Raw genomic sequence first — 84,953 nt, forward strand, 5'->3', positions numbered from 1 at the left:
CCCGCCCCACCCCCTCCACCCCGCCTCCCTCAGTCCCGTGTCACCCGGAGCCCGGCTCCCTCGCCTCCCACCGCCAGCGCTCCGTCCAGGTCCGTCCGCAGTACCACCGCGCCCATCGCTCGGAGCGCCGCGACCGTACTGGGGGCCGGGTGTCCGTAGGGGTTGTCCGCACCGCAGGAGATCAGCGCGAGCCGTGGGGCAACCCTGCGCATCAGGTCCGGGTCCTGGTAGGCCGAACCGTGGTGGGCGACCTTGAGGACGTCCACGCCTCCCAGCAGTGCCGCCGCCGGTGATCTCAACAGCTCCTGCTGGGCCGGGGGTTCGAGGTCCCCGAGCAGCAGTAGCCGCAGCCCGGCCGTCCGGACGAGCAGCGTGACACTCGCGTCGTTCGGGCCGTCCTGGTCAGGTGCCGGTTCCGGTGGCGGCCACAGCACCTGCCAGGAGAGCGGACCGGCGCGTCGCTGTTCCCCGGCGGCGGCCCGGGTGATCGGGATATGCCGTTCCGCTGCCGCTCTCCGTACGAACTCGGCCTGGTCCGCGGGCTCTTCGAAGGACGTCGTCTCGATCGCGCCCACCGAGCGGCCCCGCAGCACCCCGGGCAGTCCGGCGACGTGGTCGGCGTGGAAGTGGGTCAGGACGACCAGCGGAATCCTGGTGATGCCGAGCGTACGCAGACACTGGTCGACCAGCTTCGGATCGGGTCCGGCGTCCACGACCACGCCGGTGCCCTTGCCCGCCGCGAGCACCGTCGCGTCGCCCTGTCCGACGTCGCACATCGCGAACCTCCAGTCCGGCGGCGGCCATCCCGTGATCACCCGGGTGAGCGGCGCCGGCTCGACGACGACCAGCAGGAGCAGCAACCCGCAGAGACCGCACAGCCACGGATGTCTCAGCAGCCGTCGGCCGACCAGCACGAGGACCGCGACGGCCACGGCGAGCAGCAGCGCCCCCGTCCAACTGCCCGGCCAGTCCACTCCCCCTCCGGGCAGCGCAGCGCCGGTCCTGGCCACGTCCGCGATCCACCCGGCGGGCCAACTCGCGCCCCACGCAAGGACCTTGGCCACCGGCATGAGCACCGGTGCCGTCGCCAGTGCCGCGAAGCCCAGCACCGTGGCCGGTGCGACGGCGAGCTCCGCGAGCAGGTTGCACGGCACCGCGACCAGACTGACCCGCGCCGACAGCACGGCCACGACCGGCGCGCACAGCGCCTGCGCTGCGGCAGCGGCGGCCACCGCCTCGGCCAGCCGCGGCGGAACCCGGTGCCGCCGCAGCGTCTCGCACCAGCGTGGCGCGAGCGTGAGCAGGGCTCCGGTGGCCAGCACGGAGAGCAGGAAGCCGTAACTGCGGGCCAGCCACGGGTCGTACAGCACCAGGAGCAGTACGGCCGTCGCCAGTGCCGGGATCAGTGATCTACGGCGTCCGGTCGCCAGGGCGAGCAGTGCGACGGCACCGCAGGCCGCGGCCCGCAGCACGCTCGGGTCGGGCCGGCACACGACGACGAACCCGAGGGTGAGTACTCCGCCGAGCAACGCGGTCGCCCGGAGTGAGATCCCCAGGCGCGGTGCGAGACCTCGGCGTTCCACGCGCTGGGCGAGGCCGGGCGGTCCGATGAGGAGGGCGAGCAGGATGGTCAGGTTGCTTCCGGAGACGGCGAGGGTGTGCGCGAGGTCCGTCTCCTTGAAGGCCTCGTCCAACTCCGGTGTGATGCGCGCGGTGTCACCGACGACCAGCCCCGGCAGCAGCGCCCGCGCGTCCGCCGGCAACCCGTCGGTGGCCTCACGCAGCCCGGCCCGCAACCGCCCGGCGAAACGCTGAGCTCCGGACGGCTTCCCCACCACCTCCGGGACCGGTTGGTTCCGCACCCGCAGCACGGCCGCGACCCGGTCCCCGCTGGTCAGAGGGGGCGCCAGCCGCGCGGTCACCCGTAGCCGCGTGGACGGCAGCAGCCCCAGCCAGGGCGAATGCTCCGGGCCGACGGCGCCCTCAACACTCTTGGCGCCCCCAGCGGATGAGCCCGGATCGACGATCAACAGCACCGGCGCCCGTGTCTCCACGACCGTCCCGTCCGTCTGCTCCACCCTCCGCACCTCGGCCTCGATCAGCACGGAGACCGGAGCCGCGTGATCCCCGCTGATCCGGGGCCGGGTCAACCGTGGATCGGAACCGACCTCCACCTCCGCGGTCACGGACGCGTACTGCCCCGCCAGCTCGGGCACCGGCCCGCGGCGCAGATCCGCCCCGTGCAATCCGGCGGAGGCGGCGGCTGCCGCGATGGAGAGGAGCAGGGCGGCGATCGAGGCACGGGGCCAGGAGGAGAAGGCGCGGCTGCCGACCGCCCCGCCCCGCCGTCGCGCCAGCAGAAGCGCGAGCCCAGCCACCAGTGCGGTGACCGCGACACCGGTGACCCAGGCCGGTGACGCGTCCAGCGCCAGCGCGGCTGTCGCCCAGGCGGCGAGCACGGGCGGTACGAGCCGTAGGTCTGTCGGGCCTTCCTGGTGGGGGTGCGCGGCGCCCCGCCGGTTCCCGGAGGAGGCGTGCACGGCGCGGCGGGACGAGTCGTCGTGGAGGTGGGTCATGGCCGCACCAGGTCTCGCAGATCGGCGAAGCGGCGGTCTCCGATGCCGTTGACCTGGCGCAGTTCGTCCACCGAGCGGAAACCGCCGTGCTGGGTGCGGTAGTCGATGATGTGCTGGGCCAGCACGGGGCCCACCCCCGGCAGGGTGTTGAGCTGTTCGGCAGTGCCCGTGTTGAGGGAGACCGGAGCACCTGGACCGGCCCCCACACCGGTGCCTGTCGAACCCGCCGCACCGCCCGCACCAGACACGGCGGCGGGCGCCGGCCCCCCGACGACGATCTGCTCCCCGTCCACAAGGAACCGAGCGAGGTTGAGCCCCTCGGTGTTCGTGCCCGAACGCACCCCACCCGCTTCCCGCAGCGCATCCGTCACCCGCGAACCGGCCGGGAGCCGATGAACTCCGGGTTTACGGACCTTGCCGCTGACGTCCACGACGATCTCGGCGCCGGTGGCGCCCGCCGCACTCGATACGCCCCGCGCTCCGGCCGAGGCTGGCGACGACTCGGCCCCTTTGCCCGTCGTGCTGCTCCCTTCATCGCCCCCTGTCCCGTAAGGAGCCACTGCCCGTACCACCTCCGGGGCCCGTACGGGCTGGGTCCGGCCCACCCAGAAGTGCTGTACGGCGAAGACCGCGGCCACCACGAACAGCACACCGAGCGCCACCACGCTCCGCCGCTCCAGCCCGCACCGCGTCTGCACCCACACCGGCATCCGCTCCCGCAGAGCCGCCCCGGCCCGCTCGCGCCAGGCCCCTACCGCGCGGTCGTCCCCGACATAGGCCTCCGCGACACCGGCCTCCCCAACACCGTCGAAGTCTCCGACGTCTCCGCCCCTTGCGGGCCCCGCAGAGGGCTCCTCGCCCCCTCCGCCGTACAGGACGTCAGCTCCCGGCCCAACACCCACCGGCACACCCATCCGAACCGGCGCCCGGGCCGCCACCCACTCCCCCGGCGCCGGATCCCCCCGCTCCTCCCCCGGCGGCCCGTTCCCCAACTCCCGCCGTTCCCCTACTCGTTCGGCGAAGAGGAGTTCCGCGCGTCGCCGGAGTTCGTCCGCCGAGGCCTGGCGGTGTGCCCGGCCTCGGGTCGGCGCGCGGCGATGGCGGGTGCGACCGTCCGAGGACGGGGCGCGGCCCGGGCCGCTGGTCGCGGTGGCTGTGTGTGAGCGTGATCGAAGTGCCATGCGCCGAGGATCGGGCATCTCGCCACTTCGCGATGATCTTGGTCAATTCCCGGGGACGGCAGCCCAGTTGTGGATAACTCCGTCACCCGCACGAGTTACCAGCCCCGCCGATCACCGGCCCCGACGAACATCCCGCACGCCACGGACGGCAACCGTCACCGCGGCGAAACCACAGCCCCCAACAACCCGGGCCCGGTATGCGCCCCGATCACCGCCCCGACCTCGCTCACATGCAGATCGGCCAGCCCCGGCACCCGTACCCGGAGCCGCTCCGCGAGGGCCTCCGCGCGCTCGGGTGCGGAGAGATGGTGGACGGCGATGTCGACCTGCGCGCTGCCCGCCCGCTCGGCCACGATCTCCTCGAGGCGGGCGATCGCCTTCGATGCCGTCCGGACCTTCTCCAGGGGTTCGATGCGCCCGCCCTCCAGCTGGAGCAGCGGTTTCACGGCGAGCGCGGAGCCCAGCAGGGCCTGGGCCGCGCCGATGCGGCCGCCCCGGCGCAGATAGTCGAGGGTGTCGACGTAGAAGTAGGCGGAGGTGCCCGCGGCCCGTTTCTCGGCGGCCGTGACCGCCTCGTCGATCGTGCCGCCCGCCTCCGCGGTCTCGGCCGCGGCGAGTGCGCAGAAGCCGAGTGCCATCGCGATCATGCCGGTGTCCACGACCCGCACGGGTACCGGTGCCTCGCGGGCGGCGAGGACCGCCGCGTCGTAGGTGCCCGAGAGTTCGGCGGAGAGGTGGAGGGAGACGATGCCGGTGGCGCCGGACTCGGCGACCCTGCGGTAGGTCTCGGCGAAGAGCTGGGGGCTGGGCCGCGAGGTGGTGACCGGGCGTCGCTTCTGGAGGGCCAGGGCCAGGGAGCGGGTGGAGATCTCGGTGCCCTCTTCGAATGCCCGGTCGCCGAGGACCACGGTCAGCGGCACCGCTGTGATGCCGTGGCGCTCCATCGTCAGCGGCGGCAGGTAGGCCGTTGAATCGGTGACGATCGCGACATGGCGGGACATGAGCTGGAGGTTACCTGCCGTAGCGGCCGGGCGGCAGCCCGACCCCTTTCACCTGGGCCGGAACCGGCCGGATCACACCGTGCCGCACGCTCGGACGGTACCGCCCGGTCAAGTCGTGCTCTCGGGGCGGGGTTTCTTCTGCCAGGGGTAGCCGGTACGCCGTGTCGGCGGGGTGATGGCGGAGGGGGTGGGCTCGTCGGCGGCGGGGCGGGAGCGCGGGGTCTCGGGCCAGGTCTGGTGGGCCGTGGTGGCGTCGGCGGCCGGGGCGTCGGGCCACGGGGGTGGCGCGTGCTCCGACTTCGTCCAGTGCCGCAGGGCTCCTGCCTCCACGTCTATCTGGGCGCTCAGTGCGTCGAGGTCGTCCTCCGCGAAGCGGCCGGCGCGGTCGCGGGCGGCCCAGCGCAGGGAGTCGGCCGATTTCGTGATGCGCTCGGTGCGCTCGCGCAGGGCGGGCAGCCGCTCGGCGAGCGTTCTGCGGTCCGGCTCGGACTCCAGGCGTTTGAGTTCGCCGTCGAGTTCGCGGCCGTGTGCGCTGAGCCGTTGGAAGAGGCCGAGGGATTCCTTCAGGGACTCGTCCTCGGTCACGCCCGCGTGCAGCGCGTCCTGGGTCGCGCGCATCGATGTGCGCAGCGCGAGCCGCAGTTGGGCCACCTGTCCCTGGGGGCCGGGCTGGGCAAGGGACTTGGCGCGCAGGGTGTGGTCCTCGACCGAGCGCCGGGCCTGCGCGACCGTACGGTCGACGCCTCGCTTGGCCGCGCCCACCGCCTTGACCGCCGCATAGCCGCCCGCGACGACGAACAGCAGGAAGAGAAGGGCGAAGACTGCGATCACGGCTTCCAACGCTCCTCCACCGGCTCCGGGCGGCACACGCCGCGCCGCTCTTCAACGGTAAACGCAACGGGCAGGTCCGGAGTTCCAGAAGAACCCCGAACCTGCCCGTAGGGGACTACCCCGAGGCGCCGCCCCCGGACGGCCCCAGCGCTGTGCAGAACTACGCCGGAACGATGTTGACCAGCTTCGGCGCCCGCACGATGACCTTGCGGATGCCCGCGCCGTCCAGCGCGGCGACGACCTTCTCGTCGGCCAGCGCGACCTTCTCCAGCTCGGCGTCGGAGATCGTCGGCGGGACCTCCAGGCGTGCCTTGACCTTGCCCTTGATCTGCACGACGCAGGTCACGCTCTCGTCGACGACGTACGCCGGGTCGGCCACGGGGAAGTCCTGGTGGACCACCGTGTCGGTGCGGCCCAGCTTGCGCCACAGTTCCTCGGCGACGTGCGGGGCCAGCGGCGCGATCAGCAGGACCAGGGACTCGGCGACGGAACGCGGCACCGCGCCGCCCGCCTTGGTCAGGAAGTTGTTCAGCTCGGTGACCTTGGCGATCGCCGTGTTGAACCGCAGACCCTCCAGGTCCTGGCGCACCCCGTCGATCGCCTTGTGCAGGGCACGCAGCGTCTCCTCGTCGGGCTCGGTGTCGACGACCGTGACCTCGCCGGTCGTCTCGTCGACGACGTTGCGCCACAGCCGCTGCAGCAGCCGGTACTGGCCCACCACCGCGCGCGTGTCCCACGGCCGGGACACGTCCAAGGGGCCCATGGCCATCTCGTACAGGCGCAGGGTGTCGGCGCCGTACTCCTCGCAGATCTCGTCCGGAGTGACCGCGTTCTTCAGGGACTTGCCCATCTTGCCCAGCAGCCGGGAGACCTTCTCGCCCTGGTAGTAGTACTCGCCGCCCAGTTCCTCGACCTCGGCGGCCGGCACGGGGAAGCCTCGGCTGTCCCGGTAGACGTAGGCCTGGATCATGCCCTGGTTGAACAGTTTGTGGAACGGCTCCGGGGACGAGATGTGCCCCAGGTCGAACAGCACCTTGGACCAGAACCGCGCGTACAGCAGGTGCAGTACGGCGTGTTCGGCGCCGCCGACGTACAGGTCGACGCCGCCGTGCGGCATGCCCGCGCGGGGGCCCATCCAGTACTGCTCGATGGCCGGGTCGACCAGCTTCTGGTCGTTGTGCGGGTCCAGGTAGCGCAGTTCGTACCAGCAGGAACCGGCCCAGTTGGGCATGGTGTTGGTCTCGCGGCGGTACTTCCGGGGGCCGCGTCCGTCGCCCAGGTCCAGGGTGACGTTCACCCAGTCCTCGTTGCGGGACAGGGGCGTCTCCGGGGACGTGTTGGCGTCGTCCGGGTCGAAGGTGCGCGGCGAGTAGTCCTCGACCTCCGGCAGCTCCAGGGGCAGCATCGACTCGGGCAGCGAGTGCGCGACGCCGTCCTCGTCGTAGACGATCGGGAAGGGCTCGCCCCAGTAGCGCTGGCGGCTGAACAGCCAGTCGCGCAGGCGGAAGTTGACGGTGCCTTCGCCGATGCCCTTGCGGGCCAGCCACTCGGTGATGCGGGCCTTGGCCTCGGCGACGGGCAGGCCGTCCAGGGAGATGTCCTCGTTCGAGGAGTTGATGATCTTCGCGTCGTAGGACCCGAAGGCGTTCTCCCAGGTGGACGTGTCGGTGCCGCGGCCGTCGGTGGGCTCGACGATGCAGGTGATCGGCAGCTCGAAGGCGCGCGCGAAGTCGAAGTCGCGCTGGTCGCCCGCGGGGACGGCCATGATCGCGCCGGTGCCGTAGCCCATCAGTACGTAGTCGGCGATGAAGACGGGGATGCGGTCGCCGTTGACCGGGTTGGTGGCGAACGCGCCGGTGAAGACACCGGTCTTGTCCTTGGCCTCGGCCTGCCGCTCCACGTCGGACTTGGTGCCGGCCTGCGCGCGGTAGGCGGCGACGGCCTCCCCCGGGGTGGCGTGCGAGCCGGTCCACACGTCGTGGGTGCCCTCGGGCCAGGTGGCGGGGGTGAACTTGTCGACCAGCGGGTGTTCGGGCGCCAGCACCATGTAGGTCGCGCCGAACAGGGTGTCGGGGCGGGTGGTGAAGACGGTGATGTTCTCGCCGTCGACGGGGAAGTCGACGCGGGCGCCCTCGGAGCGGCCGATCCAGTTGCGCTGCTGCAGCTTGATGGCCTCGGGCCAGTCCAGCTCCTCCAGGTCGGACAGCAGCCGGTCGGCGTAGGCGGTGATGCGCATGTTCCACTGGCGCAGCTTGGCCTTGAAGACGGGGAAGTTGCCGCGCTCGGAGCGGCCGTCGGCGGTGACCTCCTCGTTGGCCAGGACCGTGCCCAGGCCGGGGCACCAGTTGACGGGCGCGTCGGAGGCGTAGGCCAGGCGGAACTCGCTCAGGACGTCGGCGCGTTCGGTGGCGGTCAGCTCCGGCCACGCGCGCGTGTGGCCCGGTACGGCACGCTCACCGGTCTCGAACTGGGCGATCAGCTCGGCGATCGGGCGGGCCTTGTCGGCCTCGTCGTCGTACCAGGAGTTGAAGATCTGCAGGAAGATCCACTGGGTCCACTTGTAGTACTCCGGGTCGATCGTGGCGAACGACCGGCGCTTGTCGTGGCCCAGGCCCAGGGCGCGCAGCTGGACCTTCATGTTCTCGATGTTGGCCTCGGTGGACACGCGCGGGTGCGTGCCGGTCTGCACGGCGTACTGCTCGGCGGGCAGGCCGAAGGCGTCGAAGCCCAGGGTGTGCAGCACGTTGTGCCCGGTCATCCGCTGGAACCGGGCGAAGACATCGGTGGCGATGTAGCCCAGGGGGTGGCCGACGTGCAGGCCCGCACCGGAGGGGTACGGGAACATGTCCATGATGAACTTCTTGGGGCGCGCGGCCAGTTCGGGGTCGCCGGCCAGGTCACCGCTCGGGTTCGGGGCCTCGTAGGTGCCCTCGGCGTCCCAGAAGTCCTGCCAGCGTGCCTCGATGTCCGCGGCCATGGCGGCCGTGTAGCGGTGCGGCGCGACCACCTCGGCGGCGGCAGCGGGGTTCGTCTCGCTCATGATCCTCAAAGCTCCATCGATCGTCTCTGCCAGCGGCTGCGACATTCAAGAAACGAAAAATCCCCTCGCACAGGAGGGGACGCCGCGCCGATTCCGACCTCACCGTTCACCGGTGGTCGGGACTGATCAGCGCGGCTCGCTAAGCAGAAGGCGTACGGCACGCATGGCATGAGGGTACCGCAGCGCTTGAGCACAACGCGACGCGCTTCCGTATCACCCTTGGCACCCTGACCGCACCGGCATGCACTGAACCAAGTTCAAGGACTACCTTCGCGTACCACCCACTACGGGACATCACAGCAAGCGCATTGTCGTTTGATAACAACGCAATAACTCAAACCTCGTACCCACCGGTATGGAGCCACTTAGAGTTCGGCAGCGGGACCGCTTTCCCGATACTGCTCGGAGTTGCCCCCATGAACACTCGTCGTAGTACCAGTTCGCTCCCCAAGCCGGGCCGTTCGGCCTATGGCGTGGTGAGCCTCGTCGTCCTGCTCTTCATACCCGTGTTCGTGCTGCTCGGAGGCAGCCAGGTACAGGACTTCCTCAACTTCGGCGCGGGCGTTCTCTCGCTCGTGTCGCTCACCTGCTCGGTCATCTGGGGCCTCGTCGCCCAGGACCGGGTCGTCCTCAACATCCGCCAGCGGATCGTGGCCCAGGGCATCCACCGGGTGACCGCCGTCGGTTCGATCGCGTTCCTCGTGATTCACATCACGGTCAAGCTGGCGCTCGACCACACCGTCCTGATCGCCGCGCTGATCCCGTTCAGCCTCGGCGTGAGGGGCAGCGCCGGGCTCATCGGCCTCGGCTCCCTGGCCGGCCTGCTGATGATCTTCGTGGGCATCACCGGAGCCCTGCGCAACCAGTTCGCGTCCCCGGCGCCGGTGGCCGCCCGCTGGCGCGCGATGCACATGCTGGCCTACCCGGCCTGGTGCGCGGCGCTGGTCCACGGCCTGTTCGCGGGCCGCGCGGCGAAGCCGTTCTTCATGATCTCGTACGAGCTGTGCCTGGTCGGGGTCGCCGCGGCCCTCGCCCTGCGCTCGGCGCCCCGCCCGTTCAAGCGGAAGTTCGCCGACAAGATCGCCATGCTCCTGGGCAACGAGGAGCGGCCGGGTCTCGACGAACTCGACGCGAGCCGGGGCCGCGTGGCCGAGTCCGCGCTGCCGGGCTACGAGAGCCGCCGTCCGGCCGAGGGCCGACGCGCCGCGCAGCAGCCCTCGTTCACCGAGACCGGCTCGATGCCGCGTGTGGACCCGGCCGCCGCTCAGTACGAGACGAGGTCCATGACCCCGGTCGCCGACACGAACGGCTTCGCGGCCGCCTACCGCACCGCCACACCGGAGTCCACCGGCCAGATGCCGTACATCACCGACCAGACCTCCCGCACGAACGTGCCGATGGACATGCAGAACACGCAGGCGGTCCCCCGCGCGGACAACGGCGGCAGCACCTCGGGCAGCTGGCCGGTCCCGTCACCGCCGCCGGTCGGCGAGGCGCCCCCGTCGGCCTACGACCCGCTCCAGGACACCGGGTACAACATCCCGACGTACAACAACAATTCGGGCGCGGGCGGGTACGGCGACGGATACGTGTACCCCACCGGTGAGTCGAATGGGGCTTCCGGTACGTACAACTCTGGTGACACGTACAACAGCGGTCCCGCCACTGATCAAACGCCCAACGCGTCGTACGACTTCGACGCGCAGGGCGGCTCGGGCGAACCTTGGAACACGCCTTCCGGAGGCTATAGGTGAACGAGGCCCTGCCCGACGTCCCAGAAGTCCGCGTCGTCGGGCTTCCACAGCTCACGTCGGGCTTCGACCTTGTCGAGAGACTCGACCTGCCCATGCACCTCAAGGTGCACGGGCCGCTCGAACCCATGGGCGGGGAGCAGCTCGCGAAGCTCTCCGAGGCGATCAACCTGAAGGGGCGCGGCGGCGCGGGCTTCCCCTTCCACAAAAAGCTGCGGTCGGTCGCCGAAGCGGCGATCAAGCGCGGTGTACGGCCGGTCGTCGTCGTCAACGGCAGTGAGGACGAACCCGCCTGCCGCAAGGACACGGTGCTCATCAACCGTGCCCCGCATCTCATCCTGGACGGCGCCCTCCTGGTCGCCGAGGCCCTGGGTGCCCGCACGCTCGTGGTGGGGGTCACCCGTGAGTCGACGCAGCGCTCCATGGAGGCCGCGCTCTCGGAGCGCGGCCTGAGCAACACCCGCCGTTCGGCGCTGAAGGCGTTCGTCCAGCGCAACCCGGTCCGCATGGTCACCGGCGCCGCCGCGTCGCTGATCCGCTCGATCGACGGCGGCCCGGCGATCCCGCCCGGCCGCAAGGTCAGCGCCTCCCAGAACGGCGTCGGCGGCGCCCCGACCCTGCTCTCCAACGCCGAGACCTTCGCCCAACTCGCCATCGCCGCCCGCATCGGCCCCGAGCGCTACGGCAACACCGGCCTCTACGACGAGCCCGGCACCGTCATGCTCACGGTCTCCGGGGCGGTCGCGCGCCCCATGGTGCTCGAGGTCCCCACGGGTGTGCCGCTGCGCTACGTCCTGCAGCTGGCCGGTGCCCCGCCGGTCCCCCAGGGTGTGCTGACGGGCGGTTACCACGGCAAGTGGATCGACGCGGCGACGGTCAACGAGGCGATCGTCTCCCGCAACTCCCTGGACGCGGTGGGCGGTGCGCTCGGCGCGGGCGCCATCATGCCGATCACCCAGGAGACCTGCCCCCTGGGTGAATCGCTTCGGGTGGCCCAGTGGCTGGCCGACGAGAGCGCGGGACAGTGCGGTCCCTGCTACCTCGGTCTGCCCGCCGCCGCGCGCGGCATGGAGGACATCCTCAACGGCGGCGGCCCGGCCGCCCTGGAGGCGCTGAAGCAGGTCGCCAAGGCCGTGAAGCGGCGCGGCGCGTGCTCGCACCCGGACGGCTCCGCGATGTTCCTGGAATCGACCATCAAGGCGTTCACGGACGACCTCGCCGCCCATGTCCTCGGAAACGGCTGCGGAAGGCCCGTGGAGGGCGTTCTGCCGCTCTTCGAGGGCGGCCAGCTCCCCGCGGGCATCACGAGCGGTGCGGAGGCCGAGGACAACGGCCCCAGCCGTCAGAAGATCTACGTCGACTGGACGCTGTGCCGGGGCCACGGTCTGTGCGCGGACATCCTCCCGGAGGTCTTCGAACTCGGCGCCGACGGCTTCCCCACCGTCGCGCAGGCCCAGGTGCCGCGTTACGCGGAGGCGAAGGCGCTCCGCGCGGTGCGCCGCTGCCCGGCGCTGGCCCTGCGCCTGGAGGAGGAGACGGCACGGGACAAGGGGCCCGCGCGCAACCTGCCGGTCCTCTCTCAGGGCCGCGGCCGGCGGGCACTGGGCCGCTGAGCACACGGACGGCGGGCCGCCCTCTTCTCAAGAAGGGGCGGCCCGCCGCTCCATGAGCTGCGTCAACTCCCCCTGGACACACCGAAGGCGGGTCATCCTGTGGGATGACCCGCCTTCGACTTCTGTGGAGCTAAGGAGAATTGAACTCCTGACCTCCTGCATGCCATGCAGGCGCTCTACCAACTGAGCTATAGCCCCTTGCGGTGTGCTACCGGGTCTCCCCGGCGGCGACGCCAACATTACCGGTCGACCCGGTGCACCACCAAATCGTTTCCGTCGCCCCGTCCGTGACCGTGATCGCCGGGACCTCCTCGCGGGGTCCCGGCCCGAGTCAAGCGGTGACGAACGAATAGAACCGTTTCAAAGTGCAGTGCTCTTCGAGGAGTCGGCCGTAGATCGGCTCGCCCTCGAGTTCGCGGTACGTCTCGATCGGATCGCCTTTTATGATCAGCGCCCGCGCGCACTCCTCGCACCAGTACTGGTAGTCGGGATTCACCGGTTCCATGTCACGGACGATCGGCGTCCCACTGCCGCACCAGTCGCACTTTCGCCTGTGTGCACCCATCGATCAGCTCCAGCTGTGGCCGCAGGCCGTGCACACGTAGGAAACTCCGCCGTTGTCACCGAGGACTTGGGCCACGTGGGCGGAACCGCAGGAAGGGCAGCTCAGGCGGGTGATCGTATCTCGTATCAACGCCGCATCGAAGAGGTGGTCGACCTCCTCGATGATGCTCGCAGGCATCGCTACTCCCTCCCGTCGGGCCGCGCCCCCTTCCGGCCGTTTGATTCTGCCACGGCCGGACCAATACGGTCAGCGACGCCTCAGTACCAGTCCGGACACGGCACCCACCGCGGCCGTCCCCGCCAGCGCGAACATGCACGCCAAAAGCGCCTTCGCAGAGGTATACGCCCCCGGGGCCCCAAGTGACTCAAGCCGGTTCAAGAACAGTGTGCCGAAAACCGCGACCCCGAGCAGCTGACCCAGCTGCGCGACCGAGGAGAGCAGACCGCTGGCGTCCGCCGCGTCCTCGGGCCGCACGGTGGCCAGGGCCCGGGTCAGCGTCGGACCGAAGGCGAGCGCGAGCCCGGCCCCCACGCCGACGTACGCCACGTACAGTACGGCCCCGCCGCGATCGCCGCCTTCGAACGCCAGGCCGACTCCCAGGACGGACGGGATCGTGATCACGAACCCGAGCGGGGTCAGCGCCCGCTGCCAGGCCGCCGGCCACCTGCGCCAGGTGAGACCGACCACTCCGAAGACGACCGCCGTCGGCGCGAAGGTGAGGCCGGCGCGCAACGCGCTGAAACCGAGGCCTCCTTGGACGTGCAGGGTGAGCGCGAACAGGAAACCGCCGTTGACGGCCATGACCGCCAGGATCCGGAAGACGGCCAGCCCCATGCCGGGGTGACGAAGCACACGCGGTGCGATCAGCGGGGCGCCACCGCGCCGCGCGAGCCGGGACTCGTAGCCGCAGAACGACGCGAAGAGCGCCGCCGCCGCGGCCAGCGACAGCCAGGACCACAGCGGCCAGTCCTCCTGCTGCCCGAGCACCAGCGGCACCGTGAGCAGCGCGACGGACAGGGCGAGCAGCACCAGCCCCGGCAGATCGAGGGCCCGCGTCCGCTCGGGCTCCGACGGCCCGCCCTTCGGCAGCACGCGCCTGCCGACGAGCAGAAGTACGACGCCCACCGGCACGTTGACGAGGAACACCGGCCGCCAGCCGGTGCCGAAGAGGTCGGCGCTGACGAGGAGGCCGCCGACGATCTGCCCGGCCGCGGCGCCGACCGCGACGACCGCCGAGTACATGCTCAGCGCCCGCACCCGGGCCTCGCCGGTGAAGGTGCGCTGGATCAGGCTGAGCACCTGAGGGATCATCAGCGCCGAGCCGGAGCCCTGGACCAGCCGGAACACGATCAGCTCGGTGGAGCCTTGCGCCAGGCCGCAGGCGAGCGAGGCGGCGGTGAAGAGCGCGAGCCCGGCGAGGTGGACCCGGGCGTGGCCGAGCCGGTCGCCGAGCCGGGCGCCGGTGATCAGCAGCACCGAGTACGTGATGGTGTAGCCGGCGATCACCAGCTGCAAGTCGGCGCCGGACGCGTTGAGTTCGGTGCCGATGGTGGGGGCGGCGACGTTCACGATGAACACGTCCAGCAGCGCCATGAACATGGCCGCGAGCAGGACCGCGAGCATCGGCCCACGGCGATTGTCAGTGCCGGGGTCTTTACTGGTGGCAGGACTTGGAACGGGTGCGGAATCCGGTCCCGTCAAGGGTGTTGTCGTCATGCCGTCGAGCGTGGGGGCGCTCCGGTACGGGTGCCGAGAGCCCGCTGATGCTGGTACTGGCAGCACCTGGCAGGGGCCGGGTCGGGCGTCGAACATGGGGGATGTGACGTATGGGGGATGTGACGATGGGGACGACACAGCGCCGCCGGCCTGAGCTGGCCGCGTTTCTGCGCAGCAGGCGCGCCAGGGTGACACCGCACGACGTCGGCATGCCGCCGGGCTTCCGCCGGCGTACGCCGGGGCTGCGCCGCGAGGAGGTCGCCCAGCTCTCCGGAGTGGGCGTCACCTGGTACACGTGGCTCGAACAGGGGCGTCCGATCAACGCGTCGGCGCAGGTCCTGGACGCCGTGGCGCGCACGCTCCGGCTCGACGCGCCGGAGCGGGAGCATCTGTACCACCTGGCCGAGGTGCCGTACGCGCATCCTCCTGAAGTGCTCGCGCAGGCGGTGGGGCCGGAGATCCAGGGCATCCTCGACGCCCTCGAGCCACGCCCGGCGGTGGTCTACAACTCACGGTTCGACATCCTGGCCGCCAACTCCGTCTACCGGACCCTGGTCGGGATCGAACCGCCGTCGGACGGCTCGGTGCCCAACGCGCTGTGGAGGCTGTTCGCGGTGCCGGAGGCGGAGTCGCCGCTGATGTTCCGGGAGACCGAACTGCCGGTGATGGTGGCGATGCTGCGCTCGGCCTACGGACTGCATACCGGGGAGCCCGCCTGGGAGGAGTTCATACGCCGGCTGTCGGCGGCGAGCCCGCTCTTCATGCGGTTGTGGAGAAGCGGGGACGTAGCGGAGCCGGGGCGGCGGGTGAAGACGTTCCGGCACGAGGAGGTGGGCGAGATCCGGATGACCTCGGTGTCGTTGTCGGTCAACGGCATGCCGGAATGCCGGATCGTCGTCTACACCCCGGCCGACGAGGAGACCCGGCGGCGCACGGAGACGCTGACAGCGACGAAAAAATCCCACCCCTGAAAGGGATGGGATCTCATCGACTCGATCATGGACGACTCTCGATCCTTGACAACTCAAGAGTGTCGAACTGTGGAGCTAAGGAGAATTGAACTCCTGACCTCCTGCATGCCATGCAGGCGCTCTACCAACTGAGCTATAGCCCCTTGTGTTCTTCCCGCTCGGCGGGCGAACAAGAAGAACTTTAGCCTGCGACCTGCCGGAAAGTGAAATCCGGGGTCGGGGCCCTGGAGGGCCGCTCAGTCGTCGTCGCCGAGCACCGGTTCCGGGAGCGTGCCGGCGTTGTGTTCCAGCAGGCGCCAGCCGCGGGCGCCCTCGCCGAGCACGGACCAGCAGCAGTTGGAGAGGCCGCCGAGACTCTCCCAGTGCGGGGACTCCAGACCGAGGAGCCGTCCGATGGTGGTGCGGATCGTGCCGCCGTGGCTGACCACCACGAGGGTGCCGTCCTCGGGCAGCTTCTCGGCGTGCCGCAGCACGACGGGGGCGGCCCGGTCGGCGACCTCGGTCTCCAGTTCGCCGCCGCCGCGGCGCACCGGTTCCCCGCGCTTCCACGCGGCGTACTCCTCGCCGTGGCGGGCGATGATCTCCTCGTGCGTCAGCCCCTGCCAGACGCCCGCGTAGGTCTCCCGCAGGCCCTCGTCGTGGGTGACGTCGAGCTCGGTGAGGGCGGCCAGCTCGGCGGCCGTGTTCGCCGCCCGCTTCAGGTCGGAGGCGACGATCGCGTCGGGCTTGAGGGAGGCCAGCAGCCGGGCGGCCCTGCGGGCCTGGCCGACACCGGTCTCGGTGAGCTCGACGTCCGTGGTGCCCTGGAAGCGGCGCTCCACGTTCCAGGCGGTCTGGCCGTGCCGCCACAGGATGACGCGGCGGCCCCGGCCCGCCTTGCGGCCGTCCGCGCCGGCGCTCACCGCACCTCCCCGAACTCGGAGGCGTCCTCCTCGGCCTGCAGCTTGGCGTGCTCGGCGGCCTTGCCGCGGGTCTGCTGCGCGTCGGCGGGGAGGTCCAGCTCGGGGCAGTCCTTCCACAGCCGCTCCAGGGCGTAGAAGACGCGCTCCTCGCTGTGCTGGACGTGGACGACGATGTCGACGTAGTCGAGCAGGATCCAGCGGGCGTCACGGTCGCCCTCGCGGCGCACCGGCTTGGCGCCGAGCTCCTTGCTGAGCCGCTCCTCGATCTCGTCGACGATCGACTTGACCTGACGGTCGTTGGGAGCGGAGGCCAGCAGGAAGGCGTCCGTGATCGACAGCACGTCGCTGACGTCGTAGGCGATGATGTCGTGCGCGAGCTTGTCGGCGGCCGCCTGGGCGGCGGCGGAGATGAGCTCGATGGAGCGGTCAGTGGCGGTCACTACGCGGCTTTCGGTCGGCGGTCAACAGACCTCAAGGGTCTCACGGACCGCGGACGGCACCCCACGTGAATAACGGATCACGCCCCGGACGTCGGCCCGGACACCGGCTCCGGCCTCCGGGGCATGCTCTCCGTCACAGCCACTGCGCCTTTTCGCCACCGCGCCCTCGTCATGAGGACGACGACGGCTTGTAGTCCTCTCCGAGGACGACCGAGACGTCCGCGTTCGCGGCGACCGTGCCCTTGGTCACGGTGCTGGTGGGCAGGCCCAGGGTCTTGGCGACCTCGGTGGCGTTCTCCTTGTCGGCCGCGTCGGAGTACGTGATCTTGGACTTGGCCGAGGCCGAGGACGCCGTGCCCGCCTCCAGGAAGGTGAAGCCGCCGTTGAGGAGGACGACGCGGGCCTTCTCGGTGTCGTCCTTGACGCCGGTGGCGTTCTGGACCGCGACCCGGACCGCCGAACCCTCGTCGGGGCTCTTCGCGGTGCCGCCCAGGATGTCCTTGACGACACTGGCGGAGGCCTGCGCGGTCAGGGTGCCGTCGTTCTGGACGGGCAGCAGGGCCGTCTTGTAGGCGCCGCCCTTGGCGAGGTCGGCGAGCTTGGCGAGGAAGGTGCCGAGGTCCTTGTCGGTGAGGGGCGGGTCGAGGATCTGGGCCAGGGTCTGCACGGTGGTGGTCGCCGCCGTCGGGTCCGAGGTCAGCTGGCGCAGCACACCCTGCATGACCTGCCCGAACCGCTCCAGCTGGGTGTTCTGGGACTCGCCGGAGGCACGGTAGGTGGCGTAGGCGACGGCCATCTTGCCGCTGAGGGTCTGGTCCTTGCCCTTGTGGACGAGGGGTGCGGCACCCTTCTTCGTGGCGGCCGGGTCGGGCACGTCGGCGTTGGTGTCGATGTCGATGTTGCCGACGAGGTCGACCAGGTTCTGCAGGTAGGGGGTGTCGAGGCGCCAGGTGCCCTCGATGTCGGTGCCGAGGACCGTGTTGAGCTGGTCGACGGTCCCGGAGGTGCCGTCGTCGTCGACCGACTTGGCCAGCGTCGTCGTGTTGCCGTCGTCGTCCGTGAGGGCGAGCGAGTTCGGCAGCAGCACGGTGGTGCCCTGCTTGAGGGTGGTGTTGTCGACGAGCAGCACCGAGGAGGTGCCGCCCTTCGCGGTGTTGTGCAGGTGGACGACGATCACGTCGCGGTTCTGGGCGCCCGCGGCCGTCGTGGTGCCGGACTTCGAGGCGGGCGAGGAGACTCCGGGGAGCTTCCCGGCGTACCAGAGGTAGCCGACCCCGCCGGACACGACCAGGGCCAGGGCCACGACGAGGGCGACCATGCGGCCGCGGGCGCGGCGCTTGGCCTCCTCGCGGCGCTCGGTGCGGTTCTCGGTGAAGTTCAGCCAGTCGATGACGTCCTCGGAGTCGTCGGTCGGCTCCTCCACGAAGGCGAACTGCTCGGTGCGGTAGTCCCGTTCAGCCGCCTGAGGGGTCTTCGGGGCTTCCGTCTCCTCGGCTGGGCCGCCCTGCTGCGGGATGTAGGCGGTCTGCTCGGCGACCCGGGGCTGCTGTCCACTGGTCGCGGTCTGCCCGTAGGGGTCGTAGGCCGTCGTCGTCCCGGTGGCGTACGGGTCGTAGCCGGACTGGGGCGCCTGCCGGCTGTCGTAGGCCTGCTGGGCGCCCGTGTCGTAGTCGGGCGTCTGCTGCTGGGTGCCGGTCGCGTACGGGTCGTAGGCGTAGCCCTGCTGTTGCTGCTGCCCGTACGGGTCGTACGGCTGTTGCTGCGGGGGCTGTTGGGCCTGCTGGGCCTGGATCTGGCGGTAGACAGGCTGGTTGTACTCGTCGTAGCCGACGAGCTCGTACTGGTCGCCGCCGTACCCGGCGTCGTATCGGTCGTTCACCGGTGCCCCTCTCGGCTCACTCGCCGCGGTACAGCTCGCGCTTGTCGATATAGCGCACGACTCCGTCGGGCACCAGGTACCAGACCGGATCACCCTTGGCGACTCTCGCACGGCAGTCTGTGGAGGAGATGGCCAGCGCGGGAACCTCGACCAGCGAGACACCGCCCTCGGGGAGGCCCGGGTCGGTCAGTGTGTGGCCGGGGCGGGTGACCCCGATGAAGTGCGCGAGGGAGAACAGCTCCTCCGCGTCCCGCCAGGTGAGGATCGCGCCGAGTGCGTCGGCGCCGGTGATGAAGAAGAGGTCCGCGTCGGGGTTGAGCGCGCGCAGGTCGCGGAGGGTGTCCGTGGTGTAGGTGGGGCCGCCGCGGTCGATGTCGATACGGCTCACCGAGAACTGGGGGTTCTCGGCGGTCGCGATGACCGTCATCAGGTAGCGGTCCTCGGCGAGCGCGACCTTGCGGTCGGTCTTCTGCCAGGGCTGGCCGGTCGGGACGAACACCACCTCGTCCAGGTGGAACTGCGCGGCGACCTCACTGGCCGCCACGAGGTGTCCGTGGTGGATCGGGTCGAACGTTCCGCCCATGACGCCGAGACGGCGCTTGCCGGGGCTCGACGGGCCGTTGTTGCGCGGTCCGTTGACCATTCGGTTCTCCGTGCCGCGTGAGGTGCCGCGCGTCGTGTCGTTCGCCGGACCGGTAGGCATGTCCTGCTCTCCCATGCGTGCAGACCCTACCGGCCCGGTGTGAAGGCCCCGGGACCCGTCCGGTGGACAGAAGGGACAGACCCTAGCGGTCGCGGTTGAAGCGGGTGGTGATCCACAGCAGGAGCAGCAGGATGATGAAAGCGCTGCCACCGGTGACGATCGGCTGGAGGCTCTCGTGGTTGCCCCCGCCCTCACCCTCGGCGGCAAGAGTGACCAACTGGGCAGCAGTGCCGTGGAAGCTCATCTTCAGCAGAACCTATCCGGTGTGGGCGGGATAAAGATGTCGGCCCATGGTAAGCGGGCGCCCCGGCGGCGATCACGCCGACTCCGCCATTGGGAACGGGACTCGGATCCCGGGTGGGCGTCGGCAGGGAACTCGACGGGCGTCTCAGTCGTCCTTCTGTTTGTATCCGCGCAGCAGGAACCACGCGGTCAGGATGCAGCCGAGGAACATCACGACCAGTACGACCCTGAGCAGATCCCCCGATCCGTGCTGGGGGGCGGCGTTCGCGGCCTCTGCGAGCCAGGCGGCTGCGGAATGGGGCTCCATGCGTTGACTCCTTCGCTGTACTGCCCGTCCACGGTATCTCCGCCTAGGCTGGGCTCTGCTTCGGGGGCACTCAGCGCACACAGACGCACATGGGGGACCACATGTCCGAAGACGGCCACGAGCAGAACGCGCACGAGAACGTGCCGAGCAGGCAGCGCAGGCGCTTCCCGGGGATCTCCTCGCGCGCGTACGAGCACCCGGCGGACCGCTCCGCCCTGGTGGCGCTGCGCAAGCTGACCGGGTTCGACACGGTGTTCAAGGCGCTCAGCGGGCTGCTGCCCGAGCGCAGTCTGCGCCTGCTGTTCCTGTCCGACTCGGTGCGGGTGTCGGACCAGCAGTTCGCGCACCTCAACGACATGCTGCGGGACGCCTGTTACATCCTGGACCTGGAGAAGGTCCCGCCGATGTACGTCACCCAGGACCCGCAGCCCAACGCGATGTGCATCGGCCTGGACGAGCCGATCATCGTCGTCACCACCGGCCTGGTCGAGCTGCTCGACGAGGAGGAGATGCGGGCGGTCGTCGGCCACGAGGTGGGCCACGCGCTGTCCGGCCACTCCGTGTACCGCACGATCCTGCTGTTCCTGACCAGCCTGGCGCTGAAGGTCGCCTGGATCCCGCTGGGCAACCTCGCGATCCTGGCGATCGTGACGGCGCTGCGCGAGTGGTTCCGCAAGTCGGAGCTGTCCGCCGACCGCGCGGGTCTGCTGGTCGGCCAGGACCTGCGGGCCTCGATGCGCGGCCTGATGAAGATCGCGGGCGGCAACCACCTGCACGAGATGAACGTGGACGCGTTCCTCAAGCAGGCCGAGGAGTTCGAGTCGGGCGGCGACCTGCGCGACTCGGTCCTGAAGATCCTGAACGTGCTGCCCCGCTCCCACCCGTTCACCACGGTGCGGGCGGCCGAGCTGAAGAAGTGGGCCGAGTCCCGCGACTACCAGCGGATCATGGACGGGCACTACCCGAGGCGCAGCGAGGACAAGGACACCTCGGTCACGGACTCGTTCCGCGAGTCGGCGGCGAGCTACGCCAGCAACGTCAAGAGCTCCAAGGACCCGCTGATGAAGCTGGTCAGCGACATCGCCGGCGGCGCGGGCGACCTGGGCGGCCGGGTGCGGCGCGGCTTCGGCGGCTTCGCGGGCTCGACCCCGCAGGACGGACCGCCCACCGAATCGGCCAACGGCACCGAGCAGCCGCCGACGGACACCCCGCCGCGCGACGAGGACTGACCGGCCGGGCGGGGATACACACCGACCTCACACCTACGACGGCCGCGCACAGCCGTGGCTGAAGGATTCTCACACCTTCGGCTGTGCGCCCGTCGCCAGTGATCCGCACAGGGCCGTGGCGCTGCCCGTGGCGAACGGGTCGGTGCCGGCCGGGCCGCCCGCCTTGGCGGTCTGGCCGGCGAGCAGGGGGCGCAGATAGGTGACGGAGTCCTCGGCGCAGGACAGTGGGCCGGCCTGGACGTAGGAAGTGACGATCTGGGCCTGGTCCATGCGCAGGTCGTCGCGGTCGAAGCGGAACTGGAGCTCGCGGCGGACGGTGAACAGGGAGGCCTGGGCCTTGTCGCCGGAGCCGGTCGGCCGGAGCGCGTAGACGAAGGTTCCGTCGGCGGTGACCTCGAGGGTGGACGAGTCGACCTCGGTGGCCTGCAGGGTGCCCTGGACGCGGATCTTGCGGTCGGCCAGTTCGGCGCGTGCCGGATCGAAGCGAACCAGCCATCCGGTGGGCTCGTGCCGGCCGTCGGCGGCCGGGTGCTCGAAGCTCTGGTCGAACTGGTCGAGCTGGTCGGGGTCGACGAGGACGCGCGCGGGGCGGATCTGTCCGCCGGTGAGCACGGCCGGGTAGAGCGAGGACTCCACGATGAAGTCCTTGGCGGTGCTCAGGGCGGCCACGACCTGGCTGTCCGAGAAGTGCGCGGTGCGCCGCGCGGCCGGCAGCGGTATGCCGTCGCCGCCCACGTCGAACTGCGCCGCGGGGCTGTGCGCGAAGAGGTACTCGGCGTCGGCCGCCCCCGGCACCCTGCCCTGGGGGGACAGCGGGATGACGGTCATCCGCAGCGGCTCGGCGGGCTGCTGGGCCGTGGGGGTCGTGTAGGGGTGCCGTACGCCCATGTAGATCGCGGTGCCGAAGGCGATGGCGATCAGCATGACCAGGATCAGTGCCTGGCGGGAGAGACCGCGGCGCAGGGCCGGGCGGCGGCGGACGGCGGGGGCGTGGTCGGCCATGCGCTCCCGCGCGGAGAACTCCTGGAGGCGGGCAGCACGGACGAACGACTCGTCGAACACGACGGATCGGTACTCGTCCTCACCACCCCCGGGAGCGCCCTCGGGCGTCCCCTCGGGTGGGTCTCCTGGACCGCCCATACTTTCAGAGTAGGTCTCCGGAGCCTCAGGTAAACGCCCTGGTACACGACAAGTTCTGACAGGTTCTCACCGAGCCCGTCACAACCCGGTCAGGGCGTGCGCGGTACGGCCGACAGCGGTGGCTGGGAGTTGTCCGCGGAAACGGAGGGTGCCGCCGCCGTGCCCTGTTCCACGCCGGTGGAGGCCGGGGGCGGGACGCGGTCCCTGCTGCCCGAGGACGCGCCGCGGTAGACCGCCGAGAAGGCCAGGGCGACCATGCCGATGCCCATCACCAGGGCGAGCAGCCAGGCGACGGGGCGGTGCCAGCGGACCTGTTTGCCGTATGTGCCCGGGGCGCCGTAGCGGCCCTCGACGAGGTCGGCGTCGTCCAGGTCGTCGAGCTCCGGATCATGGCCGAAATCGCGTCCGTAGGTGTCCTCGAAGAGGTCGTCGTCGCCTCGGGGGCCTCTGCCGCGCTGGGCGCGGCGCGCCTCGGCCTCGGAGGCCTCTGCTCTCGCCTGCGCGGCGGCAAGGAGACGCTCGACTGCGGTCGGCTCGTGTACTACGGCCGCCCGTACGAAGGCCTCGTCGAAGACCACGGAGTCGAATTCTTCGTCCGACATTCCGCGGTCGTGGTCGTCGTCGGGCTCCCAGCCGTCAGGGAACGGCGTGCCCCCCACGTCCTCCGGCACCTCTCCAGAGTAGACCTGGGGGGTCAATTTGGGCAGGCGGTAGGGAAATTCATCCGCAGGGTGAGATGTCTCTCCACCCACGAGGCCCTATGCCCGGCGCATATGCCAACAGCCTCCGGTTCAGCGGCGGATGTGCCCGTCGCCGGTGACGATGTACTTGGTGCTCGTCAGTTCCGGCAGGCCCATCGGGCCCCGTGCGTGCAGCTTCTGGGTGGAGATGCCGATCTCCGCGCCGAAGCCGAACTGGCCGCCGTCGGTGAAGCGCGTGGAGGCGTTCACGGCGACCGTGGTGGAGTCGACCAGCTGGGTGAAGCGGCGGGCGGCCTGCTGGGAGGAGGTGACGATCGCCTCGGTGTGGCCGGAGCTCCACAGCCGGATGTGCTGGACGGCCTTGTCGAGCGAGTCGACGACGGCGGCGGCGATGTCGTAGGAGAGGTACTCGGTGTCCCAGTCCTCGGGGGTGGCCTCGACGACGGTGGCCGCGGACTCCTTGGCGTAGGCCAGGACGCGTTCGTCGGCGTGCACGGTGACGCCGGCCTCGGCGAGGGCGTCGAGGGCGCGGGGCAGGAACTCGGGGGCGATGTCCTGGTGGACGAGGAGGGTCTCGGCGGCGTTGCAGACGCTGGGGCGCTGGGCCTTGGAGTTGATCAGGATGTCGATGGCCATGTCGAGGTCGGCGTGGGCGTCGACGTAGACGTGGCAGTTGCCGACGCCGGTCTCGATCACGGGGACGGTCGACTCGCTGACGACGGTCTGGATCAGGGAGGCGCCGCCGCGCGGGATGAGGACGTCGACCAGGCCTCGGGCGCGCATCAGCTCGCGGACGCTCTCGCGGCTCTCGCCGGGCACCAGTTGCACTGCGTCGGCGGGCAGTCCGGCGCCGCCGACGGCGTCGCGGATGACGCGTACGAGGGCGGTGTTGGACTCGTAGGCGGAGGCGGAGCCGCGCAGCAGGACCGCGTTGCCGGACTTGAGGCAGAGGGCGGCGGCGTCGACCGTCACGTTCGGGCGGGCCTCGTAGATGATGCCGACGACGCCGAGGGGGACGCGGACCTGGCGCAGGTCGATGCCGTTGGGGAGGGTCGAGCCGCGGACGACCTCGCCGACCGGGTCGGGCAGCGCGACGACGTCCCGTACGTCGGAGGCGATGGCCCGGACGCGCTCGGGGGTGAGGGTCAGCCGGTCGATGACCGTCTCGCTGGTGCCGGCCGCGCGGGCCTTGGCGATGTCCTTGGCGTTGGCTTCGACGATTTCGCTCGTACGGACTTCCAGCGCGTCCGCGATGGCGAGCAGCGCGTCGTCCTTCTCGGCCCGGGGCAGCGGCGCGAGGTCGGCGGCGGCGGACTTGGCGCGGTAGGCGGCCCGGGTGACCGGGGACATGGAGTCGTACGGCGAGAGCGTGGTCATGAGGGAAGGGTAGTGCGCCGGGCGGAGGCGTCCACCGGCTATCCCAAACCGCGAGACAGGCGCGGAAGGGCCCGAAGACGGCTCAAAACGGATCCCGGAGGCCGGGGGTCCGAGGCCTGTGGGTCTCAGAACGGATGGACGCCGACGGGGGTCGCGGGCAGCGGGCCGTAACCCTCGGAAATGCGCTGGTGATAGGTCTCTCGGTCGATGACCTCGAGGCCGACGATCTCCCACGGCGGCAGCTTGGCGGTCTGGCGGTGCTCGCCCCACAGGCGCAGCGCGACGGCGGCGGCGTCGTGCAGGTCGCGGGCCTCTTCCCAGTAGCGGATCTCCGCGTGGTCGTTGGCGTAGCGGCTGGTCAGCAGAAAGGGGTGGTCGTGGGCGAGCTGTTCCAGGCCGCGCCGCACCTCCTTCAGCGGGGCCTCGTCGCCGGAGACGCTGAGGGTGACATGCCAGAGCCGGGGGAGGTCCTTGGGTTCCTCGCCCTCGTACCGGGCGCCGGCCGCGACGCTCGTCAGCGTGCGCTCCTCGCCGGGCGCGCGGGAGGTGGCGACACCGCGGGACGCCGCCGCCCCAGGGCGCACTCGTCTCACGACGGCCTCCTTACGCAATGGTCGAGCTGCTGTGCTCGCGCGGATGAGTCCCTGAGCAAAGTTGAGCAGGCGCGGGGCGTCCGTGTGGCACTTTTGCGGAACGTCCACCGAGGGAGGCGGACGTTTCGGTTGTTTTACGGGTGGAGGATCACCAGGTCGTCCCTGTGTACGACTTCCCTCTCGTACGACGGCCCCAGCTCCCGCGCCAGTTCCCTGGTGGAGCGGCCGATCAGCTGGGGGATCTCCTTGGCGTCGAAGTTGACGAGCCCCCGCGCGACCGCGTGTCCGGCGCCGTCCCGGAGTTCGACGGGGTCGCCCGCGCTGAACTCGCCCTCGACGGCGGCGATTCCGGCCGGCAGCAGTGACATCCGGCGCTGTACGACCGCGCGCACGGCACCGTCGTCGAGCGTCAGCGAGCCCTGGGGTGTGGACGCGTGCTGCAGCCAGAGCAGCCGGTCCGCGGAGCGCTTGCCGGTGGCGTGGAAGTACGTCCCTGTGTCGCCCCCGCTCAGCGCGTCGGTCGCGTGGACGGCGCTGGTGAGCACGACGGGGATGCCGGCGGCCGCGGCGATACGGGCCGCCTCGACCTTGGTGACCATGCCGCCGGTGCCGACGCCGGCCTTGCCCGCGCTGCCGATCTCGACGTGCGCGAGGTCCTGCGGGCCGCGCACTTCCGCTATCCGCGAGGTGCCCGGCTTGCTGGGGTCGCCGTCGTAGACGCCGTCGATGTCGGAGAGGAGGACCAGCAGGTCGGCGTGGACGAGGTGGGCGACGAGGGCGGCGAGCCGGTCGTTGTCGCCGAAGCGGATCTCGTCGGTGGCGACGGTGTCGTTCTCGTTGACGATCGGCAGGGCGCCCATGGCGAGGAGTTTGTCGAGGGTGCGGGAGGCGTTGCGGTGGTGGGAGCGGCGGCTCATGTCGTCGGAGGTCAGCAGGACCTGGCCGACTCGGATGCCGTAGCGGGCGAAGCTCGCGGTGTAGCGGGCCACGAGCAGTCCCTGGCCGACGCTGGCGGCGGCCTGCTGGCGGGCCAGGTCCTTGGGGCGGCGGCGCAGGCCCAGCGGGGCGAGGCCCGCGGCGATGGCGCCGGAGGAGACGAGGACGACCTCTCTCTCGCCTCCGCTGCGGCTCTTGGCGAGGACGTCGACGAGTGCGTCGACACGGTCGGCGTCCAGGCCGCCGGCCGCGGTGGTCAGTGAGGAGGAACCCACCTTGACGACAATCCTGCGGGCCTCGGTCACGGCCTGCCTTGCCCCTGCCACGTGCTGACTTCCCCTCGCGTAGGTACGGCTGCCCGCGCGGCAATCTACGCGAACAGGGCGGGGGCCGTGGATCGGTCCAGTCATCGGACAGCCGTCCGTGACCGTCCCGTCGGTCCGGCGAGGGACCTTCGGTGGTCACGGACGGCCGTGGGAGTCCGCCACGTTCAGGGTGTCTCAGGTGCCCTGGTCGCAGGCGTGCGGGTTCGTCCACAGGGTCTGGAACTGGTCGATATAGCGGTTGGTGACCCATCCGTCGATGACCCGCAGCATCACGTCGTTGGCCCGGTGCGCCGAATTGTCGGTGAGGTTGTAGGAGCCGACGAACACGGCCTTGCGCCACTCGCTTGCGTATTTCGCGTCGATCAGGAGCAGCTTGTTGTGGCTCCAGCCGTCGCAGCCGATCTGAATGTCGTCGACCCCGTACTTCTGGATGATGTCCTTGCCGGACTGCTCCTGGACGATGATCTTGACATCGCAGCCGAGGTTCTGGAGCCGGTTCAGCTGGGTGATGATCTCCCGCGCGTAGGTCTCGTCCTCGACCAGGCTGGACTCCATCCAGATCCGGTCGTTGCCGTCCTCGCACGCGCTGACATTGCCCAGAACGTCGGCCACCCGGTTGCTGTCGGGCTGCGGGAAGAAGTAGGCCTTCGACAGGTCGTTGCTGCCGTCGACGGTCCGGTCGGCGTCGGTGCTCCAGGTGACGCCGCCGTAGGTCCAACTGCCCGCGTACAGGCGGCGCCAGTAGTTCACGTAGGCGGAGAACAGCAGGGCGTCGTCGCGGCTGATCAGCAGGTTCTGCGCGTGCTGGGCCTGCCACGCGCCCAGGTTGCTGGAGCTCTGCAGCACCAGCTTCGTGTCGCCCTTTTTGATCACGAAGAACTTGTTGTGCATGGCGCCGTGGGCGGTGTCCATGCAGGAGTTTCCACAGGCCGTCCAGTCGATTCCCGCGGCGGTGAAGATGTTCGCGATGTTCTGACTCGACGGGCCGAGCACGATACGCACGCTCACACCGGCCTCGGCGGCCGCCGCCAGTGAATTCGCGAGCGCGGTGCCGCCGCCGTCGTCCTCCCAGTTGTAGAGCGCTACGCGAATGTAGTCGCCGGTCTCGCCCGCCTTCGCCGCGGCGGTGGTCGCGTCGATCTTGGCCTTGATCTTGGCCGCTATGAGGCGGTCCTCGATCCCGGCGCCATAGGTGAAGCAGACCTCGTAGTTGCCGGATTCCGAGCAGGTCCCGTCCAGGGCCGAGGCGGGAGGTGCCGAGATCACCGCCGCCATCATCGACAGGATGAGCAGCAGAACGATTCTGAATGAACGCCTCAAATGCTCGACTTTCCCTTTCTCCACCGATTCAGGACAGGACGCTAGAGACCCGCGACGCCGTTGATCCAGTCGAGGCTGGTGGGGACGGTGGCGGCCACCATGGGGCCGTTGCAGACTCCGCTCGAGCTGTTGTAGTAGACCCAGGAGGTCACTCCGACCTGGTAGCGCAGGCCGTCGACGAGCTTGAACTGCGGGCCGCCCGAATCTCCGGAACAGGCCATGCCGTTGCCCTTCGAGCTCTTGATGCCCCGGCCGCCGATCCAGTCCGTTTCGTCGATGTCGGTGACCTTGATCGTCGCCCGCTTGAGGTGCACGGACGCGGCACCACCGATCTTGCTCTGCGAACCCCAGCCGAAGAGGTAGTTCGTGGTGCCGACCACGGGGCTGGCGCTCGCCAGCCGGACGTGCTCGGAGTTCGCGTCACGGGTGAGATGGAGCAGGGCGATGTCGTGGTTGGCGCGCAGCTTGATGTCGTCCACCTCGATCACACCCCCGCCCTCGTTGAACTTCGTGCTCTTGACCCGCACTTGGATCTTGGAGGCGTCCTGCCCGATCCCGGTCTCCGAGAAGCAGTGCTTCGCGGTGAGGATCCACCGCTCGGCGATGATGGAGCCGCTGCAGAGCAGATTGCCCCGCCCCGAGCCCGCGTCGGAGTTGTCGTACAGGATCGCGGCGATGCCGTCGGCCGAGGCCGCCGCCTCGCCGTTCACGATCGCCGGGTCCTCGGTCACCCCGTCGCCGCTCGCGCCGATCGGCAGGGACTTGACGAGGTCGGTGTCGTCCGCCGTCGCGGCGGGCGCACCCGCTCCGAAGAGGCTCGCCCCGACGATCGCGGCGGCGGTCACGAAAGTGCGAATTCTCAAAGCTCATCCTTCGGTTGACGGGGAAAGGGAAGGCGACGCGCGGCGGTGAGCAGGCCTCAGAGGCCGGCCACCTCGTTGATCCAGTCGAGACTGGCGGGCACGCTCGCGTAGGTCTGATAGCCCTGGCAGACGCCGCCGCTGCTGGTGACCGTGGACAGCACGCCGACCTGGTAGCGCAGGCCGTCGACGAGCTTGAACTGCGGGCCGCCCGAGTCGCCGTAGCAGGCGTAGCCGTTGATCTTTGAGCTGCGGATGGCCCGACCGCCGTAGTAGTCGACGGAGTTGGCGTCGGTGACCTCGACGGTCGCGCGCTTGAGGTAGGTGGACGCGCCGCTGTAGCCGTTGGTCGAGCCCCAGCCGAAGATGTAGTTGGTGGTGCCCTCGGCCGGGTTCAGAGTCGGCAGACGCACGTACTCGGCGTTGGCCGAGCGGGTCAGATGCAGGAGCGCGATGTCGTGGCTGGTGCGCACCTTGGTGTATTCGACGTTCACCACACCGCCGCCACTCGTGCGGTTGAGGCTCTTGACCCGGACCGACAGCCGGTCCGCCGCCAGCTTCGCTCCGTCGCCCTCGATGTCGACGACGCAGTGCTTCGCGGTCAGCACCCACTCGGCGGCGACGAGCGAGGCGGAGCAGCGGAATGCACCGTCGAGGAGCAGCGCGCCCATGCCGTCGGCCGACGTGGCGGCCTCGCCGTTGACGACGGCGGGCGACTCGGTGCCACCGTCCGCAGGGGTCTGAGGAAGGGCGAGGACTTCCGCGTCGCCCGCCTCGACGGCGGCAACAGCCGGTGATGCGGCGGCTGTTGGGGCAGCGAGTGCGAGGGACGCGGCCACGGCCGTCACAACGAGGCGGATTCTCATAGCGGTTGCGTTCCGTTCGTCCGGTCGGGCCACCGGGCCGCGGCCGTTCCGGAGGTCCCGCCGGCCGGATCCCGCAGCGCCTGAATGCGTGCACATGCTCGGCTCGGCCGCTGAAAACCGGTTGAACGCGCGCTGAAACGGGGCCCGGCCGCCGCGGTCCCGGCAGCCTGCCCCACAGATGGATATCAATAGAACAGAGATCGGACGGACGGTATAGTCGAAGTAAAGTTACGGCGTCGTCGGGGTGGGCGCGCCGGGCAGCAGGGGGGAACGAGTGAATCGGGTCGAATTCCGACTTCTTGGACCTGTGGGGATTTGGTGCGAGAACCGGCCGTTGGGACATACGACCCCACAACAGTGCAGCGTTCTGTCGGCACTGCTCCTCAATGCCAACCAGGTCGTCCCCATGGAGAACATGGTGCGTGCGTTATGGGGGGAGAATCCGACCGATTCCGCCCGTAATGCCGTTCAGGGATATGTGTCGAAGCTCAGACGCATCCTGGCTCCTTTTCCCGACTCCGAGATAGCCACGAGCCCGCAGGGATATGTGCTGAGAACGGACAAGGAGCGGATCGACCTCCACCGTTTCCGGCGCCTGGTCGACCTGGCCAGGAACGCCGACGCGGTGCGGGCGAGCGAACTCCTGGGCGAGGCACTCGAGTTGTGGCACGGACCGCCGCTCTCGGGCGTGGCGGGCCAGTGGCTGCCGTCCACGGCCGGCGCCTATCTGGAGGAGGAGCGGCTCTCCGCCCTCGAGGAGCACGCCGCGGCCGTCCTCGAAGCCGGCCGGGCGCGCGACACGATCAGAGAACTGACGTCACTTGTCGTCGAGCATCCCCTTCGTGAGCGCGCGGCGAGCCTGCTCATGACGGCACTGCACAGATCGGGCAGACGCGGTGACGCGTTGACCGTGTTCCGCGACACCCGGCGTCACCTGGTGCAGGAACTGGGCGTCGAGCCGGGAAGCATCCTGCGCGATACCCATCAGGAGGTCCTGAGCGACCGGGCGCACCGTCCGCAAGGATCCGTCACACCGCTGCCCGACGCCGTGAGGTGACCGCGCGGGACAGCAGCACCCGGCGCGCCTTCCGCGCCACCCGCCGCAGGAACGCACCCGCCGCCCCCTCCCGGTACCCCTCGACCTTGCGGGCCTCCCGCGGCTCGGCGAGATAGAGGGAGTCGGGCAGGCCCACCTCGGCGGAGCGGAAGTGCGGATACGCCAGGTACACCCGGCGACCCCCCTTCTCCAGAACCGCCTCCGGGCGTTTCTTCGACTTGACGAACTCGACCACGTCCAGCAGGAGTTCGGGGCGTTCCTGCGCCACCAAATGCAGCCGCAGCCGCTCGTCGACCTTGAGGCGGACGGCGACCTCGTCCGTCCAGTGGGCGGCCATCAGCGGCTTGGCCAGCTCGAACTTGTGGCGCCGTACCTGCTCGCTGTCCGCCAGGTACTTCGGCCCGAACTGCGGGAGCAGGGTCACCAGGAACGGGCGGAGCATCAACTTGTCGCGCTCCACGCCCGGCGGGACCATCTCCGCGATGAGGTTCATCAACGCGCGCGCGGAGTCGAAGCGCAGAGTGTAACTCCCGCTCTTCGTCACGTGTTTGCCGTCGTCGCGGCCCACCAGGTAGTAGCAGACGTGGTCGGCGATCACGGAGACGCCGTCGGCCCGCAGATAGGCCTCCATCGTGAACAGCGCGTCCTCGCCGGTGAACAGCGACTCGTCGAACCGCATGCTGTGCCGATCCAGCAGCGCCCGCCGGAACAGCTTCTGGGCGCTCAGCGTGAACTTGATGTTGGAGTGGAAGACGTCGGTGCGCTCCAGCGTCTCGACCCAGGCGGCCTTGGGCGGGACGCGGTTGATGCCCTCGACCTTGCCGAGCACCACGTCGGTGCCGTTGCGGTCGGCCATCGCGACCATGCGCTCCAGGGCCTCGGGGGCGAGCCGGTCGTCGGCGTCGAGGAAGAAGACGTAGCGCCCGGTCGCCTTGCCGAGGCCGACGTTGCGCGGGGAGCTGGGGCCGCCGGAGTTCTCCTGGCGGATCACCGTGACGTGGGTCGCGGCGCGGGCGGCGAACTGCTCCAGGTACTCCCCCGTGCCGTCCGTCGAGCCGTCGTCGACGGCGACGACCTCGATCCGGGCCGGGTCCAGGGTCTGCGCCTCGACCGAGCGCAGGCACTCGACGAGGTACGGCATCGCCTCGTACGCCCCGATGACCACGGTCACATCAGGCTGCGTCATGGTCACGCGCTCCCCTTTGTCCATTGAATCGCCATCTGGAAGACGGCCGACCGTGTGGAACGGTTGTCCTCCGTCAGCAGGGGATACGCAAAAGAGCCCGGTTTTCGAGGATCACTCCTCAAGAACCGGGCTCTTCTTGACCAAATTCTGACTCGGTCGGGTCAGCCGGCCGTGGGATCGGCCGACAGCTGGGCCTCCGTCGGGCTCGCCGCGTCACCCGTCGCCGCCGACCGCTCCTGACCCACGTTGCGGGCCTCCGACTTGAGCGCCAGGTCCCGTACCGCGGTGTTGAACTGCTCGATGGACGTGGGCTCGTCCGGGCCGAGCAGGTACTCCTTGAGTTCCTTGCGGTCCTCGGCCAGCGGGTCGGCGTCCGGGGCGCGGACCGCCGCCAGCAGCTCGCCCAGTTCGGCGGCCTTGTTGGAGAGGATCACGGCCGCGCGCACCGCGGTGTTCTGCCGCTTGAACTCCTCGACGCCCAGCTGCGCGGAGTCCGTGACCGCGTACGGCTTGCCGCTCGCGATGAAGTCGGAGACCACGCTGGAGATGTCGGAGACCATCGCGTCGGACACGTTGAAGCAGTCGTACAGGCGCGGTTCGGCGCCGGAGATGACCCGGTGCTCGAAGGTGCCGAAGGACTGCCAGTACGCGTCGTTCCACTCGGCGCGCAGCCGGGCGATCTCCTCGTACTTGGCCAGGTCGACCACGCCGTCGCGGGTGAGCTCGGCCTCGTCGCCCTTGTCGGCGGCGCCGCCGGTCAGCTCGGTGATCCGGGCCTCGATGCGCGCCATGTCGGCCTTGGCCTTGCTCTGCGCGGCGGCGTCGGCCTGGAAGCGCGGGTCGGTCGCGCGCTGGGCGGCGGCCTTCTCCACCAGGGCGGTGACCTTGCGGTGCGCGGAGCCGGCCGCGGAGCTGACGGTGCCGGTGAAGGGGTGCGGCTTGTACAGGACCCGGACCGGCGGGTCGGCCTTGAGCAGCTTCTTCACGATGTTCTCGCCGGCCAGCAGCAGGGACGTGTTGCCGGGGTCGTTGTCCCAGCCCTCCCAGGTCGGCGCGTACAGGACGGTCGGGATACGGCCCTCGGGCACGCCCTGCCAGGTCCGGATGGGGGCGAGCTGCGGGCGGCCGACCTCGACGATGTCGTCGTCGCGGACACCGACGTCGGCGATGGCGTAGCGGTCGCGGCCCGCGCGGCCGGCGGTCCACACCTCGTCGTAGACCTTGCTGAACGGGTTGACGCTGGCCAGCTTGTCGCTGTCGCCGTGGCCGATGAAGACGTGCTTCATGGTGGGGACGCGCAGCAGGTGGATGTTCTTGCCGACGTTGGCCGCGTAGAGCGCGACGCGCACGCTGGAGAGGTCCATGTTCATCAGGTGCACGCCGCCGGGGACGCAGATGACGGGGACCTTGGTGGGGGCGAGGTTCTGCAGTATGACGCGCTCGCGGAGCAGGACCAGGGGCCGCGACTCCAGCTGCTCCATGGTCTCCAGCCACATGTTGACCTGGTACGCCGAGTCCTTGGAGCCGGAGAAGCAGAGCACGGTCTGCGGCTGGTACTCGTGCAGCCAGTCGTCGACGGCCTCGAGGATGACCTCGGCGGTCGGCGGGATCTTCGTACCCCGTATGTACGGGACGAGCGCGAGGACGTAGAGGGTGCCGAGGAACAGGGTGACGCCGATGCCGATGAAGGCGGCGACGGCCGAGTTCAGCTGGGCCGAGATCAGCAGGCCCACGACGGCGAACAGGTCGAGGTGGAGCATCTTCTCGGCGGAGCGCTCCAGCAGGCCGAACGGCGGGGCGTCCGGGATGTTGATGCGCGAGCCGAGGTCGACGTTGCGGGTGGCGACCGGCATCCGGCGGCGGTTGCGGATCAGCGTGACGACCGCGCCGTGCGGGGCCTGAAGGCCGTAGAACGCGATGAAGCAGGCGATCGCGCCGTAGAAGATCAGGTGGTCCGAGAGGTCCATGCGGGCCAGCAGCAGGATCAGCAGGAGCTGGCGGATCAGGAAGCGGATCGAGATGCCCGCTCGGACCTTGCTGAGGCGGTTGACCAGGTAGCTGGCCTGGCGGTGCAGATAGTGGTCGGCGACGTAGGTCACGACGGCCGCGGCCGCGAAGGCCGGGACACTCGGGATGAGCGCGGCCAGCATGAGCGCGGGGAAGCCCAGCATCATGAGGACGGCCGCGGCGAGCTCGGCCGCGCTGCCCACCCGGGCGACGCGGATGGCGGTGGAAATCACTGATAAACCTGCTCTTAGGGGTTTTGAGTAATTTACCGGGATCTCAGAGTCAGGCTTTATTAAACGCCGTCCTGGACGTCCAGCACCGAGGCGAGGGCGGCCTCGAAGCCGGAGGCCTTGGCCGCGCCGGCCGTCGGGTCCTGCTGGCGGACGTCGATGACGTGGCCGGTCAGCTCGGACAGCAGCACGTCGAGGGAGGTGCGGGCCACGGCCTCGGAGGAGAGCAGCGTGCCCGAGGGCTCCTGGCCGAAGGCCTTGGTGCGCATCGGGGTGGCGGTGCGCTCCGGGTTGATGCAGTTCACGCGGATGCCGTCGCCGGCCCACTCGTCGGACAGGGCCTGCGTGAGGTTGACCATCGCGGCCTTGGTCGAGGAGTACAGGCTGTACTCGGCGCGGCCCCGGGTGTAGCTGCTGGAGGTGTACAGCAGCAGCTGGCCCTTGGTCTCGGCGAGGTACTTGTACGCGGAACGGGCGATCTGCACGGGCGCCAGGTAGTTGACCTTCAGCGCTTCCTCGATGGTCGCGTTGTCCGTCTCGGCCAGCTTGCCGATGCGCAGCACGCCCGCGGTGTTGATGACGTGGTCGATGCGCCCGGTCTCGGCGTAGGCCTTGGACAGCGCGTCGTCGACCTCCTCCGGGTTCTCGACGTGCGTGCCGGTGGTGGAGCGGCCCAGCGCGTACACCGTGGCGCCGTAGCCCTCGGCGAGCTCGGCGATGTCCTTGCCGATGCCGTAGGAGCCGCCGAAGACGACCAGCGTCTTGCCGGTGAGCAGCTCGCGGTAGGCGGCCTCGTCGACCTGCTCGGGGGCGGCCGTGGAGGCGAGCTGGAAGAGCTTGTCGGCGATGAAGACGTCGACGGGCTGGGTGACCTTCATGTTGTACTCGTCGCCCGCGACGACGTGGATCGGCACGTCCGGCAGGTACTTGAGTACGACGGAACAGTCGTCGGTGGCCTGGAAGTTCGGGTCCCCGGCGGCGACCTCGTAGGCGCGGCGGATCGTGGACAGCTTGAACGCCTGGGGCGTCTGGCCGCGGCGCAGCCGGGAGCGGTCGGGGATCTCGGTGATGAACTCGCCGTCGTCGCCGTGCGTGCGGGTCACGATGATGGTGTCCGCGGAGGGGATGGCCACGTCGACGGCCTGGAAGCGCTCCAGGGCGATCACGCAGTCGTCGATCACGCGCTGCGAGAGCAGGGGGCGCACGGCGTCGTGGAAGAGGACGTTGGCGTCCTCGCCCTCGGCCAGGCCCTCACTGAGCGCCTCGATCGCGCGCTCGGTGGTCTCGTTGCGCGTGGAGCCGCCCTCGATGATCCGGGTGACCTTCTTGAAACCGGCCTTGGCGACGATCTTCTCGACGTCGGGGACATAGCCCGGCGCCATCAGAACGATGATGTCGTCGATCGACTCGGCGTTCTCGAAAGTGGTCAGGGTGTGCTCGATGACTGCCTTGCCGGCGATCTTCAGCAGCTGCTTGGGGATCGAGAGACCCACGCGCTGGCCGGTACCGCCGGCCAGGATCACTGCGGTGGTGCGGGGCTTGGCTATGTGCGACACAGGCGACCTTGACCTACCTCGGGACAACGGGGGAACTGGCAAATGGTCCCACTCACGGTAACCGCAGTGCAAGGCGAGTGACCTCCGCCGCATATGTGAGCGACACCTGTCATTCATCTTGCACTGCTGGTGACCGCGCGACGACACCCCTCAGCGGCGCCGCAGCTTCTTCAGACAGCGGTGACCGAGAACGCGTACGAGTTCCTTCGACGACGTCTGGTGGACCGTCCGCGCCTTCGCCGGAGCGGTGTGCCGCACCGGTGCGGCGGCCACCGCCGCGAGCGCCCCGTACAGCGCCTGCGCGGCCACCTCGGGCGCGATCCGCGGCGCCGCGGGCACCTGCTCCGAAGCCGTCGGTACGGCCGACAGGAGCGCGGTGTCGCCGACGATCCGTACGCCCGTGGCGGCGATGGTGCCGGCCATCTCGGCGCCGATCGTGCCCGCCGCCTCGACGGCCCACCGGGGCGTGGTGATCTTCACGTCCTGCGGGGTCGGGCTGCACGAATTCTTCATATGCATGACGGCGCCGTTGCGCACGAGCTTGGAATACAGCTCGTCGGGGAGGCCATTGCCGCGGAATTCCACATTGAGTTTCCGCAGCATTTCGGTCTCGGCGAGGGTAAGAGAGCGGTTCGCCGCGTCCGGGACCGGCCGCAGCAGATTCGCGGGCAGTCCGAGCAGTGCCTCGAAGGTGCGCAGCAGCCCGTCCCGGTCGCCGTCGTCGACCACGACGACCGTGACCCGCTCGGGGCCCACGGCCCGGGTCCAGCGCTCCACCAGCCGGTCGTGGCGGTGCCGGCGCCAGAAGCTGGGGTTGGGCTGCTCGTAGGGCGCCTTGCGGAGCATGTGCTCCAGCCAGTTGTCGTAGCCCATGCGCAGGCCGTTCTGCACGTACTGCTGCCACTGCGAGGGCATGATCTTCGCCAGCGGGCGCAGGGTGACCAGGATGTGCACGCGCTCGCCGCCGAGCTGCTCCACGATCCGGGCGATCGTCTCGTCGTCCTCGGCGTCGGCGAAGAACTCGCTGCTGATCACCGAGGTGCGGTCGCCGGTCGCGCGCACGGCGTCGAGGAGACGCGTCCAGTGCTTGTCGGTGGGCACGGTGTCGCCCATCATCGCGGGCCGGGCGCAGGCGGCGAGGGCCGCTTCCATCGGGTGTCTGCTGTGCGCGGGGAAGTCGACGCCGTGCGCGGGCATCGTGTCCTTCGCGGCGAACAGCGCGCCCTGGATGGCGGTGGTCCCGGTCTTGTGCGGGCCGATGTGCAGCAGCCGGGTCCCGGAGGGCAGCGCTTCCTTAATACAGTCCGTCTCCATGGTTAATGGAAGGTAAGAGTTGTTCCTGAGTTTGACCTGAGAGGAGCCTGGGACACAGATGAGTCCCAGGCTCCGGTTACACAGGCTTCACAGAACTCAGACCACCCGGACGCCGGGATCGCCCGACTCCACCCGGAGTGCGGCGTACGTGCTCGGCGTGGCCGTCGGCTTCAGCACGGTGTCCACGACCCGCACCTGCGCGTCGATGCCGTCCCGCCGGATGTCGAACAGGTGGTAGCCGCGGTGGGCGTCGATCACCTTCCAGTGCGGGTTGTCGGCCATCAGCGGGTCCCACTGGGCGTGGAAGGCGGCCTGGTCCTGGTCGCCGTTGCTGGAGATGGACGTCCCCACGAACTCGGCGCCGACGACGTCGGAGTCCGGGTCGGCGAAGTCCTCCTTCAGGTCGCTGATCATCGTCAGGTGCCGGTCGCCGCTGAGCACCACGGGGTTGCGGACGCTCTTGAAGTCCTCCAGCAGGGCGTTGCGTTCGACCTGGTAGCCGTCCCAGGCGTCGTAGAACCACTGCTTGCCCGCGCCGAGCAGGATGTCCGTCTCGGCCATCATGATCTGCGAGGCGACGACGTTCCAGCGGGCGGGCGAGTGGCGCAGCCCCTTCAGCAGCCACGCCTTCTGCTCGGCGCCCATCATCGTCATCGACGGGTCCTCGGCACCGGCCTGCGTGGTGGCCTGGTCGCTGCGGAACTGCCGGGTGTCCAGCACGTTGAGCCGCATCAGGCGGCCGAATTCGAGGCGCCGGTACATCTGGATGTGCGGCCCGTTCGGCACGGCGCCCGCGCGCACCGGCATGTGCTCGTAGTACGCCTGGAAGGCCGCCGTCAGCCGCGCCACGAACGCGTCGTGCGACTGCTTGTCGGGGTCCTGCGGAACCTCCCCCGCCCAGTCGTTGTCCACCTCGTGGTCGTCGAAGGTCACCACCCAGGGGGTGTTGGCGTGCATCGCCAGCAGGTCGGGGTCGCTGCGGTACTGCGCGTACCGGTTGCGGTACTGCACCAGGCTGTACGGCTCCCCCGTCCCCTCGTGCCGGCGCGGCCCCGCGCTCGACGGCGCCGACTCGTAGATGTAGTCGCCGACGAAGAGCACGAAGTCGGGGTCCTGGGCCAGCATGTCGGCGTACGGCGTGAAGTAGCCGTTCTGCCAGTTCTGGCAGGAGGCGAGCGCGACGCGCAGCCGGCCGCGGGAGCTGTCCGGGTGCGGCGCGGTGCGGGTGCGGCCGGTGGCGGAGAGCTGACCGCTGGCGCGGAAGCGGTACCAGTAGTCACGGCCCGGGCGCAGCCCCCGTACATCCACGTGAACGCTGTGCCCGTACTCGGGCCGCGCGGGCGCGACTCCGCGGCGCACGTGCTTTCTGAAGCGGTCGTCCTCCGCGATCTCCCACTCCACGGGGACCACTTGGTCCGGCATACCGCCGCCGTTCAGCGGGTCCGGGGCGAGCCGCGTCCACAGCACGATGCCGTCGGGCAGCGGGTCGCCGGAGGAGATGCCGAGGCTGAACACACCGTCGGGCAGCGGGGTTTCGGCTGCCCGCGCGGAGGTCGGCAGCCACAACTGGGCGGAGGCGGCGGCCCCGAGCACCGCCGCGCCGGCCGCGAGAAAACGTCGTCGATCGGGTGATACGGCTCCGGTCATCGTGAACTCCCTTGCGACGTTGGCCTCTTGGGTCACTTGGAAGCCTCACAGTGCGCGGAGTCCCGCCTGTTGAACAGTACGTATCGCGTCCATGACAAATGAGCACACAGCAAGAGACCCGTTGCTCGAAGAGCAACGGGTCTCAGCCAGTTCGGGTTACGCCGGACAAACGATCTTCACCCTTGACGGGCGATCAGCGCGCCCGTCCACCTCAGAAGGGCTTGAACTCCTCGAACTCCTGCGCCGCCTCGTCCCGCTCGGCCTGCTTGTCCCGGCGCCGCTGCGTCGCGGGCCGCGGCTCGTCGAGCCGGTGGTCCTCACCACGCCGGCCCAGCATCTCGGCACCGGCCATGACGGTCGGCTCCCAGTCGAAGACGACCGCGTTGTCCTCGGGACCGATCGCGACGCCGTCACCGGAGCGGGCGCCCGCCTTCATCAACTCCGCCTCCACACCGAGGCGGTTGAGCCGGTCGGCGAGATAGCCGACGGCCTCGTCGTTGTTGAAGTCGGTCTGGCGCACCCAGCGTTCGGGCTTCTCGCCACGCACACGGAAGAGACCGTCCTCCTCCAGTACGACGGTGAAACCGCTGTCGTCGACCGCCTTCGGGCGGATGACGATCCGGGTCGCCTCCTCCTTCGGCTTCGCGGCCCGCGACGCGGCGACGAACTCCGCGATGGCGAAGGACAGTTCACGCAGACCCGTGTGCGCGACCGCGGACACCTCGAAGACGCGGTAGCCGCGTGCCTCCAGGTCGGGGCGCACCATCTCGGCGAGGTCCTTGCCGTCCGGTACGTCGATCTTGTTCAGGACGACCATGCGCGGCCGGTTGCCGAGGCCGCCGTACTGCTTCAGCTCCTCCTCGATCATGTCGAGATCGGAGATCGGGTCGCGCTCGGACTCCAGCGTCGCGGTGTCCAGGACGTGCACGAGGACACTGCACCGCTCGACATGGCGCAGGAACTCGAGGCCCAGGCCCTTGCCCTGGCTGGCGCCGGGGATGAGGCCGGGGACGTCGGCGATCGTGTAGACCGTCTCGCCGGCCGTGACGACGCCCAGGTTCGGGACCAGGGTCGTGAAGGGGTAGTCGGCGATCTTCGGCTTGGCCGCGCTCAGCACGGAGATCAGCGAGGACTTGCCGGCGCTCGGGTAGCCCACGAGAGCGACGTCGGCGACCGTCTTCAGCTCCAGGACGATGTCCTGGAGGTCACCGGGCACGCCGAGCAGCGCGAAGCCGGGGGCCTTGCGGCGGGCGCTCGCGAGAGCCGCGTTGCCGAGACCGCCGCGGCCGCCCTGCGCGGCGATGTACGAGGTGCCGTGGCCGACCAGGTCGGCGAGCACGTTGCCCGCGCCGTCGAGCACGACCGTGCCGTCCGGCACCGGCAGGACCAGGTCCTGGCCGTCCTTGCCGGAGCGGTTGCCGCCCTCGCCGGGCTTGCCGTTGGTGGCCTTGCGGTGCGGGGAGTGGTGGTAGTCCAGCAGCGTGGTCACGGACTGGTCGACGATGAGGATGACGTCACCGCCCCTCCCGCCGTTGCCGCCGTCCGGGCCGCCGAGCGGCTTGAACTTCTCACGGTGGACGGAGGCACAGCCGTGGCCTCCGTTACCCGCGGCGACATGCAGCTCGACGCGGTCCACGAAGGTGGTCATGGGATGTGCCTCCAGTTACTTACGGGGTGTCTTTGTACTAACACGCGAAAGGCGGACCCGCTTCCCACCAGGGGAAGTGAGGTCCGCCTCGCGAAAGCTTCCGATCAGGCGACCGGAACGATGTTCACGACCTTGCGGCCACGGTGGGTACCGAACTCCACCGCACCGGCGTTCAGCGCGAACAGCGTGTCGTCGCCGCCACGGCCGACGCCCGAACCGGGGTGGAAGTGGGTGCCGCGCTGGCGGACCAGGATCTCACCCGCGTTGACGACCTGACCGCCGAAGCGCTTCACGCCGAGCCGCTGGGCATTGGAGTCGCGACCGTTCCGGGTGGACGATGCGCCCTTCTTGTGTGCCATCTCTCCTCAGTCCCTTACTTCGCAGCCGCGGGGATCTCAGTGACCTTGATCGCCGTGTACTGCTGGCGGTGGCCCTGACGACGGCGGTAACCGGTCTTGTTCTTGTAGCGAAGGATGTCGATCTTGACGCCCTTGTGGTGGTCCACGACCTCGGCCTGGACCTTGATGCCGGCCAGGACCCACGGGTCGCTGGTCACAGCGTCGCCGTCGACAACGAGCAGGGTCGAGAGCTCGACCGTGTCGCCAACCTTGGCAGTGGAAATCTTGTCAACCTCAACGATGTCGCCGACAGCAACCTTGTGCTGGCGACCACCGCTGCGCACGATGGCGTACACGCGGATCTCACTCTCTCGCTCGGGAACGGCACCCCCGCAGTCCAGCCGCCCTGCAGAGCAGACGGCCTCTCCCGGTGGAACACACCCGGGAGGAAGAGGTTTACGGGGATGTGGCGTGTCACCAGTGGACACGCCGACAGTCAAGGTTACGGGGCCGCGGCCGAACGGGTCAAACCGGGCCCGTGGGGAGTGCGACCGGTCACACGGACCGGCCGCACCCGCCCTGGGTTCAGCCCTCGTCGGTGGAGGCGGTGACGGAGGACGGGCTCGTCTGCTCCGCCGCCGCGGTCTTCTTCGACGTGGTCTTGGCGGCCTTCTTGGCCGTCGTCTTCTTCGCGGCCGTCTTCTTGGCCGCGGTCTTGGTGGCCGCCGCCTTCTTGGCGACCGCCTTCTTCGCCGGGGCCTTCTTGGCGGCCTTGCGCGCGGCCGTCTTCTTGGCCGGAGCCTCGACGCCGGCCTCGGCCTCGGTCGCGGCTGCCTCCACCACGGTCGACGGCACGACCACGACGGCCGCCTCCTCCGACGCGGTGGGCGCGGTCGCCTTGCGCACGGCACGACGCCTCGGGCGGGCCGGAGCCGCGCTCTCGGCGGGCGCCTCCGGCTGCTCGGCCCGGACGGCCGGCGCGGGCGTCTCGACGACGACCGGCGCGGCGGCCTCGGTGACCGTCACCACGGCGGCCTCCTCGGACCCCGCCGGAGACCCGGCGGGCGCGGTGGCCTTACGGGTCGCACGACGGCGCGTACGCCCCTTGGGCGCGGCGTCGTCGACAGCCGCCGGAGCCTCGACCGCGGGCGCCTCGACGACCGGGTCCTCCACGGCGACGGGCTCGGCCTGCGCGACGGCGACCGGCTCGGCCTCCTCGCGCACCTCACGCGTCTCGTGGACCTCACGCGGCTGCCGCGACTCGCGGGACTCCGCCCTCGGCGCACCGGCCGGAGCCGACGCCCGCCGGCTCGTCCGGCGCCGCGAACGCCCACGGGTGGCCGCGGCCTCCGCCTCGGCCGCGCTGCTGTACAGGTCCTCGTCGGGCCTGAACTCGGTCTCGGCGAACGGCACCGGCATGGCGACCTCGGCCGCCACCTCCGCCTCGGTCTCGACCTCGTCAGCGTCGTGATCGTGCTCGTGCGTCTCGTGGCCGTCGTGCGTGTCGTGGGCGTCCTGCCCGTCGCCGCCACGTCCGCGCCGCTTGCGCTTGCCGCCGCCACCGACCGAGGTCGGCTGCTCCATGTGCACGATGACACCGCGGCCGTTGCAGTGGACGCAGGTCTCGGAGAAGGACTCCAACAGGCCCTGTCCGACGCGCTTGCGGGTCATCTGCACGAGACCGAGCGAGGTGACCTCGGCCACCTGGTGCTTCGTACGGTCGCGGCCCAGGCACTCCAGCAGGCGCCGCAGCACCAGGTCCCGGTTGGACTCCAGCACCATGTCGATGAAGTCGATGACGACGATGCCGCCCAGGTCGCGCAGCCGCAGCTGGCGCACGATCTCCTCGGCCGCCTCCAGGTTGTTCCTGGTCACGGTCTCTTCGAGGTTGCCGCCCTGACCGGTGAACTTGCCGGTGTTGACGTCGATCACGATCATCGCTTCGGTCTTGTCGATGACCAGCGAACCGCCGCTCGGCAGCCAGACCTTGCGGTCCAGCGCCTTCATCAGCTGCTCGTCGATGCGGTACGTCGCGAAGACGTCGACCTCGGAGGTCCACTTGGACAGCCGGTCGGCGAGGTCGGGGGCGACGTGCGAGACATAGCCGTGGATGGTGTCCCACGCCTCGTCACCGCTGACGATGACCTTGGTGAAGTCCTCGTTGAAGATGTCGCGCACGACGCGGACGGTCATGTCCGGCTCGCCGTACAGCAGCGACGGGGCGTTCGAACCGCCGCCGCCCTTCGCCTTCTTCTGGATGTCCTCCCACTGCGCCTGCAGCCGCTCGACGTCACGGCTCAGCTCGTCCTCGCTCGCGCCCTCGGCGGCGGTGCGCACGATGACGCCCGCGTCCTCGGGGACGATCTTCTTGAGGATGGTCTTCAGCCGGGCCCGCTCGGTGTCGGGCAGCTTGCGGCTGATGCCGGTCATCGAGCCCTCGGGGACGTACACGAGGTAGCGGCCCGGGAGGGAGACCTGGCTGGTCAGACGCGCACCCTTGTGCCCGATCGGGTCCTTGGTGACCTGCACGAGGACCGACTGGCCCGACTTCAGGGCGGACTCGATGCGGCGCGGCCCGTTGGCCATGCCGAGCGCCTCGAAGTTGACCTCACCGGCGTACAGGACGGCGTTGCGCCCCTTGCCGATGTCGATGAACGCGGCCTCCATGGAGGGCAGCACGTTCTGGACCTTGCCCAGGTAGACGTTGCCGACGTACGAGGTCGACTGCTCCTTGTTGACGTAGTGCTCGACGAGCACGCCGTCCTCCAGGACGCCGATCTGCGTGCGCTCACCGGTCTGCCGGACGACCATCACGCGCTCGACGGCCTCGCGGCGGGCCAGGAACTCCGCCTCGGTGATGATCGGGACGCGGCGGCGGCCCTGCTCGCGGCCTTCGCGGCGGCGCTGCTTCTTGGCCTCGAGACGCGTGGAGCCCTTGATGGACTGCACCTCGTCGCTGGGGTGGTCGTCCTTCTTGGCGCGCGGCTCGCGGACCTTGACGACGGTGCGCTCGGGGTCGTCCGACGACGAGGCCGACTCGCTCTCGCCGCCCGAGTCACCGGCGCGACGACGACGGCGGCGCCGGCGACGGCTGCTGCTCGATCCGGAGCCGCCCTGGTCCTCGTCCGCCTCCTCGGCGTCCTCCTCGACCTGCTCGGCGGTGTCCTCGGCGTCTTCGGCGGCCTGCTCGGCGGCGTACTCCTCGCCGTCCTCGGACTCGTCCTCACCGGTGGCGGACTCGCCGCGGCGACGGCGACGGCCACCGCGCCGACGACGGCGGCGCGAACCGGTCTCCTCGGTCTCGTCACCGTCGGCGGAGTCCTCGGCGGCCTCGTCGGCCTCCTCCGGCTCCTCCTCGACCACGGCGGTCTCGACGACGGCCGCGGCGACGGGCTCGGCCTCGAAGGCGGCACCCCGGCGACGGCGCCGACGACGCCCGCCGGTCTCTTCCTCGACGACTTCCACGGCCACGGGCTCGGCGACGACGACCTCTTCCTCGTCGTCCTCCACGGCCTCGGCGGCAGCGGCTGCGGCGCGCTCCGGCGTCTGGAACATCGGCTCGGTGAAGACGGGCGCGCGGAACACGGCCACGGCGGGGCGCGCGGGCCGGCGCGGCCCCTCGTCCTCCTCGGCGGCGTTGCCGTTCTTGGGCGCGGGCGCGGAGAACCCGCCGGCCGCGGTCCGCACGACCCGGCGCCGGCGACGCGGCCCGGAGTCCTCGGCGGGAGCGTCGGCGGTGGTGTTCTGCTCCGCGGCGTCCGCGGCGGTCTCGTCGTTCACAGGGGCCTCCTCGCCCACGGGCGTCCCGGCAGGCGCGGACACACGGCGCGTGGCGCGACGACGGCTCCTGCGCGGCGCGGCATCCTCTTCGGACGCGGCCGGCGCGGCACCTTCGGTCACTTCGGTTGCGGCGGCGGCAGCAGGCGCTGCGCTCGCTTCAGTCTCTTCGGCGGCTTCGGCCACTTCGGTGTTCTCGACGGCCCCGGCCGCCTGCGGCGCACCGGCGGGCGCGGAGGCGCGCCGGGTCGCACGACGGCGCGTACGCCCGGCGGGCGCCGCCTCTTCCACCGGAGCTTCGGCAGCTGCGGCTTCCTCGACGACGGCGGGCGCGGCAGGCTCCTCCGCCTGCTCCACCACGGTCTCGGGGACGACGGCCTCGGGCGCGGTCACCTTGCGCGTGGCCCGACGGCGGGTACGGCGCGGGGCCGCGTCCTCCTCGGACACGACGGGCGCGGCCTCTTCCGCCACGGTGGTCTCTTCGGGCGCGACAGCGGCAACAGCCGGCACCACGATCTCCGCCGCCTCGGGCACCGCACTCGCCTCGGGCGCACCGGCGGGCGCGGACACCCTCCGGGTCGCACGACGGCGCGTACGCCCGGCGGGCGCGGCCTCTTCCACGGCTTCTGCGACGACGGGCGCCTCTGGGGTCACCGCGGTGACCTCGACGACGCTCTCGTCGCTTTCGTTCTTCTCGTCGCTCACCTCGGCCGGTATGGCCGGAGTGCCGCTTTCGACCGCGCCCTCGGGGGCGGTCGGCGGTCCCGCCGGGCGAGACGCGGCGCGGCGCCTGCGGCGCGGCGGCAGCGTGTCGCTGGGGGTGTTCGGTTCGGAACCCTCGATGGGTTCGGTCGGTTCGAGCATGCGGGCGTTTCTCCCGTCAGGCTCCCGGGCGCCGCGCCTGGTCCGGCTCGGATGCCGGTGACGTCCGCGGCTCGCGCGTTGCGCGGTGCCGCCGTCCGGGGCGCGGGCGCCGCACGGGAGCTCTCTGTGTCCTGTCTCGCCGGTTCCGTACGCCCAGTTGCGGACGGCCTGGCGAAAGTCTTGTGGTCGGTGCGCTGCCCGACCCAGGTGGCTCCCGAGTCCGAGGGCGGCGCTACGACGTCCGTCCCTACGCGGAACCTTCCCTACGCCGGCGCCTTCGCGGCGGCAGCTTCGGCGACCGTGGGATTCCCGGTCACTGCTGCCTCGCGGTCGGGCGCGAGCGGGTCGGTCACCGTGCCGGTCTCTTCATCGAACAGCCCCTGCGCCAGCCTGGTCACCGCTACGGCGACCGGCGGCGCCAGGTCGGCCACGGCGCGAAGACCGGACAGGACGTCGTCGGGTCGAACGGCAGGCGTCACGTGCCGAACAACCAGCCGCAGTATCGCACAGGCCTGGTCGGTAGGCCTATCAGCCTGTGGACCGATCGTCTCAGAAGAGGCTTCAAGGCTCGCTACGGCAGAACGGGCGTCGAAGGTGCGCAGGCCGTTCTTGGCCATGCGCTGGACCTCGACGCTCTCGGCCGCGTTGAACGCCGCCACCGCGCGCTCGGCGTCCTCGGGAGCCACCCCGTCGAGCCGCAGCTCCCACACGGAAGCCGTGAGCCGGTCGGCGAGCCCGGAGGTCCGGGCCTCGACCGCGTCGACGATGTCGAGGCCGACGGGCATCGACTCGTCGAGCAGCTCGCGCAGCTTGTCGGGGTCGCGCTCGGCGGTGAGCGCGATCTCCAGGTATTCCGCCTCACTGCCCGTGCCGGTGGGTGCGGCATTGGCGTACGACACCTTCGGGTGCGGTGTGAACCCGGCCGAGTACGCCATCGGCACCTCGGCGCGGCGCAGCGCACGCTCGAAGGCGCGCTGGAAGTCACGGTGGCTGGTGAACCGGAGGCGGCCGCGCTTGGTGTAGCGCAGTCGGATGCGCTGCACCGCGGGTGCGGGCGGCGGGCCTTCGGGCTGTCGCTTGCCCAGTGTCCTAGTCCTTCGTGAGAACGGTCGTACCTCTACCAAGAGTACGTGTCTCGTCGCCCATCGGTTCCCGTCGCTCCACCGGCTGCGGCTGCCGGGGCTCGCCGAAGACCATCCGCCGGAAGTCGGCGCGCGCCTGCCGGGCGGACTCGCGCGCGGCGGTCAGCGCCTGCCGGGTGACCCGGCCCACGGCGCGCGCGGCCTCGGCGGCGGGCCGCAGCACCAGGTCCCGTACGACGTGTCCGACCGGGGTGAGGACGGTCCGGTACACCCAGCTCACCGGCGCCACGAAGATCCACCGGAAGAGGGTCGCGAGCGCCCGTCCCACGGCGAGCGAGATGTGCCCGGCGATCCGCCAGGCGTGCCCGAGGGCGTCCCACACTTCCCGTCCCACGACGGCGAGGACCCGCCCGACCGGTGCCAGGACCCAGCGCCAGAGGGCGATCGCGGGCAGTACGAGCAGGATCCGGGCCGTCCAGTACAGGACGACACCGACACCGGTACCGACGGCCTTCGCCAGCCACAGCAGCCCCCGCCCGCACCAGGCGATCGCGCGCCCGACCGGGGCGAGCACCCAGGCGTACAGCCACCCGGCGGGTACGACGAGCAGATACCGCCCGAGCCAGGCCAAGCCGGCTGCCAGTCCGTCGACGACCCACACGCACGCGTGCCCCACGGGAGTGAGCACGCGCGCGTACACCCACGCCAGCCCGTTCCCGATCGCGCGCGCCGTCCAGGCGAGGGCATGTCCGAGCGGGGTCAGCACATGCCGGTACAGCCAGACCAGGGGCACGAGGACGAGCACGTTCACGAGCCAGCCGACCGCCTTGGCGGCGGGCACGACGACGTACCGCCACAGCGCGACCGACGGCCACACGAACAGCGCCCGCCCCACCGGTCGCAGCACGGTCCGCCACAGGAACCGCCCGCCGACCACCAGCGCGTCCCACACCACCCGCACCGGCACGACCAGTACGAGCACGACGATCCGCACGGGAACACGGATCGCGACGACGAGACACCCCTCGGGCGACTGCGGCGCGGGCTGCGCGGAAGGTTTCTCGAACTTCACAGGGGCGTCCATATCAGTCAGGACGCCTCAACACCCCGTACGGATGCGGTACGACACCCTCCTCATGGGTCACGGACAGGAGTCCGCGCGGGAGACGTGCGTGTGCAGCAGCCGGGGCGAGGTGGCGAAGCCTCGTCGGGCGTACGCGGGGATCGCCCGGGGCGAGGAGTGGACGGTGACGCGTTCGAGGCCGAGTTCCCGGGCGCGGTCCAGCACCGCGTCCACGAGCCGTCCGCCGACCCCGCTGTCCCGTTCGCCGGGGATCACGTACACGCACTGCAGATCACCGGAGGCCCGGTGCAGGGCGTGCGGCGTCGGTACCCGCTGGACCACGGCCAGCCAGGCCATTCCGATGACCGCGCCGTCCCGTAGGACGACCATGCAGCGGTGCGAACCGGCGTGCTCCGCCGCCCAGTCGACGAAGTGCCGTACGAACTCCTCGCGGGCGGTGACCGGTTGGCCGCCGCCCTCCAGAATCCACTGCCACCGCAGCTCTGCGACGGCGTCCAGCTGGGCGGGTTCGGCGGGGCGGATCACGAAGTCGTCCACCCGTGCATTGTGCGGGAGTTCAGCGCTCGTCGGCAGGGGGCGCCAGCAGCGCGTCGACGATCTCCCGCAGGGGCGCGGCCAGTTGACCGGCGGTCGCATCACGCAGGGGCCGCAGCCCTACGGCGGACCGTACGACGGCGACGCCGACGCCCAGCGCGACCAGGAGCTGCGCCCGCAGCAGCCGTTCGTCGTCGTCCTCCCCCGCCGGTCCCCCGCCGGACGCCTCGAGGATCTGCCGGCCGAACTCGTCGAGGGCCTTGTGGCGCAGCGCGTCCACGCGCTCGTCGCCGGAGCCGCGCAGCAGCATCAGCACGGGGTGCTCGCCGAACTCCGGCCAGGCACCGGCGGAGAGCTGGTGGCTCAGTGCCTCGGCGAGGCCTTCCCGGTCCTGCGGGAACTTCTCGTCCCGGCCCAGAAATCGGGGAGTTGACGCCAGCGCCGCCTTGAAGAGCCCTTCCTTCGAGTCGAAGTACCGCTTGATGAGCGCCAGGTTGACCCCGACGTCGGCGGCCACGTCCCGCAGTGTCGTGCGGTCGTACCCGAGCCGGGTGAACCGGCTGCTCGCGGCCTCCAGGAGCGCCTGCCGGGTCGCCGCCGCGTCCCGCCGCCTGGGCCCGTCGGCCTCGCTCGTCTCCACCGGCAGCCTCCTCGGGCAGGTCAAGTAATCACTCGTTGACATGACTACAGGGCATGGTTACGTTAAGCAAGTAATCATGTGATGACTTAGCCCGCCGCGCTCAGGCGTGCCCCACTCACGTGTGCCCTCTCACGCCCTGCCCTCCCGCCGTCCGCCCCTCCCGTCCGAAAGGACAACGGTGTCCAAGCAAGCCCTCCTCGTCATGGACGTTCAGCGCGTCATCGTCGACCGCTACCCCGACCCGGCCTATCTGCCGCGCCTGCGCAAGGCGATCGACGCGGCCCGCGCGGACGGCGTCCCCGTGATCCACGTGACCGTCGGCTTCCGCCCCGGTGCCCCGGAGGTCAGCGCGCGCAACAAGATGTTCGGCAGGCTCGCGGGCGTCCGGCTGCCGGCCGCCGCCGCCCAGGCCAACGAGATCCACCCGGACGTGGCCCCCGAACCCGGCGACATCCTCGTCACCAAGCGCCGCGTCAGCGCGTTCGCCGGCAGCGACCTCGACATGGTGCTGCGGGCCAACGGCATCGACCACCTGGTCCTGACGGGCATCGCCACCAGCGGCGTCGTCCTGTCGACGCTCCGCCAGGCCTCCGACCTGGACTTCACCCTCACCGTCCTGTCCGACGGCTGTCTCGACAACGACCCCGAGGTGCACCGGGTCCTCACGGAGAAGGTGTTCCCGACGCAGGCGGACGTCACGACGGTGGCCGAGTGGGTCGCCGCGCACTGAACTCCCTATATTGATCCCCGTACTTGATGCCGGTGCTCGATGCCCCGGAGTCGACGTCGGTGCGATCCGGGGGGATTGAGCGCTCGTGCGACCAGACAGAACACTCGGGGCGGCCGTGGCCGCCGCCCTCTGCGCCGTAGCCGTACTGCTTCTCGGCGGCTGCGGGACGCAGGTGGCCGGTGACGCGAGCGGAGCGACACCGGCCGCGTCGATCTCCTGGACCACGATGCAGCCCTCCGCAGTCACCGCGGCCCAACTCGCCGCGGATCAGCGCACGTTGACCCTGACCGCACGGGTGCCCGACGGCAAGCATCCGTGCGTACGGGCGCTCAAGGCCGCGCTCACCGCCTCCGAGCGGAACATCGTGTGGGTCCAGATCACCTACTCCTCCCCGTCGGGGGACAGGAGCTCCGGCTGCACCGGGGAACGTACGGCCTCGACGCGGCTCATGCTGCCCAAGCCCCTGGGCAACCAGAAACTGGTCGTGGACCAGGACACCCAATTCACCGCCGACGGCGCCAAGTTGCCCGCACTGCGTCTGTGCGGTGAACTCGGCTGCAACCCGCCGGCCACCGGCTGCACCACCGCCTCGTACGAGCAGGCGATGATCGCGGCCGACGCCCCCGAGCACAGCTACCGCGACGCGGAACACTGCGACGGCAAGTGGCTGGTCATCGACTTCTCCTGGCGCACGGGCCCGGTCTGCGGCGACACGACCGCGACCCCGTCCGGCTGCACGTCCCGCCTGGGCGACCGCGTGTTCTTCCGCGCCGAACCCGCCGGCTGGAAGACGATCACGGCGAGCTCGACCGGAGGCTGCACAGCGGTACAACGCGCGGAGCCCAAGTTCCCGACGGCACTGTGCGCGACCCTGGCCCCGCTCTCCACCTCCCTGCACCCGAGCTACCCGCCTCCGTCGGCGACCGCGAGCCAACTCTCCTGACCCGTCCGGGACTTCAGCTCTGGGCCGTGGGCCGTACGACGATCTCGTTGACGTCGACCTCGGCGGGCTGGTTGACGGCGTAGACGATCGCCTCGCCGATCGCGGCGGCGGGGATCGCGATGCCCATCATGTCCTCGGCGACCGCGCGCATGCCCAAGTCGCTGATGCCGTCGGTCAGTTCGCTGCGGGTGAGGCCGGGGCTGACCACGGTGACGCGCAGGTCGCGACTCTCCTGCCGGAGCCCTTCGGAGAGGGCGCGGACGGCGGACTTGGTGGCGCAGTAGACGGCCGCGGTGGGGTCGACGCGGTGACCGGCGACGGAGGCCACGTTCACGATGTGCCCCGCGCCCTGCTCGCGCATCACGGGCAGCACCGCGGCGATGCCGTGCAGCACTCCGCGGATGTTGACGTCGATCATGCGGTTCCACTCGTCGACCTTCAGCTCCTCCAGCAGTGCCAGCGGCATCACCCCCGCGTTGTTCACCAGGACGTCGACCCGGCCGTAGGACTCGCGCGCGGCCCCGACGAAGGCCCGCACGCCAGCCAGGTCGGTCACGTCCAGCTCGCGGTGGTCGGCCGTGCCGCCGTCCGCCCGGATCTCCTCGGCGACGGCGGCGACGCGGTCGGCGCGGCGGGCGCCGAGCACCACCCGGTGGCCGGCCGCGGCCAGCAGCCGGGCCGTGGCTTCGCCGATACCGCTGCTCGCGCCGGTGACGAGGACGACCTTGCCGGTGCGGGAGGTGGACGGGACGGTGGTGGTCATGAGGAGCCCTTCGCGGCAGCGGAAACCGATCCGCGCGGCGGTGCTCCACCGCGCCCTCCGAGCATCGGCGGGATCGCGCCGAAGCGGCAGGACGGGCCTTCCTGGGTGCGCCACACCCAGGGAGCGAGGTCGCCGTACGCTTCTGGAATGGACGGTAGGGACGGATACGCGCTCGGTGAGTTCCTGCGGGCGCGGCGCTCCCGGCTGACGCCCGCGGAGGTGGGGTTCCCGGGTTCCGGGGTGCGCCGGGTCGCCGGGCTGCGCCGTGAGGAGGTCGCCGTCCTGGCCGGGGTGAGCGCCGACTACTACGCCCGGCTGGAGCAGGGCCGGGAACGCAGCCCCTCCGGCCAGGTGGTCGACGCCCTCTCGCGGGCGCTGTGCCTGGACATGGACGCCCGCTGGCACGCGTACCGGCTGGCCGGCCTGGTCCCGAGACCCGTCCCCGCGCCGGCGGCCGACCATGTGGACCCGGCGCTGCTCCGGCTGATGCACGCGTTCCCGACGGCGGCGGCGTACGTCATCAACCGGCGCCTGGAGGTCCTCGCCTCGAACGCGCTGGCCGACGCGCTCCTGGCACCCCTCGGGGACCCCCGCAGCATGGTCCGCACGCTCTTCCTGGACCCCGCCGCCCGCGAGCTCTTCGCCGACTGGCGGCACGTGGCCCGCTGCTCGGCCGAGGCGCTGCGTCTGGCCACGGGACACGACCCGGACGACCCCGAACTCACCGCGCTCATCACCGAACTCCTCAGCGACAGCGAGGAGTTCGCGGCCCTGTGGGGCGACCACAGCGTCAGCCGCCCGGGCCGGCAGTCCAAGACCTTCGACCACCCGGCCGTGGGCCGCATCACGCTCACGTACCAGACCTTCGACGTCCAGAGCGCCCCCGGCCAGTGCCTGCTGGTCGGCACGGCCGAACCGGACACGGAGGACGCCACGTCCCTGGCCCGGCTCGGGGCCCTGCACACGGCCACCTCGTAGTCTTGGTCAACACACGCCAAGAACGGGGGAGTTCACGCGATGGCGAAACCGGTACGCGCCGCACTGGGTGACGGTGTCTGGCTCAACTGCCAGGTCTGCCAAGGGGATCTGTTCCGCGAGCGGGGCGTCCTGCTCAACAGCACCGGTATGGAGTTCATGAAGCTGGGCTGGGCCGACGAGAACGCCACCGGGCTGATCTGCTGGCGGTGCGGGTATGTGCACCTCTTCGTGAACAGGGACATCAAGCTCTACCGGGCGGACAAGTAGAAGCAGCGGCCGCCTACTTCTTCCTCCCCCTGGCCGCCTTGCCCGCCCGGGAGACCTTCGGTCTGCGTGCGGGGATCGTGGTGAGGTGCGGGGCGGAGAACTCCCGGTTGGCCAGGGTCTGTTGGCGGACGGTGGTGGGCAGGTCCGGCAGGGACAGGAGTCGGTCGCACGCCTCGACGGAGGCCGCGTACTCGCCCACCCAGTAGGCGGTGATCGAGAACTCGAAGAGGAGTCCCCATCGGTACACCCAGGGCTTGGTGAAGAGGAGGTCGTCGGGTTCCGGTCTGCCGACCGCGTCACCGAGCAGGGCGTACGCGGTGCGGTAGCGGCCGGCGAGGCGTAGGCGGGACGCCAACTCGTAGCAGGCTTCCAGCCGTTGAGGGCGTCCGTCCCACGCCCGGGAGAACGCGTCCATCGCGCCCGGCCAGTCGTCGGTCCGCTCCGCCCGCAGGACGCCCGCCTCCAGGAGCGAGCAGTAGACCTCCTCGCCCCAGCCGCCCATCCGAGCGCGACGCTCGTAGAGGGCGATCGCCTCCTCCGCGTGCCCGAGGTCGCGTTCGGTGTTGGCCAGGTAGAAGACGGTGCGCGGGTTGTCGGGGTCGCGGTCCAGTTCGCGCCGGAGCAGGCGCGCGTCCCGCTCGAACTTGTCACTGCGGCAACCGCCGTCGGCCTGGTCCTCGATGACGAGGGCGCCCAGGTTCTCCTGGGTGTCGGGCTCGTCGGTGCACGGGTACTCGTGCGTGACGCCCTCGTAGCGCCACAGCCAGTCGCCGCGCATCAGGTGCTTGAACCGGTGCTGGGTGCCGGGGCCGTCGTAGCGCAGCATGTACGAACCCGCCGTCAGGCGCGGCAGCGGGGCGTCCTGCCGCAGGACGTGGTCGGCGTCGAGCGTGAGCAGGTAGTCGGCTCTGCCGCGGGCGAGCTGGATGTTCCGGGTGCGGTTGTGGCCGAAGTCGACCCAGGGTTCCTCGTGGAGTTCGCCCGGGACACCGTCCAGCACCTTGCGGATCAGGTCCTGCGTGCCGTCGGTGGAGCCGGTGTCGGAGATCACCCAGTAGTCGATGAGCGGGCGGACGACCTCCAGACAGCGCTCGATCACGAGCGACTCGTTCTTGACGATCATGCACAGGCAGAGAGTCTGTTGCTGCTTCACGGCCTCACCCGTCCCGGACGCAGGCGTCCCGTCGGAAACTCGCGCGCCACAGTGGCACGCGCCGGCTCCCCGCCCGTCCATCCACGCGGAGGACCACTCCCGAGAGCCCCCGAACAGCGGCGGCTTAGCCCGGACAGGTGATCACAGGTAAAAAATGCCCCATCAGAACGCACCGATTAGTCCGATACGACGACAAACGGGCGCGTTCCCGACCACTACGCGGGTCGCCCCGGTCCGCTCAGGTCAAGCTCGCACTCGCACTCGGATTCGGGACATCACCCGAACCAGTCGAAAAGGGAGCACAAAGATGAGGATGAGTCCTGAGTTCCGCACAGCGCCACTGGGACCGCTGGCCCGGGACCGGTTCAAGAAGGCGGGCATGGTCGCCTCGCTGTCGCTGGTTCTGGCAGCCGGCGTCGTCGATCCGGCCGCCGCGGCCGCTCGCGGCATGACCGACCAGACGAGAGCGGCCGCGGGCAACGGCGGCGATCACTGCAAGCCGAACCACCACCACAAGTCCCGCGTGACCGAGGCCGGCGGCAACGGCCACTGCAAGGGACCGACCGGACCCACCGGCCCGAAGGGCACCACGGGAGCCACCGGCCCGACCGGACCCACGGGACCGACGGGTGCGACCGGAGCGACCGGAGCAGGCACGCCCGGCACACCGGGTGTCACCGGCCCCACCGGCCCCACAGGCCCCTCCGGGGGCACCCCCGGTGCGACCGGAGCCACCGGCGCAACCGGCGCGCAGGGCCCCACCGGCCCCACGGGTCCGACCGGACCCACGGGCGCCACAGGAGCCACGGGCGCGACCGGGGCAACAGGCGCCGCCGCCCCCTGCTCCGACATCGACGCCCAGCAGGACTCGAACAACTTCGAGCTGAGAGCCGCGCTGACCGGCGGCAAGACCTACGTGGGTATCCACGACCTCCGGGGCACCACCCCCCGCAACTTCCTCTGGACCGACCTCAGCACGCACCCCAACTACCCGGCGGGCGACGCGGCCGGCCTCCCCTGCGGAGTCGCCATCAACGGGCACAGCGCCAACGCGGGGGCGCCCATCAAGATCGACGTCATGACGACCACGGGCCAGGTCTGGGAGACCACCTGTGTCGAGGTCAACAGCACCAACCCCGCCACGCTGAACTGCAACAACAGCGCGGGCAACCCCAACCCCTGGACCAAGCCGACACTGCAGCCGTCGCCCGGGGTCACCAACGGCGGGGTGTGACAGCCTCCGCACCACACGAGAACACCACGCGAAAACAGGGGTGCCCGGAGGTCAGCCGACAGACCTCCGGGCACCCCCGCGACCAGGCCCCGGGCCCCCCGCAAGGTGTCCAAGAAAAGCGGCCAGTTCGTCGACGGTCATGGGCCCGTCGAACAAGAGGCAGGACAGCAGGGAGAGATGGCGGGGAGCCAACGACTGCGCCTGCAGCCCCTCTCCCCCACTTCACCGCGCACATCAGCGAGGCCGTACTCGGCGGACAGGCCGAGGAGGGGTTGATCCGGGGCTCACGGACGCGGTCGACTCCGACCGACCAGGCCGCCCCGAACATCACCCTCAGCCTGCGTGAGGCCGCCTACCAGCGCCCCGATGTACCGGACGCCCCGGAGCCGGCGGACGGGTCGCCCGACCCCGCCCCGCACGACCCCTTCGCTCACGGGCACAGCGCGAACCTCAGTGCGAGTGCCCGCCACCCGACCCCGCGGGCTGCTTCACCGTCAACGGCAGCAGCTTCTTCCCCGTGGGACCGATCTGGATGGACGTGTCCATCTGCGGGCACACCCCGCAGTCGAAGCACGGCGTCCACCGGCAGTCCTCGACCTCTGTCTCGTCGAGGGCGTCCTGCCAGTCCTCCCAGAGCCAGTCCTTGTCGAGGCCGGAGTCGAGGTGGTCCCAGGGGAGGACCTCCTCGTAGGTCTTCTCGCGGGTGGTGTACCAGTCGACGTCGACACCGAACGCGGGCAGCGTCTTCTCGGCGCAGCGCATCCAGCGCTCGTAGGAGAAGTGCTCGCGCCAGCCGTCGAAGCGGCCGCCGTCCTCGTAGACCGCGCGGATGACCGCGCCGATCCGGCGGTCGCCGCGGGAGAGGAGGCCCTCGACGATGCCCGGCTTGCCGTCGTGGTAGCGGAAGCCGATCGAGCGGCCGTACTTCTTGTCGCCGCGGATCTTGTCCCGGAGCTTCGCGAGGCGGGCGTCCGTCTCCTCCGCCGAGAGCTGCGGGGCCCACTGGAAGGGGGTGTGGGGCTTGGGGACGAAGCCGCCGATCGAGACCGTGCAGCGGATGTCGTTCTGGCCGGAGACCTTGCGGCCCTCGGCGATCACGTTCATCGCCATGTCCGCGATCTGGAGGACGTCCTCGTCTGTCTCCGTCGGGAGGCCGCACATGAAGTACAGCTTCACCTGGCGCCAGCCGTTGCCGTACGCCGTCGAGACGGTCCGGATGAGGTCGTCCTCCGACACCATCTTGTTGATGACCTTGCGCAGGCGCTCCGAGCCGCCCTCGGGGGCGAAGGTGAGGCCGGAGCGGCGGCCGTTGCGGGTCAGCTCGTTCGCCAGGTCGACGTTGAAGGCGTCCACGCGGGTCGACGGGAGGGACAGGCCGATCTTGTCCTCGGTGTAACGGTCCGCCAGGCCCTTCGCGATGTCGCCGATCTCCGAGTGGTCGGCCGACGACAACGACAGCAGGCCCACCTCCTCGAAGCCCGTCGCCTTCAGGCCCTTCTCGACCATCTCGCCGATGCCCGTGATCGACCGCTCCCGCACCGGGCGGGTGATCATGCCCGCCTGGCAGAAGCGGCAGCCGCGGGTACAGCCGCGGAAGATCTCGACCGACATGCGCTCATGGACCGTCTCGGCGAGCGGGACCAGCGGCTGCTTCGGGTACGGCCATTCGTCGAGGTCCATGACGGTGTGCTTCGACACCCGCCACGGGACGCCCGACTTGTTGGGGACCACGCGCGCGATACGGGCGTCCGGCAGGTACTCGACGTCGTAGAACGCCGGGATGTAGACCGAACCCGTCTTCGCGAGGCGGAAGAGGACCTCCTCGCGACCGCCGGGGCGGCCCTCCGCCTTCCAGTTGCGGATGATCTTCGTCATGTCGAGGACGGCCTGTTCGCCGTCGCCGATGATCACCGCGTCGATGAAGTCCGCGATCGGCTCGGGGTTGAAGGCCGCGTGGCCGCCCGCCAGCACGATCGGGTCGTCCAGCGTGCGGTCCTTCGACTCCAGCGGGATGCCCGCCAGGTCCAGGGCCGTCAGCATGTTCGTGTAGCCGAGTTCGGTGGAGAAGGAGAGCCCGAACACGTCGAAGGCGCCCACCGGGCGGTGGCTGTCGACCGTGAACTGCGGGACGCGGTGCTCCCGCATCAGCGCCTCCAGGTCGGGCCACACGCTGTACGTGCGCTCGGCGAGGACGCCCTCCTGCTCGTTCAGGACCTCGTAGAGGATCATGACGCCCTGGTTGGGCAGGCCGACCTCGTACGCGTCCGGGTACATCAGCGCCCAGCGGACGTCGCACGACTCCCACGGCTTGACCGTGGAGTTGAGCTCGCCTCCGACGTACTGGATCGGCTTCTGCACATGCGGGAGCAGGGCTTCGAGCTGCGGAAACACGGACTCTGCGGCCGCAGCGACTTCGGCAGGCATCTCGCGAACCTTCGTGAGCGGTACTGAACGGACGGGTGACCATCCAGACTAACGCGATCCCGGAGGTCCCCCGTACGGCTCAGCCGGACACCCCGGACCCGATCTCCTCCCACATCGCAGGCAGCGCGGCCTCCACGGCCGCCGCCCGCTGCTCCTCCCGCCCGTACAGCACGCCGTACGTGAACGAGCTCTCCCCGGCCGCGTGCGCCACCGCGGACAGCTCCCGCAGGGTCTCGCGGACCATGACGCTGTCCTGGTGCTCGCCGAGCAGGCTGGTCAGCGACTTCATGGACTTGGCCAGCCCACGGGCCGGAGCGCCGAGCGCGGGGCTCGCCGCCTCGGCCGCGTACCGGGTGCGCTTGGCCTTCTTGCGGGCCTCGTGCAGCGCGAGGTCGCGGTCCGCGCCGGGCGGGGCCCCGATCGCCTCCTCGACGAGCGCCGAGACCTTCCCGAAGTCCTTGCGTACGGCCTTTCCGATCACCTTCTCCGGCTTGCCGGCCGCGTCGGGCAGCAGCGGCGGCTCGGCCACCAGCGCGTCCAGGGTGTCGAGCAGCGCGAGATACCGCTTGGAGTCCAGGACGCCGATCAGCCGCCGGCGCGAGCCGCCGCGCCGGGCGTTGGCCCAGGTGCGCATCCGCGTGCGGATCGGGCCGGAGACGAGCGTGCGGGGCAGCTCGGCGAGGACCGTCGTCAGGCGCTCGGTCATCACTTCCCGATCCCGGTCCACGCCCAACTCGCTTGCCAGCCACTTCAGTTCCTCGCCGACCGGGTCGGTGACCGTGCGGTCGAGCACCTTGCCGTAGGAGCGGAAGGTGCTGCGCAGCCGGCGGGTGGCGACCCGCATGCGGTGCACGGAGTCGTAGGCGTCCTGGCGTACGGCGGGGTCGAGTTCGAGGATCGCGTCGCGCTGGGCGCGGACGTAGGCGAGGACGTGGTCGCCCGCGGTCCGGGGTTCCTCGGGGGCCGGGGGCGCCTTGCGCTTCTTGGACTTCTTCGGAGCGGTCTCCGCAAGCGCTCTGGCCAGCTTCGACGCGGACGACGACGGTCGTACGCCCGCCTTGCGCAACCGTTTCTCCACCTTGTCGAGGAAGGCCGGGTCGCCGTCGTCGGCGAGTTCGACCTCGATCTCGGTCCACTGGGCGGTGCCGCCGCCGTCGGCGAGGCGTTCGGCGTGTACGGCGTCCACGCTGACCTCGGCGAGCAGCGCGCCGTCCGCGTCCACGAGGTGGCGCAGGTCCCGGTCGGAGCGGAGCCGGACCACGGGCAGCAGTTCGGCCTCGCGGACCCGGGAGCGGACCAGGCCGGCGAGGGTGCGCGGCACGGTGTCGGAGAGCGGCTCGTGGATCTCGTCGCGGACCCCGGGCGCGACCGGCACCTTCAGGTGCCAGCCCGCGTCCGAACCGCCGGTGCGGCGGCGCAGGGTGATCGAGGCCTTGGCCAGGCGCTCGTCGGGCGTGTCGTAGTAGACGGCGTCCAGGTTCGCGACGCCCTTGTCGATGACGGCCCGGACGCCGGCGACGCCGGTCAGGTCGGGCAGACCGCTCTCGTCGGACTCGTACTTACGCTCGATCTCGCGCTTTGTGTCCGCCATGAACCGAATCTAGTTGCTGACGAGCCGGGATGGCAGAGGGCGTCCCAAATGAACCCCGGGAAAACCCGAGCGAACCCGCAGGTAGCGGCTATGCGGACATGGGGCGCTGGACCCGGATCGACTGGAGCAGACCCACCGCGATCCACACCGCGAACATCGACGTTCCGCCGTAGGACACGAAGGGCAGTGGGAGGCCGGTGACGGGCATGATGCCGAGGGTCATGCCGACGTTCTCGAAGGACTGGAAGGCGAACCAGGCGACGATTCCGGCGGCGACGATCGTGCCGTAGAGCTCGGTCGAGTCGCGGGCGATGCGGCAGGCGCGCCACAGGACCACGCCCAGGAGGACGAGGATCAGGCCGGCGCCGACGAAGCCCAGTTCCTCGCCCGCGACCGTGAAGACGAAGTCCGTCTGCTGTTCGGGGACGAACTGGCCGGTCGTCTGGGAGCCGTGGAAGAGGCCCGCGCCGGTGAGGCCGCCGGAGCCGATCGCGATGCGGGCCTGGTTGGTGTTGTAGCCGACACCGGCCGGGTCGAGGCTCGGGTTGGCGAAGGCGGCGAAGCGGGCGATCTGGTACTCGTCCAGGATGTGCAGCTGCCAGACGGCGACCGCGCCGATCGCGCCCGCGCCGAGCAGGCCGAAGATCCAGCGGTTGGAGGCGCCGGAGGCCAGCAGCACACCGAGCACGATGATGACCATGACCATGACCGACCCGAGGTCGGGCATCAGCATGACGATCATCATCGGGACGGAGGCCAGGCCCAGGGCCTGGAGGACCGTGCGGTGGTCGGGGTAGGGCTTGTCGCCCGCGTCGACCCGGGCGGCCAGCACCATCGCCATGCCGAGGATGATCGTGATCTTCACGAACTCCGAGGGCTGGAGCGAGAAGCCGCCGCCGAGCACGATCCAGGAGTGCGCGCCGTTGACCGTGGAGCCGAGCGGGGTGAGCACCAGCAGGATGCCGAACACCGAGGCGCCGTAGAGGAACGGGACGACCACGCGCAGGGTGCGGTGGCCGACCCAGATCACGCCGATCATCAGGGCGATGCCGATGCCGGTGTTCATCAGGTGCCGGATCAGGAAGTAGTACTCGTCGCCCTGGTTGATCTCGGTGCGGTTGCGGGTCGCCGAGAAGACCAGCACCGAGCCGATCAGGGACAGGCCGATCGCGGAGAGCAGTATCGGCCAGTCCAGGCGGCGGGCCAGCGAGTCACGGGCGAAGACCCGCGTCCAGCCGGCCCGCTCGGGGCCGTATCCGGAAACGGAGAAGCTGTTGCCGGTCATGTGAGCATCCTCCGGCTTCCCCTTCTGCGCGGGCGCCTGCGGGTGTTGCTGTTGGTGGTGGTCGGCGAGGGCGAGGTGGCGGGCGGCTGGGTGTCGTCCGCGGCCGTGACCCCTCCCTCGGTCGCCTTCTCCTGCTGCTTCTCCAGCTCCTTGGCCGGGTCGGCGGTGATCTTCGGGGAGGCGATCGTGCCGTCGGCGCGGACCTTGGGGAGGCTGGTCTGCGGGGTGGGCAGCAGCGCCTTCTTCTTGTCGATGGAGCCGTCGGCCTGGACGCCGTACATCGCGTTGTAGATGTTGCGCACGGCCTCACCGGAGGCGCCCGAACCCGTACCGGCCTGGGCGATCGTCATGACGACCGTGTAGTCCTTCGTGTACGTCGCGAACCACGAGGTGGTCTGCTTGCCGTAGACCTCCGCCGTACCCGTCTTGGCGTGCAGCGTGATCTTGTCCTGCGGCCAGCCCTGGAACTTCCAGGCGGCGGTACCGCTGGTGACCACGCCCGCGAGGGCCTTGTCGATGCCCTTGTGCGTGGCCGCGCTGATCGGCAGCTTCGCCTTCACCTTCGGCTTGATCTCCGTGACGGTCTTGCCGTCGGCGCTGACGATCGCCTTGCCGATGGTCGGGACGTACTCGGTGCCGCCGTTGGCGAGGGCGCCGTAGATCATGGCCTCCTGGATCGGCGTGACGAGGGTGTCGCCCTGGCCGATGGAGTAGTTGATCGAGTCGCCCTCACGCATCTTGTTGCCTTCGAGGCAGTTCTCGTACGCGATCTGCTGGACGTACGTGCCGCCCTTCTTGCCGGTCTTGCACCAGTAGGCCTTGTTGGCCTCCCAGGTCTCCTGCTTCCACTTGCGGTCCGGGATGCGGCCGGTGACCTCGTTCGGGAGGTCGACGCCGGTGGTCTTGCCGAGGCCGAACTGGTGGGCCGCCTTGTAGAAGTAGTCCTTGGGCTCGCCCTTCTTCGGGTTGATGCCGCCGTCCTTCTTCCACTGGGCGTCGGCGAGACCGTAGAAGACGGTGTCGCAGGAGACCTCCAGCGCGCGGCCCAGCGAGATGGGGCCGAAGTTCTCGCCCTCGAAGTTCTTGAAGACCTGGCCGCCCACCGAGTACGAACTCGTGCAGGGGTAGCCGCCGTCCCACGCGTAGCCGGCCTCGACCGCGGCGGCCGTGGAGACCACCTTGAACGTCGAACCGGGCGCCGACTGACCCTGTATGGCCCGATTCAGCAGCGGGTAGTCGGAGTTCTTGCCGGTGAGCTGCTTGTAGTCCTTGGCGGAGATGCCGCCGACCCAGACGTTCGGGTCGTACGTCGGCGCGGACGCCATGGCGACGATCCGGCCGGTCTTGGCCTCCATCACGACCACGGCACCGGAGTCGGCCTTGTAGTTCTCGCCGGTGATCTTGTCGAACTGCTGGCGGGCCGTCTTCATCGCCTTGTCGAGCTGGTACTCGGCGACCCGCTGCACACGGGCGTCGATGCTGGTGACGAGGTTCGAACCGGGCTCCGGGGCATCGGACTTGGCCTTGCCGATCACCCGGCCGAGGTTGTCGACCTCGTAGCGGGTGACGCCCGCCTTGCCGCGCAGCTCCTTGTCGTACTCGCGCTCAAGGCCCGAGCGGCCGACCTGGTCGGAGCGCAGATACGGCGAGTCGGAGTCCTTGGCCTGGGTGATCTCGTCGTCGGTGACCGGCGAGAGATAGCCGAGGACCTGCGCCGCGTTGGCGTCGCCGGGGGCCGCGTAACGGCGGACGGCCTCGGGCTCGGCGGTGATGCCGGGGAAGTCCTCGGCGCGCTCGCGGATCTGCAGGGCCTGCTTGGCGGTGGCCTCGTCGGTGATCGGGATCGGCTGGTACGGCGAGCCGTTCCAGCAGGGCTGCGGGGTCTTCGCGTCGCACAGCCGGACCTTCTGGATGACGTCCTCGGGCTTCAGACCCAGCACGCCGGCCAGCTTGGTGAGGACGGCCTTGCCGTCGTCGGCCTGCTTCAGCAGGTCGGTGCGGGAGGCGGAGACCACGAGCCGGGTCTCGTTGTCCGCGAGGGGCACACCGCGCGCGTCCAGTATCGAACCGCGCACCGCGGGCTCGACGACCTGCTGGACATGGTTGCCGGACGCTTCCTTCTGGTACGCGGATCCCTCCCGGATCTGCAGGTACCAGAGGCGCCCGCCGAGGGTGCCGAGGAGGGAGAGGACGAGGATCTGGATGACGACGAGCCTGATCTGGACCCGTGGAGTCCGTCCGGTCTCCGGGATGTTGGTCATTGGTGCTGCCTCCCCCTCTCGGTGTGTGTATGAGTCATATACGACCTACCTGTGTGGCCGTACGCCAACTCCCGCGCCCTCAAAGCCGCTTGACCCCCTTGATGCGCCCGGCCCGGGCCACCCGCGCGCGAGCCGTCTTCAGCTTCAGGCCGCCGCGCTGACCGCCGATCTTCAGGCCGGTGCCGGAGGCGAGCCAACCCGAGGAGATGTCGGCCGACTTGGCGGCGTTCGTCTCGGCGAGGGGGTCGTTGTCGGCGCGGCGGGCCAGCGCCATGACGCCGGGCACGATGAACGGGGCGAGCAGCAGGTCGTACAGGGCGGCCGTGAACAGCAGGCTGGGCAGGCCGACATGGCGGGCCGCGGTGTCACCGACGAGGGCGCCGACACCGGCGTAGAGGAGGGTGGAGCCGATCGCGGCGGCGACCACGACGGCCATCGGGCCGGTCGCCGACTTCAGGCGGCCGTTCTCCGGCTTCGCCAGGCCCGCGAGGTAGCCGATGACGCAGAGCACGAGGGCGTAGCGGCCGGCCGCGTGGTCGGCGGGCGGGGCGAGGTCGGCGAGGAGGCCGGCGCCGAAGCCGATGAGGGCGCCGGTGACATGGCCGTAGACCATGGCGAGGCCCAGGACCGTGAGGAGGAGCAGGTCGGGGACGGCGCCCGGGAGGTGGAGGCGGGCGAGGACGCTCACCTGGATCACCATGGCGACGACGACCAGCGGCACGGAGAGCAGGATCCGGTTGACACGCATGAGGAAGGGCTCCTACTGCTGTTGCTGGCCGTCGACCGGCGCGTTCGCGGACGGGGTGACCGTGACGGTCACCGTCGGGATCGGGGTCGGCTTGGGCTTCGCCGGCAGGACCGTGTCGCGCGGGTCCTTCTTCGGGGCCTCCACGACCACGCCGACGATGTCGAGCTTGGTGAAGTTGACGTACGGCGTGACGTAGAGCGTGCGGGTCAGGCCGCCGCCGGAGGGGTCGACGCGGGAGACGACACCGACCGGGACACCGGGCACGAACGGCTTGTCGGCCTGCGAGCCGAAGGTGACCAGCCGGTCGCCCTTCTGCACCTCCGCCTTGCCGTTGAGGAGTTCGACGCGCAGCGGACCGTCGCCCTCGCCGGAGGCGAAGCCGAGTTCGTCGTTGCCCTCCATGCGGGTGCCGACGGTGAAGTCGGGGTCGTTGGCGAGCAGGACGGTGGAGGCGTCCGGGCCTACGGTCGTGACACGGCCGACCAGTCCGTCGCCGTTGAGGACGGTCATGTCGCGCTTGATGCCGTCGTTGGCGCCGACGTCGATGGTGATCGTCCACGAGAAGCTCTGCGCGGCTCCTATCGCGATGACCTGGGCGCCCTTGATGCCGTACTGGCCCTCGCCGGCCACCTTCAGCATCTTGTCCAGCTGGCCCAGGCGGCTGCGGTTGCGGTCGTCGCTGCCGAGCTTCGCCTTGAGGGCCGCGTTCTCCTTCTCCAGGAGCGCGAGCCGGTCGTGCCGCTCACCGGAGTCGCGGACCGCGGAGATCGCGTCGCCGACCGGGTTCACGGCGGACGACACGCCGTTCTCGATCGGGCCGAACACGGTGGCCGCGGCCCGGCGGGCACCCTCGACCGGCGAGTCCTGCCCTCCCCGGATGTCCACCGTGATCAACGCGAACGCGACGGCGATCAGCAGCACCAGGAGCAGCCGGCTCTCTCGTGTGTCCCTCACGTGCGGCGGCCGTGCCTTCCTCATAGAAATGTGCAGAGGTTCGGGTATGCAGGTGTGTAGGAGGGCCCGTCAGATGTGAACGAAGGCCTATGACGGAGCCTATGCCTCCGTATCAACGATCCGCCGCACGAGAAGAGATCATCCCGTACGGCGGAATCGAAGTGTTACGTCATCTGCGCGGCTGGGCGTCCAGAACCTGCTGGAGCGCCTCGAACTCCTCGACGCACTTGCCGGAGCCGAGCGCCACGCTGTCCAGCGGGTCCTCCGCGATGTGGATCGGCATACCGGTCTCCCGGCGCAGCCGCTCGTCGAGACCCTTCAGCAGGGCTCCACCGCCGGTCAGAACGATTCCGCGGTCCATGATGTCCCCGGACAGCTCCGGCGGGCACTTGTCGAGGGTCGTCTTCACCGCGTCGACGATCGCGTTGACGGGCTCTTCGATCGCCTTGCGGACTTCGCCGGCGGAGATGACGACGGTCTTGGGCAGACCGGAGACCAGGTCCCGGCCGCGGATTTCGGTGTGCTGGTCGTCGTCGAGGTCGTACGCGGAACCGATCGTGATCTTGATCTGCTCAGCCGTCCGCTCACCCAGAAGGAGCGAGTACTCCTTCTTGATGTGCTGGATGATCGCGTTGTCCAACTCGTCGCCCGCGACGCGGATGGACTGGGCGGTGACGATGCCACCGAGCGAGATGACCGCGACCTCCGTGGTGCCGCCGCCGATGTCCACCACCATGTTGCCCGTGGCCTCGTGGACCGGCAGGCCGGAACCGATGGCCGCGGCCATGGGCTCCTCGATGATGTGCACCTGGCGGGCGCCGGCCTGGGACGACGCCTCGATGACGGCACGGCGCTCGACGCCCGTGATGCCCGAGGGCACACAGACGACGACACGGGGGCGGGCCAGATAGCGCCGCTTGTGGATCTTCAGGATGAAGTAGCGGAGCATGCGCTCGGTGATCTCGAAGTCGGCGATGACACCGTCCTTCAGCGGACGCACGGCAACGATGTTGCCCGGTGTCCGCCCGATCATCTTCTTGGCTTCGGAGCCGACCGCGAGAATGCCACCGGTGTTGGTGTTGATCGCGACGACGGACGGCTCGTTGAGTACGATCCCGCGACCCCTGACGTACACCAGCGTGTTGGCGGTCCCGAGGTCGACAGCCATGTCACGGCCGATGAACGACATTGAGTTCCCCATCAGGATTCGTCTGGCCTTCCCGGGAGCTTTTGAGGGCTTTTCAGGTCGGCGAAGTGGGTGCAGTGACGTGAAGGCTTCCATCGTAGACGCGCCATCACGAACACTGCGCGAGGGTCTTCGCCATTGTCAGCATGTGAGGCGGCGCCTCGCTTGTGGAGACGGCCCAACGGGGGCACTCGTTCCCCCGATCGGCACGCATATGCCAAGAGACGGCCGGAAAATCGCGGCCGTCCCTGGTCAGGCATGTGGGTTACTGATGGAGATTCAGGAACGCCCCGGGAAGAAGATCTTCACCTCGCGTTCGGCGGACTCCTCCGAGTCCGAGGCGTGGATCAGGTTCTCCCGCACGATCACACCGAAGTCCCCGCGGATCGAGCCCGGCGCGGCGGCGATCGGGTCGGTCGGACCGGCCAGCGCGCGCACCCCCTCGATGACCCGCTCGCCCTCGACGATCAGCGCGACGACCGGGCCGGAGGCCATGAACTCCACCAGCGGCTCGTAGAAGGGCTTGCCCTTGTGCTCGCCGTAGTGCTGCTCCAGGGTGTCCTGGTCCAGGGTGCGCAGCTCCAGCGCGGTGATCCGCCAGTCGGCCTTGCGCTCGATCCGGCTGATGATCTCGCCGGTCAGGCCACGACGTACGGCGTCGGGCTTGAGCAGGACGAGGGTGCGCTGGGTCACGACGGGACTCCTTCTGATCATGATGGTGCGGGGCGGCTCACGACAAGCCCGAGGTTACAGGGCGTGTCCATGCACCCATTACGCAACGTCAGGTGTAATGGGGTCCGCCTGCGCGGCCTGCGCCGCGAACCGCGCCTTCGCCTCGTCGATCTTGCGGCCGTAGTGCACCGACGCCCACCACAGGGCCGCGAAAATCACCCCGAGGAAGAACATCGACGGCACCACGAAGCCCGCCGCGATCAGCGCGATCTGCAGCGCCCAGCCGAGCGCGATGCCGGCCGGCCGGGTCACCGCGCCGCACAGCGCGACCGACAGGAACATCGCGATCCCGCACACCGTCCACACCGTGGACGTGGTCAGATCCGGGTCCTTCATGGCGACCAGACCGGCGAAACCGATCACGAAGAACTCGCCGAGCAACGTCGAGGAACAGAGCGTACGCACGAGAGTCAGCCCCTCCCGAGGAGCAGTCGGGCCTCACCTACGGTGATGACGGAACCGGTGACGAGCACACCGCCGCCCGCGAACTCGCCGTCCTCCTCGGCCAGCGTGATCGCCGCCTCCAGCGCGTCCGGCAACCGCGGCTCGACCTGCACCCGCTCGTCGCCGAACACCTCGACGGCGATCGCGGCCAGCTCGTCCGCGTCCATCGCGCGATGACTGGAGTTCTGCGTGACGACGACCTCGGCGAACATCGGCTCGAAGGCTTCGAGCAGCCCGCGCACGTTCTTGTCGCCGCTGGCGCCGACCACTCCGATCAGCCTGCTGAAGTCGAACGCCTCGGCGACGGCCTCGGCGGTCGCACGGGCGCCCGCGGGGTTGTGCGCCGCGTCGAGCACAACGGTCGGCGACCGCCGCACCACCTCCAGCCGCCCCGGCGAGGTCACGGACGCGAAGGCCTTCCGCACCGTGTCGATCGCGAGCGGATCGGGCCGCTGGGCCCCCACCCCGAAGAACGCTTCCACGGCGGCCAGGGCGACAGCCGCGTTGTGCGCCTGGTACGGGCCGTGGAGGGGGAGGTAGATCTCCTCGTACTCGCCGCCGAGCCCGCGCAGGTTGATGAGCTGTCCGCCGACGGCGACGTTCCGGGACACGACCCCGAATTCGAGCCCTTCCCGGGCCACGGTCGCGTCCACTTCGACGGCCTTCTTCAGCAGCACCTGCGCCGCGTCCACCGGCTGCTGCGCCAGGATCACGGTCGCGTCCTGCTTGACGATGCCGGCCTTCTCCGTCGCGATCTCACCGGTCGTCCCGCCGAGGCGGTCGGTGTGGTCCAGATCGATCGGGGTGACCACGGCGACGTCCGCGTCGATGACGTTGGTGGCGTCCCAGGTGCCGCCCATGCCGACCTCCACGACGGCCACGTCGACGGGGGCGTCCGCGAAGGCGGCGTACGCCATGCCCGTCAGCACCTCGAAGAACGACAGCCGGAACTCCTGCTGCGCGTCGACCATCTCGATGTACGGCTTGATGTCGTGGTACGTCTCGATGAACCGCTCGGCGGAGATCGGGGCGCCGTCCAGGCTGATGCGCTCGGTGATCGACTGGACGTGGGGCGAGGTGTAGCGGCCGGTGCGGAGTTCGAAGGCACCGAGGAGGGCCTCGATCATGCGGGCCGTGGAGGTCTTGCCGTTGGTCCCTGTGATGTGGATCGAGGGGTACGAGCGCTGGGGGTCGCCCAGGACGTCCATCAGCGCGGCGATACGGCTGACCGACGGCTCGAGCTTCGTCTCGCCCCAGCGGGTGGCCAGCTCTGCCTCCACCTCGCGGAGGGCGGCGTCCAGCTGGGGGTCTTCGGGGCGACCGGGTACGTCGGCCTGAGGGGCGCCGGTGCCCTGGGTGCGGAGGGTTCGGCTGCCGGCCTCGATGACCGCGAGGTCGGGGTCGCGGTCTGTCTCGGCCTCGATGATCTCGTCGAACGGGTCGCTGTCAGTCACAGGGCCAGTTTAGGGGTGTGCCCAAGGATGGGGGTGGCTGGTCCTGGTTGGCGGGCGCGGGGAACATTGTGGCTGGTCGCGCAGTTCCCCGCGCCCCTTCAGGGCGCTCAAGCCTGAGGCAGGCTCTCCAGCTGGGCCTTGATGCGCTCGATGTCCTCGTCGGCCTTGGACAGGCGGCCGCGGATCTTGTCGACCACGTTGTCCGGGGCCTTGGCCAGGAACGCCTCGTTGCCGAGCTTGGCCGTTGCCTGGGCCTTCTCCTTCTCGGCCGCCGCCAGATCCTTCGCGAGGCGCTTGCGCTCCGCCGCGACGTCGATCGTGCCGGAGAGGTCGAGGGCGACCGTGGCGCCGGCGACCGGGAGGGTGGCCGTCGCCGCGAAGGTGTCGCCCTCGGGCTGGAGGCGGAGGAGCTGGCGGATGGCGGCCTCGTGGGGGGCGAGGGCCGTGCCGGTCAGGGTGAGGCGGGCCGGGACGCGCTGGCCGGGCTGGAGGCCCTGGTCGGCGCGGAAGCGGCGGACCTCGGTGATGACCTGCTGGAGGGTCTCGATCTCGCGCTCGGCGGCCTCGTCGCGGAAACCCGAGTCCTTGGGCCAGTCCGCGACGACGATCGACTCGCCGCCCGTGAGGGTCGTCCAGAGGGTCTCCGTGACGAACGGGACGATCGGGTGCAGCAACTTCAGGGTGACGTCGAGGACTTCACCGAGAACACGGCCGGAGACCTTCGCGGGCTCTCCGCCCGCCATGAACGTGGTCTTCGACAACTCGACGTACCAGTCGAAGACTTCGTCCCACGCGAAGTGGTAGAGCGCGTCGGAGAGCTTGGCGAACTGGAAGTCGTCGTAGAGCGCGTCGACTTGGGAGATCGTCTTGTTGAGCCGGGACAGGATCCAGCGGTCCGTGGCCGACAGCCGCTCGGCGGGCGGGAGTTCGCCCTCGATCGTCGCGCCGTTCATCAGCGCGAAGCGCGTGGCGTTCCAGATCTTGTTGGCGAAGTTCCGGGACGCCTGGACCCAGTCCTCGCCGATCGGCACGTCCGTACCGGGGTTGGCGCCGCGGGCCAGGGTGAAGCGGACGGCGTCGGAGCCGTACGCGTTCATCCAGTCCAGTGGATCGACCGCGGTACCCGAGGACTTGGACATCTTCTTGCCGAACTGGTCGCGGACCAGACCCGTCAACGCGATGGTCTTGAAGGGGACTTCACCGTCCATCGCGTACAGGCCGAACATCATCATCCGGGCGACCCAGAAGAAGATGATGTCGTGGCCGGTGAGCAGGACGTCGGTCGGATAGAACTTCTTGAGATCCGGGGTCTGTTCGGGCCAGCCGAGGGTCGAGAAGGGCCACAGGCCGGAGGAGAACCAGGTGTCCAGGACGTCGGAGTCCTGGGTCCAGCCCTCGCCGGTGGGCGGCTCCTCGTCGGGGCCGACGCAGACGACCTCGCCCTCCGGGCCGTACCAGACCGGGATGCGGTGGCCCCACCACAACTGCCGTGAGATGCACCAGTCGTGGAGGTTGTCGACCCAGTCGAAGTACCGCTTCTCCATCTCCTGGGGGTGGATCTTGACGCGGCCGTCACGGACCGCGTCGCCGGCCGCCTTGGCGAGCGGGGCGACCTTGACCCACCACTGCATGGACAGGCGCGGCTCGATGGTCGTCTTGCAGCGGGAGCAGTGGCCGACGGAGTGGACGTAGGGCCGCTTCTCGGCGACGATCCGGCCGTCGGCGCGGAGCGCGGCGACGATCGCGGAACGGGCCTCGAAACGGTCCAGGCCCTCGAACGGGCCGTGCACGGTGATGACACCGCGCTCGTCCATGACGGTCAGCGACTCCAGGTCGTGCCGCTGGCCGATGGCGAAGTCGTTCGGGTCGTGGGCCGGGGTCACCTTGACGGCGCCGGTGCCGAACTCCGGGTCGACGTGGGTGTCGGCGACGACCGGGATGGTGCGGTCGGTGAGCGGCAGCTTGATGTGCCGGCCGACGAGGTGCTTGTAGCGCTCGTCGTCGGGGTGGACGGCGACGGCGGTGTCACCGAGCATCGTCTCGGCACGGGTCGTGGCGACGACGATGGTGTCGTCCCCTTCCCCGTACTTCATGGAGACGAGCTCGCCGTCGTCGTCCTGGTACTCGACCTCGATGTCCGAGATCGCGGTGAGACAGCGCGGGCACCAGTTGATGATGCGCTCGGCGCGGTAGATCAACTCGTCGTCGTAGAGCCGCTTGAAGATGGTCTGGACGGCCTGGGACAGGCCCTCGTCCATGGTGAACCGCTCACGGGTCCAGTCGACGCCGTCGCCGAGCCGGCGCATCTGGCCGAGGATCTTGCCGCCGTACTCGTCCTTCCACTGCCAGACACGCTCGACGAACGCCTCGCGCCCCAGGTCGTGCCGGGACTTGCCCTCCTTGCCGAGCTCGCGCTCGACGACGTTCTGGGTGGCGATCCCCGCGTGGTCCATCCCCGGCAGCCACAGCGACTCGAAACCCTGCATGCGCTTACGACGGGTCAGCGCGTCCATCAGCGTGTGCTGGAAGGCGTGCCCGAGGTGCAGCGAGCCGGTGACGTTCGGCGGCGGAATGACGATCGTGTACGGCGGCTTCTCACTCTTCGCGTCCGCCTCGAAGTAACCCCGCTCCACCCAGCGCTCGTACAGCGGCCCCTCTACGTCGGCCGGCGCGTACTGGGTCGGCAGTTCGGAGTCGGGCGCTGATGGCTGCTGCTGAGCGTTCTCGGTCACGGGGCCAGTTTAGGGGTGTCGCGGGGGTGTCCCGAAACGCGTTTGTTCTGTAACGGTGCGACCCCTGATGCCGTGCGGTTCCTGTGACTGAGCCAGGATGTCGGGAACACATAAGCATCTGGAGGGGAACCCAGAATGAGCTACAACCAGCCGGGCCCGTACGGCGGGCAGCCTCAGCAGCCCGGGCCGTACGGGCAGCCGGGTCCCTACGGCCCGCCTCCGCAGCAGGCGCCGCAGGGCGCCCCTCAGCCCGGCTACGGCTACCCCCAGCAGCCGCCCGCCCAGCCCGGTTACGGCTATCCGCAGCAGTCCCCGCAGGCCCCCTACGGCCAGCCGCAGCCGCCGTACGGGCAGCAACCGCCTTACGGGCAGCCGCCGTACGGCGTTCCGGAGCCCCCGGCGCCCGGTGGCGGGAAGAAGCGGACGGGGCTGATCATCGGCTCGGTGGCGGTCGTCGCCGCCGTCGCGGTGGGTGTGTGGTTCGTGATCGGCGGCGGGAGCGGCAGCGGTGGTGTGGCCGACGACGGCGCGCACAAGCTGACCGCGCCGGCGACGGTCATCAACGGGACGTACAAGAAGTCGGACAACGCCGACTCCGCGGACACGATGACCAAGGACGACAAGGCCGACTTCGAGAAGTGGGGCGTGAAGAACCCCGTGGAGGTCAGCGCCGGTTACGAGAACGGCAGCGGACTGGCGCAGAAGACGCTGTCCTTCGACGGTGTGTACGGCACGATCGACGACCCCGAGGCCGTCGTGGACGCCATGTTCGCCAAGGTCAAGACGGAGTCGGAGAAGGACCAGAGCAGCGAGAGCAGCAGCGGCAAGCTGATCGGCAGCCCGGAGAAGGTCACTCCGGCGGGCTTCTCCAACGGCGTCATGAAGTGCCAGGTCGCCGAGATCGCCAACAACGACACGTCGAGCACCGCGGCCGGTGCCGCGAAGACCATCAAGCTGCCGATGTGCATCTGGGGCGACCACAGCACCGTGGCCGTCGTCAGCGCGTTCGGGATCGCCGAACTCGCCGCGGGGAACGGCGGAACCGTCGAGAGCACGGCGGCCTTGGCCGCGAAGCTCCGCAACGACGTCCGCGTCAAGGTCTGACACACGGCCCAACCACGAAGGGGCCCCGGTCAGTTGGACTGACCGGGGCCCCTCGGCAATGAAAGACCTGTCGCTACGCCGTCTTCTGCTCGCCCGGGCCCCGGCCGCGTGCGTCGCGCGGGATGAGGGTCGGGTTGACGTTCGAGAGGACGACGTCCGCCGTGATGACCACGCGGGCCACGTCCTTGCGGGACGGGACCTCGTACATGACGCCCTGGAGGACTTCCTCCATGATGGCGCGCAGGCCGCGCGCGCCGGTTTGGCGGAGGATGGCCTGGTCGGCGATGGCTTCGAGGGCCTCGCGCTCGAAGTCCAGCTCCACACCGTCGAGTTCGAAGAGGCGCTGGTACTGCTTCACCAGTGCGTTGCGCGGCTCGATGAGGATCTGGAGCAGGGCCTCGCGGTCCAGGTTGTGGACCGAGGTGATGACGGGCAGACGCCCGATGAACTCGGGGATCATGCCGAACTTGACCAGGTCCTCGGGCATGACGTCCTCGAACTGGTCCTTGGACTGCAGCTCCCGCTTGGAGCGGATCGTCGCCCCGAAGCCGATGCCCTTGGCGCCGGCCCTGGACTCGATGAGCTTCTCCAGGCCCGCGAAGGCGCCGCCCACGATGAACAGGACGTTCGTCGTGTCGATCTGGATGAACTCCTGGTGGGGGTGTTTACGGCCGCCCTGCGGCGGGACCGAGGCCGTGGTGCCCTCCAGGATCTTCAGCAGGGCCTGCTGGACGCCCTCGCCGGAGACGTCACGGGTGATCGAGGGGTTCTCGCTCTTGCGAGCCACCTTGTCGATCTCATCGATGTAGATGATGCCCGTCTCGGCCTTCTTGACGTCGTAGTCAGCGGCCTGGATCAGCTTGAGCAGGATGTTCTCGACGTCCTCGCCGACGTAGCCCGCCTCCGTGAGCGCGGTCGCGTCGGCGATCGCGAACGGGACGTTCAGCATGCGGGCCAGGGTCTGTGCGAGGAGGGTCTTGCCCGAGCCCGTGGGGCCGAGCAGGAGGATGTTGGACTTCGCCAACTCGATGGCGTCCTCGCGGCTCTGGCCGCCGCCGTTCTCGCCGGCCTGGACGCGCTTGTAGTGGTTGTACACCGCGACCGAGAGTGCCTTCTTCGCCGACTCCTGGCCGACGACGTAACCCTCGAGGAACTCGTAGATCTCGCGGGGCTTGGGGAGTTCCTCCCAGCGCACCTCGCTCGTCTCCGCGAGTTCTTCCTCGATGATCTCGTTGCAGAGGTCGATGCACTCGTCGCAGATGTACACACCGGGCCCTGCGATGAGCTTCTTGACCTGCTTCTGGCTCTTGCCGCAGAACGAGCACTTGAGCAGATCGCCGCCGTCACCGATGCGTGCCACGGTGTGCTTCCCCTTCGCCTGGGAGCCGCCTGGGTACAGCGGCTCCTGGTGCTGCCTTATGTCCGACGGTACCTTGCCGGGCCCCCCGTTCGGGCCCCCCTTGGCACGGTTCACTTCCACGTGGACCGTGCCGAGGGGTGGTGGACGATACAGGGTCCGGGTCAGCGGACGTCGGCGTTGTTCATCTTCCGGGTGGAGATGATCTGGTCGATCAGGCCGTACGACAGGGCGTCCTCGGCCGTGAGGATCTTGTCGCGCTCGATGTCCTCGCGGATCTTCTCCAGCGGGGTCGTCGAGTGCTTGGCCAGCATGTCCTCCAGCTGGGCACGCATGCGGAGGATCTCGTTGGCCGCGATCTCCAGGTCGGAGACCTGGCCCCGGCCCGTCTCGCTGTAGGGCTGGTGGATCAGCACGCGCGCGTTCGGCAGCGCCATGCGCTTGCCCGGCGTACCGGCGGCCAGCAGGACGGCGGCGGCGGACGCCGCCTGGCCCATGCAGACCGTCTGGACGTCGGGCTTCACGAACTGCATCGTGTCGTAGATCGCAGTGAGAGCCGTGAAGGAGCCGCCGGGGCTGTTGATGTAGATCGAGATGTCGCGGTCGGGGTCCATCGACTCCAGGCACAGCAGCTGCGCCATGACGTCGTTGGCCGACGCGTCGTCGATCTGGACGCCGAGGAAGATCACGCGCTCCTCGAAGAGCTTCGCGTACGGGTCGTACTCGCGGACGCCCTGCGAGGTGCGCTCCACGAAGCGCGGGATCACATAACGGGACTCGGCGGCGGGAGCCGTGTATTCGGCGCGTGCGTGGTCGTTCAGGCCGTTGCCGGGGAAGTTGTTCACTGTCTCTCTCCTGGGGGCTGTGGCGGTCGGCTGATGGCTGTCCTGGGGCCTCAGGCCCCGGTGCCGCCGCCGCCCGGCATACCGGCGGCCGTAGGCATGATGTCGTCGATGAGGCCGTACTCCTTGGCCTCGATCGGGTCGAACCAGCGGTCGCGGTCCGAGTCGCGCGTGATCTGCTCCACCGACTGACCGGTGTGGAAGGCGGTCAGCTCCGCCATCCGCTTCTTGGTGTGCAGCAGCCGCTCGGCGTGGATCTTGATGTCCGAGGCGGAACCGGCGAGGCCGGCCGAGGGCTGGTGGATCAGGATCTCGGCGTTCGGCAGCGCGAAGCGCTTGCCGGGGGTGCCCGCGCTCAGCAGGAACTGGCCCATCGAGGCCGCCATGCCCATGGCGATGGTCACCACGTCGTTCTTGATGTACTGCATGGTGTCGTAGATCGCCATGCCGGCTGTGATCGAGCCGCCGGGGCTGTTGATGTAGAGAAAGATGTCCTTGTCCGGATCGGAGGCAAGGAGGAGGAGCTGTGCGGTGATCTTGTTCGCGATGTCGTCGTCGACCGCCTGGCCGAGGAAGATGATCCGCTCACCGAGCAGTCGGTTGTAGACCTGGTCGCCGAGGCCACCGAAAGAGGGCTCGCCGGCGGCTGTAGGCATCAGATTCGTCACGTATCCACCTGCTCGTCTTTACGACGGCGCCGGGCCGTCTCACGTGTACTGCCGGGGGCAACGGGGACTCCCCTGCCCTCGTATTCATGGACCCTAACGCGCGGGCTCCTCCGGAGAATCCCGCAAAGGGAACTGTTCGCTGTCAGCGCATGTACCGCGCTGGTGAGACCCCGGGTAAGAGCAGGGGCCCCGGGGCGCGAAGTCCCCGGGGCCCCTGTGTGCCTCTGCGTGCCGTGCTTACGCCTCGGCGGGCTCCTCGGCGGCGGCCTCGACGGTCTCGACCGTCTCGATGGCTGCCTCCGTCTCGTCCTCGTCGTCGAGGTCGACGATCTCGCCGTTGGTGTCCTTCACGGTGGCGGCCTCGACCACGACGGCCAGGGCCTTGCCGCGGGCGACCTCGCCGACGAGGAGCGGGACCTGGCCGCCCTCGACGACGGCCTGGGCGAACTGGTCGGGGGACATGCCGGAGGAGGCGGCGCGACGCATGAGGTGCTCGGTGAGCTCCTCCTGGTTGACGTTCAGCTTCTCCTTGTTGACGAGCTCGTCGAGGACGAACTGCGTCTTGATGCCCTTGACCGCGGCTTCCTTGGTCTCGGCGTCGAACTCCTCGGCCGTCTTGCCCTGGATCTCGAGGTACTTCTCGAGGTCGAGGCCCATCTGGCCGAGCTGGTGGTGCTCCAGGTTGTGCTTGCGGGTGTTGATCTCGTCCTCGAGCAGCTTCTCGGGGACGGGCACCTCGACGAGCTCGAGGAGCTTGTCCAGGACGCGCTCCTGGGCCTGCGTGGCCTGGTCGTACTGCTTCATGTTCTCGAGGCGCTTGCGGCTGTCGGCGCGCAGCTCCTCCAGGGTGTCGAACTCGGAGGCGAGCTGGGCGAACTCGTCGTCCAGCGCGGGGAGTTCGCGCGCGGCGACCTGGCTCACCCTGACGGTGACCTGGGCCTCCTGGCCGGCCGCGGAGCCGCCCTTGAGCTCGGAGGCGAAGGTGGCCTCGCCACCGGCCTCCAGGCCCGTGACGGCCTCGTCGATGCCGTCGAGGAGCTCGCCGGAACCGATGGTGTACGAGACGCCCTCGGCGACGCCGTCCTCGAGGACCTCGCCGTCGACCTTGGCCTCCAGGTCGAGGGTGACGACGTCACCGTCGGCGGCGGCGCGCTCGACCGGGGAGGTCGAGGCGAAGCGCTCGCGGAGCTGCTCGACGGACTTGTCGATGTCCTCTTCGCTGACCTCTACGGCGTCGACCTCGACCTCGATGCCCGAGTAGTCCGGGATCTCGATGGCCGGGCGGATGTCGACCTCGGCGGTGAAGTTCAGCGTCTCGCCGTCCTTCAGCTCCGTGATGTCGACCTCGGGCTGGCCGAGCGGGTTGAGCTCCGCCTCGTTGACCGCCTCGGTGTAGAACTTCGGGAGCGCGTCGTTGACCGCCTCCTCCAGCACCGCACCGCGGCCGAACCGCTGGTCGATGACGCGCGCCGGGATCTTGCCCTTCCGGAAGCCCTTCACCGTGACCTGCTGGTTGATCTTCTTGTACGCCGCGTCGAGGCTGTCCTTGAGCTCCTCGAAGGGCACCTCGATGCTGAGCCGAACCCGGGTCGGGTTCAGGGTCTCCACGGCGCTCTTCACGGTTCGGTCTCCTTGGGGGCTGACTTCTTGGGTTGCGGACCCAGACAGGTCCGGCGGTTTCTGGTCGCCCGGAGGACTTCAGAGTGTGAGAGACACACGGGCGCGCAGCTTGCATAGTAGCCGCAGCGGCTGGACGCCCCAAAAGGCGATCGCGCGAGGTACTGGTGTGGTACCGGTCCCGGAGGTCCGGCAGGTGGTCGGGGTGGCGGGATTTGAACCCACGGCCTTCCGCTCCCAAAGCGGACGCGCTACCAAGCTGCGCCACACCCCGTCTGGTGCGACACGTAGGGTACATGGCCGCAGGCAGTGGAGCCGCCGCATTTCACGAGCGCCGGGGGTGCGGGGAATGGGGTGTGCGCCGAAGGTGCCCGACCCGCTACGATGCTCTCTGTGCCGCGGTCGTCTGACCTGCGGCGCGTCATGTGCGGGCGTAGCTCAATGGTAGAGCACTAGTCTTCCAAACTAGCTACGCGGGTTCGATTCCCGTCGCCCGCTCCAGGCAGCTCAGGGCCAGGTCGGAGGGTCGTTCCTCCGCCTGGCCCCGACTCGTTTCCGGGGGGGGCGGGAAGACGCCTCACGTACGGGAGTCACGGTCCCGCAGGGCGCTGATGCTGCCGCCGGCGTCGCTGAAGTGCTGGTACCCGTGAGCCTGTCGGCGCGCGTCACGGAATTCCCTCGTGGCCGCCGCCTCGATGCGCCCCGCGTCCGGACCGGTGGCCTGCCGACGCCGATCCCGGCGCACCAGTACGACCAGAGCGGTCGCCACAACGGATACGAGCGCCAACGCAGTCATGGCCAGGTAGACCATCGTCACCCCGTGATCACCTCGGACCGCTCGTCACGGTCCGCGTCCCGGCGCCGACCGCCGAAGACCGTCCAGGCGACCGTACTCACTCAGCCGTCGCGGCGGCTCGGGTGCTCCCCGGCAGCAACGGCTCGGTGAACTCTGCCGTTCTCCGGCAACTTCACGATGCCCGGTCGGAGGATGCCGACTCCTTGGTGAATCGTCCCGCCGTCAGAAGCTGATGGAGTTGATCGTCTCCGCTATCGAGTTCAGGAACCGGTTGATGGACGGTGCCATGCCGGTCGAGGCGAGGAAGAAGCCGAAGAGGATGGCGACTATGGCTGGGCCGGCCTTGATCGATCCCCCTCGGATCAACACCACCAGGATGATCGCCAACAGCAGCACCACAGACAGTGAAATGGCCACAACTGATCACACCCTCGGTCGGTCCGCTCTCCCGGCCCGGGGACGCCACCGCGCGCACCCCCGCCAGAACCATCGTGCCACCAACCCGGCCCACCTATGCGGCGGGTGACGCATCGTTGGTCGCAAAGGTTCGGAAGAGAAACGTTCGCAGCCCGTTCGATTTATTGGCAGCAGCACACGAACAGGCGTTCCCGGCATGGCTGTTTGCGCCTTTTGTTCGGGATGAATCATGACATCTCAGAAACTTTTCGGACGCGCGTCCGATGGTTTCACCGATTCCCACAGGCAACGCTAGGGTGCCTCAGATGTTCCACGCTCCCACGCCCTCCGGCCAGAACGAACAGAGCAAAAAGAACGAACAGAACGAACTGACCAAACCGCGCGACGCGTTCTTCGACAACGCGAAGTACCTGGCGATCCTGCTGGTCGCCGTCGGACACTCCTGGGAACCCCTCAAGGGCGGCGACAGAGTGCTCCAGGGCCTGTACATGGTCGTGTACAGCTTCCACATGCCGGCCTTCATCATCATCTCCGGCTACTTCTCCCGGAGTTTCGACCTCCGCCCCGACCGCCTGAAGCGGCTCATCACCGGTGTCGCCGTGCCGTACGTCGTCTTCGAGATCGCCTACTCGCTCTTCAGCCGGTACGCCAACGACGACCCGCACCAGAGGATCACCCTCCTCGACCCGCTGTATCTCACCTGGTTCCTCTGCGCGTTGTTCATCTGGCGGCTGACCACCCCGATCTGGAAACTGGTCCGCCACCCGCTGCCGTTCGCGCTCGGCATCGCCATGCTCGCCTCCTGCACCCCGGACATGACCGACGACTTCGACCTGCAGCGGCTGGCGCAGTTCCTGCCGTACTTCGTGCTCGGTCTGGTCCTGAGGCCCGAGCACTTCCAGTGGGTGCGCCGGCGCGCGGTGCGGCTCCTGTCCGTGCCGGTGTTCGTCAGCGCGCTGGCCGTCGGCTACTGGGCGGTGCCGCGGATGAACGCCGGCTGGTTCTACCACCACGACTCCGCGCAGGAGTTCGGCGCGCCCTGGTGGGCGGGGCCGGTGATGATGCTCCTGATGTTCGCCTGCTCGCTGCTGCTGACGGCCGGCTTCTACTCCTGGGTGCCGGGCCGCAGGACGTGGTTCACGGCGCTCGGCGCGGGCACGCTCTACGGCTATCTGCTGCACGGCTTCCTGATCAAGGGCGCCGGTTACGCGGGCCTGTTCCACCACACCTGGCTGCACCGGCCCTACGGCGTGCTCCTCGTGAGCGCCCTCGCGGTCACCGCCGTCACCCTGCTGTGCACCCCGCCCGTACGACGGGTGTTCCGCTTCGCGGTCGAGCCGCGCATGGAGTGGGCGTTCCGGCGCGACGCGGCCGAACTGGCCCGCGATCGCACGCAGTTGGCGCAGCCTGTCGTACGCGAGAAGGTCAACGCCTAGTCGGAGACGGCGAGTCCGAGAAGTGCGCGCATCCGTGCGTACTTCTCGGTCAGTCGTGCGCGGGTCGCCTCGTCGAGGACGGCGAGGCGGGCCGGGTCCGCGTTGTGCGCCAGGTCCGCTTCCTTGACGAGCAGCGCGCCGGGGGTCGCGAGCACGCGCCCGGCGTACGCCTGCGGGGTCTCCCCCGCCCGCTTGGTGAGCGCCAGCACGATGTCCTTCGTACGACGGGTCAGCGCGGCCTCGTCCAGCCATCGCTCGGTGAGCGCGTCGTCCTCCACGGAGTCGTGCAGCCAGGCCGCCGCGATCTGTTCGGCGTCCCCGCCCCGCACCCGCACACCCTCCGCCACGGCCCTCAGGTGCTCGGCGTAGGGCCGGCCCGCCTTGTCGGTCTGGCCCTCGTGCGCGGCGCGGGCGAGGGCCTCGACCTCGGCCACCGTCAGGAGCGAGGTCACCGGGCCGGCCCCTGTGCCGACGCGGAGGCCGACGCCGTAGGGCCCTCGCGGCAGACCAGGAGCAGGGCGCGGTCGTCGTTGACGTCCTTGGCGACCGCCTCGATGAGGTGCCAGGCGGCGCCGTGGAAGCCGCCGGCGACATAGCGGTCGGCCTCGCCGGTGAGGCGGTCGATGCCCTCGACGATGTCCCGGTCGGAGGTCTCGACCAGGCCGTCCGTGAAGAGCATCAGCACGTCTCCGGGGCGTAGCGAGCCCTTCACGGGGTCGAACTGAGCGCCGTCGTAGACCCCCAGCAGGGGCCCTTCCGCCGCCTTCTCCTCCCAGCGGCCGCTGCCCGCGCTGAGCTGGAGGCCCGGCGGGTGTCCCGCGGAGAAGAGTTCGTAGTCGCCGGAGTCGAGGTCCAGGACGAGGTGGATCGAGGTGGCGAAGCCCTCGTCCCAGTCCTGGCGGAGGAGGTAGCCGTTGGCGGCGGGCAGGAAGGCGTGCGGGGGCAGGGAGCCGAGCAGGCCGCCGAAGGCGCCGGACAGGAGCAGGGCGCGCGAACCCGCGTCCATGCCCTTGCCGGAGACGTCGGTGAGGACGACCTCCATGGTCCGACCACCGTTCGTACGGGCCGCGACGACGAAGTCCCCCGAGAAGGACTGGCCGCCCGCCGGGCGCAGTGCCATCTCCCGGTGCCAGCCCTGCGGCAGTTGCGGGAGCTTGCTCTGCACCCGGATGCGTTCGCGCAGGTCGAAGAGCATGGTGCCGCCGCGCCGCCAGGGCACGCCGACGCGGCTGCGGAACTGGGCGATCAGCAGCCCGAAGAAGCCGCACGCGGCCACCACGAGCACCACGCCCGGGGTCACGCGTGCCGGGCCCTCGGTGTACGGGCCGAGCTTCACCGACTCGACGATCAGACCGGTGGCCGCCGCCGCGTACAGGCCGAGCAGGCTCGCGGGGCGCAGCAGCAGGCCGCCCGCGACGATCGGCAGGACCAGCGCGGCCGGTGAGAACCACACCGCGTTGGCGAGGGTCATGGCCGCGATCACCGGGATCGTGATCAGCAGTCCGGCCAGCGCGACCCAGTCCGAGCCGTCCCCGCGGAAGTAGTCGACGGCACTTCTGCGCAGGCCGGTGCGGACCCGGTGAACCAGCTTCCTCAACCGGGCCATGAACGTGTCGGCCTCCGCGCGCCGCTCTCGTCCTGCTGCCATTAGTTCGGGACCCTATCCATCCGACCAGCCGCTTGGCACGGGAGGTCCCACTTGTCCCCCCTGCGAGGTTCAACTTCACAGTGAACTTCACCAAAGGCCCCTGTGCGGCCGCCCGGCGGAAATTCCCTGGCTCGTCCCGCAATGCGCTGATAGGCATGGTCCATGGGGACTGACGCGAGAAACACGCCCGCCGACCGGACCGAGCTGCGGGTGCTGCGGCGGGACGAGTGGAACACCTGGTACGACACCCTGATCACCGCGTTCGGCGGGACTCCGGAGTCGCCCGAGGAGCGTGAGCTGTGGGACGGGCTCACCGAGGTCGACCGCTCCCTCGGCATCTGGGACGGCGACGCGTGCGTGGGAACGGCGGGCGCGTTCAGCTTCCGGGTCACCGTGCCCGGCGGCGCCTCCGTGCCGGCCGCGGGCATCACGATGGTCAGCGTGGCCGCCACCCACCGGCGCCGCGGCCTCCTGACGTCCATGATGCGGCGGCAGTTGGACGACGTACGGTCCTGGGGCGAGCCGCTCGCCGTACTGACGGCCTCCGAGCCCGCGATCTACGGCCGGTTCGGGTACGGCATCGCCACGCTGCGCGGGAGCGCCGAGATCGACACCGCCCGGGTGCGGCTGACGGTACCGCCGGGCACGGACGACGTACGGCTGCGCTACGCCTCACCCGGCGCCGTGCGCGAGGAGTGCGAGGCGGTGTACGCGCGGCAGGTGGCCGGGCGGCCGGGGATGCTGGCGCGGCGGCCCGGGTGGGAGAACCTGCCGCTGCTGGACCCGGAGAGCGAGCGGGCGGGCGCGTCACCGCTGCAGTGCGTGGTCGCCGAGCGCGAGGGTGAAGTCGTCGGCTACGCGCGGTACTTCGTCAAACCCGAGTGGGACGGCGCCGGGCCGAAGGGCGAGGTGCGGCTGCGTGATCTGGAGGCGCTGGACCCTGCGTCGTACGCGGCGCTGTGGCGGTTCCTCTTCGGCATCGACCTGACGTCGAAGCTGTCGCTGCGCAGCCGTCCCGTCGACGACTCCTGGCAGCATCTCGTCTCCGACCTCCGACGTTGCGGGCTGCGGCAGCAGGACTCGCTGCATGTACGGCTGGTGGACCTGGGGGCCGCGCTGGAGGCGCGCACGTATCAGACGCCGGTGGACGTCGTGTTCGAGGTCGAGGACGTCTTCTGCCCCTGGAACGAGGGGCGTTGGCGGCTCACCGGCGACGCGAAGGGCGCGTCCTGCAAGCGGACCGAGGAGCCGGCCGATCTCGCCCTGTCCGTGCGGGAGTTGGGGTCCGCGTATCTCGGCGGGTTCTCCCTCGCGTCGCTCGCGGGCGCGGGGCGGGTGCGGGAGCTGCGGGCGGGCGCGCTGGCGGAGGCGTCACTGGCCTTCGGGTCGGCGGTCGCGCCGTGGCTGCCGCACGGGTTCTAGAACCGGCTTACGCCCGCTGGCAGTTGGGGCACCAGAAGAGGTTGCGGGCGGCGAGGTCGGCGGTGCGGATCTCGCTGCCGCAGATGTGGCAGGGCTGGTTGGCGCGGCGGTAGACGTAGACCTCGCCGCCGTGGTCGTCCACGCGCGGCGGGCGGCCCATCGCCTCGGGGGTGTGTTCGGGGCGGACGGTGTCGATGCGGTTGTTGCGGACGCCCTCGCGCATCAGGTCGACCAGGTCGGCCCAGATCGCGTCCCACTCGGCGGGGGTGATGTCCCGGCCCGCGCGGTACGGGTCGATGCCGTGCCGGAAGAGGACCTCGGCGCGGTAGACGTTGCCGACCCCGGCGATGACCTTCTGGTCCATGAGCAGGGCCGCGACGGTCGTACGGCTGCGGGCGACACGTCGGTACGCCGTGCTCGGGTCGGTGTCGGCCGGCGGGCGCAGGGGGTCGGGGCCGAGGCGGTCGTGTATCGCCCGCTTCTCGGTGTCCGTGATCAGGGCGCAGGTGGTCGGGCCGCGGAGATCGACGTACGACGAGTCGTTCGCGAGGCGCAGGCGGACGGTGTCCGTGGGCGGGGGCGCGGGGGCGTCGCCGAAGTTGACCTTGCCGAAGAGGCCCAGGTGGATGTGGATCCAGTCGTCGTCCCGGAAACCCAGGAAGAGATGCTTGCCGTGGGCTTCGGTGCGGGTGAGTTCCGAGCCGTTCAGCAGCGCGGCGGCGTCACTGAACTTGCCCTGGGGACTGGTGACTTGCACGGGGCCGCCGCCGAAACGACCGCCGTAGTCCAGCGCAAGCCGATGAATAGTGTGCCCCTCTGGCACTACCGCGATTCCTTTCCCACCCGCCCACCCGTCTCGGTCACTTGACGGGTGGGCCTCGAAAAGCCTTCTACTGCTGCGGGTGGTGCGCCGGGATCTCCGGCAGCTCCCCCGTCGCCTCGTACGCCGTCAGCATGTCGATGCGGCGCTGGTGCCGCGGGTCCTCGGAGAACGGCGTGGACACGAACGTCTCGACGAACTTCGTCGCCTCGTCCCGCGAGTGCATCCGCGCGCCGACCGCGACGACGTTCGCGTTGTTGTGCTGCCGGCCGAGCGACGCGGTCTCCTCGCTCCAGGCGAGGGCCGCACGGACGCCCTTGACCTTGTTCGCCGCGATCTGCTCGCCGTTGCCGGAGCCGCCGATCACGATGCCGAGGGCCTCGGGGTCGGCGGCCGTGCGCTCGGCGGCGCGGAGGCAGAAGGGCGGGTAGTCGTCCTGTGCGTCGAAGATGTGCGGCCCGCAGTCGACGGGCTCATGACCCGCCTTCTTCAGCCACTCGACGAGGTGGTTCTTGAGTTCGAAGCCCGCATGGTCGGAGCCGAGATACACGCGCATGGGTCGAGTGTGACATGCCTGTTTCGGGGCAGCAGCGCGGGGGGCTGGTCCAGAAAGCGGGCAGCAACAATACAGCCACCCGAAGGAACCTCAAGAAAACCTCAAGTAACGATCAGGAATCAAAGGTTCACTAATCTCTTTGCCTCCGATTCACTGGACCGTCTTGTTCAACGGCGCAAAGGAATTTTCCCCCCATGACTGCCCCCAAGACTGATGGTTCCGGCCTCCAGGCAGGTCTCAAGAACCGGCATCTGTCGATGATCGCGATCGGTGGCGTCATCGGCGCCGGTCTGTTCGTCGGGTCCAGCTCCGGCATCGCGACCGCGGGCCCCGGCATCCTGCTCTCCTACGCGCTCGTCGGCACGCTCGTGGTGCTGGTGATGCGCATGCTCGGTGAAATGTCGGCCGCGAACCCCACGTCCGGCTCGTTCTCCGCGCACGCCGACCGGGCGCTCGGCCGCTGGGCCGGCTTCTCGATCGGCTGGCTGTACTGGTTCTTCTGGGTCGTCGTGCTCGCCGTCGAGGCGACCGCCGGCGCCAAGATCCTCGAAGGGTGGATCCCCGCCGTACCGCAGTGGGGCTGGGCCCTGATCGTGATGGTGGTGCTGACCGCCACGAACCTCGTATCGGTCGGCTCCTACGGCGAGTTCGAGTTCTGGTTCGCCGGGATCAAGGTCGTGGCGATCGGCGCGTTCATCGTCGTCGGCGCGCTGGCGGTCTTCGGCGTGCTGCCCGGCGCCCACACCGACAAGGCCGGCCTCGGCAACCTCACCGACCACGGCGGCTTCCTGCCGAACGGCCCCGGCGCGATCCTGACCGGCGTCCTGCTGGTCGTCTTCTCCTTCATGGGCAGCGAGATCGCCACCCTGGCCGCCGGCGAGTCCGAGGACCCGCAGCGCGCGGTCACCAAGTCGACCAACAGCATCATCTGGCGCATCGGCGTCTTCTACCTCGGCTCGATCCTCGTCGTCGTCTGTCTGCTCCCCTGGAACGACCCGTCGATCAAGGAGCAGGGCTCGTACGTCGCCGCCCTCGACTCCCTCGGTATCGCGCACGCCGGCCAGATCATGAACTTCATCGTGCTGACCTCGGTGCTGTCCTGCCTCAACTCCGGCCTCTACACGGCCTCCCGCATGGCCTTCTCGCTCGGCGGCCGCGGCGACGCCCCGGCCGCGTTCGCCCGGACGACCTCCCGCGGCGTACCGATGGCGGCGATCGTCGCGTCGGTCGTCTTCGGCTTCGTGGCGGTGTTCTTCAACTACGCCTTCCCGGACACCGTGTTCCTCTTCCTGGTCAACTCCTCCGGCGCGGTTGCGCTGTTCGTCTGGCTGGTGATCTGCGCGTCCCAGCTCCGCATGCGCCGGATCATCGAGCGCGAGTCGCCGGAGAAGCTCGTCGTACGGATGTGGCTGTACCCGTATCTGACCTGGGCAACGATCGCCCTGATCGTGTTCGTCCTCGGCTACATGCTCACCGACACCAAGGGCGAGAGCAGCGGCCGTACGACCGTCCTGCTGTCGCTGCTGGTCGCGCTGGCCGTGGTGGCGGTCTCGGTGATCAAGGAGCGGGTGCGGGGCGGGCAGGCCGTCGCGGTCGCCGACACGGACAAGGTGTCTGTGGGATGAGGGAGTTCACAGCACGACGAAGCTGTTCTTGACCCTGTCGTAGGTCTTCTGGGCCCGGGTCTCCACGTCCGGCCGGTACCAAGTGTTGATCTGGTACGACTTCCCGTCCGCGTCGAAGCCGAGCAGCCGGGCGTGCCAGGGGGTGCCCTTGAGAGTGAACGTGTACTCCCAGACCACGGCTGGGTAGCCGCGGAACGTCGTGCTGACGAGCCGGATCTTCCGGTAGTCCTGCCCCTGGTGGGCGTTCCGTTCCGAGGCCTCCCACGTCCGCATCAGATCGCCGCGGGCGAGGGAGGACTTGCCCACGAGTTCCTGGCTGCCGTCCGGGGACGTGTAGTGGACCTCGGCCCCCGTCTTCAGATCCCGCCGCCACCCGGCGGGCGTCGCCCACGCGAACCCGCCCGCCTCCTGGTGCGTTCCCGGGGGCAGGCTCGGGGGGCGGGAGGTGCCCTCGACCGTGGGAGAGGGGGACGGGGACGGGGTGGCGGAAGCTGACGGGTCGGTCGGAGTCGACGAGGCGCCGGCCGACCCCGTCGACCCCGTCGATGCCTTCGGCGCCGGGCCCGTTGCCGTGTCGTCGGACGAGCCGTTCCCGTGCACGAGGATCGCCGCGACCACCGCGCCCGCTACGGCTACGGCCGCGGCGGCGATCAGTCCGGTACGGCGGTGGGGGCGGGAGCGGGTGGTGAACGGCTGCGCGGGGCCGGGCAGCCGGGCGGGGTGGGGGCCGAGGTC

73 protein-coding genes, 4 tRNA genes and 1 pseudogene are annotated in these 84,953 nt (G+C 69.9%); 15 read left to right on the forward strand and 63 right to left on the reverse strand.

What is annotated here, in order from left to right:
- Positions 1 to 29 precede the first annotated feature (29 nt).
- From SSP08S_RS00005 to leuS, 5 genes are all read right to left on the reverse strand, one after another.
- Positions 30 to 2,576, reverse strand: coding sequence for a ComEC/Rec2 family competence protein (locus SSP08S_RS00005; protein WP_019065517.1), 2,547 nt, complete (start codon positions 2,574 to 2,576; stop codon positions 30 to 32).
- Complete coding sequence (locus SSP08S_RS58885) at positions 2,573 to 3,757, reverse strand: ComEA family DNA-binding protein (protein WP_078532292.1); 1,185 nt, start codon at positions 3,755 to 3,757, stop codon at positions 2,573 to 2,575. Before SSP08S_RS58885 ends, SSP08S_RS00005 begins: the two co-directional genes overlap by 4 nt.
- A gap of 155 nt (positions 3,758 to 3,912) precedes the next feature.
- A complete protein-coding gene (locus tag SSP08S_RS00015; RefSeq protein ID WP_019065519.1) occupies positions 3,913 to 4,758 on the reverse strand; it encodes a DegV family protein in 846 nt (281 codons plus the stop codon).
- Positions 4,759 to 4,866: 108 nt separating this feature from the next.
- A complete protein-coding gene (locus SSP08S_RS00020; protein ID WP_026178048.1) occupies positions 4,867 to 5,598 on the reverse strand; it encodes a hypothetical protein in 732 nt (243 codons plus the stop codon).
- 151 nt (positions 5,599 to 5,749) lie between these two features.
- A complete protein-coding gene (leuS, locus tag SSP08S_RS00025) occupies positions 5,750 to 8,629 on the reverse strand; it encodes a leucine--tRNA ligase (protein ID WP_019065521.1) in 2,880 nt (959 codons plus the stop codon).
- Positions 8,630 to 9,045: 416 nt separating this feature from the next.
- On the opposite strand from leuS, the gene SSP08S_RS00030 reads away from it, so the two are divergent.
- Positions 9,046 to 10,383, forward strand: a complete 1,338-nt coding sequence (locus SSP08S_RS00030; protein WP_174479357.1) for a ferric reductase-like transmembrane domain-containing protein — start codon at positions 9,046 to 9,048, stop codon at positions 10,381 to 10,383.
- Entirely contained in the window at positions 10,380 to 11,993 is a 1,614-nt protein-coding gene (locus tag SSP08S_RS00035) for an NADH-quinone oxidoreductase subunit NuoF family protein (RefSeq protein WP_019065523.1), read from the forward strand. The genes SSP08S_RS00030 and SSP08S_RS00035 overlap by 4 nt, the downstream gene beginning before the upstream one ends.
- Before the next feature lie 125 nt (positions 11,994 to 12,118).
- Here the strand turns inward: SSP08S_RS00035 and SSP08S_RS00040 are convergent.
- From SSP08S_RS00040 to SSP08S_RS00055, 4 genes are all read right to left on the reverse strand, one after another.
- A tRNA-Ala gene (locus tag SSP08S_RS00040) sits at positions 12,119 to 12,191 on the reverse strand.
- Positions 12,192 to 12,324: 133 nt separating this feature from the next.
- On the reverse strand, positions 12,325 to 12,558 hold the full coding sequence (locus tag SSP08S_RS00045; RefSeq protein WP_003976229.1) for a hypothetical protein: 234 nt from the start codon (positions 12,556 to 12,558) through the stop codon (positions 12,325 to 12,327).
- A gap of 3 nt (positions 12,559 to 12,561) precedes the next feature.
- On the reverse strand, positions 12,562 to 12,735 hold the full coding sequence (locus tag SSP08S_RS62435) for a hypothetical protein (protein WP_019063265.1): 174 nt from the start codon (positions 12,733 to 12,735) through the stop codon (positions 12,562 to 12,564).
- A gap of 69 nt (positions 12,736 to 12,804) precedes the next feature.
- Complete coding sequence (locus SSP08S_RS00055) at positions 12,805 to 14,181, reverse strand: MFS transporter (protein ID WP_019065524.1); 1,377 nt, start codon at positions 14,179 to 14,181, stop codon at positions 12,805 to 12,807.
- Positions 14,182 to 14,399: 218 nt separating this feature from the next.
- Between SSP08S_RS00055 and SSP08S_RS00060 the strand changes: the two genes are divergently transcribed.
- A complete protein-coding gene (locus tag SSP08S_RS00060; RefSeq protein ID WP_026178050.1) occupies positions 14,400 to 15,245 on the forward strand; it encodes a helix-turn-helix transcriptional regulator in 846 nt (281 codons plus the stop codon).
- A gap of 70 nt (positions 15,246 to 15,315) precedes the next feature.
- On the opposite strand, the gene SSP08S_RS00065 is transcribed toward SSP08S_RS00060, so the two are convergent.
- The 7 genes from SSP08S_RS00065 to SSP08S_RS62445 all read right to left on the reverse strand — a co-directional run bounded on the left by SSP08S_RS00065 (position 15,316) and on the right by SSP08S_RS62445 (position 19,719).
- Positions 15,316 to 15,388 (reverse strand) — tRNA-Ala (locus tag SSP08S_RS00065).
- Positions 15,389 to 15,481: 93 nt separating this feature from the next.
- Complete coding sequence (locus SSP08S_RS00070; RefSeq protein ID WP_019065526.1) at positions 15,482 to 16,147, reverse strand: histidine phosphatase family protein; 666 nt, start codon at positions 16,145 to 16,147, stop codon at positions 15,482 to 15,484.
- Entirely contained in the window at positions 16,144 to 16,587 is a 444-nt protein-coding gene (gene rsfS / locus SSP08S_RS00075; protein ID WP_019065527.1) for a ribosome silencing factor, read from the reverse strand. The genes SSP08S_RS00070 and rsfS overlap by 4 nt, the downstream gene beginning before the upstream one ends.
- A gap of 169 nt (positions 16,588 to 16,756) precedes the next feature.
- Positions 16,757 to 18,466: an LCP family protein gene (locus tag SSP08S_RS00080; protein ID WP_019065528.1), complete on the reverse strand. Its 1,710-nt coding sequence runs from the start codon at positions 18,464 to 18,466 to the stop codon at positions 16,757 to 16,759.
- Between the two features lie 16 nt (positions 18,467 to 18,482).
- Complete coding sequence (gene nadD / locus SSP08S_RS00085; protein WP_078532287.1) at positions 18,483 to 19,184, reverse strand: nicotinate-nucleotide adenylyltransferase; 702 nt, start codon at positions 19,182 to 19,184, stop codon at positions 18,483 to 18,485.
- A gap of 67 nt (positions 19,185 to 19,251) precedes the next feature.
- The gene (locus tag SSP08S_RS62440; protein WP_019065530.1) at positions 19,252 to 19,413 is read right to left on the reverse strand and encodes a hypothetical protein; all 162 of its coding nucleotides are present in this window, start codon (positions 19,411 to 19,413) and stop codon (positions 19,252 to 19,254) included.
- A gap of 144 nt (positions 19,414 to 19,557) precedes the next feature.
- Positions 19,558 to 19,719, reverse strand: a complete 162-nt coding sequence (locus SSP08S_RS62445; protein ID WP_019065531.1) for a hypothetical protein — start codon at positions 19,717 to 19,719, stop codon at positions 19,558 to 19,560.
- 101 nt (positions 19,720 to 19,820) lie between these two features.
- Between SSP08S_RS62445 and SSP08S_RS00100 the strand changes: the two genes are divergently transcribed.
- Positions 19,821 to 20,948, forward strand: a complete 1,128-nt coding sequence (locus tag SSP08S_RS00100) for a M48 family metallopeptidase (protein ID WP_019065532.1) — start codon at positions 19,821 to 19,823, stop codon at positions 20,946 to 20,948.
- A 69-nt stretch (positions 20,949 to 21,017) separates the two neighbouring features.
- On the opposite strand, the gene SSP08S_RS00105 is transcribed toward SSP08S_RS00100, so the two are convergent.
- The 8 genes from SSP08S_RS00105 to SSP08S_RS00140 form a co-directional block, all read right to left on the reverse strand.
- The gene (locus SSP08S_RS00105) at positions 21,018 to 22,088 is read right to left on the reverse strand and encodes an SCO2583 family membrane protein (protein WP_026178051.1); all 1,071 of its coding nucleotides are present in this window, start codon (positions 22,086 to 22,088) and stop codon (positions 21,018 to 21,020) included.
- Positions 22,089 to 22,177: 89 nt separating this feature from the next.
- Entirely contained in the window at positions 22,178 to 22,759 is a 582-nt protein-coding gene (locus tag SSP08S_RS00110) for an SCO2584 family spore wall biosynthesis protein (RefSeq protein WP_019065534.1), read from the reverse strand.
- Between the two features lie 120 nt (positions 22,760 to 22,879).
- Positions 22,880 to 24,166: a glutamate-5-semialdehyde dehydrogenase gene (locus SSP08S_RS00115; RefSeq protein ID WP_019065535.1), complete on the reverse strand. Its 1,287-nt coding sequence runs from the start codon at positions 24,164 to 24,166 to the stop codon at positions 22,880 to 22,882.
- A gap of 125 nt (positions 24,167 to 24,291) precedes the next feature.
- The gene (locus SSP08S_RS00120) at positions 24,292 to 24,750 is read right to left on the reverse strand and encodes a DUF8830 family protein (RefSeq protein WP_019065536.1); all 459 of its coding nucleotides are present in this window, start codon (positions 24,748 to 24,750) and stop codon (positions 24,292 to 24,294) included.
- Between the two features lie 143 nt (positions 24,751 to 24,893).
- A complete protein-coding gene (proB, locus tag SSP08S_RS00125; RefSeq protein ID WP_019065537.1) occupies positions 24,894 to 26,000 on the reverse strand; it encodes a glutamate 5-kinase in 1,107 nt (368 codons plus the stop codon).
- 195 nt (positions 26,001 to 26,195) lie between these two features.
- Positions 26,196 to 27,341 carry a phospholipase D-like domain-containing protein gene (locus tag SSP08S_RS00130; protein ID WP_019065538.1) on the reverse strand — a complete coding sequence of 382 codons (1,146 nt, stop codon included), beginning with the start codon at positions 27,339 to 27,341 and terminating at the stop codon, positions 26,196 to 26,198.
- 41 nt (positions 27,342 to 27,382) lie between these two features.
- Complete coding sequence (locus tag SSP08S_RS54610; protein WP_078532288.1) at positions 27,383 to 28,204, reverse strand: S1 family peptidase; 822 nt, start codon at positions 28,202 to 28,204, stop codon at positions 27,383 to 27,385.
- Between the two features lie 56 nt (positions 28,205 to 28,260).
- Positions 28,261 to 29,067, reverse strand: coding sequence for a S1 family peptidase (locus tag SSP08S_RS00140; protein WP_019065540.1), 807 nt, complete (start codon positions 29,065 to 29,067; stop codon positions 28,261 to 28,263).
- Between the two features lie 307 nt (positions 29,068 to 29,374).
- On the opposite strand from SSP08S_RS00140, the gene SSP08S_RS58890 reads away from it, so the two are divergent.
- On the forward strand, positions 29,375 to 30,124 hold the full coding sequence (locus SSP08S_RS58890) for an AfsR/SARP family transcriptional regulator (RefSeq protein WP_245607808.1): 750 nt from the start codon (positions 29,375 to 29,377) through the stop codon (positions 30,122 to 30,124).
- Here the strand turns inward: SSP08S_RS58890 and SSP08S_RS00150 are convergent.
- The 13 genes from SSP08S_RS00150 to SSP08S_RS00210 all read right to left on the reverse strand — a co-directional run bounded on the left by SSP08S_RS00150 (position 30,096) and on the right by SSP08S_RS00210 (position 48,031).
- A complete protein-coding gene (locus tag SSP08S_RS00150; RefSeq protein ID WP_026178052.1) occupies positions 30,096 to 31,316 on the reverse strand; it encodes a glycosyltransferase family 2 protein in 1,221 nt (406 codons plus the stop codon). The genes SSP08S_RS58890 and SSP08S_RS00150 overlap by 29 nt on opposite strands.
- A 155-nt stretch (positions 31,317 to 31,471) precedes the next feature.
- Positions 31,472 to 33,550 (reverse strand): CDP-glycerol glycerophosphotransferase family protein, encoded by a 2,079-nt coding sequence (locus tag SSP08S_RS00155; protein ID WP_019065543.1) that lies wholly within the window; start codon positions 33,548 to 33,550, stop codon positions 31,472 to 31,474.
- Between the two features lie 59 nt (positions 33,551 to 33,609).
- Positions 33,610 to 35,103, reverse strand: a complete 1,494-nt coding sequence (locus SSP08S_RS00160; RefSeq protein WP_019065544.1) for a bifunctional cytidylyltransferase/SDR family oxidoreductase — start codon at positions 35,101 to 35,103, stop codon at positions 33,610 to 33,612.
- 150 nt (positions 35,104 to 35,253) lie between these two features.
- On the reverse strand, positions 35,254 to 36,417 hold the full coding sequence (locus tag SSP08S_RS00165; RefSeq protein WP_019065545.1) for a hypothetical protein: 1,164 nt from the start codon (positions 36,415 to 36,417) through the stop codon (positions 35,254 to 35,256).
- A gap of 96 nt (positions 36,418 to 36,513) precedes the next feature.
- Positions 36,514 to 38,064 (reverse strand): alkaline phosphatase D family protein, encoded by a 1,551-nt coding sequence (locus SSP08S_RS00170; protein ID WP_019065546.1) that lies wholly within the window; start codon positions 38,062 to 38,064, stop codon positions 36,514 to 36,516.
- A 211-nt stretch (positions 38,065 to 38,275) separates the two neighbouring features.
- The gene (obgE, locus tag SSP08S_RS00175) at positions 38,276 to 39,712 is read right to left on the reverse strand and encodes a GTPase ObgE (RefSeq protein ID WP_019065547.1); all 1,437 of its coding nucleotides are present in this window, start codon (positions 39,710 to 39,712) and stop codon (positions 38,276 to 38,278) included.
- A gap of 104 nt (positions 39,713 to 39,816) precedes the next feature.
- The gene (gene rpmA / locus SSP08S_RS00180) at positions 39,817 to 40,071 is read right to left on the reverse strand and encodes a 50S ribosomal protein L27 (RefSeq protein WP_019063244.1); all 255 of its coding nucleotides are present in this window, start codon (positions 40,069 to 40,071) and stop codon (positions 39,817 to 39,819) included.
- 14 nt (positions 40,072 to 40,085) lie between these two features.
- Entirely contained in the window at positions 40,086 to 40,406 is a 321-nt protein-coding gene (rplU, locus tag SSP08S_RS00185) for a 50S ribosomal protein L21 (protein ID WP_007381993.1), read from the reverse strand.
- A 229-nt stretch (positions 40,407 to 40,635) separates the two neighbouring features.
- A complete protein-coding gene (locus SSP08S_RS00190) occupies positions 40,636 to 44,691 on the reverse strand; it encodes an Rne/Rng family ribonuclease (protein WP_019065548.1) in 4,056 nt (1,351 codons plus the stop codon).
- Between the two features lie 263 nt (positions 44,692 to 44,954).
- Positions 44,955 to 45,734, reverse strand: coding sequence for a TIGR03936 family radical SAM-associated protein (locus SSP08S_RS00195; RefSeq protein ID WP_019065549.1), 780 nt, complete (start codon positions 45,732 to 45,734; stop codon positions 44,955 to 44,957).
- A 46-nt stretch (positions 45,735 to 45,780) separates the two neighbouring features.
- On the reverse strand, positions 45,781 to 46,857 hold the full coding sequence (locus SSP08S_RS00200; protein WP_043259191.1) for a hypothetical protein: 1,077 nt from the start codon (positions 46,855 to 46,857) through the stop codon (positions 45,781 to 45,783).
- Between the two features lie 57 nt (positions 46,858 to 46,914).
- Positions 46,915 to 47,394, reverse strand: a complete 480-nt coding sequence (locus SSP08S_RS00205; protein WP_019065551.1) for a GNAT family N-acetyltransferase — start codon at positions 47,392 to 47,394, stop codon at positions 46,915 to 46,917.
- 19 nt (positions 47,395 to 47,413) lie between these two features.
- Entirely contained in the window at positions 47,414 to 48,031 is a 618-nt protein-coding gene (locus tag SSP08S_RS00210) for a TetR/AcrR family transcriptional regulator (protein ID WP_019065552.1), read from the reverse strand.
- A 178-nt stretch (positions 48,032 to 48,209) separates the two neighbouring features.
- Here SSP08S_RS00210 and SSP08S_RS00215 point away from each other — a divergent pair, with 178 nt between their 5' ends.
- Positions 48,210 to 48,761, forward strand: coding sequence for a cysteine hydrolase family protein (locus tag SSP08S_RS00215; RefSeq protein WP_019065553.1), 552 nt, complete (start codon positions 48,210 to 48,212; stop codon positions 48,759 to 48,761).
- Between the two features lie 115 nt (positions 48,762 to 48,876).
- Positions 48,877 to 49,704, forward strand: coding sequence for a hypothetical protein (locus SSP08S_RS54615; RefSeq protein WP_019065554.1), 828 nt, complete (start codon positions 48,877 to 48,879; stop codon positions 49,702 to 49,704).
- A 13-nt stretch (positions 49,705 to 49,717) separates the two neighbouring features.
- Here SSP08S_RS54615 and SSP08S_RS00225 read toward each other — a convergent pair whose 3' ends face one another.
- Positions 49,718 to 50,467, reverse strand: a complete 750-nt coding sequence (locus SSP08S_RS00225; protein ID WP_019065555.1) for an SDR family oxidoreductase — start codon at positions 50,465 to 50,467, stop codon at positions 49,718 to 49,720.
- Between the two features lie 147 nt (positions 50,468 to 50,614).
- On the opposite strand from SSP08S_RS00225, the gene SSP08S_RS00230 reads away from it, so the two are divergent.
- Both SSP08S_RS00230 and SSP08S_RS00235 read left to right on the forward strand, forming a co-directional pair.
- Positions 50,615 to 51,445, forward strand: coding sequence for a helix-turn-helix transcriptional regulator (locus SSP08S_RS00230; RefSeq protein ID WP_019065556.1), 831 nt, complete (start codon positions 50,615 to 50,617; stop codon positions 51,443 to 51,445).
- 39 nt (positions 51,446 to 51,484) lie between these two features.
- Positions 51,485 to 51,712: a hypothetical protein gene (locus SSP08S_RS00235; protein WP_019065557.1), complete on the forward strand. Its 228-nt coding sequence runs from the start codon at positions 51,485 to 51,487 to the stop codon at positions 51,710 to 51,712.
- A 13-nt stretch (positions 51,713 to 51,725) separates the two neighbouring features.
- On the opposite strand, the gene SSP08S_RS00240 is transcribed toward SSP08S_RS00235, so the two are convergent.
- Entirely contained in the window at positions 51,726 to 52,865 is a 1,140-nt protein-coding gene (locus SSP08S_RS00240; RefSeq protein WP_245607806.1) for a glycosyltransferase, read from the reverse strand.
- Positions 52,866 to 53,172: 307 nt separating this feature from the next.
- On the opposite strand from SSP08S_RS00240, the gene SSP08S_RS63000 reads away from it, so the two are divergent.
- Entirely contained in the window at positions 53,173 to 54,099 is a 927-nt protein-coding gene (locus SSP08S_RS63000) for a hypothetical protein (RefSeq protein ID WP_245607807.1), read from the forward strand.
- Between the two features lie 111 nt (positions 54,100 to 54,210).
- On the opposite strand, the pseudogene SSP08S_RS63175 reads toward SSP08S_RS63000, so the two are convergent.
- From SSP08S_RS63175 to SSP08S_RS00305, 12 genes and pseudogenes are all read right to left on the reverse strand, one after another.
- Positions 54,211 to 54,306 (reverse strand): annotated as a pseudogene (locus SSP08S_RS63175) (MarR family transcriptional regulator); the annotation flags it as partial.
- 243 nt (positions 54,307 to 54,549) lie between these two features.
- On the reverse strand, positions 54,550 to 56,523 hold the full coding sequence (locus tag SSP08S_RS00255) for a TIGR03960 family B12-binding radical SAM protein (RefSeq protein ID WP_019065560.1): 1,974 nt from the start codon (positions 56,521 to 56,523) through the stop codon (positions 54,550 to 54,552).
- Positions 56,524 to 56,602: 79 nt separating this feature from the next.
- Positions 56,603 to 58,114: a CYTH and CHAD domain-containing protein gene (locus SSP08S_RS00260; protein ID WP_019065561.1), complete on the reverse strand. Its 1,512-nt coding sequence runs from the start codon at positions 58,112 to 58,114 to the stop codon at positions 56,603 to 56,605.
- 88 nt (positions 58,115 to 58,202) lie between these two features.
- Positions 58,203 to 59,399: a rod shape-determining protein RodA gene (rodA, locus tag SSP08S_RS00265; RefSeq protein ID WP_019065562.1), complete on the reverse strand. Its 1,197-nt coding sequence runs from the start codon at positions 59,397 to 59,399 to the stop codon at positions 58,203 to 58,205.
- The gene (mrdA, locus tag SSP08S_RS00270; RefSeq protein ID WP_019065563.1) at positions 59,396 to 61,660 is read right to left on the reverse strand and encodes a penicillin-binding protein 2; all 2,265 of its coding nucleotides are present in this window, start codon (positions 61,658 to 61,660) and stop codon (positions 59,396 to 59,398) included. Before mrdA ends, rodA begins: the two co-directional genes overlap by 4 nt.
- 79 nt (positions 61,661 to 61,739) lie before the next feature.
- On the reverse strand, positions 61,740 to 62,408 hold the full coding sequence (gene mreD, locus SSP08S_RS00275) for a rod shape-determining protein MreD (protein WP_019065564.1): 669 nt from the start codon (positions 62,406 to 62,408) through the stop codon (positions 61,740 to 61,742).
- 12 nt (positions 62,409 to 62,420) lie between these two features.
- Positions 62,421 to 63,362 (reverse strand): rod shape-determining protein MreC, encoded by a 942-nt coding sequence (mreC, locus tag SSP08S_RS00280; protein ID WP_019065565.1) that lies wholly within the window; start codon positions 63,360 to 63,362, stop codon positions 62,421 to 62,423.
- 169 nt (positions 63,363 to 63,531) lie between these two features.
- Positions 63,532 to 64,551, reverse strand: coding sequence for a rod shape-determining protein (locus SSP08S_RS00285; RefSeq protein ID WP_019065566.1), 1,020 nt, complete (start codon positions 64,549 to 64,551; stop codon positions 63,532 to 63,534).
- Positions 64,552 to 64,827: 276 nt separating this feature from the next.
- Positions 64,828 to 65,241 (reverse strand): nucleoside-diphosphate kinase, encoded by a 414-nt coding sequence (gene ndk / locus SSP08S_RS00290; RefSeq protein ID WP_019065567.1) that lies wholly within the window; start codon positions 65,239 to 65,241, stop codon positions 64,828 to 64,830.
- A gap of 78 nt (positions 65,242 to 65,319) precedes the next feature.
- Positions 65,320 to 65,685, reverse strand: coding sequence for a DUF4233 domain-containing protein (locus tag SSP08S_RS00295; protein ID WP_019065568.1), 366 nt, complete (start codon positions 65,683 to 65,685; stop codon positions 65,320 to 65,322).
- Between the two features lie 5 nt (positions 65,686 to 65,690).
- A complete protein-coding gene (gene folC, locus SSP08S_RS00300; RefSeq protein ID WP_019065569.1) occupies positions 65,691 to 67,178 on the reverse strand; it encodes a bifunctional tetrahydrofolate synthase/dihydrofolate synthase in 1,488 nt (495 codons plus the stop codon).
- A gap of 107 nt (positions 67,179 to 67,285) precedes the next feature.
- Positions 67,286 to 69,910, reverse strand: coding sequence for a valine--tRNA ligase (locus SSP08S_RS00305; protein WP_019065570.1), 2,625 nt, complete (start codon positions 69,908 to 69,910; stop codon positions 67,286 to 67,288).
- Between the two features lie 135 nt (positions 69,911 to 70,045).
- Here SSP08S_RS00305 and SSP08S_RS00310 point away from each other — a divergent pair, with 135 nt between their 5' ends.
- Positions 70,046 to 71,014, forward strand: a complete 969-nt coding sequence (locus tag SSP08S_RS00310) for a hypothetical protein (RefSeq protein WP_019065571.1) — start codon at positions 70,046 to 70,048, stop codon at positions 71,012 to 71,014.
- Positions 71,015 to 71,087: 73 nt separating this feature from the next.
- Here the strand turns inward: SSP08S_RS00310 and clpX are convergent, their stop codons facing one another.
- The 5 genes from clpX to SSP08S_RS00335 form a co-directional block, all read right to left on the reverse strand.
- A complete protein-coding gene (clpX, locus tag SSP08S_RS00315; RefSeq protein WP_019065572.1) occupies positions 71,088 to 72,374 on the reverse strand; it encodes an ATP-dependent Clp protease ATP-binding subunit ClpX in 1,287 nt (428 codons plus the stop codon).
- A gap of 161 nt (positions 72,375 to 72,535) precedes the next feature.
- Positions 72,536 to 73,216, reverse strand: coding sequence for an ATP-dependent Clp protease proteolytic subunit (locus SSP08S_RS00320; RefSeq protein ID WP_019065573.1), 681 nt, complete (start codon positions 73,214 to 73,216; stop codon positions 72,536 to 72,538).
- Between the two features lie 50 nt (positions 73,217 to 73,266).
- Positions 73,267 to 73,869 (reverse strand): ATP-dependent Clp protease proteolytic subunit, encoded by a 603-nt coding sequence (locus SSP08S_RS00325; protein WP_026178054.1) that lies wholly within the window; start codon positions 73,867 to 73,869, stop codon positions 73,267 to 73,269.
- A gap of 249 nt (positions 73,870 to 74,118) precedes the next feature.
- On the reverse strand, positions 74,119 to 75,501 hold the full coding sequence (gene tig / locus SSP08S_RS00330; RefSeq protein ID WP_019065575.1) for a trigger factor: 1,383 nt from the start codon (positions 75,499 to 75,501) through the stop codon (positions 74,119 to 74,121).
- 194 nt (positions 75,502 to 75,695) lie between these two features.
- Positions 75,696 to 75,772: transfer RNA gene (locus tag SSP08S_RS00335), tRNA-Pro, on the reverse strand.
- Between the two features lie 153 nt (positions 75,773 to 75,925).
- Between SSP08S_RS00335 and SSP08S_RS00340 the strand changes: the two genes are divergently transcribed.
- Positions 75,926 to 75,999 (forward strand) — tRNA-Gly (locus tag SSP08S_RS00340).
- 76 nt (positions 76,000 to 76,075) lie between these two features.
- Here the strand turns inward: SSP08S_RS00340 and SSP08S_RS00345 are convergent.
- Complete coding sequence (locus tag SSP08S_RS00345) at positions 76,076 to 76,315, reverse strand: hypothetical protein (protein WP_019065576.1); 240 nt, start codon at positions 76,313 to 76,315, stop codon at positions 76,076 to 76,078.
- Between the two features lie 201 nt (positions 76,316 to 76,516).
- A complete protein-coding gene (locus tag SSP08S_RS00355; protein WP_026178055.1) occupies positions 76,517 to 76,711 on the reverse strand; it encodes a hypothetical protein in 195 nt (64 codons plus the stop codon).
- Between the two features lie 305 nt (positions 76,712 to 77,016).
- Between SSP08S_RS00355 and SSP08S_RS00360 the strand changes: the two genes are divergently transcribed.
- Positions 77,017 to 78,147 carry an acyltransferase family protein gene (locus tag SSP08S_RS00360; RefSeq protein ID WP_019065578.1) on the forward strand — a complete coding sequence of 377 codons (1,131 nt, stop codon included), beginning with the start codon at positions 77,017 to 77,019 and terminating at the stop codon, positions 78,145 to 78,147.
- Here the strand turns inward: SSP08S_RS00360 and SSP08S_RS00365 are convergent.
- Positions 78,144 to 78,599: an HD domain-containing protein gene (locus SSP08S_RS00365; RefSeq protein ID WP_019065579.1), complete on the reverse strand. Its 456-nt coding sequence runs from the start codon at positions 78,597 to 78,599 to the stop codon at positions 78,144 to 78,146. The two genes, SSP08S_RS00360 and SSP08S_RS00365, sit on opposite strands and share 4 nt — an antisense overlap.
- The gene (locus SSP08S_RS00370) at positions 78,596 to 79,795 is read right to left on the reverse strand and encodes a PP2C family protein-serine/threonine phosphatase (protein ID WP_043259192.1); all 1,200 of its coding nucleotides are present in this window, start codon (positions 79,793 to 79,795) and stop codon (positions 78,596 to 78,598) included. The genes SSP08S_RS00365 and SSP08S_RS00370 overlap by 4 nt, the downstream gene beginning before the upstream one ends.
- 162 nt (positions 79,796 to 79,957) lie before the next feature.
- On the opposite strand from SSP08S_RS00370, the gene SSP08S_RS00375 reads away from it, so the two are divergent.
- Complete coding sequence (locus tag SSP08S_RS00375) at positions 79,958 to 81,217, forward strand: GNAT family N-acetyltransferase (RefSeq protein WP_019065581.1); 1,260 nt, start codon at positions 79,958 to 79,960, stop codon at positions 81,215 to 81,217.
- Positions 81,218 to 81,224: 7 nt separating this feature from the next.
- On the opposite strand, the gene SSP08S_RS00380 is transcribed toward SSP08S_RS00375, so the two are convergent.
- Positions 81,225 to 82,040 carry an Fpg/Nei family DNA glycosylase gene (locus tag SSP08S_RS00380; protein ID WP_026178057.1) on the reverse strand — a complete coding sequence of 272 codons (816 nt, stop codon included), beginning with the start codon at positions 82,038 to 82,040 and terminating at the stop codon, positions 81,225 to 81,227.
- A gap of 67 nt (positions 82,041 to 82,107) precedes the next feature.
- A complete protein-coding gene (locus SSP08S_RS00385) occupies positions 82,108 to 82,593 on the reverse strand; it encodes a ribose-5-phosphate isomerase (RefSeq protein WP_019065583.1) in 486 nt (161 codons plus the stop codon).
- Between the two features lie 194 nt (positions 82,594 to 82,787).
- Between SSP08S_RS00385 and SSP08S_RS00390 the strand changes: the two genes are divergently transcribed.
- A complete protein-coding gene (locus SSP08S_RS00390; protein ID WP_019065584.1) occupies positions 82,788 to 84,218 on the forward strand; it encodes an amino acid permease in 1,431 nt (476 codons plus the stop codon).
- A gap of 6 nt (positions 84,219 to 84,224) precedes the next feature.
- On the opposite strand, the gene SSP08S_RS00395 is transcribed toward SSP08S_RS00390, so the two are convergent.
- A partial coding sequence (locus tag SSP08S_RS00395) for a serine/threonine kinase C-terminal domain-containing protein (RefSeq protein ID WP_019065585.1) occupies positions 84,225 to 84,953 on the reverse strand: 729 nt, incomplete at its 5' end.

Origin of the sequence: Streptomyces hokutonensis (assembly GCF_000376565.1) — a bacterium.
GTDB classification, from domain to species: domain Bacteria; phylum Actinomycetota; class Actinomycetes; order Streptomycetales; family Streptomycetaceae; genus Streptomyces; species Streptomyces hokutonensis.

Coding starts and splice junctions, on each gene's coding strand:
- SSP08S_RS00225 (WP_019065555.1), bottom strand. CDS start 50,467: ATGACCACCACCGTCCCGTCCACCTCCCGCACCGGCAAGGTCGTCCTC.
- SSP08S_RS00390 (WP_019065584.1), top strand. CDS start 82,788: ATGACTGCCCCCAAGACTGATGGTTCCGGCCTCCAGGCAGGTCTCAAG.
- SSP08S_RS00285 (WP_019065566.1), bottom strand. CDS start 64,551: ATGTCGTTCATCGGCCGTGACATGGCTGTCGACCTCGGGACCGCCAAC.
- obgE (WP_019065547.1), bottom strand. CDS start 39,712: ATGACCACCTTCGTGGACCGCGTCGAGCTGCATGTCGCCGCGGGTAAC.
- SSP08S_RS00055 (WP_019065524.1), bottom strand. CDS start 14,181: ATGCTCGCGGTCCTGCTCGCGGCCATGTTCATGGCGCTGCTGGACGTG.
- SSP08S_RS00005 (WP_019065517.1), bottom strand. CDS start 2,576: ATGACCCACCTCCACGACGACTCGTCCCGCCGCGCCGTGCACGCCTCC.
- SSP08S_RS00105 (WP_026178051.1), bottom strand. CDS start 22,088: ATGGGCGGTCCAGGAGACCCACCCGAGGGGACGCCCGAGGGCGCTCCC.
- SSP08S_RS00190 (WP_019065548.1), bottom strand. CDS start 44,691: ATGCTCGAACCGACCGAACCCATCGAGGGTTCCGAACCGAACACCCCC.
- SSP08S_RS58885 (WP_078532292.1), bottom strand. CDS start 3,757: ATGGCACTTCGATCACGCTCACACACAGCCACCGCGACCAGCGGCCCG.
- SSP08S_RS62440 (WP_019065530.1), bottom strand. CDS start 19,413: ATGAGCTTCCACGGCACTGCTGCCCAGTTGGTCACTCTTGCCGCCGAG.
- SSP08S_RS62435 (WP_019063265.1), bottom strand. CDS start 12,735: ATGCCTGCGAGCATCATCGAGGAGGTCGACCACCTCTTCGATGCGGCG.
- leuS (WP_019065521.1), bottom strand. CDS start 8,629: ATGAGCGAGACGAACCCCGCTGCCGCCGCCGAGGTGGTCGCGCCGCAC.
- SSP08S_RS00015 (WP_019065519.1), bottom strand. CDS start 4,758: ATGTCCCGCCATGTCGCGATCGTCACCGATTCAACGGCCTACCTGCCG.
- SSP08S_RS00165 (WP_019065545.1), bottom strand. CDS start 36,417: ATGGAGACGGACTGTATTAAGGAAGCGCTGCCCTCCGGGACCCGGCTG.
- SSP08S_RS63000 (WP_245607807.1), top strand. CDS start 53,173: ATGAGGATGAGTCCTGAGTTCCGCACAGCGCCACTGGGACCGCTGGCC.
- nadD (WP_078532287.1), bottom strand. CDS start 19,184: ATGGGAGAGCAGGACATGCCTACCGGTCCGGCGAACGACACGACGCGC.
- SSP08S_RS00030 (WP_174479357.1), top strand. CDS start 9,046: ATGAACACTCGTCGTAGTACCAGTTCGCTCCCCAAGCCGGGCCGTTCG.
- rpmA (WP_019063244.1), bottom strand. CDS start 40,071: ATGGCACACAAGAAGGGCGCATCGTCCACCCGGAACGGTCGCGACTCC.
- SSP08S_RS00260 (WP_019065561.1), bottom strand. CDS start 58,114: ATGGCGGACACAAAGCGCGAGATCGAGCGTAAGTACGAGTCCGACGAG.
- SSP08S_RS00235 (WP_019065557.1), top strand. CDS start 51,485: ATGGCGAAACCGGTACGCGCCGCACTGGGTGACGGTGTCTGGCTCAAC.
- mrdA (WP_019065563.1), bottom strand. CDS start 61,660: ATGACCAACATCCCGGAGACCGGACGGACTCCACGGGTCCAGATCAGG.
- SSP08S_RS00170 (WP_019065546.1), bottom strand. CDS start 38,064: ATGACCGGAGCCGTATCACCCGATCGACGACGTTTTCTCGCGGCCGGC.
- SSP08S_RS00325 (WP_026178054.1), bottom strand. CDS start 73,869: ATGCCTACAGCCGCCGGCGAGCCCTCTTTCGGTGGCCTCGGCGACCAG.
- SSP08S_RS00230 (WP_019065556.1), top strand. CDS start 50,615: ATGGACGGTAGGGACGGATACGCGCTCGGTGAGTTCCTGCGGGCGCGG.
- SSP08S_RS00255 (WP_019065560.1), bottom strand. CDS start 56,523: ATGCCTGCCGAAGTCGCTGCGGCCGCAGAGTCCGTGTTTCCGCAGCTC.
- SSP08S_RS00140 (WP_019065540.1), bottom strand. CDS start 29,067: ATGAGAATCCGCCTCGTTGTGACGGCCGTGGCCGCGTCCCTCGCACTC.
- SSP08S_RS00200 (WP_043259191.1), bottom strand. CDS start 46,857: ATGGACGCCCCTGTGAAGTTCGAGAAACCTTCCGCGCAGCCCGCGCCG.
- SSP08S_RS00115 (WP_019065535.1), bottom strand. CDS start 24,166: ATGACCACGCTCTCGCCGTACGACTCCATGTCCCCGGTCACCCGGGCC.
- SSP08S_RS00375 (WP_019065581.1), top strand. CDS start 79,958: ATGGGGACTGACGCGAGAAACACGCCCGCCGACCGGACCGAGCTGCGG.
- SSP08S_RS00370 (WP_043259192.1), bottom strand. CDS start 79,795: ATGGCAGCAGGACGAGAGCGGCGCGCGGAGGCCGACACGTTCATGGCC.
- SSP08S_RS00360 (WP_019065578.1), top strand. CDS start 77,017: ATGTTCCACGCTCCCACGCCCTCCGGCCAGAACGAACAGAGCAAAAAG.
- SSP08S_RS00385 (WP_019065583.1), bottom strand. CDS start 82,593: ATGCGCGTGTATCTCGGCTCCGACCATGCGGGCTTCGAACTCAAGAAC.
- SSP08S_RS00045 (WP_003976229.1), bottom strand. CDS start 12,558: ATGGGTGCACACAGGCGAAAGTGCGACTGGTGCGGCAGTGGGACGCCG.
- SSP08S_RS00100 (WP_019065532.1), top strand. CDS start 19,821: ATGTCCGAAGACGGCCACGAGCAGAACGCGCACGAGAACGTGCCGAGC.
- rodA (WP_019065562.1), bottom strand. CDS start 59,399: ATGACCGGCAACAGCTTCTCCGTTTCCGGATACGGCCCCGAGCGGGCC.
- mreD (WP_019065564.1), bottom strand. CDS start 62,408: ATGCGTGTCAACCGGATCCTGCTCTCCGTGCCGCTGGTCGTCGTCGCC.
- SSP08S_RS00060 (WP_026178050.1), top strand. CDS start 14,400: ATGGGGACGACACAGCGCCGCCGGCCTGAGCTGGCCGCGTTTCTGCGC.
- SSP08S_RS00310 (WP_019065571.1), top strand. CDS start 70,046: ATGAGCTACAACCAGCCGGGCCCGTACGGCGGGCAGCCTCAGCAGCCC.
- SSP08S_RS62445 (WP_019065531.1), bottom strand. CDS start 19,719: ATGGAGCCCCATTCCGCAGCCGCCTGGCTCGCAGAGGCCGCGAACGCC.